We start from the raw sequence: 114600 nt of genomic DNA, 5'->3' as shown, positions 1-114600 counted from the left end.
GTCGAAGTTCGTGTACTGGGCGTGCTGCGCGGCGATGCGCAGCGTCTTCTTCTCGCCCCCGCCGGCGATCCACAGGGGGATGCTCGGCACGGCGCCCTCGCCGTCGACCGCGACCCGCTGGAGCGGCTGCGGGTAGCACAGGGCGCCGTCCACCTGGTAGCGCTGGCCCTCGAACGTGCCCGACGACCCGGTCCGCCACATGCGCGCCATGATCTGCACGCCCTCGTCGAGCGCGCGCAGACGCTCGCCCGCGCTGGGGAAGCCGTACCCGTACGCGCGCCACTCGTGCTCGTACCAGCCCGCGCCGATGCCCATCTCGAGACGGCCTCCCGAGACGTGGTCGACCGTCGCGGCGACCTTCGCGAGGTAGGTCGGTTCGCGGTACGCCATGCACGTGCACATCTGGCCGAGGCGCACGCGCTGCGACGCCGCGGCGAACGCCGCCATGAGCGTCCACGCCTCGTGGGTCGCCTCGGTGCTCGGGGTCGGGGTCGTGTGGAAGTGGTCGTAGACCCACACACCGTCCCACGCGAACTCGCCGCCGGGCAGGGGCTCGCCCGCCGCCGCGTTGTCGGCGTAGTGGAGCAGGGAGAGCATCGTCTTCCAGTGGTCCTCGGGGGCGACGTCGACGAGGTCGTAGCGCCAGCCCTGCGGGATGAAGAGTCCGAATCGCATGCTCGTCACCCTATGCGGGCCTGCGCCGCCCGCAGCGCGCCCGCGGGGACCGTCTCAGCCCTCGGCCGTCACGACGACCCGGGCACGCCGGGCGCGCGCGGGCGCGCGCGCAGGCGGCCCCGGCGACCGGTGGGCAGGATGAGGCCATGATCGAAGCCTGGTCCGTCTCCGACGTCCGCGCCGCCGAGGAGCCCCTGCTCGCCGCGGGCGTCCCGCTCATGGAGCGGGCGTCGTTCGCGCTCGCCACGGTCGTCGCGCGCGACCTCGCCCGACGGCGGTCGGTCGCCCTGCCCGACGGCGGCCGTCGCGACGGGCGCGTGACCGGCGCCCGGGCGGTCCTGCTCGTCGGCTCGGGCAACAACGGCGGGGACACGCTGCACGCGGGCGCGTACCTCGCGCGCCGCGGCGTCGAGGTGCTCGCGGTGCTCACGGGCGAGCACGCGCACGCCGGCGGTCTCGCGGCGCTCCGGGACGCGGGCGGGCGGGTCGAGGTGCTCGTCGGCAGCCCCGACGGCGCGGCGCACGACGGCGGTCAGGACGACCGCCTCCACGACCACCTCGACCCGCACGTCGCCGACCGGGTCGCCGCCCAGGCGGCGCGCGCCGACGTCGTGCTCGACGGCCTCGTCGGGATCGGCGCCCGCGGGGCGCTGCGCGGGGTCGCGGCGGACCTCGTGGTGCGCCTGACCCTGGTGCTCGACGGCGGCCCCGCGCACGGTCCCGAAGGCCTCGGTCGCCCGTGGGTCGTCGCGGTGGACACGCCGAGCGGCATCGGGGTCGACGACGGCTCGGTCCCAGGTCCGGTGCTGCGTGCCGACCGCACCGTGACGTTCGGCGCCGCCAAGCCGGGGCTGCTCCTGCCGCCCGCGACGCACCTCGCGGGGCGCGGCGCGGTCGTCGACATCGGGCTGCGCCTCGGCGCGCCCGCCGACGGCGCACCCGCCCCGAACGCGCCCGCCCCGAACGCGCCCGCCCCGAGCGCACCCGCCCCGAGCGCACCCGGACCCGACGCACCCGGACCCCGCGCGCCCGGCCCCGACCGAGGGACCGCGACGCCGGTCGTGCGCCGGCTCGAGCCGGCGGACGTCGCCGCGCTCTGGTCCGTGCCCGGCGCGACCGACCACAAGTACACGCGCGGCGTCGTCGGCGTCGTGGCGGGCACGCCGACCTTCCCGGGTGCGGCGGTGCTCGTCACGACCGCGGCCGTCCGCACCGGTCCGGGCATGGTGCGCTACCGCGGGCCCGACGACGCCACGCGCGCCGTGCTCGCGGCCCGCCCCGAGGTGGTGCCCGCCCCGGGCCGCGTCCAGTCCTGGGTGCTGGGCCCGGGCGTCCCGGCGGTCCCCGGCCCGGACGACGACCCGGTCGACGACGGCGGCCAGCACGAGCGTGTGCGGATCGCGCTCGCCGCCGCGACGGCGCCTGCCGCGACGACGACCGCCGCGACGACGACCGCCGCGACGATGACTGCCGCGACGACGACCGCCGCGACGACGACCGCCGCGTCGACGACCGACGCAGCGCCGGAGCGCGTGCCCGCGGTCGTCGACGCCGGGGCCCTGTCCCTGCTGGTCGACCGGTGCCCGCCGTCGGTCGTGCTCACCCCGCACGCCGGGGAGCTCGCGACGCTCCTGCGGGCGCACGGTGACGACGTGACACGGGCCGACGTCGAGGCAGAGCCCCTGCGCTGGGCGCGCCGCGCGCACGAGGCCACCGGCGCGACGGTGCTGCTCAAGGGGTCGGCGACGGTCGTCGTCGGGCCGGAGGGCGCGTGGTCCCAGGCGGACGCGCCCGCGTGGCTCGCGACCGCGGGCGCGGGCGACGTGCTCGCCGGGGTCCTCGGCACGCTGCTCGCGGCGCACTCCGAGCGCGTCGTGCGGGAGCCGGGCCTCGCCGCGCGGCTCGCGGCGGCGGCCGCCGTCGTGCACGGTCTCGCCGCGGAGCGCGCGAACCCGGGCGGCCCCGTCGCGGCGCTCGACGTCGCGCACGCGGTCCCGGGGGTCGTCGCGGAGCTGCTCGCCGCGCGCTGACCGCGTACGACCGCGCACCCCCCCGCGCACGACCGCGCACCCCCCGCGCACGACCGCGCACCCACCGCGCGCGACCCGCACCGACGGTGGGGACACCGCCGGTACCGTGGTGGGCGTGGTCCCCCTCCCCGTGCGCGACGGCCTCAACCCGACGCGCCTCGTGCTGCCGCACGACGCCGAGAGCGTCGCGCGGTACCCGCGCACGCTCGACTACGTGCGCGACCGCTTCCCCGACGACGCCGCGCGCCTCGCGGAGAAGGTCGCTGCGGGCGAGGTCGTCGACGGCCGCGGGCGCCCGGTCGACGCGCGCACGCCGTACGAGCCGCGCGGGTTCGTGTTCCTCTACCGCGACCCGCCCGTCGAGCCGGACGTGCCGTTCGAGGTCCGCGTGCTGCACCGGGACCGCGACCTGCTGGTCGTCGACAAGCCGCACTTCCTCGCGACGATCCCGCGCGGGTCGTACGTCGCGCGGTCGGTGCTGGTGCGGCTGCGCCGCGACCTCGACCTGCCCGAGCTCAGCCCCGCGCACCGCCTCGACCGCGTGACCGCGGGGGTCCTGCTGCTCACGCTGCGCCCGCAGGTGCGCGGCGCGTACCAGGAGCTCTTCGCGCGGCGCGAGGTGCGCAAGACCTACGAGGCGGTCGCGCCGTGGGACCCGTCGCTCGACCTCCCCGCGACCGTGCGCAGCCGCATCGTCAAGCGCCGCGGCGTCATGCGGGCGGAGGAGGTCGACGGCGAGCCGAACGCGGAGAGCCGCGTCGACGTGGTCGAGACCGACCCGGCGCGCGGGCTCGCGCGGTACCGGCTCGAGCCGCACAGCGGCAGGACGCACCAGCTCCGCCTGCACATGGCGCGGCTCGGCGTGCCGATCGTGCACGACAACTTCTACCCCGAGCCGTACGACGTCTCGCCCGAGGACTACTCGCGCCCGCTCCAGCTCGTCTCGCGGTCGCTCGCGTTCACGGACCCGTTCACGGGTCGCGAGCGCCGCTTCGCCACGGACCGCGTGCTCTCCGCGTGGTGACCCGCGGGTGAGAGAATCGACGACCGTGAGCGACACCCAGCGCACGACCTCGGCCGGCACACCCGCCGGCGCCCCCGGCACCGTCCCGACCGGCGCGCGGGCGGGCTCCTCCGCGGACCCCGCCCCGACGCCCCGCGCGGGCGGTCCCGACGGCCCGGACCCCCACGTCCACCCGGCCCGCGCCGTGGTCGACCTGGCGGCGGTGCGCGACAACGTGCGTGCGCTCGCGGACCTGGCGCCGTCGTCCGAGGTGATGGCCGTGGTCAAGGCGGACGCGTACGGGCACGGGCTGGTCGCGACCGCGCTCGGGGCGCTCGCGGGCGGTGCGACGTGGCTCGGGACGGCGCAGCCCGGCGAGGCGCTCGCGCTGCGGGCGGCGGGCGTCGGCCCGGACCGGGCGCGCGTGCTCACGTGGCTCTACCCGCCGGGCGCGCCGCTGCGCGAGCTCGTCGAGGCGGACGTCGACGTGTCGCTCGCCGCGCGCTGGGCCGTCGACGAGGTCGTCGCGGCGGCGCGGGCCGCGGGCCGGACGGCGCGCGTTCACCTCGCGGTCGACACGGGCCTGGGCCGCAACGGGATCATGCCGGCCGACCTGCCGGACGTGCTCGACGCCGTCGCGCGCGCCGAGGCGGAGGGTGCCGTGCGCGTCGTCGGGATGTGGTCGCACCTGGCGTTCGCGGACGAGCCCGGCCACCCGACCGTCGTCGCGCAGGCCGACGTCCTCGACGAGGCCGTGCGCGAGGCCGCGCGGGCGGGCGTCGTGCCGGAGATGCGCCACCTCGCGAACTCCGCGGCGACGCTCACCGCCCCCCGCACGCACTACGACCTCGTGCGCCCCGGCCTGGCCGCGTACGGGATGACGCCCGTGCCGCAGCTCGGGCCGCCGTCGCGGTTCGGCCTGCGCCCCGCGATGACGCTCGAGGCGCGCCTCGCGACGGTCAAGCGCGTGCCCGGCGGCCACGGCGTCTCCTACTCGCACCACTACACGACGCCGCAGGACACGACGCTGGGCGTCGTGCCGCTCGGCTACGGCGACGGGATCCCGCGCCACGCGTCGGGCGGCGGGCCCGCGGGCGCGCCGGGCGGGCCGGTGCTCGTCGGCGCCCGCCCGGGGGAGCCCGGCGGACGCGTCGTGCGCGTCGCGGGCCGCGTGTGCATGGACCAGCTCGTGCTCGACCTCGGCCCGGGCGCGACCGAGCGCGCGGGCGACGTCGTCACGTTGTTCGGCGCGGGCGACGGCGTGGCATCGGCCGGGATCCCCACGGCCGAGGACTGGGCGCAGGCCGCGGGCACCATCAGCTACGAGATCACGACGCGCCTCGGTGCGCGCGTGCCGCGCGAGCACGTGGGGAAGCACGTGCTCGACGACGGCGCGCGGGCGCTCCTCGCGCGCGACCCGCACGACAGCACGGAAAGGACGGTCCGCGCGTGAGCGACGACCCGAACCTCTCGACCCCGGCGCCCGCGGCCGGGGGGACCGCCGCCGACGACGCGCCGGGCGGCGTCGTCGTGCTGCCCGACGCCGAGGCGACCCGCGCGTTCGGCCGCGCCCTCGCCGCGGTGCTGCGCGCAGGCGACCTGGTGATCCTCACGGGCGACCTCGGGGCGGGGAAGACGACGCTCACGCAGGGGATCGGTGCCGGGCTCGGCGTGCGCGGCCAGGTCGCGTCCCCGACGTTCATCGTCGCGCGCGAGCACCCGTCCGTCGTCGGGGGTCCGGCGCTCGTGCACGTGGACGCGTACCGCCTCGGGTCGCTCGACGAGGTCGACGCGCTCGACCTCGACTCGAGCCTGGACGAGTCCGTGACGGTCGTCGAGTGGGGCAGCGGCCTCGTCGAGGCGCTCGCGGGCGACCGCCTGGAGATCGTGCTCGAGCGCCCGCGCGGCGGGGTGGGCACGTCGCAGGAGCAGGAGGACGACGCGCCCGAGGCGGGGGAGCGGCGCGTGACGGTGCGCGGCGTCGGCGCGCGCTGGGCCGGCCTCGACGTCGCCGCGCTGAACCGGTAGCGCCCGACGACGGGGACGGCCCCGCTCTCGGCCGTAGGCTGGAGCCGTGGCTGTTCTCGCGCTCGACACCTCCGCCTCCGTCACCGTCGCCGTCGTCTCCGACGACGGCGCTCGTCTCGCCCGCTGCGACGCGCCCGAGCGCCGCCGGCACGCCGAGGCGCTCGCCCCGCTCGTCGAGGAGGCGCTCGCCGAGGCGGGCGTCGACCGCCGCGACCTCACCGCGGTCGCCGTCGGGACGGGCCCGGCGCCGTTCACCGGCCTGCGGGTCGGGCTCGTCACGGCCCGCGCCCTGGGCTTCGCGCTCGGCGTCCCCGTGCTGGGCGTCCCGAGCCTCGACGCCGTCGCCGCGCAGGCCGTGAGCGACCTCGGCCTCGCGCCCGACGACGAGCTCCTCGTCGCGACCGACGCACGTCGCCGCGAGGTATACTGGGCGCGGTACCGCGTCGTCGCGCACGAGGGGCCGCACGCGGTGCCCGTGCTCGAGACCGTCGCGGGACCCGACGTCGGCCCCGCCGCCGACGTCGCGACGCACGCCGCGGGCGCCGTCGTGGTCGGGGAGGGCGCCGAGCTGTACCCCGACGCGCTCGACGTCGCGCAGGACGCGCCGCAGGTCCCCGACGCCGCCGTGCTCGCACGCCTCGCGATCGCGCGCCGGGCGGCCGGGATCGAGCAGCCGACCGAGCCGCTGTACCTGCGCCGCCCCGACGTCCAGGAGGCCGCGGCGCGCAAGCGCGTGAGCGACGCGTCGCCGGAGCGGTCGCGATGAGCACGCGGTCGTACGAGATCCGGCTGCGGCCCCTCAAGGCCGCCGACCTCGACCGGGTGGTCGAGCTCGAGCGCGAGCTGTTCGGGCGCGGCGCGTGGACCTACGGGATGCTCGCCGACGAGCTCGCCGGGTTCGGGCGGTGGTACGTCGCCGCCGAGCCCGTCCGGCTCTACGCCGCGGGGCCGCAGCCGCTCGTCGGCTACGCGGGCCTGTGGTTCGACGGCGACGTCACCCAGGTCATGACCATCGGCGTCGACCCGGCGTTCCAGCACCAGGGCGTGGGCTCGGTGCTCCTGGAGGCGCTGGTCGAGCGGTCGCGCGAGCTCGGGGCGAGCGCGGTGCTGCTCGAGGTGCGCGTCGACAACGACGCGGCGCTCGGGCTCTACGCGAAGCACGGGTTCGAGCAGCTCGGCATCCGCAAGCGGTACTACCAGCCCGAGGACGTGGACGCGTACACGATGCGGCTCGAGCTGGGCCCCACGCCGCCCCGCGACGAGCCGGACTACGGGACGGCGTCCGCCGACGTGGTCGCGTGACGGGCGACCTCGCGCGGCGCGACCGCGTGCTCGTCGACGCGCGGGGCCTCGCCGCGGCGCTCGCGGGCGACCGCCCGCCCGTCGTGCTCGACGTGCGGTGGGCGCTGGGCGTCACGGACGGGCGCGAGCAGCACCGTGCCGCGCACGTGCCGGGCGCGGTGTACGTGGACCTGGAGACGGAGCTCGCGGGGCCGCCGTCGCCCGCCGCGGGCCGCCACCCGTTGCCGGAGCCGGGCGCCCTCCAGGCGGCGGCCCGGCGGTGGGGCGTCCGCGCCGACCGTGGCGTCGTCGTGTACGACGCCCTGGGCGGCACGTCGGCCGCGCGCGCGTGGTGGCTGCTGCGGTGGGCCGGCCACGACGACGTCCGCCTCCTCGACGGCGGCCTGCCCGCGTGGCGCGCGGCGGGGTACCCGACCGAGGAGGGCGACGTGCGGCCCGAGCCGGGGGACGTCGTCGTCTCCCCGGGCGGGATGCCGGTGCTCGACGCCGACGACGCGGCCCGGCTCGCGGCGTCGGGCGTGCTGCTCGACGCGCGCGCGGGCGAGCGCTACCGCGGGGAGGTCGAGCCCGTCGACCCGCGGGCCGGCCACGTCCCCGGCGCGGTGAGCGCCCCGACGACGGGCAACCTCGCCGCCGACGGGACGTTCCTCGCCCCGGACGCGCTCGGCGCGCGGTTCGCCGCGCTCGGCGTCGACCCGTCGAGCCGGGTCGGGGTGTACTGCGGCTCGGGCGTCACCGCCGCGCACGAGGTCGCCGCGCTCGCGACGCTCGGCGTGGACGCGGCGCTCTACGCCGGGTCGTGGTCGCAGTGGTCGAACGACCCGGACCGCCCCGTCGCGACCTGACGGACGGCGGCGCGCCCGGCGCCGGGGGCGACCCGCAGCCCCCGGGACGCGACGAGGCGGCACCCCGGTGGGGTACCGCCTCGGCGCGCACGGTGCGGGACGTGGCTCAGAGGACCTCGGCGACCTGGTGGAAGTCGAGGCGCGCCTGGCGCGGGAAGTGCGCGCCCTCGTCGGCCGGGTAGCCCACGTTGATCGCGACGAGCGTGCGCCAGCCGGACTCGCCGAAGAACTCGGCGTCGATCCCGGCGGCGTCGAAGCCGGTCATGGGGCCCACGGACAGGCCGGCGGCGCGCAGCCCGACGATGAGGTAGCCGATCTGGATGAGCGCGTTGGTGCGGGCCATGCCCTCGCGCAGCTCCGTCTGCGGGTCGAGCTGCTCGGCGATGCCCTCGCGGAACGGCGCGAGCGTGCCGAGGTGCTGGTGGAACGACGGGTCGGCGGCGGCGACGATCGTCACCGGCGCGGCGAGCGTCTTGTCGCGGTTGAAGTCCGCCATGTGCGCGCCGAGGCGCTGCTTCGCCTCGGACGTGCGGACGACGAGCAGCCGCAGCGGCAGGGTGTTCATCGCGGTGGGCGCCCAGCGGACGAGGTCCCAGGCGGCCTGGATCTGCTCGTCGGTGACGGGCTCGTCCGAGAACGCGTGCGTCGTGTGCGCCGCGCGGAACAGGCGGTCCGCGGCCTGCGCGTCGATCGCGAGCCGGTCGGCCTGCTCGGTCGGCGCGGCGGAGGACTCGATGAGGGTGTCGGTGCTCATGACCCGTACGAACAGTTGAACCCTTGATCATCTTCCGGACAGACGGTGTGACGTGCGCGACACGCACGGCCCGCCCCCGCGCGCGACTACCCTGGAGACCATGGTCCCCACCGCTCCCGCGAGCTCCGGCGAGCCCCTGGTGCTCGGCATCGAGACGTCCTGCGACGAGACGGGCGTCGCGCTCGTCCGTGGCCGCGAGCTCCTCGTCGACACGGTCGCGAGCTCCATGGACGAGCACGCGCGCTACGGCGGGATCATCCCCGAGGTCGCGTCGCGCGCCCACCTCGAGGCGATGATCCCGACGCTCGAGCGCACGCTCGGCACGGCCGACGTCGACCTCTCCGAGATCGACGCGATCGCCGTGACCGCCGGGCCGGGGCTCGTCGGCCCGCTGACCATCGGCGCCTCGGCGGCGAAGGCCCTCGCGCTGGCGCTCGGCAAGCCGCTCTACGGCGTGAACCACGTGATCGGCCACGCCGCCGTCGACGAGCTCGTGCACGGCGCGTTCCCCGAGCGCGTCATGGCGCTCGTCGTGTCCGGCGGGCACAGCTCGCTCCTGCTCGTGGACGACGTCGCGACGTCGGTCACGGAGCTCGGCTCGACGCTCGACGACGCCGCGGGGGAGGCGTTCGACAAGGTCGGGCGCCTGCTCGGCCTGCCGTACCCCGGCGGCCCGCACATCGACCGCCTCGCGCGCGAGGGCGACCCCACGGCGATCCGGTTCCCGCGCGGCCTCACCGCGCGCAAGGACCAGGAGAAGCACGCGTACGACTTCTCGTTCTCGGGCCTCAAGACGGCCGTCGCGCGCTGGGTCGAGGCGCGCCAGGACGCGGGGGAGGAGATCCCCGTGCACGACGTCGCCGCCTCCTTCGCGGAGTCCGTCGCCGACGTGCTCACCGCGAAGACCATCGCCGCGTGCGAGCGGCACGGCGTGTCGACGCTCGTCGTCGGCGGCGGGTTCAGCGCGAACTCGCAGCTGCGCGACATGGCGGCGAAGCGCTGCGCGGAGGCGGGCATCGAGCTGCGCATCCCGCCGATCCGCTACTGCACCGACAACGGGGCGATGATCGCTGCCCTCGGCTCGGCCGTCGTGCGGGCGGGCGTCGCGCCGTCGAGCCTGGACATCGGCGTCGACTCGTCGATGCCGCTCACCGTCACGCACGTGTGACGGCCCGGCCGGGTCACAGGGGCCGGCCGGCCCGCATCTCGGCGACGAGCGAGCGCACGACGGCGTCCAGCTCGCCCCCGTGGCGCCGCGCCACCGCGCGCTGCCGTTGGTAGGACGCGCCGCGCCGCACGATCGTGCGCACGCCGTCGAGCTCGTCGAAGCACCCGAGGCGCGCCGCGACCGGCTCGAGCTCGACGAGCAGCCGCCCGACGGCGTCGGTCACGAGCTCCTCGTTGCCCTCGCGGTCGAGGATGATGATGGCGTCCATCCCGTAGCGCGCCGAGCGCCACTTGTTCTCCTGCGCGTACCAGGGCGGGATGCTCGGCAGCTCGCGGCCCTCGTCGAGCATCGTCGAGAAGTGCTCGACGAGGCAGTGCGTGAGCGCGGCGAGCGCCAGGAGCTCGGAGATGTTCGTGACGCCGTCGCAGATGCGCGTCTCGAGCGTGCCGAACTGCGGCGCGGGCCGCAGGTCCCACCGGACCTCGTCGAACGCGTCGATGACGCCGGTGTGCAGCATGTCGGCGACGTACCCCTCGAGCTCCTCCCACGTCCCGAACTGGAACGGCAGCCCCGCGGTCGGCAGCTGCTGGAACATCAGCGCGCGGTTCGACGCGTAGCCGGTGTCCTTGCCGCCCCAGAACGGCGAGCTCGCCGAGAGCGACTGGAGGTGGGCGAACGTCGTGAGCATCGCGCGCTGGATCGGCAGCACCTTGGCGCGGTCCTCGATGCCGACGTGCACGTGCACGCCGTAGATGAGCATCTGCCGCCCCCACCACTGGGTGCGGTCGATGAGGGTGGTGTAGCGCTGCTTGTCGGTGACCTTCTGCTGCGCCCAGCGCGCGAACGGGTGCGTGCCCGCGCTCATGAGCTCGACGCGCAGCGGGTCCGTCACGGCGCGCAGCTCCTCGACCGAGCGCTGCAGGTCGCGCCCCGCCTCGCCGACCGTACGGCACACCCCGCTGACGACCTCGACCGTGTTGAGCAGGAGCTCCTGCTTGATCGACGGGTGCGGGCCCCCGTCGGCCGGGCGCACGGCGTCGAGCACGGTCTGCGCGACCTGCCGCAGGTCGCCCGAGTCGGCGTCGACGAGCGCGAGCTCCCACTCGAGCCCGACGGTCGAGCGCTCCGAGCGGGCGAAGGGGATCGCCGTGCGGCGCGGCAGGGCGCTCACCGGGGCCCGTCCTGCTCGCCGTCGGTCGGGGCGCCTGCCTGCGTCCCCGCCGGGGGAGCGGACAGCGGCTCGACGACGAGCACCTGCTGGGAGCCGCCGACGCGCGTGAGGACGATCGTCGCGGTCGCGTCGCCCGTGAGAGCGAGCTGACGCCGGAGCTGCTCGGGTGTGACGGCCGTGCCCCGCTTCTTGATCGTCAGGCGCCCCACGCCGCGCTCGCGCAGGTAGGAGCGCAGCCGCTTGAGGCCGAACGGCATGGTGTCGAGCACGCGGTAGCCGCGCGCGAGCCCGTCCGCGAGCCCGGTCGCGTCGAGCGGCGCAGGGGAGTCGGTCGTCACGTACGCGATGGTCCGGTCGAGCAGGCGGCCGCCCAGGCCGCGTGCCGCGTGGGCGACGAGCCCGGCCCGGATCACGGCGCCGTCCGGCTCGTAGAGGTACTGCCCGACGGCGCCCACCTCGGGCACCACGTCCGCGTCGCCCGGGCGATGGGCGATCCGACGGGTCGTGGTCCGCTCGGTCCCGTCGGGCCCGGTCCACGACGACAGGACGAGCGCGGAGCGCCCCGGTCCTTCGGGCGCGAGCGGGCCGAACCAGAGCCCGGCCTCCACGACGTCGCCGTCCACCGACACCCACTCGGTCTCGGCGTCCTCGGGCAGTCCGGCGTGCGGGATGCCCGGACCGACCTTGATGCCGACCGCGGGCACGCGCTCGCGCAGCGCCCACACCGCGTCGAGCGGCGGGGCGTAGGCCTTCGGGTCGAACACGCGCGTGCCGGCGCGCGTGCGGCGCGCCGGGTCGGCGTACACGCCCTCGATCCGCTCGCCCTCCAGGTCGAGCGCGAGCCCGTCGCCGTGGCGCACCTCGGCCTCGGGGAAGTGGCGCAGGTTGACGGTCGCGATCGCCGCCGTGAGCTCGTCGACGTCGGTCGCGAGCACCTCGAGCTCCGCGGCGGCGAACGCGAGCGCGTCGACGCCGATCCCGCTCGTGAGGTCCGCGACGCGCCGGATCCCCGCCTCCTGGTACCGCCGGGCGTGCAGCCCCGCGACGACGAGCCGGCTCGCCTGCTCCAGCCCCGCCTGCGTGAAGAGCATGCCGTCGGCGAACGCGCCGAGCTTGCCGTGCGCCGCGGCGCGCAGCCGGGACTGGGTGAGGGCCGCGGCGGCCAGGTCGGGGTCGACGCCCTTCGCGCGCAGCCCGGCCGCGAGCACGAGCGCCTGCTGCTCGTCGTACGGCGGGAGCGCGCCGAGCAGGGCCCAGCCCTCGGGGCTGAGCAGCTTGGTCAGCGTGGCGGCGTCCATGGCGTCGATCCTTCCACGGGGGCCGGGGACCACGCGCAGCCGGGGCCAGGTCGTCCGCAGGACGGACGTTGGCACTCGCCTTGACCGAGTGCTAACCGGGACCTAGATTTGAGACGTGCCGCCACCGCTCGCGGAGGCGGCACCACGTGCGACCAGGCTGTCCGGCACCCGCGACGACGGCCAGCCGGTGCGCTCGACCCATCCGTTGCAGTTCTCACCGCGAAAGGGGAGGTCCGACGTGTCGGTCCCCATCAAGCCGCTCGAGGACCGGATCGTCGTGAAGGCCCTCGAGGCCGAGACCACGACCGCATCCGGCCTGGTCATCCCGGACACCGCCAAGGAGAAGCCCCAGGAGGGCGAGGTCCTGGCCGTCGGTCCGGGCCGTGTCGACGACAACGGCAACCGCGTCCCGCTCGACGTGAGCGTCGGCGACAAGGTCATCTACAGCAAGTACGGCGGCACCGAGGTCAAGTACGGCGGCGAGGACTACCTCGTCCTGTCCGCGCGCGACATCCTCGCCGTGGTGGTCGGCTGACGCCGACCCGGTTCAGCAGCAGGGCCCCGCGACCGTCGGTCGCGGGGCCCTGCTGCGTTCCGTGGCCGGTCGCCCCACCGGTGGTCCCACGGGTCGTGCGCACGGGCGCCCGGTGCGACGTCGGACCGGGGCCGTGCAGGTCTGCTGGTGGCGCGGGGGCACCGAGGGTGGTGCCAGGGGAGGGAGCGTCAGCCGGTGCGGCGGGCGCCGCCCGCGAGGATGGCGGCGCGCTCGTCCTCGCTCAGGCCGCCCCACACCCCGTACGGCTCGCGCACGCGGAGCGACTGCTCGCGGCACTGCAGCATCACGGGGCACGAGTGGCAGATCGCCTTCGCGGCCTCCGCCCGCCGTCGTCGCGTCGAGCCGCGCTCACCCTCGGGGTGGAAGAACAACGTGTCGTCCGCGTCGCGGCACGAACCCTGGTACTGCCATTCCCACAGCTCCATGACGGGCCCGGGGAGCCTCGAGATCTCTGCCATGCCGAACAACCTACAAGCGTTGCAAGGGTTGTTCAAGTCCCCTGTGAGGAAAAAGTGAACGAGCAGGTTGAACCGCTCGTGGAGCGGTGTGAGTTTGCCCAACCGCGTCGGCCGATCCGGTCGCGCTGACGCGATCGGCTGCGCGCGGCGCGTTTGCGCGTGCAGCGAACAAATATGGCGCGGGTGTGGCGCGAAGGGTGCACGACTGTGACCTCTACGAGGTGGCGAGACGGGTGCCCGCTCGGCAGAATCGATCCATGACCTCAGTCCGGTCCGCCCCCGACCCCGAGGGAGCCCGACCGAGCATGACCTCGTCTCCCGGCCTCGCCGTCGCCGCCGTCGCGCGCCGGCTCGGCGTCGCGCCCGCGACCCTGCGCACCTGGGACCGTCGCTACGGCCTCGGCCCCTCGCAGCACCGGGCCGGCTCCCACCGGCGCTACACGGACGACGACGTCGCTCGCCTCGTCGTGATGCGCCGACTCACGCTCGACGGCGTCGCCCCCGCCGACGCGGCCCGCGCCGCCCTCGCCGCGGACGAGGAGGAGCTCGCGGCGAACCGCGGCGCGATCTCCTTCGACGACCGCGGCGGCGACGGCGCGGCGGACCTGGACGCCGACGAGCCCGAGACGGACGACGACGCGCCCGAGCCGCCGCCGTCGCGCCCGTTCCTGCGCGCCGTCCCCGGGGGCGAGCCCGCGCGCGCCGCGGGGCCCCGCCCGGTCGGCGTCCGCGAGGGGCCGCGGCCCACGCGCGTCTCCGACGTCGTCGACGCGGCCATCGCCTACGACCAGCGCGCGTGCGACCGGCTGCTGCGCATCCCGACGGGCGGAGACCCGGCTGCGTGGTGGTCCGACCTCGTCGAGCCCGCGCTCGAGCGCCTCGCCGAGCGCACCGTGCTCGCCGGCCCGGGCGAGGTGCCCGAGGTCGTGCTCGCGAACGCGACGCTCGTCGCGCTGCGCGAGTACACGCAGGCGAGCGAGGACGCGATCGTGGCCGCCGGCGGTCCGCCCCGGAACCACCCGAGCCGCATGCGGCGCATCGTGCTCGTGTTCGCCGCGCCCGACGAGCCGCTCCCGCTGGCCGCGCACGCGCTCGCCGCGTCGCTCGCGTCGCACGGCGCGATGGCGCGCATCGTCACCGGGCCCGCGAACGTGCACCGCACGCTCGAGATCGTGACGATGGTGCGGCCGTCCGCCGTCGCGATGGTCACCACCCAGGCGCGACCCGACCTGGGCATCGTGCACGCCGCGCACGACGCGAACCCGAGCCTGCCGTTCTTCGTGGGGCTCCCGAGCGACCAGGCCGCGGAGGAGCTGCCGCTCGCCGCGACCGTCCACCGGGTGCGCAGCTTCACGGGCCTCCTCCACGAGCTGCTCGCCGTCGTGCGCTGAGCCGCCCCCGGGCCCGCCGGTCGGGCGGGGTGCGCGCTCGTGCACCCCGCCGTCCGCCCCTCGCGCGGGCCCGGCCGACGAGCACCGGCCGGGAATACGGCGAGGGCCCGCGGCGTAGAATCCTGGTGTGACCGCCTCGCCCGTCCCCGCCGCCGTCCCCGACCGTGACCCCTTCGGATTCCTGGGTCTCACCTACGACGACGTCCTGCTGCAGCCCGGCTACTCGGACCTGGCGCCGTCGGACATCGACACCACGACGCGCCTGACGCGCGAGATCTCGATCCGCGTGCCGCTCGTCTCGGCGGCCATGGACACCGTCACCGAGTCGCGCATGGCCATCGCGATGGCGCGCCAGGGCGGCATCGGCGTGCTGCACCGCAACCTCTCGATCGAGGACCAGGCGCTCCAGGTCGACCTGGTGAAGCGCACGCAGACGGGCATCATCGACAACCCGGTGACCATCGGTCCCGACGCGACGCTCGAGGAGCTCGACAAGACCGCGGGCGAGTACCGGATCTCCGGATTCCCCGTCCTGGACGCCGAGCGCCGCCTCATCGGCATGGTGACCAACCGCGACCTGCGCTTCACGCCCGTCGCCGAGTGGGCGACGACGAAGGTCGACGAGGTCATGACGCCCCAGCCGCTCATCACGGGCCCGGCGGGCATCTCCCGCGAGGAGGCGACCGCCCTCCTGCGCAAGCACAAGCTCGAGCGACTGCCGCTCGTCGACGCGGACGGCCGCCTCACCGGGCTCATCACGGTCAAGGACTTCGTCAAGTCCGAGCAGTTCCCGAACGCGTCGAAGGACGGCCAGGGCCGCCTGCTCGTCGGCGCCGCGATCGGCTACTTCGGCGACGCGTGGCAGCGCGCCACGACGCTCATCGACGCGGGCGTCGACGTGCTGGTCGCGGACACGGCGCACGGCAACGTCCGGATGCTCATCGAGATGGTCGCGCGCCTCAAGTCCGACCCGGCGACGCGCGACGTCCAGGTGATCGGCGGCAACGTCGCGACGCGCGAGGGCGCGCAGGCGTTCGTCGACGCGGGCGCCGACGCGGTCAAGGTCGGCGTCGGGCCGGGCTCCATCTGCACCACGCGCATCGTCACGGGCGTCGGCGTCCCGCAGGTGACCGCCGTCTACGAGGCGTCGCTCGCCGCGCGTCCGGCCGGCGTGCCGGTCATCGCCGACGGCGGCATGCGCCACTCGGGCGAGATCGGCAAGGCGATCGTCGCGGGCGCGGAGACGGTGATGCTCGGCTCGATGCTCGCGGGCACCGAGGAGTCCCCGGGCGAGACGATCCTCGTCAAGGGCAAGCAGTACAAGGCGTACCGCGGCATGGGCTCCATGGGCGCCATGTCCTCGCGCGGCAAGAAGTCCTACTCGAAGGACCGCTACTTCCAGGCCGAGGTCACGAGCGACGACATGATCGTCCCCGAGGGCGTCGAGGGCCAGGTGCCGTACAAGGGCTCGCTCGGCACCGTCGCGCACCAGCTCGTCGGTGGCCTGCACCAGACGATGTTCTACGTCGGCGCCCGCACCGTGCCCGAGCTCCAGGAGAAGGGCCGCTTCATCCGCATCACGTCGGCGTCGCTCAAGGAGAGCCACCCGCACGACGTGCAGATGACGGTCGAGGCCCCCAACTACACGGGCTTCTGACCACCGGCACGCGGCACCACGACGGACGGCCCGGCACCACCCTCACGGGGTGGCGCCGGGCCGTCGGCGTTGCGTCAGCGCCTCGTGCGGTCGGCCGTCACGACGCCATGACGCGGGCGTGCAGCGCCTGGACCGCGTAGCGCGCGGCCCAGAACGCGCCGTGCTGCCAGGCCGAGATCTCGGACATCCAGTCGCCCGCGAAGTACACGTTCCCGGCGCCCTGCTGGAGGAGCTTGAAGCGCGACGACTGCGTGTTCGGGTACGCCCACGCGCCCTCGATGTAGGGCACCTTGTGCCACGCGATGGAGAACGAGCTCTCGAGCTCCGTCCGGTACTTCTCGCCGTGGATCTTCACGCCCTGCTCGACGGCGCGCATCTCCCGCTGCCGCGGCGTCATGTCCGCGTAGGCGCGCGCGTTGGCGCCGGTGTTGTAGTAGCCCACGACGAGCCCCCGGCGCTCCCCGTAGCCGTAGGACGGGTACCAGACGTGGGCGAGGTCCATGTCCGTCTCGGTGATGCCGCCGTAGATGCGGTGGTCGTCCTCCCAGAACCGGGACCGGTACTGGAGCCCGATCTTGCCCGCGGGCGACCCGACGGCGAACTCGCCGAGCGCGGCGTCGACGTCGGGCCCCCAGTTCGTGTCCCAGCGGCGCATGAGCCCCGCGGGCGCCGAGACGACGGCGAAGTCGGCGTCGATCTGCCGCGCCTTGCCGTTGTGGGCGGAGTAGGTGACCGAGACGCCGCGCGGCGTGTTCTTCACCGCGGTGACGGGCGAGCTGAGCTGGACGTTCTGCTTGCCGATCGCCCTGACGAAGTAGTCGTAGGTCGTGTCCATGCCGCCCTTCGGCTGGAACATGAGCATCGACTGCTCCCAGTTGATCTCGAACGGGAAGTACTGCCCGACCTTCGAGGCGAGCACCTCCGACACCGAGCCCGGACCGGGGAGCGGGGTCCCGTGCTCGTTCCAGGCGGACGGGTACACGGCGTACCCGCGGTTGTTGCCGCCCCGGTAGCTGCCGTCGGCCTGGAGCGAGCCCCACGACCGGAGGAACGCGCGCAGGTTCTCCTTGTCCGCGGCGGTGAGCTTCTGGTCGAGCGCCCCCTGGTCGGTCGCATAGCTGAGCAGCTCGGACGTGTAGCCGAACACGTCGGCCTTCGCGGTGCGGTACCGGACGGGGTTGCCGGGGGTCGCGCCGGAGCGCTCGTTGTAGAGGTAGGCGTCCGCGTTGGCGTTGGTGAACACCTCGTAGGGGACGCCGAGCTCGCGCAGGTAGTCCATGGTGACCATCCACTGGGCGATGCGCCCCGCACCCGCGTTCATGTAGACGCCGTCGGCGAACCGTGCCTTCTGGGTGACGCCGTTGACGTCGGTCTCCGCGTCGCCGCCGCGTATTGTCAGCGTCCGGCCGCCGACGCGGTGCCGCGCCTCGAGGACGGTGACCCGGTAGCCGGCCTTCTGCAGCTCGTACGCCGTGGCCAGGCCCGCCGGCCCGGCGCCGACGACGACGACCTTCTTCGCGGACCGGCCGGTCAGGCTGAAGTCGCTGCCCCGCGGCGGTGTCCACGACTCGTTCCGCGGCTGCGCTGCGGCCGTGGGCGCGAGCCCGACCGCGCCCATCGTCGCGAACATGACGCCGGCGCTGGAGCCGACCCCGACGGCCTGGAGGAAGTTGCGGCGCGAGACGCCGGTCGTCTTCTCGTCAGTGACCATGTGGCTGGAGCCCTCTCGTCCACGGCCTGACGGGCGGGGAACCCGGCCCACGATGCCGGGTGCCGCCGTCAGCACCGGGGCCGACGCTAGGGACGTGTCGTCGCGAGCACGGGTCCGGCGCGTTTCGTGCCGGTCAACGGATCGGGGTCCGGCGTAAACGTCTCGTGACGCCGCCCGTTCGCCGGTCCGCGGGACGGCGCGGCGGTGCGCCCGCGGTGCGCCGGCGTCGGCGACGACCCGACACGTCACCGACACGGCACGGAAACGGGGGCTGGCTAGCGTCGCGGCCCCGGCGGTCCTCGCGACCGGCCGGAGCCCGGGCGCCAGGGTGGCGCCCGTCGTCCCCCTGGGAGGCCTGCATGAAGAACCGCACCAAGGTCGTCGTCGCCGTCGCCCTCACCGCCGCCGTCGCCGTCCCCGGCACCGCCGTCGCCGCCGGGAGGCTGTTCGAGCCGAAGCCGACCGAGGCCCACTCCTTCGTCACCGGCGACACCCCGTCCATCGCCGACGGGGTCGCGATCGGGAAGAACGTCGCCTGGTACAAGTCGTCCGGCCTCGGTCCCGCCGCGATGAACACGACGCCGGGCGCGACGGCCGAGCAGCGCTACGTCCCGACCGACGTCTTCCCGGGCGGCGTCCTGCCGGCGGGCGTGACGATCACGGAGGCGCAGGGCATCAACGTCCTCATGCGGATCGGGGAGAACCTCGAGCGGGCCGGGCTCTCCTACGACGACGTCGTCTCCATGCGGGTGTTCCTCCAGAACCCCGCCGGCCAGGAGAAGATGGACTTCGCCGGCTGGAACCGCGCCTACCGGCAGTTCTTCGCGAACACGAACCTCGCGACCGGCGCGACGCTCGAGGTCCAGCTCGGCTCGGCCCGGACGGCGCCCATGGTCGTCAACGCGGCCCGGCCGTCGCGCTTCGCGCTCGAGATCGAGAACCTCCCGGTCGACGGCTGGCTCGTCGAGGTGGAGGTCGACGCCGTCTACCCGAAGTGACGACGACCTCCCCGACGTGACGACGACGGGCCGCCCTCCCGGAGGAGGGCGGCCCGTCGTGGTCGTGCGGGCGCCGCGGGCTCTGCGTGCGCCGAGGCCGCCGGCGCCGAGGCGGGCGAAGGGTCAGTCGCGGAACGTCTCGATGTTGGCGCCGAGCTCGCGCAGGCGCTCGGTGAGGCCCTCGTAGCCGCGCGCGATGATGTCGACGCCGCGCAGGACGGAGGTGCCCTTGGCCGCGAGCATCGCGAGCAGGATGACGACGGCGGGACGCAGCGCGGGCGGGCAGCTCACCTCGGCGCCCGACCAGCGCGTCGGGCCCGTCACCTGGAGCCGGTGCGCGTCCAGGAGCCGCACGTCCGCGCCGAGCCGCGTGAGGTCGGTGAGGTGGATGGCGCGACCCTCGTAGACCCAGTCGTGGATGAGCGTCGTGCCCTGCGCGTTCGCGGCGATGACCGCGAAGAACGGCAGGTTGTCGATGTTGAGGCCGGGGAACGGCATGGGGTGGATCTTGTCAATCGGCGCGTGCAGCTCGCTGGGGTGCACCGTGACGTCGACGAGGCGCGAGCGGCCGTTGCGCGCCACGTACTCGGCGCTCTGCGTGTACCGCAGACCCATCTCGGCGAGGGTCGCGAGCTCGATCTCCATGAACTCGATCGGGACGCGGGCCACGGTGATCTCCGAGCCCGTGACGATGCCCGCCGTGAGCAGGCTCATCGCCTCGACCGGGTCCTCCGAGACGGCGTACTCCACGTCCACGTCGATGTCGGTGCGGCCGTGCACGCGCAGGGTCGTCGTGCCGATGCCCTCGACGCGGACGCCGAGCAGCTCGAGGTAGAAGCACAGGTCCTGCACCATGTAGTTGGAGCTGGCGTTGCGGATCGTCGTCACGCCGTCGCGGCGGGCCGCGGCCATGAGCGCGTTCTCGGTGACGGTGTCGCCGCGCTCGGTGAGCACGACCGACAGGTCCGTGCCCGACGCCGGCGCGACCGTCGCGTGGTAGTTCCCGCCGGTCGCGGTGACGGCGAGGCCGAAGGGCCGCAGGGCGATCATGTGCGGCTCGACGGTGCGCGTCCCGAGGTCGCAGCCGCCCGCGTACGGGAGCTCGAACGTGTCCCGCAGCCCGAGCAGGGGCCCGAGGAACATGATGATCGAGCGCGTGCGGCGCGCGGCGTCGACGTCGATCGCGGCGAGGTCGAGCCGCTCCGGCACGACGATCTCGAGGTCGCGGCCGCCCGTCGTCCACGTCGCCCGCACGCCGATGGAGCGCAGCACGTCGACGATCCGGTCGACCTCGACGATGCGGGCCACGCCGCGCAGGGTGGTGCGGCCGCGGTTGAGGAGCGAGGCGCACAGCAGCGCGACCGCGCCGTTCTTCGAGGAGTTGACCTCGATGCGGCCGGAGAGGGTCTGGCCGCCCTGGACGCGCAGGTGCGCGTGCTTGGGGCCGCCGAGGCTGATGATCTCGGAGTCGAGCGCGAGCCCGATGCGGTTGAGCATCTCCAGGCTGAGGTTCTGCGAGCCCTGCTCGATGCGGTGCACGGCGCTCTGGCTCGTGCCGAGCCGCTCCGCGAGCTGGGTCTGGGTGAGACCACGGTTCTGGCGGGCGCCACGGATGAGCGCCCCGACCTGCGTGAGAGGTGCGTCGTCGATCGCTGTCATGAGAGCGACGATAACTCATGGATGAGATATCGACGCGGCGAGCGGCCCGCTTCAAGCGCTCGCCATGCCACCATCACACGACCTTCACCCGGATCATGAGATATGCGTCGAGGTTCCTCGCGGGGGTGGTGACCCGCGTCAGCCCGGCCAGCGGCCGTCCGCCCCGGCGCCGACGTAGGGCCGGTCACGCTCCGGGTCGAGGGCGTCGACCCACCGCCGGTGCGCGACGACCTGCAGGTCGTGCAGCGCGGCCGGTCCGAGACCCGCCAGGTCGGGGTACGCCCGCGCGAGCGCGTCGAGCAGGTCGAGCGTCGCGAGCACGTCCCCGTCCGCGGTGTGCAGGGGCCCGACGTCGAGCACCTCGTAGCGCGCGCACAGGTCGACGAGCCGGCGCTTGCCCTCGCGGGAGGGGTCCCACGCCCGGTCGAGCACGAGCGGGTCGAGCACCGGTCGGACCGGTCGCCCGAGGCGCGCGGAGAGCGTCGGCAGGCCGTGGCGCACGAGCTCGGTGTCGAGGATCGCGAGGTCGAACGCCGCGTTGTAGGCGACGAGGGGGACGCCGTCGCGCTGGGCGTCGACCACGAGCGTCGCGATCTCGTCGAGCGCGACGGCGGGCGCCGTCCCGTGCGCCGTGGCGTGCGCGGTCGTGATGCCGTGGATCCCCGTGGCCTCCGCCGGGATCTCGACGCCCGGGTCGAGGAGCCACGTGCGCACGTGCGTGGCACCCGGCTCGCGGAGCACGAGCGCGGCGGTGACGACGCGGTCGACGTCGACGTCGAGGCCCGTGGTCTCGGTGTCGAGACCGAGCAGCGGTCCCGCCGTCCAGGGCGTCGTCGTCATGGTCCACCTCTGCCGTCCGGTCGGGTCCCGGGGCGCCCGGCGCTCCCGTCGTCGCCGGACGTCCCGGCGACGAGCGTCACCCTGCCAGCGCCCACCCACACGGTGGTCGGTGCAGGTGACGGGCACGGCCCGCCGGTAGGCTGACCCGGTGAGCAACGAGATCGAGATCGGACGTGGCAAGCGCGGTCGGCGCGCGTTCTCCTTCGACGACGTCGCCGTCGTGCCCTCGCGGCGCACGCGCGACCCGGAGGAGGTGTCGGTCGGCTGGCAGATCGATGCCTACCACTTCGAGCTGCCGATCCTCGCGGCGCCGATGGACTCGGTCATGAGCCCGGCCACCGCCGTCGCGCTCGGCAACCACGGCGGCCTCGGCGTCCTCGACCTCGAGGGCCTGTGGACGCGCTACGACGACCCGACCGCGCTCCTCGAGGAGATCGCCGGGCTCGAGCCGCTCGAGGCCACGCGCCGCATGCAGGAGATCTACGCCGAGCCCATCAAGGCCGACCTCATCACGCAGCGCCTCAAGGAGATCCGCGCGGCGGGCGTCACGGTCGCCGCGGCCCTGTCGCCGCAGCGCACGCAGGAGCACTATCAGACGGTGGTCGACGCGGGCGTCGACCTGTTCGTCATCCGCGGCACGACGGTCTCCGCCGAGCACGTGTCCGGCGTCGCCGAGCCGCTCAACCTCAAGCGCTTCATCTACGAGCTCGACGTCCCGGTCGTCGTGGGCGGCGCGTCCACGTACACCGCGGCGCTGCACCTCATGCGCACGGGCGCCGCGGGCGTCCTCGTCGGCTTCGGCGGCGGCGCGGCCCACACCACGCGGGTCTCGCTCGGCATCCACGCGCCCATGGCGACCGCGGTCGCGGACGTCGCGGCGGCACGGCGCGACTACCTCGACGAGTCGGGCGGCCGCTACGTGCACGTCATCGCGGACGGCGGCGTCGGCCGCTCGGGCGACCTCGTCAAGGCGGTCGCGTGCGGCGCCGACGCGGTCATGCTCGGCGCGGCGCTCGCGCGGGCCGAGGAGGCGCCGGGCAAGGGCTGGCACTGGGGCTCGGAGGCCCACCACGCCCAGCTCCCGCGCGGCGAGCGCGTGCGCGTCGGCACGGCCGGCACGCTCGAGGAGATCCTCTTCGGGCCGGGCCGCCAGGCCGACGGCACGCTCAACCTCGTCGGCGCGCTCCGCCGGGCCATGGCGACGACCGGGTACTCGGACCTCAAGGAGTTCCAGCGCGTCGAGGTCGTCGTCTCCCCGTACCAGCCGCGCTGACCGGCGCCGTGGCCGGACGCATCGCCGACGGTCCGCGCCTGACGCACGCCAGTGACGGCGTGCCGGGCGGCGGAGCCGTGCCCGCTGAGGGCGCGGGCCGCCCGGGGACCGACGCCGTGGACGGGGCCTCCACGGAGGTGGCCGCCATCGACGTGTCCTTCACGGAGGTCGAGGACGGCGACGTCGAGGCGGTCGTCGCGCTGTGGCGCACCTGCGGCCTCACCCGGCCGTGGAACGACCCCTACCGCGACCTCGCCGACGCCCGTCTGGGCGAGACCTCGACCGTCCTCGTGGGCCGCGCGACGCGGGACCTGCCCGCGGTGGCCACGGACGGCGCACCGGGGGAGCCCGGCCCTCGCGAGGTCGCGGCCGGGGAGCTCGTCGCGACGGCGATGACCGGCGTGGACGGGCACCGGGGCTGGCTCTACTACGTGGCGGTCGACCCGCGCCTCCAGGGCCGCGGGGCGGGCCGTGCGACGGTCGTCGCGGCGGAGGCGTGGCTCGCCGCCCAGGGCGCGCGGGCCGTGCGCCTCATGGTGCGCGCCACGAACGACGCGGTGCGTGGCTTCTACGAGCGGCTCGGGTACGCGGACCAGGAGTGCGTCGTGCTCGGCCGCCCGCTCGGCGCCCCGGACGCCCGCGACGCCGGACGATGAACCCCGCCGCGTGGCGGCCGGACGACGACGACCTCGCCGCCCTCGAGACCGAGCACCGCGCGCGCGTCGCCGCGCTCGACCCCCTCGTCGCGGTCCCCGCCCTCGGCGCCACGACGGACGACGAGCGACTCCTCGCCGTGCGGCTCCCGGACGGCTCGCGCGCCGCGGGGCTCCTGGGCGTGGGGGACGTCCGGCCGGACTCCGTGGCGGCGGGGTTCCGCGCGCTGCGCGAGCACCGGCTGCGGGCGCGCGCAGCGGGACCGGACGTGGGTGGCGCGGTCCGCGCGCTCGTGGCGGTCTGGACGGCGCGCGTGGGGCGCGACCCAGGTAGGGCACCGGAGGGCGACGGGCTGCCCGAGCGGGGCCCCGCGCCCCGCGACCACGGCCTGGCGCTCCTGTGGCCGAGCCGCGACGTCGAGGCCGTGGGCGCGCTCGCGGCGAGCGGCCTGCGCCCGACCGTCCACCTCGCCGCGCGCCGCGGCGCCTCCTCGGTCCGGCCCCGCGACGACCTCCCCGGGATCGTGCTGGCCGACGCCGGCCCGGACGACGTGACCGCCGTCGTCGAGCACCAGCGCGCCGAGCTCGCGTACGACGAGCTCGTGGGCGCGGCCCGCGTCCGGCCGCTCGCGGCCGAGCACCTCGCCGCCCAGGTCGCGGCCGCCGTCGAGAACCCGCGCACCACGGTGCTCGTGGCACGCCGCCAGGTGCCGGGGGAGCGGGCGGGCGAGGTCGTGGGCGTCGTCGCGGTCGAGCCGCCCGAGCGCTCCGGGGCCGTGGCCGGGACGGTCACGGCAGGGCCGGTCGCCTATCTCGTCCTGCTGCACGTGACGGGCAGCGCGCGCGGCACCGGCCTCGGTGGGGCGCTCGTCGACGCGGCGCTCGCGCGCGTGCACGAGCGGGCGGGGCCGGGCGCCGTCGTCGTGCTGCACCACGGCGTGCTCAACCCGCTGTCCGCGCCCTTCTGGGCGCGGCAGGGCTTCCGGCCCGTGCTCACCACGTGGGAGCGGCCCGTCGACGCGCTGTCAGCGCCACGACGTAGCCTGTCCCCATGACGAGCTCATCCGGCACACCCGGCTCCGGGCGCGGCGACGGCGCCGCGCTGGACGGTCTGATCGACCCCGAGAACCCGGCCGCGACCTACGTCCTCGAGCCGGAGGTCGTGGCCCCCCTCGCGCAGCGCGTCGTCACGTCCAACGAGGCGGGCATGCACCGCTCCGTCCTGCCCTCCACGGGAGCGCCGCTCGCCGCGGTCCCCGTGTCGTCCGTCGAGGACGTCGCCCGTGCCGTGGCGCGCGCCCGGGCGGCGCAGCCGGCCTGGGCCGCCCGCTCCGTGCGCGAGCGCGCGGCCGTGCTGCGGCGGTTCGGCGAGCTCGTGCTCGCGCGCCAGTCGGACGGCCTCGACCTCATCCAGATGGAGTCCGGCAAGTCGCGGCGCAGCGCGTTCGAGGAGATCGCGGACGTCGCGATCCTCACGCGTCACTACGCCCAGCGCGGCCCGCGCTACCTCGCCGACCGGCGGGCGCCGGGGATGCTGCCCGTGCTCACCGGCACGCGCGTGCACCGTCGCCCCGTGGGCGTCGTCGGCGTCATCGCGCCGTGGAACTACCCGCTGACGCTCGCGCTCGCCGAGGCCGTGCCCGCGCTCGTGGCGGGGAACGCCGTCGTGCTCAAGCCGGACCCGCAGACGACCCTCACCGCGCTGTGGGGCGCGGAGCTCCTCGAGGAGGCAGGGCTGCCCGCGGACCTGTTCCTGGTCGTCGCGGGCGGGGGAGAGGTCGGCGCCGCGGTGACCGACCACGTCGACCACATCGCGTTCACCGGCTCGACCGCCACCGGCCGCAAGGTGGCCGCGCGCGCGGGGGAGCGCCTCATCGGCGCGACGCTCGAGCTCGGCGGGAAGAACCCGCTGTACGTCGCGGCCGACGCCGACGTGCGCGCCGCCGCGCGCGGTGCCGTGCGCGCGTGCTTCTCCAACTCCGGCCAGCTCTGCGTGTCGATCGAGCGGCTCGTGCTGCACGAGGACGTCGCGGACGCCTTCCTCGACGAGTTCGTGCCGCTCGTCCGTGAGATGCGTCTCGGTGCGGGGCTCGACTACTCCGCCGACATGGGGTCGCTCACGTCGCAGGCGCAGCTCGACCGCGTGGTCGCCCACGTCGAGGACGCCATCGCGCGCGGCGCGCGCGTCCTCGCGGGCGGTGTGCACCGGGCGGACATCGGCCCGTGGTTCTACGCGCCCACCGTCCTCGACGACGTGCCCGACGACGCGGCGTGCGCGCGCGAGGAGACGTTCGGTCCCGTCGTCTCGGTACGCCGGGTCGCGAGCGACGACGAGGCCGTCGAGGTCATGAACGACACCGAGTACGGGCTCAACGCGAGCGTGTGGACGCGTGACACGGCCCGCGGGCGCCGGATCGCGGCGCGCATCGAGGCGGGGACGGTCAACGTCAACGACGGCTACTCCGCGACGTGGGGCTCCGTCGGGGCCCCGATGGGCGGGTTCAAGGCGTCCGGCCTCGGGCGCCGCCACGGGCGCGAGGGGATCGAGGCGCTCACCGAGGCGCAGACGATCTCCGTGCAGCGCGGCGCGAACCAGGGCCTCACGCTCGACACGCTCTACCAGCTCGGCGGCGAGCTGCCGAGCAAGGTCCTCACGTCGGCGCTCGACGTCATGCGCCGCCTGCGGCTGCCCTGAGGAGCCCCGCTCAGCGGAGCACGGCGTCGAGCACGGCCTTCGTCGCCGCGGGGACCTCGCGGGCGCGGTAGAGCACGGCCTTCCACGGCTCGACGCTCGTCGCGCTGACGCCGACCCCCACGGCGTCGAGACCTGCGACGCGGCACGAGAACAGCGTGCGCGGCAGGTGGTACCCCTGCGTGACGACCACCGCCGTGCCGACGCCGAACTCCGACGCCGCGCGCGTGCACGTCGCGTGGGTGTCGAATCCCTCGCGGTCGAGCAGGATCGCGTCGTCGGGCACGCCGCGGCCGAGCAGCCACGCGCGCATCGAGCCGGGCTCGTCGTAGTCGTCGTGCGCGTCGCCGCTCACGAGCACGACGGGCGCGACGCCCCGGCCGTAGAGCTCCGCCGCCGCGTCGAGCCGACGGCGCAGGTACGTGGACGGGGTCCCGTCCGGCCGCAGGCCCGCCCCCGGCACGACGATCGCGTCGCTCTCCGGCACGTGCGCGGCGTGGGCGACGTGCGCGCGCCCGACCGCCTGCACGACGACGAACGGCGCCAGCACGAGCACCACGAGCCCCGTCGCCGTCCCGAGGGTGAGGCGCCGCCGTCGGGACCGGCGCGGACGACCCCCCGCAGGCCGGCCGGACGGTGGTGCCGGAGGTGACGCCGGATCGTCGATCACGTCCTGACCCTAACGCCGCCACCGCGTCGACCAGGCCCTCCTGGCCGGCCGAGCAGGTTGTCCTGGTCCGTCCGCAGTCCGGGACGGACCACGACCGCCTGCTCGGCGGATGGGGGTGGGGGCTGGGGTGGGGGCGGGGCGGGGGCTGGGAGTGAGGGTCAGGCTCGGGCGTCGAGGGTCGTGAGCTCGGCGGTGAGGTTGGCTCGGGCGCGGTCCTCCCAGAGCGTCGCGCCCTGCGGGGTGCGGAACAGCGCACCGCCGGCGAGCAGTCCGCGCAGGACGGCGGCCCGCCCGGCCCGGAAGGCGTCGTCGGGCACGTGGGCGTACTCGGCGCGCACCTGGCGGGCATAGCGGGCGTACCGGTCCGGCGCGGACCCGAGGACGGCGAGGTCGGCGTCCGAGACGAGCGCCCCGGGCCCGTCGTCCTCGGCCGGGGCGTGGTCGGTCGTCACGAGCACGAGCCGCACGACCTCCTCGACCTCGCGAGCACCGAGGTGGCTCGCCAGCCGGGCGTCCGCGAGCTCGGCGGACCGCTCCTCGTCGCGGCCCGCCTCGCCGTCGTGCACGGCGTCGTGGAACCACAGCGCGAGCTGCGTCACCCCGGGCCTCGCACCCGTGACCACCGTCGCGCCGGGCACGCCGGGCGGGCGTCCCTCCAGGAGCGCGAGCGAGTCGAGGGCGTGCACGAGGTGCTCGGGCCCGTGGTAGACGCGGTGCGGCTCGTGCCAGCGCTCGACGAGCTCGACCCCGACGTCGCGCGCGCCCGGGAGGAGCGCGTCCCAGCGCGCGAGGAGGGCGTCGGCCTTCGCCGCGCGCCGTGCCCGGCCGGGCACGCGCAGGCCCGAGGCGCCGAGGCGCCGGGCGAGCTCACGACCCCCGACCGGGACCGCGCCCGCGGCGACCGCGACGTCGTACCGCTCGGCGGCGACGTCGTAGTGGTCGAGGTCGAACGCCCGCGGGCTCACGCCGATCGACGCCGCGAACGCGTGCAGCTCCGCGAGCGACGCGTCGGACACGAGATGGCTGAACAGCGTCCCGTGCGCGGGCCACGCGGGCGGGTCGATGAGAACGGTCACCGCCCGAGCATGCCACCGACCGGTGAGCCGACGCGCGGGCGTCGGCTCACCGGCCGGGGAACGGGCCGAGCCCGGCGGGGCTCACCCGGCAAGGTCCGGGCGAGTCCCGGGCGGCGAGCCTCAGCCGGCGCGCGACGCCGCCTCGACGACCTCGACCGACTGGCGGGCGATGGCGAGCTCCTCCATCGTCGGGACCACCATGACGAGCGTGCTCGTCCAGTCCGGCGAGATGACGCGCGGCTCGCCGGAGTCGACGGCGTTGCGGTCCGGGTCGACGGCGAGGCCGAGCGGCTCGAGGCCCTCGACGACGGCGGCGCGCACCTCGGCGTCGTGCTCGCCGACGCCCGCGGTGAAGGCCACGACGTCCACGCGGCCGAGGACGGCGGCGTACGCGCCGACGTACTTGCGGAGCCGGTGGATGTACACGTCGAACGCGAGGCGGGCGCCCTCGTGACCGGCCTCCATGAGCCGGTGCAGCTCGCGGAAGTCGTTCACGCCGGACAGGCCCTTGACGCCCGAGCGCTTGTTGAACAGGTCGTCGATCTCGTCGATGCTCATGCCCGCGTTGCGCGCGAGGTGGAACACGACCGCCGGGTCGATGTCGCCGGTCCGCGTGCCCATGACGAGGCCCTCGAGCGGGGTGAGGCCCATCGAGGTCTCGACCGGCACGCCGCCCTTCACGGCCGACGCCGAGGCGCCGTTGCCGAGGTGCAGGACGATCGTGTTGAGACCCTCGATCCGGCGCCCGAGGACGCGCGCGACCTTCCCCGAGACGTACTGGTGGCTCGTGCCGTGGGCGCCGTAGCGCCGGATCGCGTACTTCTCGGCGACCTCGGCGTCCAGGGCGTACGTCGCCACGTGCGCCGGCAGCCGCTGGAAGAACGCCGTGTCGAAAACCGCGACGTGCGGCACGTCGCCGAGCAGCGACCGCGCGACCTCGATGCCCTTGACGTTCGCCGGGTTGTGCAGCGGCGCGAGCGGGGACAGCGAGCGGATCCGCTCGAGCACGCCGTCGTCGACGAGGACCGGGTCGGCGAACAGCGAGCCGCCCTGCACGACGCGGTGCCCCACCGCGTACACGTCGGCGTCGGAGAGCGTCGGGCCGACCTCGTCGAACATCCCGAGCGCGATGCGCAGCGCGTGCCCGTGGTCCGCGACGGGCTCCTCGCGCGTCGTCGTGTTCCCGGCGAACCGGTGCTTGATGATCCCGGACTCCTCGCCGATGCGCTCGATCGTGCCCGCGGCGATCGCCTCGCCGCCGACGGGGTTGACGAGCTGGTACTTGAGCGAGGACGACCCCGAGTTCATGACGAGCACGGACCCGTGCGCGCCGTACGCGCTGTAGGGGTTGGGGCGCTCGCCCTCGGGCAGGATCGTCATGACGTGGCTCCCTGGGAGTCAGAGGTGGGGTCGACGGCGTCGGCCGGGGCCTGCGCCTGGATCGCGGTGATCGCGACGGTGTTGACGATGTCCTGCACGAGCGCGCCGCGCGAGAGGTCGTTCACCGGCTTGTTGAGGCCCTGGAGGACCGGTCCGACCGCGACGGCGCCCGCCGAGCGCTGCACGGCCTTGTAGGTGTTGTTGCCCGTGTTGAGGTCCGGGAAGATGAACACGGTCGCGCGCCCCGCGACGTCCGAGCCCGGCATCTTCGACGCCGCGACGGACGCGTCCACGGCCGCGTCGTACTGGATCGGGCCCTCGACGAACAGGTCGGGGCGGCGCTCGCGCACGAGCGCCGTGCCCCGGCGCACCTTGTCCACGTCGGCCCCCGATCCGGACTCGCCGGTCGAGTACGACAGCATCGCGACCCGCTGGTCGACGCCGAACTGCTGCGCCGTCGCCGCCGAGGAGATCGCGATGTCCGCGAGCTGCTCGGCCGTCGGGTCGGGGATGACCGCGCAGTCGCCGTAGACGAGCACGCGGTCCTGCAGGCACATGAGGAACACGGACGAGACGACGGACACGCCCGGCTGGGTCTTGATGATCTCGAACGACGGCTTGATGGTGTGCGCCGTCGTGTGCTTCGCGCCCGACACCATGCCGTCCGCGAGGCCGAGGTGGACCATCATCGTGCCGAAGTACGAGACGTCCTGGACGCGCTCGCGCGCCTCCTCGAGCGTCATGCCCTTGTGCGCGCGCAACCGCTGGTACTCCGCGGCGAACCGCTCCACGAGCTCCGGGTCGTGCGGGCTGACGACGTGCGCGGCGTCGATGTCGAGGCCGAGCTCCGCCGCGCGGGCGCGGACCTTCTGCTCCTCGCCGAGGATCGTCAGCTCCGCGACCTGGCGGCCGAGCAGCGTGGACGCGGCGCGCAGGATGCGGTCGTCGTCGCCCTCGGGCAGCACGACGTGCTTGCGGTCCGCGCGGGCGCGGGACAGCAGCTCGTACTCGAACATGAGCGGCGTGACGACCTCGGGGCGGGGCACGTCGAGCCCCGCGAGGAGCGCCGCGCCGTCGACGCTCTGCTCGAACAGGGCGAGCGCCGTGTCGACCTTGCGCTGCGACTCCTTGGTCACGCGGCCCCGGGCGCTCGCGGCGGCGCTCGCCGAGCGGAACGTCCCGAGGTCGGTGCGGATGACCGGCAGGCTCGGGTCGAGGTCCGCGACGAGGCGCGCCGTCGACTCGGGCGGGAAGAACCCGCCGTTGAGGATGACGCCGGCGAGCGACGGGAAGCCGGACGCCGAGTGGGCGGCGAGCAGCCCGATGAGGATGTCCACCCGGTCGCCGGGCGTGATGACGACGGCGCCGTCGGTGAGCCGGTCGAGCAGGTGCTCGAACGACATCGCGCCGACGAGCAGGTCGGTCGCCTCGCGCGCGAGGAGCTCCTCCTCGCCGAACGCGAGCGTCCCGCCCACGGCCTCCATGAGGATCCGCACGGTCGGTGCGTCGAGGAACGGGTCCTCGGGCACCGCCCAGCCCGGCAGCCGCGTGCCCGGGGCGGGCTCCGCCGTCGGGCCCGACGACGTCCCGCCCGCGAGCGGCTCGCCGTCCGGGCCGAGCGACCCGAGGAGCGCGCGCACCGCGTCGAGGTCGTCGGGCTGCACGCGGTTCGCGACGACGCCGATGGGCTGCGCGTGCTGCGAGCGCAGCTCGGCGACGCTCACCTCGATGAGGTTCCCCACGGCGTCGGGCGTGCGGCCCTTGCCGGAGACCACGAGGAGGACCGGCGCGCCGAGGTTCGCCGCGACGCGCGCGTTGAACGACAGCTCGGTCGGCCCGGCGACGTCGGTGTAGTCGGTGCCCACGACGACCACGAAGTCGCACTGGCTCGCGACCTCGTGGTACCGAGCCACGATCCGCGAGAGCGCGGCCTCCTGGTCGGCGTGGACGTCCTCGTACGTGACGCCGATCGCCTGCTCGGCGGTCGTGTCGACGCCGTCGTGCGCGAGCAGGAGCTCGAGCACGTAGTCCTGCACGTCCGGGCCGGCGGCCCGGGTGACCGGCCGGAAGACCCCGACCCGCTGGACCTTGCGGACCAGCAGGTCGAGGACCCCCAGCGCGATCGTGGACTTGCCCGTCTCGCCCTCGGGCGAGGTGATGTAGATGCTGCGAGCGGTGTCGCTCACTCGTTGTCTCCTCCGGTGTCCTGCACGGCGGCGCTCGCGCCGTTGTACTGCGGGCCACCCTCCTCGGTCGCCGTCTCGCCGACGTCCGGCCACACCCAGTCGCGCACCTCGGGGATGTCCTCCCCGTGCTCGCGGGTGTACTGGCGGGCCGCCAGCCGCGCGTCGACCATCTCCTGGCGCAGACCCGCGTAGGTCGAGCGCAGGGACGGCACACGGTCGATGACGTCGACCACCAGGTGGTAGCGGTCGATGTCGTTGAGCATGGCCATGTCGAACGGGGTGGTGGTGGTGCCCTCCTCCTTGTAGCCGCGCACGTGGATGTTCGCGTGGTTCGTGCGGCGGTACGTGAGGCGGTGGATCAGCCACGGGTAGCCGTGGTAGTTGAAGATGACGGGCCTGTCCGTCGTGAAGAGCGTGTCGAAGTCCTTGTCCGACAGGCCGTGCGGGTGCTCCTTCTCGTCCTGGAGCCGCATGAGGTCGACGACGTTCACGACCCGGACCTTGAGGTGGGGGATGCGTCGGCGCAGGATGTCCGCCGCGGCGAGCACCTCGAGCGTGGGCACGTCGCCCGCCGAGCCGAGCACGACGTCCGGGTCCTCGCCCTCGACCTCCGTGCCGGCCCACTCCCAGATGCCGAGGCCGCGCGTGCAGTGCGCGACCGCCTGGTCCATCGACAAGAACTGCGGCGCCGGCTGCTTGCCTGCGACGACGACGTTCACGTACTGGCGCGAGCGCAGGCAGTGGTCGTAGGTGGACAGGAGCGTGTTCGCGTCCGGCGGCAGGTAGACGCGGACGATCTCGGCCTTCTTGTTCACGACGTGGTCGATGAAGCCCGGGTCCTGGTGGCTGAAGCCGTTGTGGTCCTGGCGCCACACGTGGCTCGACAGCAGGTAGTTGAGGCTCGCGACCGGCCGCCGCCACGGGATGTGGTTCGTGACCTTGAGCCACTTCGCGTGCTGGTTGAACATCGAGTCGACGATGTGGATGAACGCCTCGTAGCTCGTGAACAGGCCGTGCCGCCCGGTGAGCAGGTAGCCCTCCAGCCAGCCCTGGCACTGGTGCTCCGAGAGCATCTCCATGACGCGGCCGGCGCGCGCGAGGTGCTCGTCGACGTCAGGCCCGAAGAAGTCGGCGTTCCACTGCTTGTCCGTGACCTCGTACACGGCCTGGAGCCGGTTCGACGCGGTCTCGTCGGGGCCGAAGATCCGGAAGTTGTCCGGGTTCATCCGCACGACGTCGGTGAGCCACTGCCCGAGGACGCGCGTCGACTCGGCGATGGAGCTGCCCGGCGCCTTCACGTCCACGGCGTAGTCGCGGAAGTCCGGCAGCCGCAGGTCCTTGAGCAGGAGCCCGCCGTTCGCGTGCGGGTTGTCGCTCATCCGGAGCGTGCCCTCGGGGGCGAGCGCCGCGACGTCGTCGACCAGGCGGCCGTCCTCGTCGAAGAGCTCGTCGGCCCGGTACGACTCGAGCCAGCCGCGCAGCACCTCGAGGTGCTCCGGGGTGTCCCGGGCGCTCGCGAGCGGCACCTGGTGCGCGCGCCACGAGTCCTCGGTCTTCTTGCCGTCGATGACGGGCGGGCACGTCCAGCCCTTCGGCGTGCGGAACACGATCATCGGCCACGCGGGCCGCTCGTCGTTCCCCGCCGCGGCGTCGGCCTTGATCTGCGCGATGTGGTTGAGCACCTCGTCGAGGAGGTGCGCGAAGCGGCGGTGCACCTCGAAGTGGTCCTCGCCGTCGAACCCGCCCGTGAAGAAGTAGGGCGTGTGGCCGTAGCCGATCATGAGGTCGCGCAGCTCGTCGTCGCTGATGCGCGCGAGCACCGTCGGGTTGGCGATCTTGTAGCCGTTCAGGTGCAGGATCGGCAGCACGACGCCGTCGTTGCGCGCGTTGACGAACTTGTTCGAGTGCCAGCTCGTCGCGAGCGGGCCCGTCTCCGCCTCACCGTCGCCGACGACCGCGGCGACGAGGAGGTCGGGGTTGTCGAACGCGGCGCCGTACGCGTGGGAGAGCGCGTAGCCCAGCTCGCCGCCCTCGTGGATCGACCCCGGCGTCTCCGGCGCGACGTGGCTCGGGATGCCGCCCGGGAAGGAGAACTGGCGGAACAGCCGGCGCAGGCCCTCGGTGTCCTGGGTGACGTCCGAGTAGGTCTCGGAGTACGTCCCCTCGAGGTACGCGTTCGCGACGAGGCCCGGGCCGCCGTGGCCGGGACCGGCGACGTAGATCGTCGACTGGCGGCGCTGCGCGATCGCGCGGTTGAGGTGCGCGTAGAGGAAGTTGAGGCCCGGCGTGGTGCCCCAGTGACCCAGCAGGCGCGGCTTGACGTCGTCGCGGTCCAGCGGCGTGCGCAGCAGCGGGTTGTCCAGGAGGTAGATCTGGCCGACGGAGAGGTAGTTCGCCGCGCGCCACCAGGCGTCGACGCGACGCAGGGTGTCGTCGTCGAGCGGTGCGATCTCGGCGGGTTGCCAGGCGGTGGACTCGGTGACGGTGGTCGTGCTCATCTCACGCTCCTGCGGGGGAAGGGTCCGTGAACGACTACGGCTTCATACAACCCCATCGACCGGGGGCCTGCACTATTCCTCCTGGCGCCCGGCGGTGTGACCTGCGCCCACGACGGCACAAAAGGTCCAAGGTCCCGCGGACGGGAACCACGGTCGAGGACGTTGTCCCCGGCGGCGGAGGTCCGTGGGCGGCGTGTGACGTTCGCCCGGGAGGCGGGACGGATGCGGGGACTCGCCCGCGCCCCGGATACCGTGGGGTCGTGCCCGAGCCCACCGCGCCCCGCTCGTTCTGGGCGGTCGCCCGCCAGCCCCGGGTCGTCGGGCTGCTCGTGCTCCTCCTCGTCGCCGCGGCGGTGTGCGCGCGGCTCGGCGTCTGGCAGCTCGACCGCGCCCAGCAGCGTGCCGAGCTCGCGGCGCAGCACGAGGCCGCCGAGCTCGAGGCCGCCGGACCCGAGGGCGTCGGCGTGCTGCTCCCGCCGCAGTCCACGTTCCCCGGCGAGCTCGTGGGCCGCCAGGCCTGGGTCGAGGGCGAGTACGACGCGGCGGGGCAGCTCCTCGTGGAGGGTCGCGCGCTCGACGGCCGCGTCGGCTACCTCGTGCTCACCCCGCTCCGCGTGACCGACGACGGCACGCAGGGCGCGTCGTGGGCCGACCTCTCGGGCGCCCCGGTCCTGCCCGTCGTGCGGGGCTGGGTCGAGTCGCCCGAGGAGAGCGCCGCGCTCGACCCGCCCGACGGCGTCGTGCGCCTCACCGGCTACCTCCAGGCGTCCGAGGCGGCCGGGCAGGGCGGCTCCGCCCCTGGTCGGACCGACGCGATCTCGACGGGCGAGCTCGTCAACCAGTGGGGCGGGCCGATGTACTCGGGGTACCTCGTCCTGCTGTCCTCGGACCCGGCGCAGCCGTCGGCGGCCGACGGCGGCCCCGCCCAGCTTCCGCGCCCCACCATCGAGGGCGGCACGGGGCTCAACCTGCAGAACCTGTTCTACGCGCTCCAGTGGTGGGTGTTCGGCGGGTTCGCCGTCCTGCTGTGGGTCCGGCTCGTGCGCGACGAGGCGGCGGGCGGCAAGCGCCGCACCCGCGGGGAGGACGCCGGGATCGCGGGCCTGCCCGGTCCCGCCGACGTCGACGCGACCGGACCTCGACCGGCCCCCTGAGGCGCGGCCGGGACCGCGCGTCCCGGCCCGGGCCGGGGGTGGGACGATGCCCCGTCTCACGACGTGACACAGCGGTTGCCCGGGATATGTACGGGCCGCAGTCTTATCCCGCCCGGGCAGAGTGTCCGGGCGGTCCGCCGGTCGGCGTCGCCCGGCGGTCGGAGAGACACGAGGGTACTCCATGAAGAAGCGTCTTGCACCGTTCGCCGTGGCAGTCGTCACGATCGGCCTGGTCCTCGCCCCGGCGGCGAGCGCGAGCGCGGCGAGCAGGACCACGCCGTACAACTGCGGCACCCGCGACGCGAAGATCACGGCGAGCGCGCCGACGAACGTGTCGCTCACGGCCAACGGGGCGACCAAGAGCGCGCGCAACAGCGCGGGCGCGGCGGTCACGCTGTACGACTACGACGGCCAGGGCACCGCCTACGCGACGTCGACCGACGCGTCGGTGGCGATCCACGTCTCGTGCTTCTGACGCGTTCGTCCCGGCGGGTCGCCTGACTCCGTCAGGTCGCCCGACGCGTCATCCGGTGCCCGGTCGTCGTCCGCGACGGCCGGGCACCGGCACGTCCGGCGACCGGTGCGCGTCCGACGCCGCCGGCACCGCCGGGCGGCGGTCAGCCGTCGAGGTCGAGGTCCTTGAACCACGACTCGGTGACGTAGTCCGTCTCCCAGCCGAGCGAGCGGTAGAGCTGGTCGGCCTTCGTGGGGGAGTCGGCGTCGACCTCGAGCGCCACGCGGTCACGACCGTCTCGGGCGGCGTCCGCGATCACCGTCGCGAGGAGCGACTTCGCCACGCCGCGGCCGCGGGCGGCGCGCGTCACGCCGATGTACTCGACGTAGGTGCCCCGTGCGCCGCTCTCGCCGGCGGCGATCGACGAGCACACCACGGTGCCCGCGGGCACGCGGCGGCCGTCGTCGGTCTCCACGTACGCGAGCCACCAGTGGTCCCAGCTGTGGCCCGGGTCCTCGCGGAGCCGCTGCACGAACTCCGAGAAGCTCTCGCGGTAGGAGTTGAAGTGGTCCTGGAAGGACGTCTCCAGCATCTGGTGCACGACCTGGAGGTCGGTCGCGACGGGCATCCCGTTCTCGTGCCGCTCGACCGGCCGGACCGTGACCCCGGCGCGCGGTGCGAGCGCGGCCTCGTCCGGGACGACGGGGCGCGTCATGTGCAGCCAGCTGCGCCGTCGGGCGTACCCGGCGCGCGTCAGCCACTGCGCCTGCCGCGTGTCGTCGGCGAACGGGCTCTCGTCGAGGCGCGTCGCCGTCACCCCGCGCAGGCGCGCCATCGCGACCGCCGTGCGCTCCGCCCAGCGGTAGAACGCGTCGGCGATCGCGTCGACCTCGGGCACGTCGCGGTCGAAGTAGCCCCAGACGGTCGCCCGCCCGGCGGCGCGGTCGTGCACGGTCACCCAGGCGCGGGGGACGTCGTCGGGCCCGACGGCGACGAGCTGGCGCCGCGTCCACGACGCCAGCCCCGCGACCTCGGACTCGATGCCGGCGGGGTCGACGTGCGTCGACCCCGTCCCCTGGAGCTCGTCCAGGCGTCGCAGCCGGACGAGGGCGTCGATGTCGGCGTAGCCGGGGACCCGTGCCCGCCAGGGGCTCGGGAGGGTCGGGAGGTCGTGCGGGGTGGCGCTCGTGGTGTCAGGCATCAGCACCATCTTGGCACCGTCCGGCGCTATTCCTGCTGCCAGGAGTGCCAGAGCCGCGCGTAGTCGCCGCCCGCGGCCACGAGCTCGTCGTGCGGGCCGATCTCGCTGATCCGGCCGCCGTCGACCACGGCGACGCGGTCGGCGTCGTGCGCGGTGTGCAGGCGGTGCGCGATCGCGACGACCGTGCGGCCGGCGAGCACGGCGTCGAGCGAGCGCTCGAGATGCCGGGCCGCGCGCGGGTCGAGCAGGGACGTCGCCTCGTCGAGCACGAGCGTGTGCGGGTCGAGCAGCACGAGGCGCGCGAGCGCGAGCTGCTGCGCCTGCGCCGGGGTGAGGACGTGCCCGCCCGACCCGACGGCCGTCGTGAGGCCCTCGGGCAGCGACTCGGCCCACCCGCGCGCGTCGACGGCGTCGAGCGCGTCGAGCAGCTCCGCCTCGCTCGCGTCGACCTTCGCGAGGCGCAGGTTGTCCGCGAGCGTGCCGACGAACACGTGGTGCTCCTGGGTGACGAGCGCGACCTCGCGCCGCAGGTCCTCGAGCGGCAGGTCGACGAGCCGCACGCCGCCGGAGCGGACGGACCCCGCCGTCGGAGGGTGGATGCCCGCGAGCATGCGGCCGAGCGTCGACTTCCCCGCGCCCGACGGCCCGACGACGGCGAGCCGCTCGCCCGGCTCGAGGTCGAGCGAGACGCCGTGCAGCACGGGGTGGCCCTCGCGGTAGGCGTACTCGACGTCGCGCGCGACGAGGCGGTCACCGTCGGGCACGTCGCCCGTCGGGGCGCGGTCGCCGGGCACCTGCGCGACGCCGACGATGCGCGCGTACGACGCCGCGGCCACCTGGATCTCGTCGAGCCAGAAGATGAGGTTCCACACCGGCCCGGCGAGCTGGAACGCGTACGTGGTCACCGTGGCCACGGCGCCGAGCGTCGTCTGGCCCTGCGAGAGCAGCCACGCGCCCCAGACGAGCGCCGCGACGGGCGCGATCGCGATGGCCAGGTCGATGCCCGGGAACAGCACGGTGCGCAGCCCCAGGGTGTACCGCTCCGCCTCGAACGCCTCGGTGAGGTCGGCGCGCACGCGCGCCCGGCGGCGCTCGGTGAGCGAGAGCGCGTCGACGGTGCGCGCGCCCTCGACGCTCTCGGTGATGGTGCCGTTGAGCGTCGCGTAGGCGGCGGCCTCGCGCTGGTACCCGGCCGACGCGCGCTTGAGGTACCACCGCGAGACGACGACGAGCAGCGGCACGCCCACGAACAGCGCGAGCGCGACGAGGGGTGCGACCACGACGGCCGCGACCGCCGTGAGCACGAGCGTGACGACGGCGACGAGGAGCTGCGGCACGCCGAACCGCACGGCGTGCTGGATGCGGTCGACGTCGTTCGTCGTGCGCGCGACGAGGTCGCCCGTGCCCGCGCGCTCCACCGTGGACAGCGGCAGCGACGTCACCGTCTCGACGAGGTCCTCGCGCAGCTCGGCGAACACGGTCTCGCCGAAGACCATGGACAGGCGCTGCGCGTAGCGGCGCAGGACGGCCTGCGCGAGGACCGCGCCCGCACCCACGGCGACGACGGTCGTCACGTACGAGGACGTGGTGCCCTCGGTGACGGCGTCGACGAGCCGGCCGAGGAGCCACGGCCCCACGAGGCCCGCGACCGCGGCCAGCGTGTGGAGGACGGCGATGAGCACGAACGTGCCGCGGTGCCGGGCGAACAGGCGTCCGGCGGCGGCGCGGACGGCGGGGCCGTCGGCGACGGGGAGCCTCATGCCTGGCCTCCTTCGGGTGCGGTGCGGGCGAGGGCGGGGGTGTCGTCGAGCGAGCGCCCGACGACGCGCAGGTACCGGGCCGCGTCGTCGTCCGGCGCGGTCGCGGGGGAGTGGGCGCGGTCGACGAGGTCGCGGTGCGTGCCGCGCGCCGTCACCCGGCCGTCCTCGAGGAGCAGCACCTCGTCGACGTGCTCGAGCACGAGCGGCGAGGCCGTGACGACGAGGGTCGTGCGCCCGCGGCGGGCCTGCGCGAGGCTCGCGGCGATCCGCGCCTCGGTGTGCGCGTCGACGGCGCTCGTCGGCTCGACGAGGACGAGGATCTCCGGGTCCGTGAGGAGCGCCCGGGCGAGCGCGACGCGCTGGCGCTGGCCGCCCGAGAGCGACCGCCCCTTCTCGGGCAGCTCGCCCGCGAGGCCGTCGGGCACGGAGTCGAGCACGTCGTGCGCGTCGGCCGTGCTCACCGCGGCGAGCACCTCGGCCTCCGTCGCGGCACCGCGCGCGTCGAGCTCGTCGCGCAGCGCGCCCGAGAAGAGCTGCGGCGTCGCCTCGGCGACGACGACGCGGCGCCGCAGCGCGTGCTTGTCGAGCGCGGCGAGCAGCGTCCCGCCGAGCCGCACGGGCGTGGCCGCCTCCGCGGCGTCGTCGAACCGACCCAGCCGGGTCGCGACGGCCGCCGACGCGTCCGGGTCCGCCGAGACGAGCGCGACGACGCGTCCCGGCTCGAGCACGAGGCCGCTCGTCTCGTCGACCAGGGGGCTGCCCTCGGGCGGCATGGGCGCGGTGGCCGGGGTCGCGCCCGCGGCCGGCTCGACCGCGAGGACGCGCACGATCTTGCGCGCGGCGACGTGGGCGCGCGTCGCGATGTTGAGCATCTGCGTCGCGACCTGGAGCGGCCAGCCGAGGAACGCCGCGTACCCGTAGAACGCGACGAGCTGGCCGGGCGTGATCTCGCCGCGCAGGGCCGCCGTCGCGCCGAGGTAGACGACGAGCACGACGAGCAGGCCGGGCAGCAGCACCTGGAGCGCGTCGAGCGTGGCCTGCGTGTGCGCGACCTTCACGCCGGCCTCGCGGACCTTCTGCGACTGCCGCGCGTAGCGGCCCACGAACACGCCCTCGCCGCCGATGCCGCGCAGGATCCGCAGGCCCGACACCGTGTCCGCGCCGAGCGTCGTCAGGCGACCTTGCGCCTCGCGCTGCGCGGCCTGGCGCTGCTGCAGCGGCTTGACGAGCAGCGCGAGCACCGCGGCCACGACCGGCAGGCCCAGCACGACGACGAGCCCGAGCTGGAGCGACGTCGAGAGCATGATGACCGCCACGACCACGTACGCGCCGAGCGCGCCGAGGAACTGGCCCATCATCGAGAAGAGCTGGCCCACGCGCATCGCGTCGCTCGCGACGGTGGACACGACCTCGCCCGTCGGGAGCTCCTCGGTGATCGCGTCGCCCGAGCGGGCCGTGACGTCGCCCACGAGCTGCGACGTCGTGAGCGCCGAGCGCAGCCAGTTCGCGATGTCGAACCGGTGCTGCGTCACGCCCGTGACGACGATGCCCAGGCCCAGCGCGAGCAGGAGGCCCGCCCAGCGCCACAGCTCCGCGCCGAACCCGGCGGTGAGCCCCTCGTCGAGCGCGCGGCCGAGCATGTACGGCTGGAACGCCTGGCACGCGAAGTTCACGAGCCCGAGCAGCACGGACACCGTGAGCACCGTCCACTGGCGCCGGGCGATCCAGAGGAGGTAACGGGACGGGCCGCGCAGGTCGGGGGTCCCCGGGTCGGGGAGAGGGAGGGGTCGCACGGTGTTCTACCCTAGGTTCGGCGTCCGACACGCGGCGACGGTTTAACACGGCGACTGCGTCACGCCACCGCACGCGGCGGAGACCGCCGCGGCCGTCTCGCCCGGAACGAGGACCTCTCCCATGACCACGCAGGACCCGGCCACCCCGACCGACGCGCCCGTCGTCGCCCCCGCCGACGCGGCGGCCCCCAGCACGGAGGCGGCGCGCACCGCGATCCGCAAGGCGCGCGGCGCGCTCGCGCGCTACCGGGTCCTCGCGATCATCACGGGCGTGATGCTGCTCATCCTGTGCGTCGAGATGATCGTCAGGTACGGCGTGGGCCAGTTCGTCGACGTCGACGGGATCATGCGGTACGTGTCCTGGATCCCCTTCGCGCACGGCTGGATCTACGTCGTGTACCTCGTCACGGTGCTCGACCTGTGGACCAAGATGCGCTGGGGCTGGGGTCGCCTCGCGACGATGGTGTTCGCCGGCGTCGTCCCGGTCATGTCGTTCATCCTGGAGAAGAAGGTGCACGCCGAGGCGGAGGCGAAGCTCGCCGCGCTGGAGGAGCGGTACGCGGCATGACGACGCCGCTCGCGCCCCTCGTCGCGCCCGGTCCCGAGCTCTCGACGCCGGAGCTCGAGCGGTACGCGCGCCACCTCGCGCTACCGGGCGTCGGCACCGACGGCCAGCGCCGGCTCGCGGCCGCGCGCGTGCTCGTCGTCGGCGCGGGCGGCCTCGGCAGCCCCGCGCTGCTCTATCTCGCCGCCGCGGGCGTCGGCACGATCGGCATCGTCGACGACGACGCGGTCGACACGTCCAACCTGCAGCGCCAGGTCATCCACGGCGGGTCCGACGTAGGGCGCCGCAAGGTCGACTCCGCGCGCGAGAGCATCGCGGACGTCAACCCGCACGTGCACGTGGTCGAGCACGCGCTGCGGCTCGACGCGGACAACGCGCTCGACGTGCTGCGCGGCTACGACGTCGTGCTCGACGGCGCCGACAACTTCCCGACCCGCTACCTCGTCTCCGACGCGGCCGAGGTCCTCGGCCTCCCCGTGGTGTGGGGCTCGATCTACCGTTTCCAGGGACAGGTCAGCGTCTTCTGGGCCGCGCCCCGGTTCTCCGTGCCCGACGACGCCGCGCACCCGGACGCGGCGGGTCCCGACAGCGCGGAGCCGGGAGAGCAGGGTCCGCGCGGGGTCACGTACCGCGACGTGTTCCCCGTCCCGCCGCCCCCGGGCGCGGCGCCCGACTGCGCGACCGGCGGCGTGTTCGGCGCGATGTGCGGGACCGTCGGCTCCGTGATGGCGACCGAGGCGATCAAGCTCGTCACCGGCGCCGGCACGACGCTGCTGGGCCGCCTCGCCGTCTACGACGCGCTCGACCTCTCCTGGCGCCAGCTCACCGTCCGCGCCGACCCGACGCGCGAGCCCGTCGTCGCGCTCCTGCCGGGGGACGACGCCTACGCCGCGTTCTGCGGGCTCCGGCCTCCGGCGTCGGCCGCGGTGGCCTCCGGTGCCGGGGCGGCGACGACCGATGCGTCGGAGGCGGCGCCGCGCGACGTGTCCGCCCCCGACGCGGCCGCCCTCCTGCACGGCGACGACGCGCCGTACGTGCTCGACGTGCGCGAGGACTGGGAGGCGCAGGTCCGCCCGCTCCCCGGGTCGACGCTCGTCCCGAGCGGCGTGTTCCTCGGCGGCACGCAGGACCCCGCCGCCGCCGCGGCGCTCGCGGACCTGCCGGCCGACCGCCCGGTGCTCGTGGTGTGCGCGGTCGGCGGCCGGTCGGCCCGCGTCGCCGACGTCGCCCGCGCCGCGGGCATCGACGCGCGCTCCGTGGTCGGCGGCGTCCCCGCCCTCCTGGAGGCCCAGGAGGCCAACGTCCCGTAGCCCGGATCGTCAGCGCCGATGCCGAGCATGCGTCTGCCGCTCGTGCAGGGCGGCTCGTGGGCTGTGTCCGCATGGTCGGCCCCACCACGGGTCTTCGGTCAGAGGGCGAGGTCGAGGCGGCCCTGGGGGGACGAGCTCGCGAGGGCGCCCTCGCGGCGGGGGATGCGCCCGGCGCCCGCGGCGAGCCGGCCCGACTCGACGGCGAGGCGCATCGCGTGGGCCATGCGGACCGGGTCGGCGGCGCGCGTGACGGCCGTCGCGAGGAGCACGCCGTCGCAGCCGAGCTCCATGGCGAGCGCGGCGTCGGACGCCGTGCCGATCCCCGCGTCGAGGATCACGGGCACCCGGGCCGCGGCGGCGATCGCCTCGATGTTGCGCGGGTTGAGGATGCCGAGCCCGGTGCCGATGGGCGCCCCCAGGGGCATGACGGCCGCGCAGCCGACGTCCTCCAGCCGGCGCGCGAGGATCGGGTCGTCGTTCGTGTACGGCAGCACGACGAACCCGTCGCGGACGAGCTGGTCGGCCGCCTCGACGAGGCCGACCGGGTCGGGCAGGAGGGTCACGTCGTCGGCGATCACCTCGAGCTTGACCCACTCGGTGCCGCACGCCTCGCGCGCGAGGCGCGCGGTGAGCACGGCCTCGCGCACGGAGAAGCACCCGGCGGTGTTGGGCAGCGCGCGGATGCCGAGGCGGGCGAGCAGCGCCCAGATCCCCGCGTCGGGGCTCGCGTCGCCGCCGGCACGGACGGCGACGCGCCGCATCGCGACGGTGGTCAGGGCGGTGCCCGACGCGACGAGCGCGTCCTCGAGCGTGAGCAGGTTCGCGGCCCCGCCGGTGCCCATGACGAGGCGGGACCCGATCGGGGTGCCGGCGACGACGAGCGGGTCGTCGACACCGGCCGGGCCGCTCGCGGTGGCGGGGGAGAGGTCGGTCGTGGTCATGGGTCCTCCTCAGCCGCCCTGGACGGCGGTGACGATCTCGATGCGGTCCCCGGGGGCGACGACGGTCGTCGCCCAGGCGCCGCGCGGCACGACGGCGTCCCCGACCGCCACCGCGACGCCCTGCGGCGTGCCGTCGGCGACGTAGGCGGGGACGAGCGCGGCGACGAGCCGCTCCAGGTCGACGTCGCCGTCGAGCGGGTACGGCTCGCCGTTGACGAGCGCGGTCGGTGCGGGTGCGGTCACGGGTCTCACCTCGGTGTCGTGGCGGTGCGGACGAAGCGGTCGGTGCGGGCGGTCGCGAGGGCGGTCGCGACGTCGTCCCCGGGGGCGGTCCCGCCGGGCTCGGTCCCGTCGTCCCCGGGAAGGCCGCCGAGCCCGGCGACGACGGCGTCGGCCGTGAGCGGGGCGAGCAGGATGCCGTTGCGGCCGTGGCCCGTCGCGAGGTGCAGCCCCGGGACGTCCGTGGGCCCGACGAGCGGAAGGTTGTCCGGGGTCGCCGGGCGGGCCCGCGGCGTCACCTCGACCAGGGCGGCCTCGTCGATCCCCGGCAGGAGGGCACGCGCGTCCCGCAGGAGCGCGAAGACGCCGCCGGCGGTGGCGCGGCGGTCGTCGGGGTTCTCCTCGGTGGTCGCCCCCACGACGACCTCCCGGTGCCCGGCGCGCGGCCCACCAGGCTCCGGGTCGCGCGGCACGACGTACACCGGCCGGCCCTGCACCAGCCCGCGCACGACGTGCTCCAGCGCGAGGTCCGGGCCCGCGTCGAGCCGCAGCGTCTGTCCCTTCACCGGGCGGGTGGGCACGACGACGCCCGGCACGCCCGCGAGCAGGGCGCCCGACTGCCAGCCCGCCGCAACGACGACCGCACCCGCGCGGTGGAGCCGGCCCGCGTCGTCGTGCACGCCGACGACGCGCCCGGCCGGGTCGAGCGCGAGCCGGGTCGCGGCCGCGCGGACGACGCGCGCCCCGGTGGCCGAGCTCGCGCCTGGGGCGTCGCGTCGGCCGAGCACCGCGAGCAGCGCGGCGTGCGTCGCCCGCGGGTCGACCGCGTGGTCCGCGGGCGCCCACGCGGCCCCGGCGACGCGCGGCCCGAGGTAGGGCTCGCGGCGGCGCGCGTCGGCGACGGTGAGCTCGTGCGACGCGAGACCGTGCACCGCGTGCAGGGCGAGGACGCGACGGAGCAGCGCGAGGTCGTCCGCGTCGTAGGCGAGAGTGAGCGTCCCGGCGGTCCGCAGCCCGACGTCCGCCCCCGTCGCCGCGTGCAGGTCCGCGCCGAACGCGGGCCACGCCGCAGCGGCCGCGAGGTGGAGCCGCAGGGCGGCCTCCTCCCCGAAGTCGGCCTCGGTCACCGGTGCGAGCATCCCCGCGGCGGCGTGCGTCGCGCCCGCGCCCGGCGCCGGATCGAGCACCGTGACGGTCATGCCCGCGCTCGCCGCACGCCACGCGACGGCGAGGCCGACGATCCCGCCCCCGACGACGACGACGTCGCGCGCCTCGCCGGGCACGGCGGAGCCACCCGCGGACGAGTGGACGGACAGGCTCATGTGCGCTCCCTTCGCTGGCATGACCCAGATCAGGTTCGACGGTCGGCGGCGACGCCCTCTCAGCCCCGTGCGGGGCTCCCGTGCTGTCGGCCACAGTACCTCCTGCGGCGGACGCGCCGGGGCTAGGCTCCCGCGGGTGAGCTCCGAGACCTCCACCACCTTGGCCGCCCTCGCCCCGGCGGCGACGGACGCCGCACGCGCCCGGCTCGCCGACGCCCGCCTGTACCTCTGCACGGACGCGCGCGAGGAGCGCGGCGACCTCGAGGACTTCCTGCGGGCGGCGCTCGCGGGCGGGGTGGACGTCGTGCAGCTCCGCGACAAGACGCTCGACGTCGCGCGCGAGCTCGAGCTCCAGGAGGTCGTCGCGCGGGTCGCGACGGAGCACGGCGCGCTGTGGGCCGTGAACGACCGGGCGGACGTGGCGTCGGTCACGGGCGCCCCGGTCGTGCACATGGGTCAGGGCGACCTGCCCGTGCCGGCGGTCCGGGCGCTGCTGGGCGCGGGGCCCGTCCTCGGCCGGTCCACGCACTCGGCCGCGCAGGCGGCCGCGGCGGAGGCCGACCCGGCGGTGGACTACTTCTGCGTGGGCCCGTTGTGGGCGACCCCGACGAAGCCGGGACGCGCCGCCGTCGGCCTCGACCTGCTGCGGGACGTCGCGGCGACCCGGCCCGCGACGCCCTGGTTCGCGATCGGCGGCATCGACGCGGACCGGCTCGACGCGGTCCTCGACGCGGGCGCGACCCGGATCGTGGTGGTGCGCGCGATCACCGGGGCGAGCGACCCGGAGGCGGCCGCCCGCGCCCTGCGCGAGCGGGTCCTGGAGCGCGCCGTCGCGCGCGCCGACGCCTGAGACGCGGGACGAGCCTCGCCGCACGGCGACTATCCTGGGCGGGTGACGTCACCCGCCACCGCTCCCGACACCCCCACCACCGCCGAGGTGGCCTCGACACCGCGGCCCGTGCTCGTCGTCGACTTCGGCGCCCAGTACGCGCAGCTCATCGCGCGCCGCGTGCGCGAGGCCAACGTCTACTCCGAGATCGTGCCGCACACGTTCACGGTCGAGCAGATGCTCGCCAAGGACCCGGCCGCGATCATCCTCTCGGGCGGTCCCTCGTCCGTGTACGCGACGGGCGCCCCGTTCGTCGACCCGGCGCTGTTCGAGGCCGGCGTCCCCGTCATGGGCATCTGCTACGGCTTCCAGGCCATGGCGAAGGCGCTCGGCGGCGAGGTCGCCCAGACGGGCCTGCGCGAGTACGGCGGCACCGAGGTCGAGGTGTGCGCCGCGGGCGTGCTGCTCGACGGCACGCCGCAGAACCAGACCACGTGGATGAGCCACGGCGACGCCGTGCACCGCGCGCCCGAGGGCTTCGAGGTCCTCGCGACGTCGTCCGGCTCGCCGGTCGCCGCGTTCGAGGACCGCGAGCGCCGCCTCTACGGCGTGCAGTGGCACCCCGAGGTCAAGCACTCCGCGCACGGCCAGACGGTGCTGGAGCACTTCCTGTACGACGGCGCGGGACTCGCCCCGGACTGGACGCCCGGCAACGTCATCGCGGACCAGGTCGCGGCGATCCGCGCCCAGGTGGGCGACGCGCGCGTCATCTGCGCGCTCTCGGGCGGCGTGGACTCCGCCGTCGCCGCGGCGCTCGTGCAGCGCGCGGTGGGCGACCAGCTCACGTGCGTGCACGTCGACCACGGGCTGATGCGCGCGGGCGAGGTCGAGCAGATCGAGCGCGACTTCGTCGCGGCGACGGGCGTCAACCTCGTGATCCGCGACGAGAAGGAGCGGTTCCTCACTGCGCTCGCCGGGCACAGCGACCCGGAGACGAAGCGCAAGATCATCGGCCGTGAGTTCATCCGCGTGTTCGAGGACGCGGCGCGCCAGATCGTCGAGGACGCGGGCGAGCACGGCGCCGAGGTGAAGTTCCTCGTGCAGGGCACCCTCTACCCGGACGTCGTCGAGTCCGGCGGCGGCGAGGGCGCGGCGAACATCAAGAGCCACCACAACGTCGGCGGCCTGCCCGACGACCTGCAGTTCTCGCTCGTCGAGCCGCTGCGCACGCTGTTCAAGGACGAGGTCCGCGCGGTCGGCCGCGAGCTCGGCGTGCCCGAGGAGATCGTCGCGCGGCAGCCGTTCCCGGGCCCCGGGCTGGGTATCCGCATCGTCGGCGAGGTCACGGCGGACCGCCTCGAGACGCTGCGCGCCGCCGACGCGATCGCGCGCGAGGAGCTCACGAAGGCCGGCCTCGACCAGGAGATCTGGCAGTGCCCGGTCGTGCTGCTCGCCGACGTCCGCTCGGTCGGCGTCCAGGGCGACGGCCGCACCTATGGCCACCCGATCGTGCTGCGCCCCGTCTCGTCCGAGGACGCGATGACGGCGGACTGGACGCGCCTGCCGTACGACGTGCTGTCCGTCATCTCGACGCGCATCACCAACGAGGTCTCCGAGGTCAACCGCGTCGTGCTCGACGTGACGAGCAAGCCCCCGGGCACCATCGAGTGGGAGTGACTCCCTAGCGGGACGGACGGGCCCGACGATCCACGGCGATCGTCGCGGCCCGTTCGTATGCCCGCTCCACGTCGGCGAGCACGCGCGGCCAGCCCGCCGACGACGGCACGTCCCGGTTGTGGGCGATGATCCGGTCGAGCAGTCCGTCCTCGGTCGCGAAACGCACGAGCGCGTCGGCGAGGCCGGGGTCGTCGTCCGCCACGAGCGCGTCCACGCCGTCGGTGAGGCGCTCCGCGACGCCCGACTGCGAGCGGGTGAGCACCGCCAGCCCGGCGGCCTGGCCCTCGAGCGCGGCGATGCCGAACGCCTCCTCGACGGCGGGCGCGGCGAACACGTCGGCACGCGCGTAGAGCCGCTGGAGGCCCGTCGCGTCGAGGCGCCCCGGGAGCGACACGACCGACCCCAGCCCGTGCTCCGCGACGAAGCGCCGCGCGTCGGGCAGCTCGGGGCCGTCCCCGGCGAGCGTCACGTGGAGCGCCCCCTCGGGGAGGCGCGCGACGGCGTCGCGCACGACCTCCAGGAACGGCAGCACGCGCTTGCGCGGGGCGAACCGCGTCGCGGCCACGACGTGGACGGCTGCGCCCTCCATGCGGCCGGCGCGCTCGGTGCGGGGGACGCGCCACGCGTCGAGGTCGAGGCCGTTGTGCAGCACCACGACCTCGCCCCGGTCGCCGACGATGCGGCGCAGGGGAGCGGCGGTCAGCTCGCTCACGGCCGACCACAGCACGGGCCAGCGGGACCAGCGGACCACGCGGTCGAGCCCGGCGAACGCGCGCTCCGCGCCGCCCCACACGCTGTGCACGGTGAGGACCGCGGGCAGCCCCGCGCGCACGACCGTGCGCAGCGACGCCTGCGTGGAGGGTGTCAGCACGCCCATGTGCAGGTGCACGACGTCGGGCCGGTCGGCGCGCAGGACCCGCGCCACGTGGTGCGGCGCGCGCGGGTGCACGGGGTAGCCGCCCGGGACGCGCGCGGCGAGCCGGTGCACCGTGACGTCGCCGTCCCGCTCGGTCGACACGCCGTGGGCGCCGGGGCGCGCGGGCGTCGTGCAGACGACCGCGACGTCGTGACCGGCGGCCGCCTGCTGCTGCGCGAGCCGCGCGACCTGGGTCTCGATGCCGCCGAGCAGCGGCAGGTAGCAGTCGGTCAGGTGGGTGATGCGCACGGACGGCATCCTCCCATCCCGAACTCGGCGGGCCGTGCGGTCGCCGCCGCGCCTGCCCTGAGGTGCGCGCCCGCCCTGAGGTGCGCGTTCGCCGCGCGGTGGGCGTCTCCCGTCGCTACCGTGGGCCCCGTATGGGTGGTTCGACCGTCCCGTGACCGGCCCGCACCCGCGGGTCGTCTCGTGCGGGCGGCTGCAGGTGGGTCCTGACGAAGGGGAGAACGCGCCATGTCGAGCACCGTCACCGTCACACCGACGAAGGGGGCACGGGGCATCGGCCTCGTGTCGATCATCGCGGGCATCATCCTTCTCCTCGCGGGCATCGGCACATGGATCGTCGTGTCGAACCAGCTCTCCGCCGAGGAGATCACCGTCTCGGACGACGCGTCGTTCCTCGCGGGGCGCCACGTCAACGGGCCGCTCACCGCGTACGCGCAGGCCGAGGTCATCAACAAGCACGCGCTCGAGGCGAGCGACGGCAAGACCTACGCCGAGCTCGACCAGGACGACCCGACGCGCCAGACCGTCATGACGGCCTCGTTCCTGCGCGCGTCGCTGTTCACGTCCGTCGTGGCGTTCGGGGTGTGCGCCCTCGTCATCGGGCTGGGCATCCTGTTCATCCTCGTCGGCATCGCGCTGCGTCGGCTCGCGGGCGGGCCGAGCGTCGCCGTCGAGACCCCGGGCGGCTACTCGTCGTCGGGCGACCTGTCGGACGCCGGGCGGCACGCCGCGCCCGCGCACGCGTCCCCGGGGCACGTCGAGCCGTCGCCGACGGCGCCTCCCGTGCGTCCCGAGCCGACGTCCCCGGGCCGCCCGTCCGCGCTCTCGACCCCCGGGGCAGAGGCCCGCGCGGCCGCACCCGGCACGACCGCGACGCCCGTCGAGCCGACCGGTGCCGCGGGGACGGGCACGCCGAGCGCGCCGGGCTCCTCGCCCGCGGCCTCGCCCGACACCCCGACGACGACCACCGGGCCGACCACGCCCGAGCACCGGGCCGACGGCCCGACGCACCGGGCCGACGACCCGACGCGGCGGGGCGACGAGCCGACTCCCTGACCGTCCCGGCAGCCCGTCCGGGCGCCGAGGACCCGCTCCCACCGGGTCGCACCGGGGAGAGCGTGCGGGGCGGCGTCGCTCGGGCACACCGAGGGCCGTGGCACGTCGTGCCACGGCCCTCGGCGTGCCCGGAGGTCCCGGTGCGGCTCAGCCCCGACGGCGTCGCGCGCCGGAGACGATCGACCCGACGACGAGCGTGACGCCCGCCGCGGCGAGCACGACGATCGTCGCGAGCCCGAGGTCGACGCGGGCGCCGAGCGCGGCAGCCAGCACCACGACGGCGAAGGCGACGATGACGAAGCCCCACACGATCGTGGCGACACGCGGGCCGCGCCGCGGGAGCGGGCCGGGGTCCGCGGTCCCGCCGGGACCGGTCTGCCCGGCCGCGGACGACGGGTCGGCGCCCGACGTCGTCGGGCCGGCGCCGGAGGACGACGCACCGACGGACGACGCACCGACGGACGACGCACCGACGGACGACGCACCGACAGACGGTCTGTCAACCGACAGCGGGTCGACCGACAGCGGGCCGACCGACGGCGCGGTGGGAAGCGGCGTGGTGGCTCCGACGTCGGCGAGCGGCGTCGCGGCCGGGAGCGGGGTCGTCGCACGGCTGTCGGCCGCGGACGACACGGCCGGGAGCGGGACCGTCGGGTCCGCCGCGGACGCCGGGTGCTCCGTGCGGGCGGGGTCGAACAGCTCGTCCCCGAGCGGCCGCGTCTCGTCGTCGCGGTGGTTCTCGTCGTTCATCAGTCCTCCTCGATCGTGACCTGGCCGGCGCCGACCTCGACCTGCAGCACGAGCAGCGGGTCGTCGCCCGCCTGGACCTCGTCGTTGTCGAACGTCACCGGCTGCGTGCTGACCCCGCCGATCTCCTGCCGGTCGCCGTCGACGTGCCAGCGCGCGTTGCCCGCGAGCACCTGCACCTCGGCGCGGACGGGGACACCGTCCGGCACGACGACCGTCGCGTCGCCCGCGCCGAGCCGGACGGGGACCTCGACGGGCGAGCCGGCGGTCGCGTCGGACAGGTCCAGGTCGGACAGGTCGATGCGCGGGTCGCCGAACGAGACGCCGAACCCCTGCGCGGCGACGTCGGGGTCGGTGATGCGGTGCGTGCCGTCGGTGACGGTGCGCACGGAGTCGTCGACGAACACGGTGAACGGGGTCGTGCGCCACGCCGAGGCGGGGAGCGCGACGACGAGCAGGACCACCGCGAGCCAGCCGAGGCCGCCGCTCGTCCGCCCGCGCAGGCCGCTCACGACGATCGCGAGCCCGGCGAGGATCCCGCTGAGGCCGGCCCACGTGAGGAAGACGGGCCAGGGCAGCTCGCCCTGACGGTCGATCACGAGGAGCAGCGCCCCGAGCAGGAGGCTCAGCCCGACGACGACGCCGGTCGTCGTGGCACCCGGGCCGCGCGGGCGCGGGGGCTTGGGCGGGCGCGGGGCGCGCGGGGGCTGCGGCGGGCGTGGCGGCTGCGGTCCGCGGCCCTGGGCGGCGGCCCCGTGGTGCCCGAGCGGCGACGTGACGCCCGGCGTGTACGGGGCCCCCGGCGTGTACGGAGCACCCTGCATGGACGGAGCGCCCTGCACGGACGGAGCACCGTGCGCAGACGGGGGGAGGGGGGCGGTCGTGCCGTGGGCGGCGGCCGCGTACGGGCTCGCCTCCGCCGACCAGACCGCGTCGTCCTGCGTCCCGGACGTCGCGCCGCCCGCGGGCGTCCCGCCGGGGGCGCCGGACGTCGTCGGGCCGCCCGGGAACGCCGGGCCGGGGCTGCCCCACGGGGCGTCCGAGGGTGCACCGCCGTCGGGGGCGCCGGGGGACGCCGTCGGGCCGTGGCCCGGGGCGTGCGGGCCCTGCGCCGGACCGGCGCCGCCCGGACCGTAGCCCGGGCCGCCCTGCCACGGCGGCGCCTGCGGCGGCGTGCCCTGCCCGCCGCGGGGGGCGCGCTGCGTGAGCGCCGAGACCGCGACGACCGCCACGGTGACGAAGGCCGCGACCCAGAACAGGCCGGTCAGCCAGCCCAGGTGGAGCGCGTCCCACCACGACCACCAGCCGCCGCCCCACGAGAACCCGACCACGACGAACGCCGCCGCGCCGAGCAGCGCGACGTCGACGTTGCCGCGGAAGGCCTCCTGGAGGTGGATGCGACCGTCGCGGCGCTCGGGCAGCAGGGCCCACGCCGCGCCGTACAGGACGAGCCCGGCGCCGGAGAGGAAGAACGTCACGAACAGCAGGCCGCGCACGACGAGCGGGTCGATCCCGAAGCGCTCCGCGACACCGGACGCGACGCCGCCGATCCAGCGGTCGTCCGACCGGTAGATGCCGACGCGGCGGACCGCGTCGAAGAAGCCGTCGGTGCCGCTCGGCCGCCGGGGTGCCTCGCCGGGCGCGGCGCCCGCGGGTGCGCCCGGGGGCGGGCCGGCGGGGCCGGCCCAGCCCGGTCCGGCGCCGTGGTCGGGGCCGCTCGGTCCCGGGGGGACCGTTCCCGGCTGCGCGCCGGGTGTCTCGGTGTCGCCGCCGGAGCTCCCGGGCTGGGCGCCGGGTCCGGGGAGGTCGGGAGTGCTCATGACCACCATGCTGGTGCGCGGGGCGCACGGCCGGTATCGGGTGCCACCCTGACCCGACCCTGAACCGTCCGGGGCGCGACCCTGGTTTCCCCGCCCGGGGACGCTCGAGGCGCCCGCGCCGTGTGACGATCGGGGGGTGACGACAGCAGCCCGGCCCGGTGCCCGACCGCGCGACCTGCCGCTGCGCCGTCCCGAGCGCGGCCGGTGGGTCGGTGGCGTGTGCGCGGGCCTCGCGGCGCACCTCGGCGTCGGCGTGGGGGTCGTGCGCCTCGTCATGGCGCTCCTCGCGCTCGCAGGCGGCGCGGGCGTCGCGCTGTACGTGTTCTGGTGGCTCACCGTGCCGCCGGGCGACCCGCTGGCCGCGCGCGACGAGCAGCGCCCCGCCTCGCTGTCGCGGCTCGCGCCGCGCCTCCAGGGGAGCGTGCGGCGCCTGCCCGTGCGCGACGTCGCGATCGGCGTCGTCCTGCTGGGCGGCGCCGCGCTGCTCGTGGCGCTGCGCACGGGCGTCGACGTCGAGGTCTCCTGGGTCATCCCGGTCCTCATCGCGCTCGCGGGCGCGGCGCTCGCGTGGAGCCAGCTCGACGCCGTCGAGCGGGGCCGGCTGCTCACCCGGGCGGGCGGGCGCACGCCCGCCGGGGTCCTGCGCATCGCGGGCGGCGTCGTGCTCGTGCTCGTCGGCATCGTGCTGCTCGTCGGCCAGGACGCGCGGCCCACCCAGGTCGTCCGGGCCGCCGTGGCCGCGGTCGCGGTGCTCGCGGGCGTCGCGATCGTCCTCGCCCCGTGGTGGCTGCGGCTGATGCGCGAGCTCGGCGACGAGCGGGCCGCCCGGGCGCGCGAGGCCGAGCGGGCCGACATCGCCGCGCACCTGCACGACTCCGTGCTCCAGACGCTCGCGCTCATCCGCGCCCGCTCCTCCGACGCCGACACGGTCGCGCGCCTCGCCCGCGCCCAGGAGCGCGAGCTGCGCGAGTGGCTGTACGACGACCGCCCGTCGCCGGGCACGTCGCTCGCCGCGGAGCTGCGCGGGCTCGTCGCTGAGGTCGAGGACGGGCGCGTGGGCCGGCGCGCGGAACCCATCGGCGCGGCGCCCGGCACGCCCGATCCCGGGCCGGTCGTCGTGGACGTCGTCGTCGTGGGGGACTGCACCCCGACGCAGGAGACGGCGGCGCTGCTCCAGGCGACGCGCGAGGCCCTCGTCAACGCCGTCGCGCACGGCGGGCCGCCGTACTCCGTCTACCTCGAGGTGAGCGACGCCGCGGTCGAGGTGTTCGTCCGTGACCGGGGCGAGGGCTTCGACATGGACGACGTCGCCCCCGACCGGTTCGGGGTGCGCGAGTCGATCCTCGGGCGTGTGCAGCGCCGCGGGGGCAAGGCCGAGATCATCAGCCGTCCGGGGTGGGGCACCGAGGTACGGTTGCGCGTGCCGCAGGCCGTGCCGCAAGCCGCGCCGAAGGAGGCGCCGACGGACCCCGGCCCGGCGAGCACCGCACCGAGCGAGGAGACCCCGTGACGACCATCCCCAGCGCGACGCCGGACGGCGCGCCCGCCACCGGGCCCGTCCTCGTGGTGCTCGTGGACGACCACCACATGTTCCGAGCCGGGGTGCGCGCGAGCCTCGACCCGGGGCTCGTCGCGGTCGTGGGCGAGGCGGACGACGTGGAGTCGGCGGTCGCGCGCGTCCACGAGCTGCGGCCGCCGGTCGTGCTCCTCGACGTGCACCTGCCCGGCGGGAACGGCGGCGGGGGTGCGGAGGTCATCCAGCGCTGCGCGGACCTGCTCGGCGACGTGCGGTTCCTCGCGCTGTCCGTGTCCGACGCCGCGGAGGACGTCGTCGCGGTCATCCGCGCCGGGGCGCGGGGCTACGTGACCAAGGCGATCTCGGGCCCGGACCTGTCGGCCGCCGTCGGGCAGGTCGCGGGCGGCGACGCGGTGTTCTCCCCGCGGCTCGCGGGCTTCGTGCTCGACGCGTTCGGCACGGGTGCGGCGGACGTCGCCGTGCACGACGACGAGCTCGACCGCCTCTCCGCGCGTGAGCAGGAGGTCATGCGCCTCATCGCGCGGGGGTACACGTACCGCGAGGTCGCGTCGGAGCTGTTCATCTCGATCAAGACCGTCGAGACCCACGTCTCCGCGGTCCTGCGCAAGCTCCAGCTCTCGTCCCGTCACGAGCTCACCCGCTGGGCGGCCCAGCGCCGCCTCCTCTGAGCTCCGCTCAGCGCGGGGCGGGCGGGGTACGGGGCGGCCAGGCAGCGGAGAGGGTGACCACGTCGCCGACGACGGTCACGGCCGGGGGGCGGACGTCGGCCTCGCGGGCCCGCTCGGCGATGGTCGCGAGCGTCCCGACCGTGGTCCGCTGGCGCGGGCCGTAGCCGTCCTCGACGACGGCGACCGGCGTCTCGGGCGACCGGCCCTGCGCGACGAGCGCCGCGGCGGTCTCCCCGAGGCGCGAGACGCCCATGAGCAGGACGACGGTGTGGTCGCTCGCGGCGGGGACCTTCCCGACGTCCTCGTGCCCCGTGAGCACGGTGAACCCGCGCGACAGGCCACGGTGCGTCACGGGGATGCCCGCCGCGGCGGGCACGGACACGGCGCTGGTCACGCCCGGGACGACCTCCACCGGGATGCCGTGCGCGCGGCACGCGTCGAGCTCCTCCCCGCCGCGCCCGAAGACGTACGGGTCGCCGCCCTTGAGCCGGACGACCCGGCGGCCCACGAGGGCGTGGTGCACGAGGATCCGGTTGATCTCGTCCTGCGGCACGGGGTGGTTGCCCGACGTCTTGCCGACGTCCACGACCACGACGTCGTCGCCGAGCTCGGCGAGCAGCGCGCGCGGCGCGAGCCGGTCGACCACGACGACGTCGGCCTCCGCGAGCACCCGGCGTCCGCGCACGGAGATCAGGCCCGCGTCACCCGGGCCTCCGCCGACGAGCGCCACGGAGCCCACGGGACGCACGAGCGGCGCGGTGACGGCCCCCGTGGGGAAGGCCTCGGACCCGGACCCCGCCTGCGCGGCGGGAGCCGCCGGGCCGGCGTCGGGAGGGGCCGGACGCACCGGTCGCAGCGGGAGCTCGCCCGTCTCGAGGAGCGCCGCGACGGCGTCGCGCACGCGTACGGCGCGCCGGGGGTCCCGGCCCGCGTTGACGGCCACCGTGACCTCGGCCTCCGCGGTGCCGGGTGCGCCCGGCACGAGCGTGCGCGCGACGGCCGGGACCCACGCGGTCGCGCGCTCGGCGTCGCCGGCGGTGACGCAGAAGACGCGGTCCGCCTCGGCGTCGGCCGCGACCTCGGCGTCGACGCGGGCGTCGCCCGTCGCGGTGTGGACGAGCCACGCGCCGTCGAGGTCGCCCGTGAGGTAGTCGCGCCGCACCCAGGCGAGCCGACCGTCCCGCGCCGGGCAGGCCGCGGGGCCGTGCGCGGCCGCGTGACCCGTGGTCCCCGGGCCGTGCGCCGTGAGGAGCTCGGCGAGGTCCTCGCACGCGAACGGCGAGACGACGGTCACGACCGCGCCCGCGTCGAGGAGGCCCCGCGTGCGGCGTGCGGCGACGGGGCCGCCGCCGACGACGACGACGCGGCGGCCGTCGAGACGCAGGCCGAGGGGGTACGTCTCGTGGGTGGGTGCGGTCACGGTGCCAGCCTAGGTGTCGTCTAGATCGCGTAGGAGCCGGGGCGTTCCGCCGGACGGCGGGCGGCGGCGAGCGCGTCGCCGACCATGCCGGCGGCGAGCGTGCCGCCGTCCTGGGCGTCGACGAGCAGGAAGGCGCCCGTGCGGCGCGCCACGACGTACTCCTCCGCCGCGACGGGCGACGCGAGCCGCAGCGTCACGCGGCCGATGTCGTTGAGCTCCAGGCGCTCGGCGGGCTCGAGCTCGGCGGTGTCCAGGTCGAGGCGCCCGACGACGTCGCGCACCACGGCCTGCACGGTGCGGGTCGTGTGCTTGAGCAGCACGCGCGCGCCGGGCAGGAGCGGACGGTCGCCGAGCCACGCGACCGTGCCCTCGACGTCCTGCGTGACGTCGGGGGCCTCGGCCGCGGACGCGAGGAGGTCGCCGCGCGCGACGTCCACGTCGTCGGCGAGGCGGATCGTCACCGACTGCGGGGCGAACGCCTCGGTGAGCTCCGTGCCGCTCGCGAGGGAGTCGGCGGTGTCGATCCCGACGACCGTCGTGCGGCGCCCGGACGGCAGCACCACGACCTCGTCGCCGACCGTCACGACGCCCGACGCGACCTGCCCCGCGTACCCGCGGTAGTCGCGGTAGCGCTCGTCGGCCGCGGCCTGCGGGCGGATGACGACCTGGACGGGGAAGCGGAACGCCTCGGTCTCCGGGTCGTCGCCGGTCGGGAGCTCCTCGAGCAGCTCGAGCAGGCTCGGGCCGTCGTACCAGGGCGTGCGCGTGCTCGCCCGGTCCACGACGTTGTCGCCGACGAGCGCCGAGACGGGGATCGTGTGCACGTCGCCGACGCCGAGCGACGTCGCGGCCGCGCGGATGTCCGCCGCGAGCTCCTCGTAGCGCGCCTCGCTGTAGTCGACGAGGTCGATCTTGTTCACCGCGACGACGACGTGCGGCACGCGCAGCAGGCTCGCGACCGCGAGGTGGCGGCGCGTCTGCTCCAGCAGGCCCTTGCGCGCGTCGATGAGCAGCACGACGACGTCCGCCGTCGACGCCCCGGTCACCGTGTTGCGCGTGTACTGCACGTGCCCGGGGCAGTCGGCGAGGATGAACGACCGGCGCGCGGTCGCGAAGTACCGGTACGCGACGTCGATCGTGATGCCCTGCTCGCGCTCGGCGCGCAGGCCGTCGGTGAGCAGCGCGAGGTCCGCGGTCTCGAGGCCGCGGTCGCGCGAGACGCGCTCGACCGCGTCGAGCTGGTCGGCGAGCACCGACTTCGAGTCGAACAGCAGGCGGCCCACGAGCGTGGACTTGCCGTCGTCGACGGAGCCCGCCGTCGCGAGGCGCAGCAGCGTGCCGCGGCGCGCGTCGTCGAGCGGGGGCGCCGTGTCCGCGGTGCCGGTGGTGGTCTGGGTGCCCATCAGAAGTACCCCTCCTTCTTGCGGTCCTCCATGGCGGCCTCGGAGAGGCGGTCGTCGGCGCGGGTCGCGCCGCGCTCGGTGATGCGCGTCGCGGCGACCTCGGCGATGACGTCGTCGACGCCGGTCGCGTCCGAGCGCACGGCTCCGGTGCACGACATGTCGCCCACCGTCCGGTAGCGCACGGTCTCCGTCCGCAGCGACGCGGCCTCGGCGTCCGTGCGGGGCGCGGAGTACGGCCCGACGGCGAGCAGCATCCCGTCGCGGTCGAACACCTCGCGCTCGTGCGCGTAGTAGAGCTCGGGGAGCTCGATGCGCTCGCGCGCGATGTAGCGCCACACGTCGAGCTCGGTCCAGTTCGACAGCGGGAAGACGCGCACGTGCTCGCCCGGACGGTGCCGCCCGTTGTAGAGGTTCCACAGCTCCGGGCGCTGGTTGCGCGGGTCCCACTGGCCGAACTCGTCGCGCAGGGAGAACACGCGCTCCTTGGCGCGCGCCTTCTCCTCGTCGCGGCGGCCGCCGCCGAACACGGCGTCGAACCGGTGCCCCGAGATGGCGTCCAGCAGCGGCTGCGTCTGCAGCGGGTTGCGCGTGCCGTCGGCCCGGTCGCGCAGCCGGCCGTCGTCGATGTAGTCCTGCACGCGCGCGACCTCGAGGCGCAGGCCGAGGCGCCGGGCCGTGGCGTCGCGGTAGGCCAGCACCTCGGGGAAGTTGTGCCCCGTGTCGACGTGCAGCACGGGGAACGGCACCGGGCCGGGCGCGAACGCCTTGACCGCGAGGTGCAGCATCACGACGGAGTCCTTGCCGCCGCTGAACAGCAGGACCGGCCGCTCGAACTCGGCGACGACCTCCCGCACGATGTGGATGCCCTCGCTCTCGAGCGCGTCGAGCTGGGCGAGGCGGCGCCCGCCGGGGAGCGCCGCGGCGGGCGCGGTGCCCGCGTCGGCGGAGGCGCCGGGGGAGCCCGGCGCGTCGGTCGTCAGGTCGATGGTCGTCATGCCCGTCCTCATACGTGGAGTCCGCACTCTGTCTTGTCGAGCCCCGCCCAGCGGCCGGCCCTCGGGTCCTCGCCCGGCGCGACGCGCCGGGTGCACGGCTGGCAGCCGATCGACGGGTAGCCGTCGTTCAGCAGGGGGTTGAGGATCACCTGGTGCCGCGCGGCGTACGCGAGCAGGTCGTCGAACGACCAGGCCGCGAGCGGGTTGATCTTCACGAGCCCGTTCTTCTCGTCGAACGTCACGAGCGGGGTGCTCGTCCGGGTCGGCGCCTCGTCGCGACGCACGCCCGTGACCCACACCTCGTAGCCCGCGAGCGTGCGGTGCAGCGGCTCGACCTTGCGCAGCTGGCAGCACAGCGCCGGGTCGCGGCCGAACAGGTCCTTGCCGTGCGCCGCGTCCTGCTGGGCGACCGTGAGGTCGGGCCGGACGTCGACGATCGTCACGTCCATCTGCTGCTCGACGGCGTCGCGCGTCCCGACCGTCTCGGCGAAGTGGTAGCCCGTGTCGAGGAACAGCACGTCGACCCAGGGGATCTGCGCCGCCACGACGTGGGGGAGCACGGCGTCGGCCATGGAGCACGCGACCGCGACGGACGTCCCGAACTCGCGCGCCGCCCAGGCGATGACCTCCTCGGCCGTCGCCTCCGGGCGGGTCGCCCCCTCGACACCGGGCGTGCCGGCGCCGTGCAGCAGCTCGGCGCCGCGGCGCGCGATCTCGCGCAGCTCGTCGAGGGACCGCTGGGCCCTGCCGTGCTGGGCGCGCTCCGCGTGGTGCGCGGCCTTCGCGCTCTCGCGCTGCTCGGTCCGGGCACGGGCCGCGGCGCGCAGCGCCGCGAGCGGGTCGGTCCCCGCGGGTGCACCGGGCCCGCCGGTCAGGTCCGCGGTCATCGGAGCGCCTCCTCGTCCGCGCGGTGCGCCCACTCGGCGAACGTCTCGGAGCCGTCCTTGTCGCTCTCGTAGCGCCGGACGACGCGCTCGACGTAGTCGGTGAGGTCGTCCGCGGTCACCTTGAGCCCGCGGACGGTCCGGCCCATGCCGGCGAGCTCGCGGTCGTCGGAGGCCAGCCCGCCGCCCAGGTGGACCTGGAAGCCGGGGACCTGCTGACCGTCGTCGTCCATGACGAGCTGGCCCTTGAGGCCGATGTCCGCCGTCTGGATGCGCGCGCACGAGTTGGGGCAGCCGTTGACGTGCAGGGAGAGCGGCTTCATCTGCGACAGGTCCCCGAGGCGCTGCTCGAGCTCGTCGATCGTCGCGGTCGCGGTGTCCTTGGTGTCGACGATCGCGAGCTTGCAGTACTCGATGCCGGTGCACGCGATCGTGCTGCGCCGGAACGGGCTCGGCCGGGCGTCGAGGCCGTTCTCCTTGAGCGTCGACACGACGTGCTCGACGTGCTTGTCCGGCACGTCGAGGACCAGGAGCTTCTGGTGCGGCGTGAGGCGCACGCGGTGCGACCCGACGGACTCGGCCAGGTCGGCGATGTTGGCGAGGATCGTGCCGGACACGCGCCCGACGTACGGGGCTGCACCGACGTAGTTGAGCCCGTCCTTCTGCTTGTGCACCCCGACGTGGTCGCCGGGGACGGACGGCTTGGGCGCCGGCGGGCCGTCGGGCAGCGCGTACCCGAGGTACTCGGTCTCGAGGACCTCGCGGAACTTCTCCGGCCCCCAGTCGGCGAGCAGGAACTTCAGGCGCGCCTTGTTGCGCAGCCGGCGGTAGCCGTAGTCACGGAAGATCTGCACGACGCCGTGCCACACGTCAGGCACCTGCTCCTCGGTGACGAACGCCCCGAGGCGCTCTCCGAGGCGCGGGTTCGCGGACAGCCCGCCGCCGACCCAGAGGTCGAACCCGACGCCGAGCTCCGGGTGGCGGTGCGCGACGAAGGCGACGTCGTTGATCTCGTGGACGACGTCCTGGCTCGGGTGGCCGGTGAGCGCCGTCTTGAACTTGCGGGGCAGGTTCGCGAGCTCGGGGACGCCGATGTACTTCTCGGTGATCCCCGCGACGGCGGGGCCGATGTCGATGAGCTCGTCGGCGGCGATGCCCGCGACCGGGCTGCCGAGCACGACGCGCGGGACGTCGCCGCACGCCTCGGTCGTCTGCAGCCCGACGGACTCCAGGCGGCGCCAGATCTCGGGGACGTCCTCGACCTCGACCCAGTGGAGCTGGATGTTCTGACGGTCGGTGATGTCCGCGCTGTCGCGGGCGAACTCCGCGGAGATGCCGGCGACGACGCGGAGCTGCTCGGTCGTGAGCGCCCCGCCGTCGATGCGGACCCGGAGCATGAAGTACCGGTCCTCGAGCTCGTGCGGCTCGAGCGTCGCGGTCCGGCCGCCGTCGATCCCGGGCTTGCGCTGCGTGTACAGGCCCCACCAGCGGAAGCGTCCGTGGAGGTCGTCGCCGGGGATGGAGTCGAAGCCGTCGCGCGCGTAGACCGTCTCGATGCGCTCGCGGACGGACAGGCCGCCGTCCTCCTGCTTCCACTTCTCGTTCGCGTTGAGCGGCTCGGTGCCGTCGACCTTCCACTGCCCGTTCGGTCGTGCGGCGCGCGCGGGGCGGTCTCCCGGCGTCCGGGCCGGGCGCTCGGCGGCCCGCGGCGGACGGGCGGGAGGAGTGCTGCCGTCCGTGGCCTCGGGCGCAGTCGGTGCCTGCGTCATCGGGGTTCCTCGTGTCCTCGTTCGGGGGCGGGGACGCGCGACGGCGAGCGCTCAGCGAGGATGCTGCGAGTGGCTGAGGACCGACGGCGCGCGCCGGTTCTCAGGGGTTCTCGGGAAGAGAGGCGAGCGACGGCTCGCGCTGAGTCGGGCGCGGTTCAGCGACAACAGCTGAGACACGTGTGCGCGCACGCCGGCGTCCCGTGACCGGAGGTCACGAGGAGGGTGCGGGCTGCCGTGGTCATGCCGAGAACAGTAGCGGCGGTCCGGACGCGTGGACAGCCCCGGTCCGCATGGTGGGAAACCGCAAATAGTAGACCGATTCGGTCTGCTTTGTCGAGCGTGCCACCGGGTGCGGTCCACGGCGGGGTCGCGACCGGGTGCGACGCCGACGGCCGGGCGCATCTCACCTTGTGCAAACTTTCACGACAGGCCCGTCAGCAAATACCATGGGGCCATGGAGTTCCTCTACAACGTCTTCGTCGCGCTGCACTTCATCGGCTGGGCCATCGTGCTCGGTGGCTACCTGGCGTCCCTGCGGTCGCCTGGCCTGTACAAGGGCGTCTTCCACGGGGCGCTCACCGCGCTCGTCGCGGGGATCGCCATGGTCGGGATCGGGGAGGCGTCGGTCTGGGAGAACTGGTCGAACGGCGGCCCGGACATGGCCAAGATCGGCGTCAAGCTGGTCGTCGCCCTCGTCATCTCCGTCCTCGCGTTCGTCGCCAAGCGCCAGGGGGCCAAGGCTGCCGACGGCGCCGTGGCACCCGGCCTCAAGCACGCCATCGGCGGCCTGACCCTCGTCAACATCCTCGTCGCCGTGTTCTGGAACTGACCGCACCACCGGCCCCCGGCCCGTCGACGCTCCGCGTCGGCGGGCCGTCGTCGTCTCCGTGGCATTGACCCGTTTATAGGTGCATGGTCCACTAGTCGCATGGTCCTTCGATACCTCGTGCTCGGGCTCCTCACGGTCCGACCCATGACCGGCTACGACCTCAAGCGCGCGTTCGACACCTCCGTGCACCACTTCTGGGCCGCCGACCGCTCGCAGCTCTACCGCACCCTCGCGGCCCTCGTCGACGCGGGCCTCGCCGACGTGGAGGTCGTGCCGCAGGAGAGCTACCCCGACCGCAAGGTCCACACGATCACCGCCGCGGGCCGCGCGGCGCTCCGCGGCTGGCTCGCCGCGCCGCTCGAGCCGGAGGACGCGCGCGAGCCCTTCCTCGGGCGGCTGTTCTTCGCCGACCAGCTCGACGACGCGGGCGTCGCGGAGCTCCTCGCGTCCCGCCGCGCGCAGGCGGAGGAGGCGGTCGCGGCGCTCACCGCCGAGCAGGAGCGCGTCGCCGCCGTCTTCGCCGACGGCGGTCCCGACGCCGACCGCGTCCGCGGCACCCGGGGGCTCGCCCTGCGCCTCGCGACGCTCCGCCACGGCCTCGCGCACGCCCGGACCGAGCTCGCGTGGCTCGACGAGACCGAGCGCGAGGTGCTCCCGTGACCGTGCCGGACGCCGTCGGGCGCCACCCCGCGACGCCGCCCGACGGGTCGGGGGCGGACGAGGTCTCCGTCGTCCTGCTGCACGGCGGCAACGTCGCGTCGTGGATGTGGGAGCCGCAGGTCGAGCACCTCGCCGACCTCGACGTCCGGACACCGGACCTGCCCGGCTTCGGGTCCCGCGCGGCGGAGGACGTCGTGTCGCTCGACGCCACCGCCGACGACGTGGCCGCCCTCGTCGCGGCTCTGCCCGCGGGCCGGGCCGTGCACCTCGTCGGGCTGTCGTACGGCGGGATCGTCGCCCTCCGGGTCGCGGCACGGCACCCCGGTCTCGTGCGCTCCGTCCTCGCGTCCGGCGCGGCGGTCGACGGCGTGACCGGGCTCGCCGGCGCCGCCGGGCGCGCGCAGCTCGGCGTGTGGGACCGGCGCTGGTACTGGGAGGCGCAGGCGCGAGCCTTCCGCCTCCCCGCCGACGCGCGCGAGCTCTTCGTCCGGTCCGGCCTCGCGATCCGTCGCGACAACATGGCCCGCACCCTGCGCGACGTCTACGGCGGCTGCTGGCCCGCGGGCCTCGAGTCGTCGGGCGCGCGCGTCCTCGCCGTCGCGGGCTCGCGCGACCTGCGCGCCGCCCGCTCCGCGCTCGGGACGATCGCCCGCCGCGTGCCGGACGCCGTCGTCCGCCTCGTGCCCGGCATGCACCACCAGTGGAGCGCGGAGGACCCCGACCTGTTCAGCGCGATGATCCGCTCGTGGGTGGTCGACGGCGTCGCGCACCCCCGGCTCGTCCCGCCCGCGGGGCGTGCGTAGCGCGCCGGACGTGCGAGGGTTTCTCCCGTGAGCGTCGGTGGAGAGGTCCTCGTCGGGCTGGCGATCCTGGTCGGGCTGATCGGGATCGTCGTGCAGATCCTGCCCGGGAACGTGCTCGTGCTCGGGGCGATCCTCGTCTGGGCGATCGTCACGGGCGGCACGGCGGCCTGGGTCGTCTTCGCGGTCGCGGCCGTGCTCGTCGTCGCCGCCGAGGTGTCGCAGTACGTCCTCGCGGGTCGGCACATGCGCCGGGCGGACGTCCCGTGGTCGACCCTCGTGTGGGGCGGGATCGCGGGCGTCGTCGGGTTCTTCGTCATCCCGGTGGTCGGCCTCTTCATCGGGTTCGTGCTCGCCGTGTTCCTCGCCGAGCTCGTGCGCCGCCGCGACCGGCGCGCCGCCTGGCGCGCGACGGTCGCCGCCATGCAGGCGACCGGCATCACGATCCTCGTCCAGCTCCTCGGCGGGCTGCTCGCCGCCGCGACGTGGGGCGTCGGGCTGGCCGTCGCATAGTCGAGCTTCCAGGGCGCTAGAGTCTGCCTCTGAGCGCAACGTTGCGTCTGATGGGGGTCGACCGTTGTATATAGAATCAGTTTCCTTCAAGCGATTCAAGCAATTCAGTGATTCCACCGTGCAACTGCACCCGGGAACGTCCTTCGTGGCGGGCGGCAACAACTCGGGCAAGTCGACTCTTTTGCAAGGGCTCGCCGTCTGGGAGTTCTGCAAGGTGGCGACTGTTGCCCAACGTGATAGTTTGGCAATCTGCGCTGATCAGATTGGGCGCCAGGGGTTCGGGCTCGGAGATGACGAATTCTCGCCAATCAACATTCCTTCACTGCGGCATCTTTGGACGAACCTTAAGCCAGGGAAGCAGGAAGGAGATCCGGACGGGTACACGCTGTCCATTACATGCGAATGGGAGGACAGCGGCGCGGAATGCAAACTCGGTTTCTCGCTTTCCCTCGCTAACGATCGGCTATTCATCCGCGTCTCAGAGTCGACAGTGGAGCCTGGCGATCGAGTGCCTGTAGTGGCGTATCTTCCTCCATTTGCCGGGATATCGGCGCGCGAGCAGCGAGTCTATGGTGCGCTTAGACGCCGGAGAATCGGCGAGGGTCTTGCTGGGGCTGTGCTGCGCAATATCCTTCTCGACATGAAGATGGACAACGCCCAGGAACGCGCGTTCCTGCGCGCCGGCAAAACAAAAATCTCCGATCGCGATCTTAAGAATCTGCGTGAGACCGATCCTTGGGAGCTTCTTCAAGCCAAACTGCGCGAGGTGTTCAACGCGGAGGTGGATATACGCGACTTTAACGAGGAGTACCACACGTACATCCAGGCCAACGTTACCAAGGGGCGGGTTGACGGATTCAATTTGAAGCGCTACGCAAACTACAATCCACGGGACATCATGGTCGAAGGGAGTGGCTTCCTGCAGTGGCTCAGTGTATACGCGCTCGCCACGTCGCGAGAGGTTGACGTCCTCTTGCTCGATGAGCCCGACGCTCATCTGCACGTCGCTCTTCAGCGTGAACTTGTAGGACATCTCGCGGATCTCGCTGAAAGATCGGGTAAGCAGGTGCTAATGGGCACGCACTCGACGGAGGCGCTTCGTCTCGCAGACCCCCATGCGATTCTGCATGTAAAGAGCGGCGGCAACGCTAGGTACTTGAGAGAGCAGCACCAGAAAGTCGGACTGTTCGAGGGGATTGGTTCGGACTATGCGCCGAAACTTGATCACCTGCGGGATAGCAAACGGATATTCTTCTATGAGGGCACCTCTGACCGAAGCGTCTTAACCGAATTTGCGACGACGCTTAATATTCAGGGCTTGGGTCGTGTTACGGACTGGCAGACTACCAGGTCACAAAAGGATCGGCGGGATCTATGGCGGGCGATTTCGGAGGAGGTTTCGGGTGTCCAAGCATTCAGCCTGAGGGATCGCGATGAGGAAGAACTCGGAACTGTAGGCGATGGCCTGGTCGATAAGATCCTGCAGAATCCACAAGCAGGATTCTCTGCCTTTAAGTGGCGCCGTCGTCATATCGAGGCGTACCTGCTCTGGCCACCAGCTTTGGCGAGTGCGTCTGGGCGTCCAGTGGTGGAAGTTGAAACGCAACTCCAGGAGACTTTTGGTCTTGCGATCGGAGAAACGTACCTAGAGGCGGCGCCTCCGGCGGTATTTCTCGAGGTGCGGGCGAAGGAAATACTCCAACACTTTGGCGTCAAGCCATGCGAAGTCGCGCGCGCTTATGGCGCGACAGAAATTCCGTCGGACGTGGTGTCTCTCTTGGAGTCGCTGGCGTCCTTTGCTAGCGTTGACGGGCTACCGAGTTTCTGAGGGCTGGTTCTCCGTTCCCGAGGTCTGGCAGACACCCGCATGGAGCGCGATCTCGCTAAGTGCTGGCGCGTCAGGCCTCCCGCCGTGACCAGGGTGTGGGCGCGGGCGCCTAGGCTGGAGGGGCTATGGCTTCGCTCTTCGAGAACCTCCCGCTGCCCGGCCTCGACACGCTGTTCGACGGCCCGCGCGTCGACCACGGCGGCGAGTCCCGCCTCCCGCGGACCGCCCCGCGCTGGACCGACGACCCGGCCGTGCCCGACGGGGCGGGGTCGCCCGCCGGTGACGGCGCGCCGGGGACGACCGGCGGTGCGCCGTCGGGCGAGCGCCGCGGCCGGTACGCGCACCTCGACCCCGACGCGCTGCTCGACGGGCTCAACCCGCAGCAGCGCGAGGCCGTCGTGCACGCGGGCGGGCCGCTGCTCATCGTCGCGGGCGCCGGGTCGGGCAAGACGCGCGTGCTGACGCACCGCATCGCGCACCTGCTCGCCACGGGCCGGGCGCGCGCCGGGCAGATCCTCGCGATCACGTTCACCAACAAGGCCGCGGCCGAGATGCGCGAGCGCGTCGAGGCGCTCGTCGGGCCGTCGGCGCGGAACATGTGGGTCTCCACGTTCCACTCGGCGTGCGTGCGCATCCTGCGGCGCGAGGCGAAGACGCTCGGCCTGCGGTCGAGCTTCTCGATCTACGACGCCGCGGACTCCCAGCGGCTCATCACCCTCGTCACGCGCGAGCTCGACCTGGACCCGAAGAAGTACCCGGCGCGGTCGCTCGCCAACAAGATCTCGGACCTCAAGAACGAGCTCATCGACCCCGAGACCTACGCCCGTGACTCCGGCGCCCACGCGACGGACGACGGTCTCGCGGCGCGGGCCGGCGAGCACGGCGCGAACGTGCCCGAGTTCGACCAGGTGCTCGCCGACGTCTACACGCGCTACCAGGCCCGTCTCGTCGCGGCCAGCGCGCTCGACTTCGACGACATCATCATGACCACGGTCAACCTGCTCCAGGCGTTCCCCGCGGTCGCCGAGCACTACCGCCGCCGGTTCCGCCACGTGCTCGTCGACGAGTACCAGGACACCAACCACGCGCAGTACGTGCTCGTCCGCGAGCTCGCGGGCGTGGGCGAGGACTCCGCCGCGACCGACGCGGCGACGAGCGGCACGGGCGAGGCGCAGGTCCCGGCGCTCGACCCGGCCGAGCTCACCGTCGTCGGCGACGCCGACCAGTCGATCTACGCGTTCCGCGGCGCGACGATCCGCAACATCCTCGAGTTCGAGGCCGACTACCCGGACGCCCGGACCATCCTGCTCGAGCAGAACTACCGCTCGACCCAGAACATCCTCTCGGCCGCCAACGCCGTCATCTCGCGCAACCCCGACCGCAAGCCCAAGCGCCTGTGGACGGACTCGGGTGCGGGCGCGAAGGTCATCGGCTACGTCGCGGACAACGAGCACGAGGAGGCGCGGTTCGTCGCGGAGGAGATCGACCGCCTCGGCGACACCGAGGGCGTGCGCCCCGGCGACGTCGCGGTCTTCTACCGCACCAACGCGCAGTCCCGGGCGCTCGAGGAGGTGCTCATCCGCGTCGGCCTGCCGTACAAGGTCGTCGGCGGCACGCGCTTCTACGAGCGGCGCGAGGTCAAGGACGCCGTGGCGTACCTGCGCGCGATCGACAACCTCGACGACGACGTCAACCTGCGCCGCGTCCTCAACGTGCCCAAGCGCGGTCTCGGCGACCGCGCCGAGGGTGCCGTCGCGGCGCTCGCGGACCGCGAGCGCATCTCGTTCGGCGCGGCGCTGGCCCGCATCGACGAGATCCCCGGCCTGACGAACCGCACGCTCAACCCGCTGCGGGCCTTCGCGGAGCTCATGACGGGGCTGCGCGAGCTCGCGGACTCCGGCGCGAGCCCGTCCGAGATCCTCGGCGCCGTCCTCGACCGGACGGGCTACCTGGCCGAGCTGCGCGCGAGCGACGACCCGCAGGACGCGACGCGCGTCGAGAACCTCGCCGAGCTGCACGCCGTCGCGACGGAGTTCAGCGAGCTCGACCCCGAGGGCACGCTGTCCGACTTCCTCGAGCGCGTCTCGCTCGTCGCCGACGCGGACCAGATCCCCGCGGACGACGGCGACGACGAGGACGCCGAGGGCGAGGAGAAGGAGGACCCGGGCGTCGTCACGCTCATGACCCTCCACACCGCGAAGGGCCTCGAGTTCCCCGTCGTCTTCCTCACCGGCATGGAGGACGGCACGTTCCCGCACATGCGGTCCCTGCACGACGACGCCGAGCTTGCCGAGGAGCGCCGCCTCGCCTACGTGGGCATCACCCGCGCACGCGAGCGGCTCTACGTGTCGCGGTCCGCGGTGCGCTCCGCGTGGGGCATGGCGAACGAGTTCCCGCCGAGCCGGTTCCTCGAGGAGATCCCCGAGGAGCTGTGGGACTGGCGGCGGCGCGAGTCGTCGATGGCGACCCTGCGCGCGGGCGGGTCCGTCTGGGGGCGCGGGTCGGGCTCGTGGTCCGGTTCGCGTTCCGGATTCGGGTCGGGGTCGGGGTCGCGCGCCGAGGGGGCCGGTGCCGGTTCCGCCACTCGTAGCCCTCGATCCTCGGGCTCCTCCCGCCAGGCCCGCCACGATCCGGCCTCGACCTCCTCGGCGCGATCGTCGTTCGGCTCGCCGTCCGGCGGGGCGAAGTTCGGGTCGGCGACGCCGCGGGCCGACGGGGACGTGCCGAACCTCGCCGTCGGCGACAAGGTCACGCACGACGCGTACGGGCTCGGGACGGTCGTCTCGCTCGAGGGCGCGGGGCCGAACGCCGTCGCGAAGATCGACTTCGGCGCGGACGGCACCAAACGGCTGCTGCTGCGGTACTCGCCCGTCACCAAGCTCTGACGCGCCATGCTCCGACGCGCCACGCGCTGACACACAGGGCGGTCGACCGGCCGGTCGAGCGCCCTGCGTGCGCGGGGGACGTCCGCCGCGTCAGCCGATCGTGCCGAGCGCGCGGTAGGCGAGGACGAACGCCGTGGCGACGACGGCGGTGCCTCCCGCGGCGACGGCCACCGGGACGGGGCCGCGCAGGCGCCGGGCCAGCACGGCGCTGAGCAGCACGAGCGACGCGAGCCCGATCACGACCCAGTACGTGGCGCCCGTCGTCTCGACGACCGTGGTGAGCCCGTACACCGACTCGCCGAGGCCGATGCCCGCGAGCACCGCCGTGCCGAGGGCCGCGCGCACGCCCGGGCGCCACAGCCACGCTGCGGCGACCCCGACGAACGGGCCGACGACGAGGCCGACCACCCCGAACAGCGTCGGGTCGTAGAAGAACCCGCGCAGGTCGGCGGCGACCGTGTACCCGAGGGTGAGCAGCACGAAGCTCGCCGCGCCCAGCACGGCGGTGTGCCAGGTCCGGGTCCGCGCGTCGCGCGCGGCCCAGGCGACGAGGAGCGCGGTGAGCAGGGTCCAGCCGCTCGCCGAGTTCGCGAAGGGAGCGGCGGCGTCGGGCAGGAAGCCCTGGGCGTACGACGTCAGGCCGCCGAGCACGACGCTCGCGGCGAGCACGACGGCGCCCCTCGCCCACGGCTGCCCGCCGGGAGCAGGGACGCCGGTCGAGCGGGAGGCCGCGGAGCGCGTGCGGAGGGCGGGGGCGTCGGAGCGGTCGTCCGAGCGGTGGGGGAGCGCGGTCTGGTCGGGCACACCCCGACGGTAGGCGCGGCTCCGCAGCGGGGCGTCAGCCCGTCGTCGGGCACGAGCACGCGCACGGTCCTACCGTGGCAGGACGACCGAGCCCGAGGAGCCTGCCGTGACCCAGCCGTCGGCCGCCCGTCCCGCCCCCTGGCCCGACCTCGACGTGCGGCGCTGGGAGCCGACGCGCCGGCCGCTGCACCTGTTCACGCAGGTCGTCGGCAAGGTCGTGCTCGACCTCACCCCGTTCGTCAACCACTGGTGGAACGTCGCGTTCCACGTGACGGCGCGAGGGTTCGTGACCCCCGTCATGCAGGTGGGCGAACGTGCCCTCGACGTCGAGATCGACCTCGTGGGGGAGCGGGTCGCGTTCCGCACGTCCGACGGGCGCACCGAGACGATCGGGCTGGGGCCGATGTCGGTGGCCGACTTCTACGCCCGCACCCTCGCGTGCCTCGACCGGCTCGACGTCCCCGTGCGCGTCTGGTCGACCTCGCGCGAGATCCCCGACCCCGTACCGTTCGAGCAGGACACCGCGGTCGGGGAGTGGGACGGCGAGCTCACGCGCACCTGGCTCGCGACCGTGCAGCGTGTTGCCGCGGTCATGGAGCGGTTCCGCTCCGGGTTCTACGGCAAGTCCAGCGGGCCGCGCTTCTACTGGGGCGCGTTCGACCTGGGGCTCACGCTGTTCAACGGGAAGCCGCACCCGCAGCCGGACGACCTCGACCCATCTACCGCTACGCGGAGAACGCGGAGAACGTCGCCGTCGGCTACTGGCCGGGAGACCCGACGACGCACGCCGACCAGGTGTACGCCTACGCCTACCCGGAGCCGCCCGGCGCCGCGGGCCTCGACCTGGCGCCGGGGTACTGGGACCCCGCCCTGCGCGAGGCGGTGCTCCCGTGCGGCGTGCTGCGCGACGCCGCCGACCCCGACGCCGTGCTGCTCGCGTTCTTCGAGCGGTCGTACCGCGAGCTGGCCACGGCGGCCGGGTGGGACCTGGACGCGTTCACCGGGCCGGTCCCGCCGGGCTGACCGCGGGCACGCCGAGCCTGCGCGGTTCGACGTGCCCCCGTCGCGCGCCGGTCAGGACGCGGCGCGGTGCCGGGTCGCGAGCGCGGCGCGCAGCCCGGCGTCGTCGGACCCGGCGGCCGTGAGCGCTCCGGCGAGCGCCCGGTGCGCCGTCGAGCCCGTGCTGCGCGCGACGGCGGCGAGGACGTGGCCCGAGTCGATCACGCGCGACGCGTCGTGCACCGCCTCGCGCAGCGAGAGCTCGAGCACCTTCTTCGCCTCCGGGGTGAACGGGACGTGCGAGCGGCCTCGGCGTCGCCCGCGGCCCCGCGCGTCGTCTCCCGCCCGGTCGAGCGCGCCGGGGCCGAACGCGGCGTCCGTGCGGGCCCGGACCTGGTCCAGGTCGATCCCGAGCGCGGCCAGGGCGGGGCCGTCGAGGGCGTCGCGGCCGCCGGCCACGTCGACCTGGCGCTCGAGCTCAGCGGGGCTCACGCCGACCGCGGCGAGCGCGGCCGACCCTGCGCTGCCCTCCTGCCGGGCGAGCGACAGGAGCAGGTGCACCCCGTCGATCGCGTCGTCGCCGCGCTCCCGCGCGACCTCCTGGGCGCCGACCACGGTCTCCCGGGCGTCGGCGGCGAAGCGTTCGAACATGTCACGACCTCCTCGTGGTGCGGGACGCGCCGTACTTCTTGTGCACGGCCTGACGCGTGACGCCGAGCCGGTCGGCGATCTCCTGCCAGGACCAGCCGAGCGACCGGGCGTGCTCGACCTGGAGCGCCTCGAGGCGCTCGGCCAGCACGCGCAGCGACCGCACGGCCCGCAGCCCGACGTCCGGGTCGGTGCTGCTCGCGGCGTCCATGTCGACGGGTTCCATGCGTGTCAATCTAGGTTGACGCACCTGGTGGTGTCAACAGTGGTTGACGCGCGCCGCCAGAGGTGACGAAGGGAACACCCGCCCGCGTGGCCCCGCAGCGACCCCGGATAGGCGCGTCCCGGAGCGGGGGCTACCCTGTACGGGGATGTCTTGATGTCGAGACATCGGTCATGCCGCACACGGCGCATCAGACGGAAGGACGCAGCAGGGTGGACCTGTTCGAATACCAGGCGCGTGACATCTTCGAGAAGCACGGCGTGCCCGTGCTGGGCGGGGTCGTCGCGACGACGCCCGAGGAGGCCCGCGCGGGAGCCGAGAAGCTCGGCGGGGGCACCGTGGTCGTCAAGGCCCAGGTGAAGACCGGCGGCCGCGGCAAGGCCGGCGGCGTCAAGCTCGCCCACTCGCCCGAGGAGGCTGCCGAGAAGGCGTCCGAGATCCTCGGCATGGACATCAAGGGCCACACCGTCCACCGCGTGATGGTGGCGCAGGGTGCCAAGATCGCCGAGGAGTTCTACTTCTCGGTGCTGCTGGACCGCTCGAACCGCAACTACCTCGCCATGTGCTCCGTCGAGGGCGGCATGGAGATCGAGCAGCTCGCCGTCGAGCGTCCCGAGGCGCTCGCCAAGGTCGCCGTCGACCCGATCGTGGGCATCGACGAGGCGAAGGCGCGCGAGATCGTCGACGCCGCGGGCTTCGCCGAGGAGCTCAAGGCGCCGGTCGCCGACGTCATCCGCTCGCTGTGGACCGTGTTCACGGCCGAGGACGCGACGCTCGTCGAGGTGAACCCGCTCGTCCGCACCGAGGACGGCTCGATCATCGCGCTCGACGGCAAGGTCACGCTCGACGACAACGCGTCGGAGGTCCGTCACCCGGACCACGAGGCGCTGGAGGACAAGGAGTCGACCGACCCGCTCGAGGCGAAGGCCAAGGAGAACGGCCTCAACTACGTCAAGCTCGACGGCGAGGTCGGCATCATCGGCAACGGCGCCGGGCTCGTCATGAGCACGCTCGACGTCGTCGCGTACGCGGGCGAGGAGCACGGCGGCGTCAAGCCGGCCAACTTCCTCGACATCGGTGGCGGCGCGAACGCGCAGGTCATGGCGAACGGTCTCGACGTCATCCTCAACGACCCGCAGGTCAAGTCGGTCTTCGTCAACGTCTTCGGTGGCATCACCGCGTGCGACGAGGTCGCGAAGGGCATCGTGGGCGCGCTCGAGATCCTCGGCGACGAGGCGACCAAGCCGCTCGTCGTGCGCCTCGACGGCAACAACGTGGAGCTCGGCCGCGCGATCCTGCGCGAGGCGAACCACCCGCTCGTGACCCTCGCCGAGACCATGGACGGCGGTGCCGCCAAGGCGGCCGAGCTGGCCAACGCCTGATCGCCCGTAGACGCGGAAAGCTGAGACAGAGAACACCATGTCGATCTACCTGAACTCCGACTCCAAGATCATCGTCCAGGGCATCACCGGCGGGATGGGTGCCAAGCACACCGCCCTCATGCTCGACTCGGGCGCGCAGATCGTCGGCGGCGTCAACGCCCGCAAGGCCGGCACGACCGTCACCCACAAGGACCACGAGGGCAACGACGTCACGCTGCCGGTGTTCGGCACCGTCGCCGAGGCGATGGCCGAGACGGGCGCGAACGTGTCCGTCCTGTTCGTCCCGCCGGCGTTCACCAAGGACGCCGCGATCGAGGCGATCGACGCCGAGATGCCGCTCATCGTCGTCATCACCGAGGGCGTGCCCGTCCAGGACACGGCCGAGGTCTGGGCCTACCTGCAGGGCAAGGGCACGCGCATGATCGGCCCGAACTGCCCCGGCATCATCACGCCGGGCGAGTCGCTCGCCGGCATCACCCCGCACACCATCACGGGCAAGGGCCCGGTCGGTCTCGTGTCGAAGTCGGGCACGCTGACCTACCAGATGATGTACGAGCTCAAGGACCTCGGCTTCTCGACCGCCATCGGCATCGGCGGCGACCCGATCGTGGGCACCACGCACATCGACGCGCTCGAGGCGTTCGAGAACGACCCCGAGACCAAGGCGATCGTCATGATCGGCGAGATCGGTGGCGACGCCGAGGAGCGCGCCGCGGCGTACATCAAGGAGCACGTCACGAAGCCGGTCGTCGGCTACGTCGCCGGCTTCACCGCCCCCGAGGGCAAGACGATGGGCCACGCCGGCGCCATCGTCTCCGGCTCCGCGGGCACCGCCCAGGCGAAGAAGGAGGCCCTGGAGGCCGTCGGCGTCAAGGTCGGCAAGACGCCGTCCGAGACCGCCGCGCTCCTGCGCGAGGTTCTCGCCTGACCCTGGCTCCGTCGGGCCGCGCGGCCCGCAGCCACCCCGTACGACGCCCCGCGACCGGTCCGCCGGTCGCGGGGCGTCGTCGTCCCCGGAGCCGGTGGCGCCGGTAGTCTGGCGCGCCGGGGCGAATGCCCCGAACCGACCTCTCGATCGACGACGATGGGCACCATGAGCACCACCAGCACGACTCGCGGTGCGCGCACGCGCACCGTGGAAGGCAGCCCGGCACCCGCACCCGTCGGGGTGCGCCGTGCACCGTCCGGTGTGCTCGCCGCGCTCCAGGCGCTCACCCTGTCGCTCGCCGTCGTCGTGCTCCCGGGGGTCGTCGCGTTCCTGGCGTCCTCGACCGGCGTCTCCGAGGGGACGGGCTGGGGGCAGTCGGTCACCGTCGCGGCGGGCTTCTGGCTCCTCGGGCACGGCGTCCCGCTCGTCGCTAGCGGCACGACGGTCACCCTCGTCCCGCTCGGGCTCACCGCGCTCGCGCTCTTCTGCTGCTTCGCGTCGGCACGCCGCTCGGCGCACACCGCGACCTCCGCCTGGGTCGCAGGCACCGTCACGTACGCGCTCGCGACGCTCGGCGTCGCGCTGCTCGCCGGCTCGACGCCGCCCTGGGGGCTGGGCGTCGCCGTCGTCGGGGGAGCGGTCGTCGGAGGGCTCGGGCTCGGCGGCGGGATCCTCGCGCGCCCGGACGCGCCGTTCGTCGCCGACCTCGCCCGGCGCCTCGACCGAGTCGTGCCCCCGGCGGTGCGCCTCGGCCTGCGTGGCGGGCTGCTCGGCACGAGCCTGCTCGTCGGCGCCTCTGCCGTCGTCGTGGGTGCGTGGCTCGTCGCGGGTCGCGCGACGTCGGGCGACATCGTCGCCGGGCTCGTGCCCGGCACCGTCGGGGGGATCGTCCTCGCGCTCGGCCAGCTCGCCGTCCTGCCGAACCTCGTGGCGTGGGCCGGGGCGTGGCTCGTCGGCCCCGGCTTCGCCGTGGGCGAGGGGAGCACGTTCGCGCCCGGCGGGTCGGAGCCGGGCGCGCTGCCCGCGATCCCGCTCCTCGGGGCGCTGCCCGGTGACGACTGGACGAACGCCCTCACCCCCTGGGTCCCGGCGGCCGTCGTCGCGCTCGGCGTCGTCGCGGGCGTCTTCGTCTGGCGGCGCCTGCGCGACGTGACGGGCACCCACCCCGACGACGACGTCCCCTGGTCCGCCGTCGTCCTCGCGCTGACGGGCGTCGCGCTCGCGTCCGGCCTGCTCGTCGGGTTCGTGAGCTGGCTCGCCGGGGGAGCGGTGGGCCCCGGCCGGCTCGAGGTCGTGGGCGCGGACGCGCTCGTCGTCGGGCCGCTCGCCGCGGCCGAGATCGGCGGCGGCGCCGCGCTCGCCGTCCTGTGGGCACGGCTCGAGGTCCTGGGCCGGCGCCACGCCGACTGACCGGCGCGCAGCCTGGTCGCCGGGGTGGACCGGGCAGGAGCTGCCGCGCGGCGTCGTCCGCGGCGGTCAGCCCGCCGGGGTCGCCGGCCCCGTCACGCGCTCACCGTCCGCGAGCTGCGTCGCGAACGGGTGACGGAGCCTCGACGCGTCAGGAGGACGCGGGGGCGGGGGTCGGGATCCAGCGCGCGAACTTCTCCTCGAGCGCGTGCGTGCGCTCGACGTCGCAGCGCTTCTCGGCCGAGACGGTGATCGCCCCGTCGAGGCACTGCTGGTGCGCGAGCGCGACGTCCCAGGTGACGAGCGTCGAGACCATCTGGAGCGCGAGCATGGCCGAGAGCCCGACGCCGATCCCGAGGGCCGGGACCAGCGCACCCCGCACGCGGGCCCGCCAGACGGCCAGCAGCGCCCGGATGCCCACGACGATCGCGCCGAGCGCGAGCGCGAGGCTCACGGCCTGCCACGGGAACGGCATGGTGCTCACGACGATGACGGCGAGCAGGAGCAGACCGAAGTGCAGGGTGCGCCGCGTCGCCTGCCGGGCGAGCTCCGGGTCCGGCTCCGGGGGCTCCGGCTGCGCGGGGCGGCGGTGACCCGGCCCGGCCTGCTGGTCCGGGCGCACGGGTGCCGGGGGGAGCGGGGCGGGCGCGGGGCCCGGTGCGGGTGCCGGCGCGTCCGGACGCGCTCCGTCCTCGGGCTGCGCGGGCTCGGGTCGAGGCTGCTGCGGCGCGTCGGGACGGGGCGGTGCGTACGGGTTGCCCACGGGCAGCTCCTCGGTCGGTCGGGCGGCTCGCGGTACATTCTCCCATCGGAGGCTGCGTGCCCCGACGGGTGTCCGACCGGCCCGCCGCCGCGACCGCGCCCCGAGACCCGCGAACCCCCGAAGCCCCGCAGGAGCACCGTGCAGACGCCGTCCGGCCACCCCGTCGAGTCCACCTCCGCCGCCCGCGTCGTCGTCCTGGTGTCCGGGGCGGGCAGCAACCTCGCGGCGCTCCTCGCCGCGCACGACGACGCCGAGTACGGCGCGCGCGTCGTCGGCGTCGTCTCCGACAAGGCCGACGCCGGCGGTCTGGACCTCGCCCGCGAGGCGGGCGTCGCCGCCGTCGTCGTCGCCCCCGGGGAGTTCGAGGACCGCGGCGCGTGGAACGAGGCCGTCGCCCAGGCGGTGGACGTGTTCCGGCCCGACCTCGTGGTCCTCGCCGGGTTCATGCGCATCCTCGGCCCCGCCTTCGTGGGGCGCTTCGCGGGCCGCACGCTCAACACCCACCCCGCGCTCCTGCCGTCCTTCCCCGGCGCCCACGGCGTGCGCGACGCCCTCGCCTACGGCGTGCGCGTCACGGGCTGCACGGTCCACGTGGTCGACGACGGCGTCGACACGGGCCCGATCGTCGCCCAGGTCGCGGTGCCCGTCGAGGACGGCGACGACGAGTCGTCGCTGCACGAGCGCATCAAGGTGGCCGAGCGCGCCCTGCTCGTCGAGACCGTGGGGCGCGTCGCGCGCGAGGGCCTGCGCATCGACGGTCGCCGGGTCGTCCTGGGCTAGCCGGCCGGCGCCGCGGCCGGTCGGCCCGACGGATCCTCTCCGGGCGGGGGCGACGGTTCGTCGTCCGCGGAGGGCAGGTCGCGCGGGGCGAGCACCGCGAGGACCTGGTAGGTCTCGCGGCGCGCCTCGGGGTCCGCGCGCCCCTCGTCGAGCGACCGCGTGTTCCAGCGCTCCAGGAGCTCCTGGAGCTCACGCGTCATCGTCGCCGCCTGCTCGGGGCTGAGGACGAGCGTGCTCAGCGCGAGGATGCGATCCTCGCGCGCGCCCATCACGCTCCCGCGGCGGAAGGTCTCCTCGGCCCAGGCGAGCGCCGGGCGGACGACGTGGCGCACCGCGTCGGGCGTCCCGGGCTCCACCGCGTAGCTCTGCGCGACGTTCTTCCACACGCGGTCCCGCCGGTCGCGGGCGTGCTCGGGGGCCTCGACGATCATGCCCGCCCGGGCGAGGACGCGGAGGTGGAAGCTCACGGAGTTGGCGGGCTCCCCGGTGGCCCGGGCGAGGTCCGCCGCGCGCGCGTGCCCGAGGACGGCGAGCTCCATGAGGATCCGTTGGCGCAGCGGGTGCGCGATCGCGCGCAGCGCCGCGGGGTCCTGGACGTGGAAGGTGTCGAGCACACGCCGAGGCTAGCAACGCCCGGGCATCCCGCACGGGGGAGTGCTCACCACATAGTGCGCAATGACTATTGCGCAACTGGCGTTGCGCACATAGGTTCGTCGGCATGACGAACCAGCCGCCGACGTCCCCGCCCGACCGCCCGTCCCCGCCTTCGTCCAGGGCCGCGGTCGGTCTGGCGCCGGACGCGCCCACCGCGACCCCCGACCCGGGCACGACCGCGGACGCCCCGGTCGCCGCCGACTCCGCACCCGCCGACCCGCCGTCGCTCCTGCGCAACCGCTCGTACGTGCTGCTCATGACCGGCCTGACCGCCGAGTCGCTCGGTGCGGGGGTGGCGCTCTTCGCCGTCCCGCTCGTGGCGTACGGGCTGACCGGGTCCGTCGTGCAGGCGGGGGTGGTGGCCGCCGTCGGGCAGGTGGGCGCGCTCCTGGCCACGCTGCCCGCGGGCGTCGTCGCCGACCGCGTGGACCGACGCCGCCTCGTCGTGGGCGCGGCGACCGTCGGGGCCCTGCTCTGGACGACCGTCGCCGTCGCCGCCGGCACCGGGTCGCTCACGGCGTGGCACCTCGCCGCCGTCCTCTTCGGGGCCTCCGTCGTCGGCGCGCTCGTGGACCCGGCGACGAGCGGCGCGTTCCGCTCGGTCGTGCCGGTGCCGCAGCTCCCGACGGCGCTCGCGGCCGCCCAGGGGCGGGACGCGGTGGCGAGCCTGCTCGCCGGACCGCTCGGCGGGGCGCTCTACGCCGTCGCGCACGCCGTCCCGCTCGCCGGGGCCGCGATCGGGCACGCGGCGACCGCGGTGTGCACGTGGCTCGTGCGCGAGCCGCTCAACGGCGACGTCGAGGCGGCGCGCGCGACCCGGCCCCTCGCGGCGCTGCGCGAGGGCCTGCGCTTCGTGTGGTCCGTGCCGCTGTTCCGTGCGCTGCTCGGCCTGTTCGTCGTCATCAACGTCGCGTTCGGGAGCCTCATGGTCGGCATCAACCTCGAGCTCGTGCGCACGGGCACCGCGCCGGTCCTCATCGGCCTCGTCGACCTCGCGGTCGGCGTGGGCGTGCTCGTCGGCGCGGTGCTCGCGCCCCGGCTCGTCGCGCGGGTCCGCGCGGGGGCGCTCGTCGTCGCGGCGCTCGGCGTGCTCGCCGCGGGGTCCGTCGTCATGGCCGTGCTGGAGTCGTACGCGGCGTACCTCGCGGTGCTGCCTGTCGCTCTCCTGCTCGTCCCGGCCGTGAACGCGGGCCTGTCGGGTTATGCCGCGGCCGTCACCCCGCCGCAGCTCCAGGGCCGGCTCGCGTCCGTTCTCGGACTCACCGGGCTGGCGGCCGGCCCCCTCGTCCCGCTCGTCGGGAGCGGGCTCCTCGAGCGGTTCGGGCTCGGGACCGCGCTCGCGGTGCTCGCGGGGCTGCTCGTCGTCACGGTCGCGGTCCTCAGCACGGTCCGGTCCCTCTGGCGGGTCGGCACCCCGGACACGTGGGCCGACGACGCGGCCGCCCTCGCGGCGTCGGGCACCGTGCCGTGCGCCGCGCCGGCCGAGCCGGGGCCTTCGCCGTCGGGCCGCTAGACTGGACGACGGCCGCGACTGGCGAGGGTGGGAACGACCACCGGGGAGCGGCCGGATCTACCTGCTGGAGCGTCGACCGCCTGGGCGCCTGGGTTCTGCCACTCGCGTCGGCTCCGCCGGCGCAGCGACCGCGACCCAGAGGAGCCCTTCGTCATGTCCCACCCGGCCCCGCACGTGCCCTCCGCCCCCGACGTCCAGCTCACCGACGACGCACGGCGCCCCGTGCGGCGCGCGCTGCTGAGCGTCTACGACAAGACGGGCCTCGTCGAGCTCGCGACGGCGCTGCACGCCGCGGGCGTCGAGCTCGTCTCCACCGGCTCGACGGCGTCGACGGTCGCGGCCGCGGGCGTCCCGGTGACGAAGGTCGAGGACCTCACCGGTTTCCCCGAGTGCCTCGAGGGCCGCGTCAAGACGCTCCACCCGCGGGTGCACGCCGGCATCCTCGCGGACTCGCGCAAGGCCGACCACCTCGCGCAGCTCGACGAGCTCGGCATCGCGCCGTTCGACCTCGTCGTCGTCAACCTCTACCCGTTCGCCGCGACCGTGGCGTCGGGCGCAGGGCAGGACGAGGTCGTCGAGCAGATCGACATCGGCGGCCCGTCGATGGTCCGCGCCGCGGCGAAGAACCACCCGAGCGTCGCGGTCGTCGTCGACCCCGCCCGCTACGACGACGTCGTCACGGCCGTGCAGGCGGGCGGCTTCACCTACGCGCAGCGCAAGGCGCTCGCCGCCGCGGCGTTCGTGCACACCGCGACGTACGACGTCGCCGTCGCGTCCTGGATGGGCAACGTCGTCGCGCCCACGGACGCGGTCGAGACCGACGGCGAGACCGTGAGCACCGGCTTCCCGGCCTGGATCGGCGCCACGTGGGACCGCGCCGACGTGCTCCGGTACGGCGAGAACCCGCACCAGCGTGCCGCGCTCTACACGAACGGGCACGGCGCGACGGGGCTGGCCCAGGCCACGCAGCTCCACGGCAAGGCGATGAGCTACAACAACTACGTCGACGCCGACGCGGCGTGGCGCGCCGCGCACGACCACGACGAGCCGGCCGTCGCGATCATCAAGCACGCGAACCCGTGCGGCATCGCGGTCGGGGCCGACGTCGCCGAGGCGCACGCGCGCGCCCACGCGACCGACCCGGTCTCCGCCTACGGCGGCGTGATCGCCGCGAACCGCGTCGTGACCCGGGCGGCCGCGGAGCAGATCGCGCCCGTCTTCACCGAGGTGGTCGTCGCGCCCGGGTTCGAGCCGGACGCGCTCGAGGTGCTCCGGGCGAAGAAGAACCTGCGCCTCCTCGTCGTCGACGCCCCGCCGACGACGACCGTCGAGACCCGCCCCGTCAGCGGCGGTCTGCTCGTGCAGAGCACGGACCGGGTCGACGCCGTCGTGACCGACGCCGAGGGGAACGTCACCGGCGGCGACGCGCCCGAGCACTGGACGCTCGTCACGGGCGACGCGGCGGACGACGCGACGCTCGCGGACCTCGCGTTCGCATGGCGCGCGATCCGCGCCGCGAAGTCGAACGCGATCCTCCTCGCGCGCGACGGGGCCGCCGTCGGGGTCGGGATGGGGCAGGTCAACCGTGTCGACTCGTGCCGCCTCGCGGTCGAGCGGGCCAACACGCTCGCGGAGGGCGAGGAGCGGGCCCGGGGCGCCGTCGCAGCCTCCGACGCGTTCTTCCCGTTCGCCGACGGCCTGCAGATCCTGCTCGACGCGGGCGTGCGCGCCGTCGTGGCACCGGGCGGGTCGATCCGCGACGCCGAGGTGGTCGAGGCGGCACGGGCCGCGGGCGTGACGATGTACTTCACGGGGACGCGCCACTTCGCGCACTGACGCGACCCGCGCGACGGCCCCGTCGGTCACCGGACCGGCGGGGCCGTCGCGCGCCCGGCGTCGGGCCGGGCGTCAGGACAGGGCGTCGCGCAGGCGTCGGGCCGGGTCGCGCGCGACGTCGAGGTCGACGCGCAGGCGGCCCGTCCGGTTCATCGCCTTGCGCACCGGGCCGACGTCGCGCGGCGAGTCGACGAGGAGCACGGCCCGGACGTCGGTGCCCCGCGCGGCGGGGTCGTCGCCCGCGGGAGGGTCGCCGGGCCCGGGGAGCGTCGGGGGCGGCACGTAGAACGCGGCCCAGCCCTCGTGGCCGGTGCCGCCGCCCGCGGGGTCGCCGCGCAGCACGACCTCGTCGCCCTCGACGGGCACCCCGAACAGCGCGAGGTCGTGCCCGAGCTGCTGGGAGAACACGTAGGGCGCGTGCGCGGCCCGGTCGCCGTCGTCGCCGAGCAGCGCCGCGACGGTCGCGTCCGGGTCGTGGAGCGCCGCCGACCAGTGCCCGCCGGGCACGGCGCCGAGCAGGGGGTGGTCGCGGTTCGCGCAGTCGCCGACCGCCCAGAGGCCGGGCAGCCCCGGCACGGCGCCGTCCGCGTCCACCGGGACGCCGCCGCGCGCGTCGCGCGGCACGACGCCGTCGAGCCAGTCGGTGGCGGGCCGGGCGCCGACGGCGGCGAGCACGACGTCGGCCGGCAGCTCGCGGCCGTCGGCGAGCCGCACGCCGTCGGGCCGGACCTCCGCGACGGTCGCGCCGGTGACCAGCTCGGCACCCGCGGCGGCGTACCAGGGAGCGAGGTGCGCCCCGACGTCCGGGCCGAGCTGGCGGTGCAGCGGCGCGCCCGCGGCCTCGACGACCGTGACGTGCGCGCCCGCGCCCGCCGCGACCCCGGCGAGCTCCGCGCCGATCCACCCGGCCCCGACGAGGACGAGGCGCAGGCCGGGTCGCAGCGCGGCGCGCAGGCTCTCGGCGTCGGCCGCGGTGTGGAGCACGCGCGCGTGCTCCCAGCCGCGGGGCCGCACGGGCACGGAACCGACCGCGAGCACGACGGCGTCGGCGACGAGACGGTCGCCCGACCGCGTCTCGACGGACCAGCCCGGAGCGTCGGGGGCCCCCGCCCGCTCGAGGCGTACGGCCGGGTCGGCGAGGCGGAGGTCGTCGGCGAGCGCGTCGACGTCCACCCCGAGGTCGTCGGCGAGCCACGCGGGGGAGGGCCGGCTGAGGAGCTCCTTCGACAGGGGCGGTCGGTCGTACGGCGGCACGCCCTCCGCGCCGAGCAGCGTCACCCGCCCGGCGTAGCCGCGGCGGCGGAGCGCCGCGACGGTCTGGGCGCCTGCGAGCCCGGCCCCGACGACGACCACGGACGACGGCGGCCCGCCGTCGTGGGACGCGGGCGCGGGACCGGGCACCGGGCCGGTCGTGGTGGCGAGGGGAGCGGACGGGACCGGCGGCACGACGGACGGCATGCACGTCACGCTAGGGCACGACGGTAGGCTTCCGGGCGTGGAAGGTGCAGCAGCGTGAGCGACGTCACCGCGGACGGGGGGACGCGGCACCGGCCACGCGCGACGCTCGTGCCGGTGTGGCACCACGTGGACGACGAGACCGACGACGGCCCGGTTCCCGAGGGCGCTCCCGCGCCCGACGACGCGACCCCGCCCCCGGTGCCCGAGCCACCCGCGAGCCTCGCGCCGTCCCGCCAGCCCGCGATGTGGCTGGTCCTCGCGGGCGTCGCCGTCTCCACGCTCGTGTCCGTCCTCGCCGGTGCGCGGGCGGGCTGCTTCGCGCTCGCGGGGCTGCTCGCCGTCGCGGGCGTGTGCCGCGCGGCGATCCCCGGCCCGGGCCCGGTTGGCATCACCGTCCGGTCGCGCGGCCTCGACGTCTTCTTCTTCCTCGCGCCCGCCGCGGTCATGGCGTTCCTCGCGCTGAGCCTGGACCAGGGCGAGCTCTGACGCCCGCGCGGAGCGCCGCGCGCGACGTCGGGCACTGACGACGACGGGCCCGGACCGCGTGCGCGGTCCGGGCCCGTCGGGTGTGCGGGGGAGAGGTCAGACCCGCGGGGTCGTGCCCTCACCGGCGGTGGGGGCGTCGGGGTCGTCCGTCTCGGGCTCCGTCTCGACGACCTCCTCGACCGCGACCACGTCACCGTTCTCGTCCGTGACGACGACCGCCTCCTCGACGACGGTGCCCGCGCCGGCCCCGGCGACGGCCGCGCCCGCACCGGCGCCGACCGCGCTCCCGGCACCGCCGGCGATCTCGGCCTCGGTCAGCGTGACGACGTGGTCCTCACCGAGCAGGTCGTCCTGCTTCGGGGCGAACGCGAACGCGCGGTAGAAGAGGCCCGCGATCGCGGCGCCGAGGAGCGGCGCGACCCAGAAGACCCACTGCTGCTTCCACAGGTCCCCGTCGCCCGCGAACACGGCCGACGCCATGGAGCGCGCCGGGTTGAGCGACGCGTTCGTGACGGGCACCGCGACGAGGATCAGGGCGGTGAGGGTGAGGCCGATGACGACCGGCGCGTACTGCACGGTCGCGCGCTTGTCGGTCACGCCGAGGATCACGCCGACGAAGACCGCGGTCGCGATGGTCTCGATGAGCAGCGCGGCGAGCAGCCCGAACTCGGTGCCGCCCTGCGACGCCGTGGAGAGGGACGAGAAGTCGCCGTAGCCGTTCGCGGTCGACACGAAGAGGCCGCCGCGGCCCTCCTGCCCGACGAGCGCGGGCAGCGAGTTGGGGACGGTGGCGAGCAGGACGAGGCCCGCGAGGAGGGCGCCGACGAGCTGCGCGACCCAGTAGGGCAGCACGTCGCGCCATGCGGTGCGGCCGCCGATGGCGGCGCCGAGCGTCACCGCCGGGTTGAAGTGGCCGCCGGAGACGTTGCCGACGGCGGCGGCGCCGGCGAGCAGCGCGAGGCCGCCCGCGAGAGCGACCGCGAGGGCGTTCTGCTGGCTGACGAAGGTGTACAGCGCCACACCGATGATCGCGAGGACGAGGAAGAACGTGCCGAAGACCTCGGCGCCGAGGCGCGCGAGGAGGCTGGGCTGGACGACAGCGACGGCCTCGGTCGGCGCGAGGCGCGCGTCGTCGACGTAGCCCTCCGGTGCGCCGGGAGCGGTGGTGTCCTGGGACATGATGATCCTGTCTGGTTCGGTGGGAACTTCGGGCAGTCCCGGCCCGGTGTGCCACGGTGCGGCACCGGCGGGCCGTCGGGACGACGGCACGATGCCTGACCGAGTGCCCGGCCATTCCGGCATCTGGGGGCATCTTGCCACCACCACCCGGGAGATGCGTGGAGATCTGCGGTGCTGCACCTGAGAACGGACGCCCGGTCTCACGATCCGAACGCGGGCGCCGGGGGGCCGACAAAGTATCTTGACGTCGAGAAGTCGAGTACCCTGGACCGCGGTCAGCAACGCCCTCGTGTGCGACGGACCGGGCCCACGGGCCGCACGGTCGCCGTCCGACACCCGGGGGCTCCAGTCCCCGACAGTTGGAGCGATCTGCGCATGGGCAAGATCAAGGTCGTCAACCCGGTCGTCGAGCTCGACGGCGACGAGATGACGCGCATCATCTGGCAGTTCATCAAGGACCGCCTCATCCACCCGTACCTCGACGTGGACCTCAAGTACTACGACCTGTCGATCCAGAACCGCGACGCGACCGACGACCAGGTCACGATCGACGCCGCGCACGCGATCAAGCAGTACAACGTCGGCGTCAAGTGCGCGACGATCACGCCCGACGAGGCGCGCGTCGAGGAGTTCGGCCTGAAGAAGATGTGGGTCTCGCCGAACGGCACGATCCGCAACATCCTCGGTGGCGTCGTCTTCCGCGAGCCGATCATCATCTCCAACATCCCGCGCCTCGTGCCGGGCTGGAACAAGCCGATCATCATCGGCCGTCACGCCCACGGCGACCAGTACAAGTCGACTAACTTCAAGGTCCCCGGCCCGGGCAAGATCACGATGACGTTCGAGCCGGCCGACGGCTCGGAGGCCCAGAAGTTCGAGGTCGTGACCATGCCCGAGGAGGGCGGCGTCGCGATGGGCATGTACAACTTCAACGAGTCGATCCGCGACTTCGCGCGCGCCTCGTTCGCGTACGGCCTCCAGCGCGAGTACCCCGTGTACCTCTCGACGAAGAACACGATCCTCAAGGCCTACGACGGCGCCTTCAAGGACATCTTCCAGGAGGTGTTCGACGCCGAGTTCGCCGAGGCGTTCGCCGCGAAGGGCCTCACCTACGAGCACCGCCTCATCGACGACATGGTCGCCTCGGCCATGAAGTGGGAGGGCGGCTACGTCTGGGCCTGCAAGAACTACGACGGCGACGTGCAGTCCGACACCGTCGCGCAGGGCTTCGGCTCGCTCGGCCTCATGACGTCGGTCCTCATGACCCCGGACGGCCAGACCGTCGAGGCCGAGGCCGCGCACGGCACCGTGACGCGTCACTACCGCCAGCACCAGCAGGGCAAGCCGACGTCGACGAACCCGATCGCGTCGATCTTCGCGTGGACCCGTGGCCTCATGCACCGCGGCAAGCTCGACGGCACGCCCGAGGTCACCGAGTTCGCGCAGACGCTCGAGGACGTCGTCATCAAGACGGTCGAGTCCGGCAAGATGACGAAGGACCTCGCGCTCCTCATCGGACCGGACCAGGAGTGGCTGACGACGGAGGAGTTCCTCGCCGCGCTCGACGAGAACCTCAAGGCGCGCCTGGGCTGACCCGGCCCGCACCGCACGCCCGACGGCGGCGCCCCCTCGCGCAGGGGGCGCCGCCGTCGTCGTCCCCGCGCACGGGCGGAGACGCACCCGCGGGCGTGCCGCGCCGCACGTCCGGGCGGGTCGCGTTGTGGGAGAGTGAGCGCATGACTTCCCCCGTGAACGTGACGGTGACCGGCGCGGCCGGTCAGATCGGTTACGCGCTGCTGTTCCGCATCGCGTCGGGCCAGATGCTCGGCCCCGACACCCCCGTGCGCCTGCGCCTCCTCGAGATCCCGCAGGGCGTCAAGGCCGCCGAGGGCACGGCCATGGAGCTGGACGACTGCGCGTTCCCGCTGCTCGCCGGCATCGACATCTTCGACGACCCGACGGCGGCGTTCGACGGCACGAACGTCGCGCTGCTCGTGGGCGCCCGCCCGCGCGGCCCGGGCATGGAGCGCGGCGACCTGCTCGAGGCGAACGGCGGCATCTTCAAGCCGCAGGGCCAGGCGATCAACGCCGGCGCGGCGGACGACGTCCGCGTCCTCGTGGTCGGCAACCCCGCGAACACGAACGCGCTCATCGCCGCGTCGAACGCTCCCGACGTGCCGAAGGACCGGTTCACCGCGATGACGCGGCTGGACCACAACCGCGCGCTCACGCAGGTCGCGAAGCGTGCGGGTGTCCCGGTGTCCGAGGTGCGCAAGGTGACCATCTGGGGCAACCACTCGGCGACGCAGTACCCCGACCTCTTCCACGCGGACGTCGCGGGAACGCCGGGCGCGCGGCTCGCCGAGGACCGCGAGTGGCTGGAGAGCACCTTCATCCCGACGGTCGCGAAGCGCGGCGCGGCGATCATCGACGCGCGCGGCGCGTCGTCCGCGGCGTCGGCGGCGAATGCAGCCATCGACCACGTGCACGACTGGGTCCTCGGCACGCCCGAGGGCGACTGGACGAGCGCGGGCGTCGTGTCGGACGGGTCGTACGGCGTCCCGACCGGCCTCATCTCGTCGTTCCCGGTGGTCTCGCGCGGCGGGTCGTGGGAGATCGTCCAGGGCCTGGAGCTCTCGGACTTCTCGCGCGGGCGCATCGACGCGTCGGTCGCGGAGCTCCAGGAGGAGCGTCAGGCCGTCGAGGAGCTCGGCCTGGTCTGATCCTCACCGCCGCGGCCCGGGTCCCCCAGGGACCCGGGCCGCGCTGCGTCCCGGGCCGGGCAGGGGCCGCGGGGAGCGAAAATCCCTGCGCCGGCGGGGGTGGGTCGCCGTAGGGTCGTGGGGCCATGATCGACGCCTCCCTGCCGACCGAGCAGCCCACGAACCCCCCGTCCGACCCGCACGCCGCGCCGTCGGCCAGCGCCCCGCGCCCGCCCGACCCGGCCCGCCGCCTGGACTGGCGCCGGCTGCGCGGGCCGCAGGCCGTCGTCGCGCTGCTCGCGCTCGCCGTGGGCGCGGTCGGCGCCGCGCTGGGCACGGTCATCGCCGGGTGGCTCGCCGAGGACCCGACGACGGCGACGCTCCAGCTCCTCGCCGCGTGCGTCGTCGGCGCGGCGCTGCTCGACACCGTCGGCCAGGTGGTGTGGGCGGGCGTGGTCGACCGCGCCGAGGGCCGCCTGCGCGGCGACCTCCTCACCGCGGCGCTGCACCAACCGCTCGCCACGCTCACGGAGCAGGCGGTCGGCGAGGTGCTCGACCGCGTCGACGACGACACGCACGCCGTCGGCACGCTCGTGCGCCGCCAGCTGTGGGGCGCGGGACGCACCGTCGTCGGCGTGCTGCCGATGTGGGTCGTCGCGGGCCTGACCTGGTGGCCGGCCTGGATCCTGTTCCCGGTCCTGGGGGCCGTCGCGTGGTTCATCGTGCGCCCGATGCTGGGCGAGATCGCGCGTCGCAAGGTCATCGAGGAGATGGCGTGGACCGACCACGCCGCGGCGTTCGAGGAGTCCGTCGCGGCGCGGGACGACCTGCGCACGAGCCTCGGGCAGTCGTTCGCGATCCGCCGCCTCGCCGAGCGCTCCGCCCGGGTGCACCGGAAGTTCGAGGCCGTGCTCGTCGTCGAGGCGCGCATGCTCCGCCGCGCCGGTCTCGTGCTCGCCTCGCTGCTCGCGGGCGTGGCGGTGGCGGGCGCCGCGCTCGCCGCGGACGGCGACCTGGGCGTCGACCGGCTCGTCACCCTGTTCCTCGTCACCGCGCTCTTCGTCGGGCAGGTGGACAACCTGGTCCACCACCTCCCGGACATCCAGGAGGGTCTGGGCGCGCTCACGCGCATCCGGCAGATGCTCGCCGTCGAGCCCGAGCCGACGGGCGGGCGCACGCTGCCCGCCGGGCCGGTCGGGATCGAGGTGCGCGACCTGCACTTCTCCTACGCCGAGGGCACGTTCGCGCTCGACGGGGTGGACCTGCACGTGCCCGCGGGGGAGACGGTCGCGCTCGTCGGGCGCACCGGCTCGGGCAAGTCGACCCTGGCGTCGCTGCTGTCGCGCGCGGTCGAGCCGCCGCGCGGCGCGGTCCTCGTCGGCGGCGTCGACGTGCGCGACCTCGACCTCCAGGCGCTGCGCGCGGCGGTCGGCGTCGTCACGCAGCGCACCGAGATCCTCGCGGGCACGCTCGCGGAGAACGTCGCGCTGTTCGCGGACGTGCCGCGGTCCGACGTCGAGGCGGCCGTGCGCGAGCTGCGGCTCGACGACTGGGTCGCGGGCCTGCCCGACGGCCTGGACACGCTGCTCGGGCCCGGCGGGACGTCGCTCTCGGCGGGGGAGGAGCAGCTCGTCGCGTTCGCCCGCCTGCTGGTGCGCGACGTCCAGGTCGTCGTGCTCGACGAGGCGACGGCGCGCATGGACCCGCTCACGGAGGCGCGCGTCGTCGCCGCGTCGGAGCGCCTGCTCGCGGGGCGCACGGGCGTGCTCGTCGCGCACCGGCTCACCACGATCGAGCGCGCCGGGCTGCTGGCGGTCCTCGACCACGGCCGCGTCGTGCAGCAGGGCGAGCGCGCCGCGCTCGCCCAGGCGCCCGGTCCCTACCGCGACCTGCTCGCGGCGAGCGTCGCGCAGGACGGCGGCCCGCGCGCCGACGACGTCGACGACCTCGCTCCCGGCGCCACGGCGCCCGCCCTCGTGAGCGGCCCGTCGGTCCGCGCGACGGAGGGGCACGACGAGGACGGGGCCAGGGCGTCCGCAGCCGCCCCGGCCTCGGACGCGGTCGGTGGCCGCCGACGGCGCGGCGAGCCGCCCGTCCTCGACGACCCGGGCGACGGACCGAGCCTCGCGCGCGGCGTCGCGCACGCCCTGTTCGTCCGTCCGGCGTGGGGCGTGGTGGGCGCGGTCCTGTTCCTCGTCACGAGCCTCGTGTCGGCCCAGGGCGCCGTCACCGGCTTCCTCTGGGGCCAGGCGGTCCAGGACCTCGACTCCGGCTTCCCGGCGCGGCAGCTCGTGCCGCTCGCCGTGCTCCTCGTGGTCGCGCCGCTGTGCCTCGCGTGGGCGCTGTACGTCTACCCGCGCTGGTGGGTCGAGGTGCTGCTGCGCGTACGCATGGCGGTCATGGCCGGCCAGACCCGCCAGCACCGGCTCACGGCCACGCCGCCCGGCGAGGTCGTCGCCCGTGCCATGGACGCCGACCGGTTCGTCCGGTACGCCGACCGCTGGGTCGACTTCGTCAACGGCCTCGTCATCGCGGGCGTCACCGCGCTGCTCAGCCGGTCGTGGCTCGCGGGCGCCGTGCTCCTCGCGGTCATGGTCGTGTCCGCGGCGGCGTCGGCCCTCGGGCGGCCGATCGCGGGCCGGTCGGCGACGCGGTCGTCGGCCGCGCGCGCCCGGTTCGGACGCGCGCTCGTCTCGGCGCTCGACTCCGCGCGGACGGTGAAGCTCGCCGCCCGCACGCCCCAGGTGCACGCGCACCTGCGCGAGGTGGACGACGGGCGCGTGCGCGCCGCCGTGTTCGAGCACCGCGTGCAGGCCGCGCTCGACGGCGTCCCGCTCGTCATGATCCAGCTCGGCGTCGTCGCGGCCTGGGCCGGGCTGCTCACCGGGACGTGGGACCTCGCGACGGCGCTCCTCGTCGCGAACGCCGTGACCGGCTTCGGCTGGTTCGGCGTCGTCGCGGGCGCCGTCGTGACCGAGGCGCCGGGTACCCGCTCGTGGCAGCGCGCGACGAGCCGGTTCGCCGCGGGGACGGACCTCATGGACCTGCCCCCCGGCGTCGACCTGCTCACGGGCGCCGCCCCCACGCCCGACCCGGGGCCCCGGCGGCCGCTCGAGCGGATCGACCTGGACGGCGTGACCGCGCTGCACGACGACGGCACGATCGGCGTCCAGGACGTCGACCTGTCCGTCGCGCGCGGCGAGCTCGTCCTGCTGCTCGGGCAGGTCGGCGCGGGCAAGTCGAGCCTGCTCTCGGCGCTCGCGGGCCTCATGGAGCACACGGGCCGCATCCGCTGGAACGGCGCGGACGTCGTCGACGCCCAGACGTTCCTGCGGCCGGGCCAGGTCGCGCACGTCGCGCAGGTGCCGCGCGTGCTCTCCGGGACGTTCGCCGACAACGTGCGGCTCGGCCACGAGCGCGACGTCCACGGGCCCGTCGCGGCTGCGCGCCTCGAGCGGGACGTCGTCGAGGCCGGCGGGCACGAGGCGCTCGTCGGGCACCGCGGCGTGCGGCTCTCGGGTGGCCAGGTCCAGCGGCTCGCCCTGGCGCGGGCGCTCGCGACCGACGCCGAGCTCCTGCTGGCCGACGACGTCTCCAGCGCGCTCGACGCGGCGACGGAGATCGAGCTGTGGGAGTCGCTGCGCGAGCGGGGGACCACGGTCGTCGGCTCGACCTCCAAGCGGGCCGCGCTCGCGCGGGCGGACCGCGTCGTCGTGCTCGACGAGGGCCGGGTCGCCGCCGTCGGGCCGTGGGCCGAGCTCGCCTCGCGCTGGGGTCACCTGGCGGGCTGAGCGCCGCACCCTCCCGGACCCGGGGCCGTCCTCGTCAGGTCTTCCTGAGCGGGACGGCCCCGGGTTCGTCGCGTCCCGGGCGGGTGGGGAGCGGTGTCGGCGGGTCGCTTGCCGAACCTTGCTGCAACTTTCTGCAACCAGTACAGTTCGGCTCAGCCGTACGCTGAGGAAGCCGCGGTCGACGTCGCCCGCTGCTGGTCCCCGTCGTCCGCGTCTCTGCCGGCACCTGCCTGCTCACGCCTGCGGTCCCGCACCAACCACCGGACGAGGGAGTCCTCATGACCTCCACGCCGCGACGTCGCCGCGTCCCGCGCACACCGTCGCCCCACCCATCCGCCACCACCCGCCGCGCGCGCGGGGCTCGCACGACGGCGTCGGTCACCGCCGTCGCGCTCGCCGCCTCGGGCCTGGCGGGCGTCACGCTCGCCGCGTTCGCCGCCCCCGCCGCGGGGGCCGACGAGCGCACCCTCGCCCTCGTGGGCGACCTCCAGTCCGAGCTCGGCTGCCCCGCCGACTGGGACCCCGCGTGCGCGGCGACCGAGCTCGCGCCCACCGACACCGCCGGCGTCTGGTCCGCCGACTTCGAGGTGCCCGCGGGCGCCTACGAGTACAAGGTCGCGTACGACGACGCCTGGGACGAGGCGTACGGGCGCGAGGGCAGCCAGGACAACGCGCCCCTCGTGCTCGGCGGCGACGCGACCGTGCGCGTCACGTTCGACGAGTCGACCCACCGCATCGCGCTCACGCCGCTCGGGCTCGCGGGCGGCTACGACGAGGCGCAGGACGCCGACCTCGTGGTGCCTCCCGTGCGCCAGCCCGGGTCGGACGAGCGCTTCTACTTCGTCATGACCGACCGGTTCGCGAACGGCGACCCGTCGAACGACACGGCGGGGCTCGGCGACGACCCGCTCGTCTCCGGGTTCGACCCGACGAACAAGGGCTTCTACCAGGGCGGCGACATCGCGGGCCTGCGGCAGAACCTCGACTACGTCGAGGGCCTCGGCACGACGGCGATCTGGCTCACGCCGTCGTTCAAGAACCAGCCGGTCCAGGGCACGGGCACCGACGCGTCGGCGGGCTACCACGGCTACTGGATCACCGACTTCACGCAGATCGACCCGCACCTCGGCACCAACGCCGAGCTCGAGGCGCTCATCGACGAGGCGCACGACCGCGGGATCAAGGTCTACTTCGACATCATCACGAACCACACGGCCGACGTGATCGACTACGAGGAGAAGCAGTACTCGTACATCGACCAGGCCACGTCGCCGTACCGCGACGCCGAAGGCACCGTGTTCGACCCGGCGGACCACGCGGGCACCGGCGACTTCCCGGCGCTGGACGCCGCGACGTCGTTCCCCTACACGCCGGTCGTCCCCGCGGGCAAGGAGGACCTCAAGGTCCCCGCCTGGCTCAACGACCCGACGCTCTACCACAACCGCGGCAACTCGACGTGGACCGGGGAGTCCGTGACGTACGGGGACTTCGACGGTCTCGACGACCTCATGACGGAGCACCCGACGGTCGTCGACGGGTTCGTCGACGTCTACCAGGACTGGATCGACCTCGGGATCGACGGCTTCCGCATCGACACCGTCAAGCACGTGAACTTCGAGTTCTGGGAGACGTGGACCACGGAGGTCCTCGACTACGCGCACGCGCAGGGCAAGGACGACTTCTTCATGTTCGGCGAGGTGTACGACGCCGACGCGGCGAAGCTGTCGCCCTACGTCCGCAAGACCGACATGAGCTCGACGCTCGACTTCACGTTCCAGTCCGCCGCGACGAGCTTCGCGAGCGGCAACAGCGCCAAGGGCCTCGCGTCGCTCTTCGCGAGCGACGACATGTACACGACGCCCACGACGAACGCGCAGGCGCTGCCGACGTTCCTCGGCAACCACGACATGGGCCGCGTCGGGTACATGCTCGCGAGCACCGACGACCCGCTCGCGCGCGACGAGCTCGCGCACGACCTCATGTACCTGACCCGCGGGCAGCCGGTCGTGTACTACGGCGACGAGCAGGGCTTCGCGGGGACGGGCGGCGACAAGGACGCCCGCCAGACCCTGTTCGCGACCCAGGTCGACGAGTACGCCGGCCAGCCTCTCGTCACCGGCGAGCAGGCGGGCAGCGTCGACCGCTTCGGCACGGACGCGCCGCTCTACGCGCACATCGCCGAGCTCGCCGCGCTGCGCGAGGCGCACCCGGCGCTGGCCGACGGCGCCCAGGTCGAGCGCTACGTCGAGAACGGCGCGGGCGTGTACGCCTTCAGCCGCGTGGACCGCACGGAGAAGGTCGAGCACCTCGTCGCGCTGAACAACGCGGCGCAGGAGCGGACGGCGACCTTCACGACCCTCACGCCCGGCGCCTCGTACGAGGTGCTCTACGGCGAGTCGGCCGCGCCCGTCACGGCCGACGCCGACGGCGTCGTCACGCTGACCGTCCCGGCCACGGGCACCGTCGTGCTGCGGGCCGACCGCGAGGTCGGCGCGGACTCGTCGGGCGACATCGCCCTCACCGTGCCGCGCGCCGGCGCAGCGGTCACCGGCGTCGCGCCCGTGACGGCCGCGGTCGACGCGGACGCGTGGGCCGAGACGTCGTTCGCGTGGCGCGAGGTCGGGAGCGCCGAGTGGCACCCCCTCGGCACCGCCGAGGACACCGCGCCGCGCGTCTTCCACGACGTCGCGGGCCTCGCCGACGGCACGCTCGTCGAGTACCGCGTCGTGACGACCGACGCCGACGGCGACCGCGCCGCCGCGTCCACCTTCGCGAGCGTCGGGGTCGACGTGAGCGGCGACGCGAGCACCGAGCCGGAGCCCGAGATCGACCTCGTGACCGTGCCCGGCAGCCACAACGCGGCCATGGGCTGCGCGGGCGACTGGGCGCCGGGCTGCGAGGCGGCAAAGCTCACGCAGCGCGCCGACGGCGTCTACGCGGGCACGTTCGACGTCCCCGCCGGGACGTACGAGTACAAGGTCGCGATCAACGGGTCGTGGACGGTCAACTACGGGGTCGGCGGCGTACAGGACGGCAGCAACGCGACGTACACGACGTCCGGCGGCCCGGTGACGTTCTACTGGGACCCGGTGAGCAAGGACTTCTCGAGCACCGCGCAGGGGCCGATCGTCACGCTCGCGGGCTCGTTCCAGGACCAGGTCGGCTGCCCCGGCTCGTGGGCGCCCGACTGCCTCGCGTCCTGGCTCAAGGACCCGGACGGCGACGGCGTCTACACCTGGTCGACCGACCGCCTCGCGGCCGGCGCGTACGAGGGCAAGGTCGCGCACGGCCTGAGCTGGGCGGAGAACTACGGCGTCGGCGGCGCGCGCGACGGGGCGAACTACCAGTTCTCCGTCGGTGACGGCGAGCTGGTCACCTTCTCCTACGACCTCGCGTCCCACGTCCTGACGATCGACGTCGCGAACCCGCCGCTCCCCGGCACCGGCCAGCAGGCCGCGCACTGGGTGCGCGAGGGCGTCGTCGCCTGGCCGGGGGCCCTCGGCACGGGCGACGAGTGGACCCTGTGGGCCGCCCCCGAGGGCGGGCTCTCGGTCACCCCGGGAGGCGCCGACGGCGAGGTCCGGGCCCCGGAGGGCACGGCGTCGTACACGCTCCAGGTCGACCCGTCGGGCCTGCCCGACGACGTCGCGGCCGAGTTCCCGGCGCTCGCCGGGCACACCGCGCTGCGGGTGCTCGACGACGGCGAGCCGCTCGACCGCGCGGAGGTCGAGGCGGCGCTCACGGGCCAGCTGCTCGTCACCCGGGCCGACGGCGGCGCGCTCACGGCCGCGACCGGTGTCCAGGTGCCGGGCGTCGTCGACGACCTGTTCGCCGAGGAAGCGGCCGAGCGCGAGCTCGGCGTCTCGTGGCACGCCAACGGCAAGTGGGCGTCGTTCGCGCTGTGGGCGCCGACGGCGAAGGCCGTCTCGGTGCTCGCGTGGCCCGCGGGGGCGTCGCTCGACGACGACCCGCGCCGGTTCGAGGCAGCCCGCCAGGCCGACGGCACGTGGACCCTCGACGGCAAGGCGGCCGACAAGATGCTCGGCGGCGCGGCCGTCGGCTGGAAGGGCGCGCGCTACCTCTACGAGGTGCAGGTCTACGTCCCGAGCACGGGGAAGGTCGAGACGAACGTCGTCACCGACCCGTACTCGGTGGGCCTGACGCTCGACTCCACGCACTCGGTGGCCGTCGACCTCGACGACCCCGCGTTCCGCCCGAGCGCCTGGGAGGGCACGCCCGCCCCGGTCGTCGAGCGGTCGGTCGACCAGACGATCTACGAGCTCCACGTCCGGGACTTCTCGATCTCCGACGAGACGGTCCCGGCGGAGCGGCGCGGCACGTACCTCGCGTTCGCGGAGAAGGACTCGGCCGGCATGACGCACCTGCGCGAGCTCGCGGACGCGGGCGTCACCACGGTGCACCTGCTCCCGACGTTCGACATCGCGTCGATCCCCGAGGACCGCGCGGCCCAGGCCACGACCGGCGACCTCACCGGGTTCGCGCCCGACTCGCCCGAGCAGCAGGCCGCCGTCGCGGCGGTGCAGGCGCAGGACGGCTTCAACTGGGGCTACGACCCGTGGCACTTCAGCACGCCGGAGGGGTCGTACGCGGTCGACGCGGACGGCGGCGCGCGCGTGGCCGAGTTCCGCACCATGGTCGGCTCGCTCCACGGTGCCGGGCTGCAGGTCGTGCTCGACCAGGTGTTCAACCACACCGCCGCGAGCGGGCAGGACGCGAAGTCCGTCCTCGACAAGGTCGTGCCGGGCTACTACCACCGGCAGAACCCGACCACCGGCTCCGTCGAGACGAGCACGTGCTGCCAGAACGTCGCGACCGAGCACGCGATGGCGGGCAAGCTCATGGTCGACTCGGTCGTCACGTGGGCGAAGGACTACCGCGTCGACGGGTTCCGCTTCGACCTCATGGGCCACCACTCGAAGCAGAACATGCTCGACGTCCGGGCCGCGCTCGACGAGCTCACGCTCGCCGAGGACGGCGTCGACGGGAAGTCCGTCTACCTGTACGGCGAGGGCTGGGACTTCGGCGAGGTCGCGGGCAACGCGCTGTTCGAGCAGGCCACGCAGGGCCAGCTCGGCGGCACGGGCATCGGGACCTTCTCCGACCGGCTGCGCGACGCGGTGCACGGCGGCTCGCCCGTCGACGGCGCCACGACGTTCACGCAGGGCTTCGGCACGGGCCTGGCGACCGACCCGAACGGGCAGCCCGCCCGGGCGGGGGAGCCGGGGACGGTGAACGACGGGTCCGCCGACGAGCTCGCCGACCTCGGTCACCAGACCGACCTCGTGCGCCTCGGCCTCGCGGGCAACCTGCGCGACTACACGCTCGTCACGTCGACGGGCGAGGAGAAGCGCGGCGACGAGATCGACTACCGCGGGGCGCCGGCCGGCTACGCCGACTCGCCCGAGGAGGTCGTGACCTACGTCGACGCGCACGACAACGAGACGCTGTTCGACCTGCTCACGCTCAAGCTCCCGGCGGACACGCCGATGGACGAGCGGGTGCGCATGAACACGGTCTCGCTCGCGACCGCGGCGCTCTCCCAGACGCCGTCGTTCTGGCACGCGGGCACGGACCTGCTGCGGTCGAAGTCGCTCGACCGCAACAGCTACGACTCGGGCGACTGGTTCAACGCGATCGACTGGACCGGTCAGGACAACGGGTTCGGCAAGGGCCTGCCGATGGCGGCCGACAACGAGGACAAGTGGCCGCTCATGGCCCCGCTCCTCGCGGACCCGGCGCTCAAGCCGTCGCCCGACGACATCGCCACCGCGTCGGCGCAGGCCCAGGACCTCCTGCGGCTGCGGCACTCGACCGAGCTCTTCCGGCTCGGCGACCCGGAGCTGATCCGGGAGAAGGTCACCTTCCCGGGCGCCGGGACGGACCAGGTCCAGGGCGTCGTGGCGATGGCGGTGGACGACACCGTCGGTGCCGACGTGGACCCGGCGCTCGACGGGCTGCTCGCCGTCTTCAACGCCTCCCCGGACGAGGTCACCGTCCCGCTGTCCGCGCTCGCGGGCCGCGAGTACGTGCTCTCGCCCGTGCAGCAGGAGGGGAGCGACGACGTCGTGCGGGGCACCGCGTGGGACGCGGCCACCGGCACGGTGACCGTCCCCGGGCGGTCCGTCGCCGTCCTCGTGCAGCCGCAGGCCGGGGCGGAGCTGCCAGTCTCCGTCGAGGTGCAGACGCGCTGCCTCGCGGGCAAGGCGTACGTCGCGGTCCGGGCGACGAACGACGGCGCCGTGCCGGTCGACGTCCGGCTCGCCACGCCGTTCGGCGAGAAGGCGGTCGCGGACGTCGCGCCCGGCAAGAACGCCTACCAGTCGTTCGCGACGCGCCAGAAGGCGGTCGCGGCCGGCGAGGCCACGGTGACCGCCACCGCGGTGGTCGACGGCGAGGAGGTCACCTCGACCTTCACCGTCGAGCACGAGGGGGCCACCTGCTCCTGAGCCGACCGCCGAGGTAGGACGACCCGCCGAGGGAGAGCCCTGGTCATCACCAGGGCTCTCCCTCGGCCTACCCGGGGTCTGGCGCACCCCGGTCGGCGTCGTTGTCTCCCGGGGGGCTGGTGCTAGCGTCGCGAGCCGTGACCACCTCGCCCTCGCCCGCCGTCCGCCCGACGGCGGGTCTCGTCTTCCGTCCGGCCGTCGCCGCCGACCTGCCCCGGGTCGTCGAGCTCATCGCCGACGACGCGATCGCGCGCGCCCGCACCGGCGAGGTCGGCCCCGAGCACGAGGCGGCGTTCGCCGCGATCGACGCGGACCCGAACAACGCCCTGGTGGTCGTGGAGCGCGGCGGCGAGGTCGTGGGCACCATGCAGCTGACGGTCGTCCCGGGGATCTCGCGCGGCGGTGCGTCGCGGCTGCTGGTCGAGGCCGTCCGGGTCGACCGGCGGCTGCGAGGGCAGGGCGTCGGCCGCGCCATGATGGCCTGGGCGCACGCGTGGGGTGTCGCGCGTGGCTGCGCGCTCGCCCAGCTCACGTCCGACAAGCGACGCACGGACGCCCACCGGTTCTACCGGTCGCTCGGTTACGAGCAGTCGCACGAGGGCTTCAAGCGCCCGCTCCCACCTCGCTAGGCCCGCTTCCACCTCGCGAGGCCCGGACGGCCGGCACCGCCGCGGCCGCCTCGGTGCACCGCGCCTGTCGGCAGCGCTGTGTGCGCCCTCGCCTGAAAGCGCTCTCAAGCATTCACGTCCTGATCGCTTGGGCCAGACCGCACGTGTTCGCGCTCACATCCGGGGCATATGTCTGCGCTGTCATAGGACCAAGGTCGCTATTCGATCACAGTTCGCCCCGGCCTTGCGTTCAGGAGTTGACGCCAAGATCGCGACGGGCATAGCGTCGGGCCCGCTCGGACGGCGCTGAGGGTGTCCGGGTCCGCGGGGCACAGGTGCCCCGCGCGCTGTCCTCGGCAGGAGGAGGTCCGATGACGGACGAGCGCGTGATCCTCGAGATGCGGGGCATCACCAAGGAGTTCCCGGGCGTGCGCGCCCTCGACGACGTCAACCTGCGCGTCCGCGCAGGGGAGATCCACGCGATCTGCGGGGAGAACGGCGCCGGCAAGTCGACGCTCATGAAGGTGCTCTCGGGCGTGTACCCGCACGGCACGTACACGGGCGACATCTACTACGAGGGCGCCGAGGTCCGGTTCAAGGACATCCGCTCGAGCGAGCAGGCGGGCATCGTCATCATCCACCAGGAGCTCGCGCTCATCCCGGAGCTCTCGATCACCGAGAACATCTTCCTCGGCAACGAGGTCAAGGGGTCGTTCGGGATCGACTGGGGCGTGGCGCGGCGCCGGGCGGAGGAGCTCATGGCCCGCGTAGGGCTCCAGGAGTCGCCCGACGCCCAGATCAAGAACATCGGTGTCGGCAAGCAGCAGCTCGTGGAGATCGCCCGCGCGCTGGCGAAGGACGTGCGCCTGCTCATCCTCGACGAGCCGACGTCCGCGCTCAACGAGGAGGACTCGGAGCACCTGCTCGACCTGCTGCGCGGCCTGCGCTCCCGCGGCATGACGAGCATCATCATCTCCCACAAGCTCAACGAGATCGAGGCCATCGCGGACTCGATCACGATCATCCGTGACGGCCGCTCGATCGAGACGCTCGACGTGAAGCACGACGCCGTCGACGAGGACCGCATCATCCGCGGCATGGTCGGCCGCTCGCTCGAGTCGCGCTTCCCCGACCACACCCCGTCGATCGGCGAGACCTTCTTCGAGGTCGAGGGGTGGACCGTCGAGCACCCCGAGGTGCCCGGGCGCCTCGTGTGCAAGGGGTCGACCTTCCACGTGCGACGCGGCGAGATCGTCGGCTTCGCCGGGATCATGGGCGCGGGGCGCACCGAGCTCGCGCGCTCGATCTTCGGGCGCACCTACGGGCGCTACCTCTCCGGCGTCGTCCGCATCGACGGGCGCGAGGTCTCCATGCCCACGGTGCTCTCGGCGATCGAGAACCGCATCGCGTACGTCCCCGAGGACCGCAAGTCCCTCGGCCTCAACCTGCTCGACACGATCCTGGGCACGATCCAGTCGGCGAACCTGCCGCGCATCGCGAAGGCCGGCGTCATCGACCGCGACGCGGCGTTCGTCGCGGCGGAGGGCTACCGCAAGGCGTTCTCCATCAAGGCGCCGAGCGTGCACGAGGGCGTCGCGAAGCTCTCCGGCGGCAACCAGCAGAAGGTGCTGCTCGCCAAGTGGATGTACACCGAGCCGGAGCTCCTCATCCTCGACGAGCCGACGCGCGGGATCGACGTCGGCGCCAAGTACGAGATCTACGGGCTCGTCCAGAAGCTCGCGGACGCGGGCCGTGGCGTGGTCGTCATCTCGTCGGAGCTGCCCGAGCTGCTCGGGCTGTGCGACCGCATCTACACCGTCTTCGAGGGGCGCATCACCGGTGAGGTCTCCCGGGCCGACGCGACCCAGGAGGGGCTCATGCGGCTCATGACCGGGACGCAGAGCGACGCGCCCGCCGACGCGGCCTGACCCGGCCGCCCCACCCCCCAGCCACCCCGTCTCGACCGAGAAGGAACCACCGACGATGTCGTCCATCAAGCAGCTGCTGAGCGGCGGAGCGCGCCAGTTCGGCATGCTCTTCGCGCTCCTCGCCCTGATCATCTTCTTCCAGATCGCGACCGGGGGGCGCGTCCTCACCCCGAGCAACGCGCAGAACCTGCTCAACGGCAACTCCTACATCCTCATCCTCGCGATCGGCATGGTGCTCGTGATCATCGCGGGCCACATCGACCTGTCCGTCGGGTCGGTCGCGGCGGTGACCGGCATCATCGTCGCCCTCGCGATCCGGGACTGGGGGATCCCGTGGTGGCTCGGCATCCTCCTGGGGCTGTGCGTCGGCGCGGTCATCGGCGCGTGGCAGGGCTTCTGGGTCGCGTACGTCGGCATCCCGGGCTTCATCACGACCCTCGCCGGGATGATGATCTTCCGCGGCCTCAACCAGTACATCGGCAAGTCCAACACCGTCCCCGTCCCGACCGAGATCCAGTGGATCGGCGGCGGCTACCTGCCCGAGTGGGGACCGGGCACCGGCCTCAACAACTCGACGCTCCTGCTCGGCGTCCTCGCGATCGCGGCGGTCGTGTGGTCGGAGCTCCGCCGCCGGGCCAGCGCCCGCAAGCTCGGCGCCGACCCGGTCCCGACGTCGGTCGCCGTGACGCGCGTCGTCCTCTTCAGCGCCGTCATCGCCTACCTCACGTACCTCTACGGCTCGGGCCGCGTCGGGACCTCGATCCCCGTGCCCGCGGTCATCCTCATCCTGCTCGTCATCGTCTACCAGTTCGTCGCGCAGCGGACCGTCGGCGGCCGCCACGTGTACGCGGTCGGCGGCAACCGGGCCGCCGCGGCGCTGTCCGGCGTCGACATCAAGCGCACGAACTTCTTCGTCATGATGAACATGTCGGTCCTCGCGGCGCTCGCGGGCATGATCTTCATCGGCCGCTCGACCGCGTCCGGCCCCTTCGACGGCAACATGTGGGAGCTCGACGCGATCGCGGCCGTCTTCATCGGCGGCGCCGCCGTCTCGGGCGGTGTCGGCACGGTCGTCGGCTCCGTCATCGGCGGGCTCGTCATGGCCGTGCTCAACAACGGCCTGCAGCTCATGGGCATCGGCTCGGACCGCACCCAGATCATCAAGGGCCTCGTGCTCCTCATCGCGGTCGCGTTCGACGTCTACAACAAGGTGCAGGGCCGCCCGTCGATCATCGGGCTGATCTTCCCCTCGCGACGCGACAAGGGCACCGGTGCCGTCACCGGCGCCGACGACCCGCAGCCCGAGGTCCCGGTCGAGGCCGGCGCCACGGCCGCCAAGGGCTGAGCCCTCCCGAACCTTCCCGCACGACCCCCGGACCGCATCCGACGACGGATGCCCGACAGAAAGTGGTACCCATGAAGAAGCTCACCACGACGCTCCTGGCGCTCACCGCCGCGAGCGCGCTCGTGCTCAGCGGCTGCTCCTCCGAGCGCGGGGGCGACAGCGGTGGCGGCGAGACGTCCGGCGGCGGCGAGTCCGCGGCGGCCGGCTTCGAGGAGGGCGCGACGATCGGTGTCGCGCTCCCGCAGAAGACGTCGGAGAACTGGGTCCTCGCCGAGAGCCTGTTCAACGACGGTCTCGAGGAGGCCGGCTTCAAGCCGATCGTCCAGTTCGCCAACGGCGGCGTCTCCGAGCAGCAGAGCCAGATCGACGCGATGGTCGAGCAGGGCGCGAAGGTGATCATCGTCGGCGCGATCGACGGGTCGCAGCTCGGCACCCAGCTCAAGAACGCCAAGGACAACGGCGCGACCGTCATCGCCTACGACCGTCTCGTCAAGAACACGGACGCCGTGGACGAGTACATCGCGTTCGACAACTTCAAGGTCGGCGAGCTCCAGGGCCAGGCCCTGCTCCAGGGCCTCGAGGAGCGCAAGGGCGAGGCGCCGTACAACGTCGAGCTCATCGCCGGCTCGCCCGACGACGCGAACTCGACGCCGTTCTTCGAGGGCGCCATGAGCGTCCTCCAGCCGAAGATCGACGACGGCACGCTCGTCATCCCGTCGGGCCAGACGTCGTTCGAGCAGGTCGCGACGCAGGGCTGGAAGGCCGAGAACGCCCAGAAGCGCATGGACACGGTGCTCTCGGGCAGCTACTCCGACAAGGAGATCGACGGCGTCCTGTCGCCGAACGACACCCTGGCGCGCGCCGCCCTCACCTCGGCGAAGCAGGCCGGCAAGGAGACCCCGGTCATCACCGGCCAGGACTCCGAGGTCGAGTCCGTGAAGTCGATCGTCGCGGGCGAGCAGTACTCGACGATCTACAAGGACACGCGCAAGCTCGTCGAGGAGTCGATCAACGCGGTCACGGCGCTCCAGGCGGGCGACGAGCCGGAGATCAACGACACCGAGTCGTACGACAACGGCGTGAAGGTCGTCCCGGCCTTCCTGCTCGAGCCCGTCATCGTCACGCAGGAGAACGCCGCCGAGGTCTACGCGGGCGACCCCACCCTGGAGGAGCTCACCAAGTGACCCGTTCGCGCTGAGCGACCGGGAGGCGGCGGCGAACCGGCACGCCGCCGCACGACGGCCCCCGTCACGTCCGAGACGTGGCGGGGGCCGCCGTCGTGCGCGAGAGAGCGGCGGGCGCGCGACGGGGGTGCCGGGCGCGCGCGGCGGCTGCTCAGCGGAAGACGACGGTGCGGTGCCCGTCGAGGAGCACGCGGTGCTCCGCGTGCCAGCGGACGGCGCGCGCGAGCGTCTGGCGCTCGACGTCCTCGCCGATCGCGACGAGGTCCTCGACGCGGCGCGAGTGGTCGACGCGCTCGACGTCCTGCTCGATGATCGGGCCCTCGTCGAGGTCGCCCGTCACGTAGTGGGAGGTCGCGCCGATGAGCTTGACGCCGCGGTCGTGCGCCTGGGCGTACGGGCGCGCGCCCTTGAAGCTCGGCAGGAACGAATGGTGGATGTTGATGATGCGCCCGGGCATCTCGCGGCACAGCTCGTCCGAGAGGATCTGCATGTACCGGGCGAGCACGACGAGCTCGACGTCGAGCTCGTCGACGAGCTCGCGCAGGGCCGCCTCGGCGACGGCCTTCGTGTCCCGCGTGACGGGCACGTGGTGGAAGGGCTTGCCGTAGAACGACGCGATGTCCTCGAGGTCGCGGTGGTTGCCGACGACGCCGACGACCTCGATCGGCATGCCCTGCGAGCGCTCGCGGTACAGGAGGTCGACGAGGCAGTGCGGTGCCTTCGAGACCATGAGCAGGGTGCGCACGCGCCGCCCGACGACGTCGAGCCGCCACGTCATGGCGAACCGCGCCGCGACCTCCTCGACGGCCCGCTCGAGCTCGGCGCGCTCCGCGGCGGCCTCGACCTGGACGCGCATGAAGAACAGCCCGGAGAGCGGGTCGCCGAACTGCTGCGACTCGGTGATGTTGCCCCCGAGCCGCGCGAGGGCCCCGGCCACGGCGTGCACGATCCCCGGCCCGTCCGGGCACGAGAGCGTGAGGACCCAGTGCGTGGGTGCGCCGGTGGGGGGCTGCGCGGTGCGGGTCGCCGGGACGTCGGTGACGTCGGCGCCGCGGGGATCTGTCGTGGACACCCCTCAGAGGGTAGCCGCGCCCGCGCCCGGCAGGGGCCGCGTCCTGCTCGCGGACACGACCGGTGGACGTGCCCGGTCCTGGTGCGCGATGTCTGACACGATGTCCCCATGAACGACGCGCAGATCACGACCCGCCTCGTCACCGACGCCGAGGCCGGTGAGCTCCTGACCCTGCGCCGGGCGGCGTTCGTCACCGAGGCGCAGCTCTACCAGGACCCGAACATCCCGCCGCTGACCCAGACGCTCCACGAGCTGCGCGAGGACCTCGCGCGCGAGGACGTCGTGACGATCGGTGCGTGGCTCGGCCCGCGGCTCGTCGGGTCCGTGCGGGTGGAGATCGAGGACAGCAAGGCGACGCTCGGCCGGCTCGCCGTCGCGCCGGACATGCAGGGCCGCGGCATCGGGACCCAGATGCTCTTCGAGGTGCTGCCGTACCTGCCGGAGCAGACGACGGAGATCTGGGTGTTCACGGGCAAGGACTCGAAGCAGAACCTCGCCATGTACACCAAGCACGGCTACGAGGAGCAGTACGACAAGGCGGCGGGCGACCTCACGTACACCTACCTGCGCCGCATCCTCGGCGAGGCCGAGGCGCGCAACGAGTCGGGCGCCGTCGGGCAGGAGTAGCCCGGCACCGCCCGCGGGCCGTGCGCTAGGATCGACGCGTCGCGACTGGCGCCGCCCGGTGGAACTCCGCCCGGGCAGGGTGGATCACCACCGGGGAGCGGCACGCTGTGCAGACGACGGGTCGTTCGCCTGGGCCCCGGGTCACCCCCTGGTGGGGCGTACCCGGCGAGCCGGGAACGTGACCACCGACGACGAACTGCCAGACACCCGCGGAGGAGACGCCATGAGCGCCCAGCCAGCCGACAACGTCCTCGACACCCCGCTCGCCGAGCTCGACCCCGAGATCGCGGCCGTCCTCGACGGGGAGCTCGCGCGCCAGCGCGACACCCTCGAGATGATCGCGTCCGAGAACTTCGTCCCGCGCGCCGTCCTGCAGGCGCAGGGCTCCGTGCTCACCAACAAGTACGCCGAGGGCTACCCGGGCCGCCGGTACTACGGCGGCTGCGAGCAGGTCGACATCGCGGAGAACCTCGCGATCGCCCGCGCCAAGTCGCTGTTCGGCGCGGAGCACGTCAACGTGCAGCCGCACTCGGGCGCCCAGGCGAACGCCGCCGTCCTGCACGCGCTCATCAACAAGGGCGACCGGATCCTCGGCCTCGAGCTGGCGCACGGCGGCCACCTCACGCACGGCATGAAGATCAACTTCTCGGGCAAGCTCTACGACGTCTCCGCGTACGGCGTGGACCCGCAGTCGTACCGCGTGGAGATGGACGAGGTCCGCAAGCAGGCCCTCGAGACCCGCCCCGACGTCATCATCGCCGGCTGGTCCGCGTACCCGCGCCACCTCGACTTCGCGGCGTTCCGCGAGATCGCGGACGAGGCCGGCGCGAAGCTGTGGGTGGACATGGCGCACTTCGCGGGCCTCGTGGCCGCGGGCCTGCACCCGTCCCCGGTGCCGTACGCGGACGTCGTGTCCTCCACGGTCCACAAGACCATCGGCGGCCCCCGCTCCGGCTTCATCCTCAGCAAGGAGGAGTACGCCAAGAAGATCGACTCCGCCGTGTTCCCGGGCCAGCAGGGCGGCCCGCTCATGCACGTCGTCGCGGCCAAGGCCGTGTCGTTCAAGGTCGCTGCGACGGACGGCTTCCGCGACCGCCAGGAGCGCACGCTGCGCGGCGCGAGCATCATCGCGGACCGGCTGACCCAGGCCGACGTCGCCGCGGCCGGCGTCTCCGTCCTCACGGGCGGCACCGACGTCCACCTCGTCCTCGTCGACCTGCGCCACTCGGCGCTCGACGGCCAGCAGGCCGAGGACCTCCTGCACGAGGTCGGCATCACGGTGAACCGCAACGCCGTGCCGTTCGACCCGCGCCCGCCGCGCGTCACGTCCGGCCTGCGCATCGGCACGCCGGCGCTCGCGACCCGCGGCTTCGGCGACGCCGAGTTCACGGAGGTCGCCGAGATCATCGCGACCGCGCTGCGCGAGGGCGCCGCGACCGACGCCGAGGCGCTGCGCGCCCGCGTGCAGAAGCTCACGGCCGACTTCCCGCTGTACCCGGGCCTCCAGCAGTGACCGCCCGGATCCTCGACGGCAAGGCCACCGCCGCCGCGATCAAGGCGGAGCTCAAGGACCGCCTCGCGGTCCTCGCGGGGAAGGGCGTCGTGCCCGGTCTGGGCACGCTCCTCGTCGGCGACGACCCGGGCTCGCAGTGGTACGTCGCGGGCAAGCACCGCGACTGCGCGGAGGTCGGGCTCGCGTCGATCCGGGAGGACCTCCCGGGCGACGCGACGCAGGAGGAGATCGAGGCCGCCGTCCGGCGCCTCAACGACGACCCGGCCTGCACGGGGTACATCGTGCAGCTCCCGCTCCCGAAGGGCATCGACACCAACCGCGTGCTCGAGCTCATCGACCCGGCCAAGGACGCGGACGGGCTGCACCCGACCAACCTCGGCCGGCTCGTGCTGCGCGTCAACGAGGAGGTCACGTCGCCGCTCCCGTGCACGCCGCGCGGGATCATCGAGCTCGTCGAGCGGCACGGGATCTCCCTCGCGGGCAAGGAGGTCGTGGTCGTGGGGCGCGGCGTCACCGTCGGCCGCTCGATCGGCCTGCTGCTCACGCGGCGCGCGGTCAACGCGACCGTGACGCTCACGCACACCGGCACGACGGACCTCCCCGCGCTCGTGCGCCGCGCCGACGTCGTCGTCGCGGCCGCGGGGGTCCGCGGGATCGTCACGCGCGACATCGTGAAGCCGGGCGCCGTCGTGATCGACGTCGGCGTCTCGCGCGAGGTCGACCCGGAGACCGGCAAGAGCCGCGTCGTCGGGGATGCCGCGCCCGACGTCGCCGAGGTCGCGGGCTGGATCTCGCCGAACCCCGGCGGGGTCGGCCCGATGACGCGCGCGATGCTCCTCGCGAACGTCGTCGACGCGGCGGAGCGCGCCTCCGCCTGAGCTCGACGCAGGGCGCGGTCGCGGGTCACCCGCGGCCGCGCCCTGCGGCGTTCCCGGGACGGCGCGCGAGCGCTAGTCTGCGCGGGTGACGGAGCGCATCGCGACGACGGCGGCGTACGCCGTGCAGGGCTTCGGGTTCGCGGTGGTGCTCACGAGCATCCCCGGCTACAAGGACCGGCTCGGCATGGGCGACGACGTCGTGACGCTCGTCGTGCTGGGCGTGTGCGTCCTCGCCGGTCTGGGCAGCGCGCTGTCCGGCGTCGTGGCGGCGCTGCGCGGCGCACGGACCGTGGTGGTCGGTGGCCTGCTGCTCGCCGCAGCGGCGGTGGCGGGGATCGGCCTCGCGCCGTCGTGGCCGGTCTTCTTCGGGGCGATCGGCCTCTACGGGCTCGCGCTCGGCGCCGTCGACGCCGCGATGAACATGCTCGGGATCGACGTCGAGCGCGCGCACGGCCGCAGCCTGCTCGCGTCGTTCTACGCCGCGAACGCGGCCGGGGGAGTGCTCGGCGCGCTCGCGGTCTCGGGCGGCGCGCTGGCCGGTCTCGGCCAGCCGGTCGCGCTCCCGCTGGCGGCGCTGCTCGTCGCCGCGGGCGCGGTCTGGCTCGCGCTGCAGCTGCCCGACGGCGGCCGTGCCGTCCCGGGTGCCGTCGCCCCGGACGCCGCGGTCCGGGATGCCGTGGTCCGGGATGCCGTCGCGAGCGATGCCGTGGTCCGGGACGCCGTCGTCCGGGACGGCCCGGCCGGCACGGGCGCCGTGGCCACGCCCGGGACGGTGGCGTGGGTCGCGGCGGGCACGATCGCGCTGCTCGGCGCGGGGATGCTCGCGTTCCCCGTCGCGGACTCCGCCGTGTCGAGCTGGAGCGCGACGTTCCTGCGCGACGTCCTCGCGGCGAGCGCGGCCGCCGCCCCGCTGGGTTATGCGGCGTACCAGGCGGCGCTCATCGTGTCGCGGCTCGTCGGGGACGGCCTGGTCGAGCGCCTCGGCCGGGTCCGGGTCGTGCGGCTGGGCGGCACGCTCGGCGCCCTCGGGTTCGTCGCGGTGGCGGCCGCCCCGGCCTGGCCCGTCGCCGTGCTCGGCCTCGCGGTGACCGGCCTCGGGCTCGGCGTCGTCGCACCGCTCGCGTTCTCGGCGGTCGGGGACCGGGCGCGGGAGGCCGTCGCGGCGGGCCGCACCGGGGCGACGGGGGAGGCGGCCTCCGGGGTCGTGGCGACGGTCACCGACCGCGCGGTCGCGCGGCTCAACGTCTTCACCTATGCGGGCGCCGTGCTCGGCGGTGTGCTCACCGGTGTCTTCGCGACCGCGCACCACCTCCGGGTCGGGTTCGTCGTGCTGGCCGTGCTCGCAGCCGTCTCGGCGGTCCTCGCGAGCGCGTTCCGACCCGCCCGCGCCGTCGTGGCGCCCGTGAGCGAGGCCACTCCGCCCGCGTGACACCGGAGCGCCTCGCTGTCGGTGGCGTGTGATGGGATGGCCCGCGTGCTGACCCTTGCCACCGCCAACGTCAACGGAATCCGCGCCGCCTACCGCCGGGGGATGGACGCCTGGATCGCGTCCCGGACGCCCGACGTCCTGCTGCTCCAGGAGGTGCGTGCCCCCGACTCGGTCGTCAACGACCTGCTGGAGGGCTGGCACGTCGCCCACCAGGCGTGCGACATCAAGGGCCGCGCCGGGGTCGCGGTCGCATCACGCCTGCCCGTGTCCGCGGTCCGCGTCGGCCTCGGGGCCGGCGAGCCCGAGCCGCCCGTCGACACCGGACGCTGGGTCGAGGCCGACCTGGAGCTGCCCGACGGCGGTCGTCTCACCGTGGTCTCGGCGTACATCCACTCGGGCACCGTGAGCCAGCCGGAGACGATGGTCGCGAAGTACGCCTACCTGGAGAAGGTGACGGCGCGGCTGCGTGAGCTCGCGGCCACGGGCGAGAAGGTCGTCCTGGCGGGCGACCTCAACATCGCGCACCGCAACGTCGACATCAAGAACTGGAAGGGCAACCTCAAGAGCGCGGGGTTCCTCCCGGAGGAGCGCGCGTACGTCGACGTGTGGCTGGACCAGGTCGGGCTCGTCGACCTGGGTCGCGTCCACGGCGGCGAGGGCCCGGGCCCGTTCACGTGGTGGTCGTGGCGCGGGCGCGCGTTCGACAACGACTCGGGCTGGCGCATCGACTACCAGCTCGCGACACCGTCGCTCGCCGAGCGCGCGGTCAAGGTCGAGGTCGACCGCGCGCCGTCGCACGAGGAGCGCTGGAGCGACCACGCGCCCCTCGTCGTCACCTACGACGTCTGAGCCGACCCGGTCAGGCGACCCGCTCGGCGGGCGCGGACGGCGTCGCGAGCAGGAAGCCGGGGGCGCCGAGCCCTTCGCGCTCGAACGCGGCGCGCACGGCGTCTGCGACGGTCTCGACCTGGTCCGCGCGCACGAGCGCGATGGCGGAGCCGCCGAACCCGCCGCCGGTCATCCGCGCACCGAGCGCGCCTGCGACGCGCGCCGCGTCGACCGCGACGTCGAGCTCGACGCTCGACACCTCGTAGTCGTCGCGCAACGACGCGTGCGACGCGTTCAGCAGCGGGCCGACGGCGTCCGGCCGCCCCTCGCGCAGCAGCGCCACGAGCTCGCGCACCCGGCCGATCTCGGTGACGACGTGGCGCACCCGGCGGCGCGCGACGTCGTCGGGCAGCGCGTCGAGCGCCCGGGCGAGCGCGGCCACCGGGTCGTCGCTCGCGTCCACCGCGTCGGCGAGCTCGCGCAGCGAGGCGATCCCGAGCGTGCGGGCGGCGTCCTCGCACGTCGCGCGGCGCTGCGCGTACTGGCCGTCGACGAGCCGGTGCTCCGCCCGGGTGTCCACGACGAGCAGCGCGAGGCCCGCGGCGTCGAGGTCGAACGGCACCTGCGTGGCGGACTCGACCGGGTCGAGCCCGGGACGGCAGTCGAGGAGGAGCGCGTGACCGGACTGCGCGCGCAGCGCCGCGGACTGGTCCATGCCGCCGGTGGGCGCGCCCGCGATCTCGTTCTCGGCGCGGATGCTCACCGCGGCCAGGGCGGCGCGGCCCGCGTCGGTCGCCGCGAGGCCGAGCCCGGCGACGTCGTCGAGCGCGACGGCGACCGCGCACTCGAGGGCTGCGGACGACGAGAGCCCGGCACCGAACGGGACGCTCGAGTCGACGGCCGCGTCGAACCCGGGGACGGCGGCGGGGTCCGCGCCCTGGGCGACGAGGTGCTCGCGCAGAGCCCAGGCCACGCCCGCGACGTACGAGCCCCAGCCGGCGACCTCGCCCGGGCCGACGTCCTCGAGGCGGGCCGTCCACGTCTCGCCGGGCGCCTGCGCGGACGCGAGGCGGACGAGCGAGTCGGTGCGCGGCCGCAGCGCGACGTAGGTGCGGTGGGGCAGCGCGACCGGCAGGCACAGGCCCGCGTTGTAGTCGGTGTGCTCCCCGACGATGTTGACGCGCCCGGGCGCGGCCCACACGCGGACCTCCTCGCCGGTCTCGTCCGCGCCGAACGCCTCCGCGAGCACGGCACGGGCGCGCGCGGCGCCGTCGTCGTCCGACAGCGCGGGCACCCAGCCCCGGGCGGCGCTCGTCGGGGCGAGCTCCTGGAGGCGTGCGGCGATGCGCTCGGGCGTCGTGTCGCTGATCCACGCGCCCATGCCGGACTCCGAGCCCGCGAGGTACTTGAGCTTGCCCGGCGCGCGGAGGACGGAGAACACCTGCAGGTGCAGCCGCGCGAGGGTGACGTCGTCGGTGCCGCCGTCGGCGACCGAGCGGCCCTCGCGGGCCGGGGCCTGGTGCCACGCGGCGATGTACGGCAGGGGGATGGGCTCGCCGTCGGCCGTCTCGAAGAACCGGTCGAGGCGGCGCAGCAGCTCGAGGTAGGCGGTGGCCAGGTCGTCGCGCTCGGCGTCCGTGAGCGCGGGCAGGTCGGGCACGTCGCGCCGCGGCGCGAGGTGGACCTCGACGGGCCAGCGCGCCGCGTAGGGCACGTACGCGACCCAGTGCTCGGTCTCGAGGACGACGCGGCGGCCGTCCGCGAGCTCGGACTCGAGCACGTCGCGCAGCAGGCTGCGGCCGGTGCGCCGGTGGTGCTCGCGGGCCTGGTCGAGCAGCGCGCGCGTGCGCGGCGTCACGTACGGGTAGCCGTAGATCTGGCCGTGCGGGTGGTGCAGGGTGACGCCGATCTCCGGGCCGCGGTTCTCGAAGCAGAAGACCTGCTCCACCCCCGGCTCGGCGCCCAGCGCGGCGGTGCGGTCCGCCCACGCGTCGATGATCGTGCGGACCCGCTGCGGCGGGAGCGCGCCGAACGACGCGCGGTGGTCGCTCGAGAAGCACACGACCTCGCACCGACCCGCCGCCGGTGCGTGCTGCTGGAGCGGCGCGTCCGTGACCACCGCGTCCGGGACGCCGGGCACGCGCTGGAGCGACGGGAAGCGGTTCTCGAAGACCACGACGTCGTAGTCCGTGTCGGGGACCTCGCCGTCCGAGTACGCGCTGCCGGGCCGCGCGGGGCACAGCGGGCACGAGTCCGCGGCAGGCAGGAAGGTCCGGTTCATGCGGTGCGCGGCGAGCGGGACCCAGTCGCCGGTGAGCGGGTCCCGGCGCATCTCCGGGCCGACGTACGGGTGCGGGGTCCCGTCCGGGCCCGGCACCGGGGCGAAGCGGTCCGGCAACGGTCGCGGGTCGTCGAGCCGTCGCGTGCGCTCGCCCGAGACGTACGCGGGGGAGTCGTCGAAGTAGACGAGCTCGCGGCCGTCGGCGAGCCGGGTCGAGGTGCGGCGCAGGTGCGGGTTCATGCGTGGGATGTTCCGATCGCGGTGCGGTGGGGGAGTGCGGGGAGCCGGAGCTGCGGTCGCCGGTCAGGCGACGACGAGCTGCTCGACCAGGTCCTGGACGCGCGCGCGCTCGTCCTCGGCGAGCCCGGCGTCGGTGACGAGGACGTCCACGTCGGCGAACGTCGCGAAGACGCGCAGGCCCGTGGTGTGCCACTTCGTGTGGTCGGCGAGGACGACGGTGCGCCCGGCGGACTCGATGAGCGCGCGGTTCGTCGCGGCCTCGTCGAGGTTCGGCGTCGTGAGCCCGATCTCCGGGTCGACGCCGTGCGCGCCGACGAACGCGAGGTCGACGCGCAGCCCGGACAGCGCGGCCTCGGCGAGCGGGCCGACGAGCGCGTCGGACGGCGTACGGCTGCCGCCGGTGAGGATCGTCTCCAGGCGCGGGTCGTTGGCCCGGTGCAGGACCTCGGCGACCGGGAGGGAGTTCGTCACGACCGTCAGCGGCCGCAGCGCGGGGTCCGCGGCGATGCGGGCGGCGAGCAGGTGCGTCGTCGTGCCGGCGCTCAGCGCGACGGAGGCGTTCGGCGTGATGAGGCGCGCCGCCGCGGTGGCGATCGCCTCCTTCTCCACGGCCTCCCGCGAGCTCTTCGCGGCGAAGCCGGGCTCGTGCGCGGTCGTGTGCGGGGCGACGGCACCCCCGTGGACCTTCCGGACGAGGCCCTGGTCGGCGAGCTCCACGAGGTCGCGCCGGATCGTCATGTCCGAGACGCCGAGCTCCCGCGTCAGGTCGCCGATCCGGACCGCGCCGTGGTCGCGGATCTCCGCGAGGATGCGCTCCTGGCGCTGTGAGGCGAGCATGCCGACAGTATTGTCCACATCGCCGAGAAATCCAACATGACCGAACAGGAACCAACATCGCTCGGCCCGGCGACGAGGCCGGGCCGAGCGGGTCAGTACCGGATCGCGTCGATCACCTTGACGCGCACCGCGACGAGCGCGGGAAGGAGCCCCGCCAGCGCCCCGATCCCGATGGCCGCGAGCATCCCGGTCACCGCGGCGGAGAACGGGAAGCCGGGCGCGTCCTGGACGGCCGAACCCATGAGCACGTCGAGCGGGACGTTGTGCAGCACGACGATCGCGACCGTCACGCCCAGCACGCCCGCGACGGTCGTCGCGACGACGCTCTCCATCATCACGGAGAAGAAGACGCGCCCGGAGCTCGCGCCGAAGCTGCGGCGGATCCCGATCTCGCGGATCCGGTACCGCACCGTGACGAGCGCGATGTTCACGAGGCCGAGCCCGCCGAGCAGCAGCGCGATCGCGCTCACGCCGAGCACGACCCACCGGATCGCGCCGTCGACGACCGACGCCGACGGCGAGTCGGACCGGTAGACGTCGGCCTGGACGCCCTGGAGCGCGCCCGCCACGTCGCGGCGCACCGTCTCGACGAGCGCGTCCGACAGGTCGTCGGGCACCCACAGCTCGAGCCGGGGCGGCCCCATCATCTCCATCGACTCGGGGGTGACCCACGTCGACTGGGCGTCGACCAGCGCGTACGCGACCGGGTCCATGTCGGGCCAGTCGTCGGGGAAGGCCCCGACGACGGTCGCGACGACCGGGTTGTCCCCGCCGATCGTCACCGTCGGGTGCTCGGCCACGGTCGTCCCGCCGAGCGCGTCGAGGAACGCCTGGTTGACGACGAGCGCGGGCGCGAGGCGGTCCGCGTCCGCCTCGGTGAACCAGCGACCCGACGTCACCTGGAAGCGGTGCATCGTGGCCCAGTCGGGCTCCACCCCGGTCGTGGTGATCTCGCGCGTGCCGTCGGGGAACCGCACCGGTGCGGGCGCGTCGCGCAGCATCGAGGAGTAGCCGATGCCATAGCGGTCGACGATCTCGTCGAACACCTGCTCGTACTCCTCCGACGTGGGCATGACGCTCCCGCCCTCGCCCGTGGGCCATGCCGAGACCTGGAGCGTCGCGGCGCGACCGCCCCAGCGTTCGTTCTGCTCGGCGGAGACCTGGCGCAGCATCTCCCCGGCCGCCGAGATCGTGGTGATCGCGCAGACCGCGACGGCGACGCCGACGAGCGCGAGCAGCACCCGGACCTTGTGGACGCGCAGCTCGTCCCAGGCCTCGAGGAGGGCGCCGACGACGCCGGTCATGCCGTGGCCCCCGCGTCGCGTGCGGTGTCCGGGGTCCCGGCCGCGGTGGCGGCGGACGCGCGAGCGGAGAGTGCGTGAGCGACCCCGACGAGCGGCCGGGCCACGTGCTCGGCCTGGTGGTCGTGGCTCGTCCCGGGGTCGGTCCCGGGATCGTGGTCGGTGCCTGGGGCGCCGAGCGCCCCGAGGGAACCGGCGCTGCGCGCGCTGATGGAGATCGGGGTGAGCACGCCGTCGGCGAGGCGGAACTGGCGGGCGGCGCGCGACGCGACGGCGAGGTCGTGCGTGATCGCGATGAGCGCGGACCCGTTCTCGCCGGCGATGGTGTCGAGCAGGTCCATGACCTCGCTGCCCGTGTCGACGTCGAGCGCCCCCGTGGGCTCGTCCGCGAGGATGACGCGCGGGACGCGCACCAGGGCGCGGGCGATCGCGACGCGCTGCTGCTCGCCGCCCGAGAGCTTCTCCGGGGTCGTGTCGAGCCGGTCGCCGAGGCCGACCCGCTCGAGCATCTGGGCGGCCAGCGTGCGCCGCTGCCAGAACTGCCGTCCGCGCGCGTACAGCAGCGGGGCGACGACGTTCTCGAGCGCGGTACGGCCCTGCAGCAGGTTGAACTGCTGGAAGACGAACCCGAAGTCCGTGCCGCGGCGTCGCGCCCGGGCGCGGCCGGAGAGCCGGCCGATCGGGACGCCGTCGAGCAGGTAGTCCCCGCTCGTCGGGCTGTCGAGCAGGCCGAGGATGTTGAGCAGGGTCGACTTGCCCGTCCCCGAGCGGCCCACGATCGAGACGTGCTCGCCCGCGCCGACCGTGAGGTCGATGCCGCGCAGGATCTCGAGCTCGCGGTCGTCGGGGAGCAGCACCGAGCGGGTGACCCCGCTGAGCTCCAGGAGGCTCATCAGTACGAGGCCTCGCTGTCGTCCGTGACCATCATGTCGTCCATGACCGGCATGACGTCCTGGCCCGGCACGAACTCGAGGACCTCGTCGCCCTCGGCGAGGCCCTCGGTCACCTGGACGACGGACCCGTCGGTGAGGCCGAGCGTCACGGCGCGCTCCTCGGGCTCGCCCTCCGCGCCGACGACCCACACCTTGCCCTGCTCGACGCGGCCGAGGACCGCCGTCACGGGGACCACGAGGGCGCCCTCGACGGAGCCCGCGGTGATCTCCAGCTCGGCGGCGAGCCCGGCGAAGACGGTGACGTCGCCCGGGACGGCGCACGTCACGCTCGCGGAGGACGCGCCGGCGGCCGGGTCGGGTGCGCCCTCCTCGGGCGTGCCCGCGGGGGCGGCGGCGGCGCCCATGCGAAGGTTCGTGCACACGAACGGCGCGGGGCCGCCGGTGACCGTGACGGTCGCCTCGCCGGGGATCTGGAGGAGCCGGAACTGCTGCTCGGCGACCATGCTGCCCGTGACCGAGAGCGTGCCGGGCGAGACGGTCGCGAAGTCCTCGCCGACGGCGACCTCCTGGTCCTTGAGCGCCGTGAACGTGGCGACCGTCCCGCCGATGGTGGCCGTGACGGTCTCTCGCGTGACCTTCGGTCGACGCTCGGTGACCGTGACCTCGCCCGTCTCGGGGTCGGTCTCGGTCAAGGGCTCGCGAGGCTCCTCGAGGGTGACCTCGAGGAGGGGCGCGCCCGCCTCGACGACGTCGCCGGGCTTGGCGTGGACCGCGGTCACGACGCCGCGCTGCGTGACCTTCTGGGGTGCCGCCGGGTCGGCGACGACCTGGCCGGTCAGCACCACGGTGTTCGTGACGTCCCCGGTGGTCACCGCGACGCGCGGCTCGACGATCTGCGCCGTGGGGAACGCCGGGTCGACCGGTGGCTCGGGCGCAGAGCGGAAGGCGATCACGGCGAGCAGGGCGGCGATCGCCGCCCAGATCACGATGCGGAGGGCGGGGAAGATGATCCGGCGGGTGATACCCACGTGCGGGCTCCTGGGACGACGGTGGCGGGACGACGGTGGCGGGACGACGGTGGCGGGACGACGGTGGCGGGACGAGCGGACGCTCTGGTGGGGCCGACGGCGGCCCGGCCCGAGGCTAGGGCGGGGACACGGACGGCGTCGTCATCCCTGGGGAGGAGTTCTGTCGCGGCTTCGTCACCGGTGGGTCACCGGCCGGTCACGTCGACGTGACCGCGCGGGGCGGGCGGGCGAGGCGGGCAGGGCAGGGACGCCCTGACGGGCAGTGGAGGTGCCGTCGCAGGTCAACAGGCTCGAGAGCGAGGAGCGGGCACGGCGGAGCGGCGGCGGTGCCACGGCACGATCCCCCTCACCGGCCCCACGGCCGTCCCCCCGGTCGAGATGCGGGCGAGACTATACCGTGGCACGCAGAAAAGAC

The 114600-nt window shown here is 74.5% G+C and carries 90 protein-coding genes, 3 pseudogenes and 3 riboswitches (1 of these 96 cut by a window edge); of the genes and pseudogenes, 52 read left to right on the top strand and 41 right to left on the bottom strand.

The genetic code is table 11. From position 1 onward, the window contains the following. Positions 1 to 675: the 5' portion of a TIGR03560 family F420-dependent LLM class oxidoreductase gene (locus ACZ4MO_RS05035; protein ID WP_175007854.1), read on the bottom strand. It extends 375 nt beyond the left edge of the window; the window shows 675 of its 1050 coding nt (coding positions 1–675); the start codon lies at positions 673 to 675; its stop codon lies beyond the left edge, outside the window. A gap of 146 nt (positions 676 to 821) precedes the next feature. Here ACZ4MO_RS05035 and ACZ4MO_RS05030 point away from each other — a divergent pair, with 146 nt between their 5' ends. The 7 genes from ACZ4MO_RS05030 to ACZ4MO_RS05000 all read left to right on the top strand — a co-directional run bounded on the left by ACZ4MO_RS05030 (position 822) and on the right by ACZ4MO_RS05000 (position 7883). Further along, positions 822 to 2705: an NAD(P)H-hydrate dehydratase gene (locus ACZ4MO_RS05030; RefSeq protein WP_175007855.1), complete on the top strand. Its 1884-nt coding sequence runs from the start codon at positions 822 to 824 to the stop codon at positions 2703 to 2705. Between the two features lie 115 nt (positions 2706 to 2820). Then, positions 2821 to 3729, top strand: a complete 909-nt coding sequence (locus ACZ4MO_RS05025) for a pseudouridine synthase (RefSeq protein ID WP_342779526.1) — start codon at positions 2821 to 2823, stop codon at positions 3727 to 3729. A 25-nt stretch (positions 3730 to 3754) separates the two neighbouring features. Continuing rightward, positions 3755 to 5161, top strand: coding sequence for an alanine racemase (alr, locus tag ACZ4MO_RS05020; RefSeq protein ID WP_175007856.1), 1407 nt, complete (start codon positions 3755 to 3757; stop codon positions 5159 to 5161). 77 nt (positions 5162 to 5238) lie between these two features. Further along, positions 5239 to 5736: a tRNA (adenosine(37)-N6)-threonylcarbamoyltransferase complex ATPase subunit type 1 TsaE gene (tsaE, locus tag ACZ4MO_RS05015; RefSeq protein WP_074809371.1), complete on the top strand. Its 498-nt coding sequence runs from the start codon at positions 5239 to 5241 to the stop codon at positions 5734 to 5736. A gap of 46 nt (positions 5737 to 5782) precedes the next feature. Continuing rightward, positions 5783 to 6502 carry a tRNA (adenosine(37)-N6)-threonylcarbamoyltransferase complex dimerization subunit type 1 TsaB gene (tsaB, locus tag ACZ4MO_RS05010; protein WP_175007857.1) on the top strand — a complete coding sequence of 240 codons (720 nt, stop codon included), beginning with the start codon at positions 5783 to 5785 and terminating at the stop codon, positions 6500 to 6502. Beyond that, on the top strand, positions 6499 to 7038 hold the full coding sequence (gene rimI / locus ACZ4MO_RS05005) for a ribosomal protein S18-alanine N-acetyltransferase (protein ID WP_175007858.1): 540 nt from the start codon (positions 6499 to 6501) through the stop codon (positions 7036 to 7038). The genes tsaB and rimI overlap by 4 nt, the downstream gene beginning before the upstream one ends. After that, a complete protein-coding gene (locus ACZ4MO_RS05000; RefSeq protein WP_175007859.1) occupies positions 7035 to 7883 on the top strand; it encodes a rhodanese-like domain-containing protein in 849 nt (282 codons plus the stop codon). The genes rimI and ACZ4MO_RS05000 overlap by 4 nt, the downstream gene beginning before the upstream one ends. 106 nt (positions 7884 to 7989) lie before the next feature. On the opposite strand, the gene ACZ4MO_RS04995 is transcribed toward ACZ4MO_RS05000, so the two are convergent. After that, positions 7990 to 8637: a malonic semialdehyde reductase gene (locus ACZ4MO_RS04995; protein ID WP_175007860.1), complete on the bottom strand. Its 648-nt coding sequence runs from the start codon at positions 8635 to 8637 to the stop codon at positions 7990 to 7992. Between the two features lie 100 nt (positions 8638 to 8737). On the opposite strand from ACZ4MO_RS04995, the gene tsaD reads away from it, so the two are divergent. Further along, positions 8738 to 9805 (top strand): tRNA (adenosine(37)-N6)-threonylcarbamoyltransferase complex transferase subunit TsaD, encoded by a 1068-nt coding sequence (gene tsaD / locus ACZ4MO_RS04990; RefSeq protein WP_175007861.1) that lies wholly within the window; start codon positions 8738 to 8740, stop codon positions 9803 to 9805. A 13-nt stretch (positions 9806 to 9818) separates the two neighbouring features. On the opposite strand, the gene ACZ4MO_RS04985 is transcribed toward tsaD, so the two are convergent. Further along, the gene (locus tag ACZ4MO_RS04985) at positions 9819 to 10976 is read right to left on the bottom strand and encodes a glutamate--cysteine ligase (RefSeq protein WP_255436998.1); all 1158 of its coding nucleotides are present in this window, start codon (positions 10974 to 10976) and stop codon (positions 9819 to 9821) included. Further along, complete coding sequence (locus ACZ4MO_RS04980) at positions 10973 to 12274, bottom strand: THUMP-like domain-containing protein (RefSeq protein ID WP_175007862.1); 1302 nt, start codon at positions 12272 to 12274, stop codon at positions 10973 to 10975. The genes ACZ4MO_RS04985 and ACZ4MO_RS04980 overlap by 4 nt, the downstream gene beginning before the upstream one ends. Positions 12275 to 12512: 238 nt before the next feature. Here ACZ4MO_RS04980 and groES point away from each other — a divergent pair, with 238 nt between their 5' ends. Next, the gene (gene groES, locus ACZ4MO_RS04975; RefSeq protein WP_108048801.1) at positions 12513 to 12809 is read left to right on the top strand and encodes a co-chaperone GroES; all 297 of its coding nucleotides are present in this window, start codon (positions 12513 to 12515) and stop codon (positions 12807 to 12809) included. Positions 12810 to 12997: 188 nt separating this feature from the next. Here the strand turns inward: groES and ACZ4MO_RS04970 are convergent, their stop codons facing one another. Beyond that, positions 12998 to 13288 (bottom strand): WhiB family transcriptional regulator, encoded by a 291-nt coding sequence (locus tag ACZ4MO_RS04970; RefSeq protein ID WP_175007863.1) that lies wholly within the window; start codon positions 13286 to 13288, stop codon positions 12998 to 13000. 257 nt (positions 13289 to 13545) lie between these two features. Here ACZ4MO_RS04970 and ACZ4MO_RS04965 point away from each other — a divergent pair, with 257 nt between their 5' ends. Beyond that, the gene (locus ACZ4MO_RS04965) at positions 13546 to 14679 is read left to right on the top strand and encodes a MerR family transcriptional regulator (protein WP_175007864.1); all 1134 of its coding nucleotides are present in this window, start codon (positions 13546 to 13548) and stop codon (positions 14677 to 14679) included. Between the two features lie 127 nt (positions 14680 to 14806). Further along, the gene (guaB, locus tag ACZ4MO_RS04960; RefSeq protein ID WP_021479849.1) at positions 14807 to 16336 is read left to right on the top strand and encodes an IMP dehydrogenase; all 1530 of its coding nucleotides are present in this window, start codon (positions 14807 to 14809) and stop codon (positions 16334 to 16336) included. Positions 16337 to 16433: 97 nt separating this feature from the next. Here guaB and ACZ4MO_RS04955 read toward each other — a convergent pair whose 3' ends face one another. Continuing rightward, positions 16434 to 18047: an FAD-dependent oxidoreductase gene (locus tag ACZ4MO_RS04955; RefSeq protein WP_175007865.1), complete on the bottom strand. Its 1614-nt coding sequence runs from the start codon at positions 18045 to 18047 to the stop codon at positions 16434 to 16436. A gap of 359 nt (positions 18048 to 18406) precedes the next feature. On the opposite strand from ACZ4MO_RS04955, the gene ACZ4MO_RS04950 reads away from it, so the two are divergent. After that, positions 18407 to 19045, top strand: coding sequence for a Rid family hydrolase (locus ACZ4MO_RS04950; protein ID WP_074808939.1), 639 nt, complete (start codon positions 18407 to 18409; stop codon positions 19043 to 19045). A 123-nt stretch (positions 19046 to 19168) separates the two neighbouring features. Here the strand turns inward: ACZ4MO_RS04950 and ACZ4MO_RS04945 are convergent, their stop codons facing one another. Both ACZ4MO_RS04945 and ACZ4MO_RS04940 read right to left on the bottom strand, forming a co-directional pair. Next, a complete protein-coding gene (locus ACZ4MO_RS04945; protein ID WP_186810343.1) occupies positions 19169 to 20704 on the bottom strand; it encodes a helix-turn-helix domain-containing protein in 1536 nt (511 codons plus the stop codon). 138 nt (positions 20705 to 20842) lie between these two features. Next, a complete protein-coding gene (locus ACZ4MO_RS04940) occupies positions 20843 to 21544 on the bottom strand; it encodes an exonuclease domain-containing protein (protein WP_175007867.1) in 702 nt (233 codons plus the stop codon). A 160-nt stretch (positions 21545 to 21704) separates the two neighbouring features. Between ACZ4MO_RS04940 and ACZ4MO_RS04935 the strand changes: the two genes are divergently transcribed. The 4 genes from ACZ4MO_RS04935 to ACZ4MO_RS04920 are packed head-to-tail and all read left to right on the top strand — an operon-like array spanning position 21705 to position 26165. Then, positions 21705 to 22817, top strand: coding sequence for a GuaB3 family IMP dehydrogenase-related protein (locus ACZ4MO_RS04935; RefSeq protein ID WP_499278635.1), 1113 nt, complete (start codon positions 21705 to 21707; stop codon positions 22815 to 22817). An 8-nt stretch (positions 22818 to 22825) separates the two neighbouring features. Continuing rightward, complete coding sequence (locus tag ACZ4MO_RS04930) at positions 22826 to 23473, top strand: GNAT family N-acetyltransferase (protein ID WP_342779527.1); 648 nt, start codon at positions 22826 to 22828, stop codon at positions 23471 to 23473. Beyond that, positions 23470 to 24525 (top strand): GNAT family N-acetyltransferase, encoded by a 1056-nt coding sequence (locus ACZ4MO_RS04925; protein WP_175007869.1) that lies wholly within the window; start codon positions 23470 to 23472, stop codon positions 24523 to 24525. The genes ACZ4MO_RS04930 and ACZ4MO_RS04925 overlap by 4 nt, the downstream gene beginning before the upstream one ends. Then, positions 24522 to 26165 carry a succinic semialdehyde dehydrogenase gene (locus ACZ4MO_RS04920; protein ID WP_175007870.1) on the top strand — a complete coding sequence of 548 codons (1644 nt, stop codon included), beginning with the start codon at positions 24522 to 24524 and terminating at the stop codon, positions 26163 to 26165. Before ACZ4MO_RS04925 ends, ACZ4MO_RS04920 begins: the two co-directional genes overlap by 4 nt. A 10-nt stretch (positions 26166 to 26175) precedes the next feature. Here the strand turns inward: ACZ4MO_RS04920 and ACZ4MO_RS04915 are convergent, their stop codons facing one another. From ACZ4MO_RS04915 to ACZ4MO_RS04895, 5 genes are all read right to left on the bottom strand, one after another. Beyond that, entirely contained in the window at positions 26176 to 26721 is a 546-nt protein-coding gene (locus ACZ4MO_RS04915) for a SanA/YdcF family protein (protein WP_499278621.1), read from the bottom strand. A gap of 269 nt (positions 26722 to 26990) precedes the next feature. Beyond that, complete coding sequence (locus ACZ4MO_RS04910; RefSeq protein WP_175007872.1) at positions 26991 to 27908, bottom strand: DUF4031 domain-containing protein; 918 nt, start codon at positions 27906 to 27908, stop codon at positions 26991 to 26993. A gap of 120 nt (positions 27909 to 28028) precedes the next feature. After that, positions 28029 to 29288: an acetate/propionate family kinase gene (locus tag ACZ4MO_RS04905; protein ID WP_074808948.1), complete on the bottom strand. Its 1260-nt coding sequence runs from the start codon at positions 29286 to 29288 to the stop codon at positions 28029 to 28031. Then, on the bottom strand, positions 29285 to 31474 hold the full coding sequence (gene pta, locus ACZ4MO_RS04900; RefSeq protein ID WP_175007873.1) for a phosphate acetyltransferase: 2190 nt from the start codon (positions 31472 to 31474) through the stop codon (positions 29285 to 29287). The genes ACZ4MO_RS04905 and pta overlap by 4 nt, the downstream gene beginning before the upstream one ends. Continuing rightward, positions 31471 to 33972 carry a phosphoketolase gene (locus ACZ4MO_RS04895; RefSeq protein ID WP_175007874.1) on the bottom strand — a complete coding sequence of 834 codons (2502 nt, stop codon included), beginning with the start codon at positions 33970 to 33972 and terminating at the stop codon, positions 31471 to 31473. Before ACZ4MO_RS04895 ends, pta begins: the two co-directional genes overlap by 4 nt. 260 nt (positions 33973 to 34232) lie before the next feature. On the opposite strand from ACZ4MO_RS04895, the gene ACZ4MO_RS04890 reads away from it, so the two are divergent. Both ACZ4MO_RS04890 and ACZ4MO_RS04885 read left to right on the top strand, forming a co-directional pair. After that, a complete protein-coding gene (locus ACZ4MO_RS04890; RefSeq protein WP_175007875.1) occupies positions 34233 to 35126 on the top strand; it encodes an SURF1 family cytochrome oxidase biogenesis protein in 894 nt (297 codons plus the stop codon). Positions 35127 to 35307: 181 nt separating this feature from the next. Next, positions 35308 to 35601 carry a hypothetical protein gene (locus ACZ4MO_RS04885; protein ID WP_186810344.1) on the top strand — a complete coding sequence of 98 codons (294 nt, stop codon included), beginning with the start codon at positions 35308 to 35310 and terminating at the stop codon, positions 35599 to 35601. A gap of 142 nt (positions 35602 to 35743) precedes the next feature. Here the strand turns inward: ACZ4MO_RS04885 and ACZ4MO_RS04880 are convergent, their stop codons facing one another. The 3 genes from ACZ4MO_RS04880 to ACZ4MO_RS04870 are packed head-to-tail and all read right to left on the bottom strand — an operon-like array spanning position 35744 to position 40334. Continuing rightward, positions 35744 to 36781, bottom strand: coding sequence for a GNAT family N-acetyltransferase (locus ACZ4MO_RS04880; RefSeq protein ID WP_175007877.1), 1038 nt, complete (start codon positions 36779 to 36781; stop codon positions 35744 to 35746). Positions 36782 to 36807: 26 nt separating this feature from the next. Then, on the bottom strand, positions 36808 to 38541 hold the full coding sequence (locus tag ACZ4MO_RS04875) for an ABC transporter transmembrane domain-containing protein (RefSeq protein ID WP_175007878.1): 1734 nt from the start codon (positions 38539 to 38541) through the stop codon (positions 36808 to 36810). Then, positions 38538 to 40334 (bottom strand): ABC transporter transmembrane domain-containing protein, encoded by a 1797-nt coding sequence (locus ACZ4MO_RS04870; protein ID WP_175007879.1) that lies wholly within the window; start codon positions 40332 to 40334, stop codon positions 38538 to 38540. The genes ACZ4MO_RS04875 and ACZ4MO_RS04870 overlap by 4 nt, the downstream gene beginning before the upstream one ends. Positions 40335 to 40455: 121 nt before the next feature. Between ACZ4MO_RS04870 and ACZ4MO_RS04865 the strand changes: the two genes are divergently transcribed. Both ACZ4MO_RS04865 and ACZ4MO_RS04860 read left to right on the top strand, forming a co-directional pair. After that, entirely contained in the window at positions 40456 to 40902 is a 447-nt protein-coding gene (locus ACZ4MO_RS04865) for a DUF3817 domain-containing protein (protein WP_175007880.1), read from the top strand. Next, entirely contained in the window at positions 40899 to 42209 is a 1311-nt protein-coding gene (locus ACZ4MO_RS04860; RefSeq protein WP_175007881.1) for a ThiF family adenylyltransferase, read from the top strand. Before ACZ4MO_RS04865 ends, ACZ4MO_RS04860 begins: the two co-directional genes overlap by 4 nt. A gap of 98 nt (positions 42210 to 42307) precedes the next feature. Here the strand turns inward: ACZ4MO_RS04860 and ACZ4MO_RS04855 are convergent, their stop codons facing one another. From ACZ4MO_RS04855 to thiO, 3 genes are all read right to left on the bottom strand, one after another. Beyond that, positions 42308 to 43150, bottom strand: coding sequence for a thiazole synthase (locus ACZ4MO_RS04855; RefSeq protein ID WP_175007882.1), 843 nt, complete (start codon positions 43148 to 43150; stop codon positions 42308 to 42310). A 9-nt stretch (positions 43151 to 43159) separates the two neighbouring features. Continuing rightward, complete coding sequence (gene thiS, locus ACZ4MO_RS04850; RefSeq protein WP_076405108.1) at positions 43160 to 43393, bottom strand: sulfur carrier protein ThiS; 234 nt, start codon at positions 43391 to 43393, stop codon at positions 43160 to 43162. A gap of 5 nt (positions 43394 to 43398) precedes the next feature. Then, positions 43399 to 44691: a glycine oxidase ThiO gene (gene thiO, locus ACZ4MO_RS04845; protein WP_175007883.1), complete on the bottom strand. Its 1293-nt coding sequence runs from the start codon at positions 44689 to 44691 to the stop codon at positions 43399 to 43401. Then, positions 44681 to 44783: riboswitch (TPP riboswitch) on the bottom strand. It overlaps the preceding gene by 11 nt. Positions 44784 to 44827: 44 nt before the next feature. On the opposite strand from thiO, the gene thiE reads away from it, so the two are divergent. Both thiE and guaA read left to right on the top strand, forming a co-directional pair. After that, a complete protein-coding gene (thiE, locus tag ACZ4MO_RS04840) occupies positions 44828 to 45541 on the top strand; it encodes a thiamine phosphate synthase (protein WP_499278620.1) in 714 nt (237 codons plus the stop codon). A gap of 87 nt (positions 45542 to 45628) precedes the next feature. After that, on the top strand, positions 45629 to 47197 hold the full coding sequence (gene guaA, locus ACZ4MO_RS04835) for a glutamine-hydrolyzing GMP synthase (protein ID WP_108051671.1): 1569 nt from the start codon (positions 45629 to 45631) through the stop codon (positions 47195 to 47197). A 4-nt stretch (positions 47198 to 47201) separates the two neighbouring features. Here the strand turns inward: guaA and ACZ4MO_RS04830 are convergent, their stop codons facing one another. Then, the gene (locus ACZ4MO_RS04830; RefSeq protein WP_175007884.1) at positions 47202 to 48362 is read right to left on the bottom strand and encodes a glycosyltransferase; all 1161 of its coding nucleotides are present in this window, start codon (positions 48360 to 48362) and stop codon (positions 47202 to 47204) included. Positions 48363 to 48587: 225 nt separating this feature from the next. Between ACZ4MO_RS04830 and ACZ4MO_RS04825 the strand changes: the two genes are divergently transcribed. Then, positions 48588 to 49415 (top strand): hypothetical protein, encoded by an 828-nt coding sequence (locus tag ACZ4MO_RS04825; protein ID WP_342779528.1) that lies wholly within the window; start codon positions 48588 to 48590, stop codon positions 49413 to 49415. A 147-nt stretch (positions 49416 to 49562) separates the two neighbouring features. Here the strand turns inward: ACZ4MO_RS04825 and ACZ4MO_RS04820 are convergent, their stop codons facing one another. Together ACZ4MO_RS04820 and ACZ4MO_RS04815 are read right to left on the bottom strand one after the other, a co-directional pair. Next, the gene (locus tag ACZ4MO_RS04820; protein WP_175007885.1) at positions 49563 to 50165 is read right to left on the bottom strand and encodes a hypothetical protein; all 603 of its coding nucleotides are present in this window, start codon (positions 50163 to 50165) and stop codon (positions 49563 to 49565) included. After that, positions 50165 to 51982 (bottom strand): PspC domain-containing protein, encoded by a 1818-nt coding sequence (locus ACZ4MO_RS04815; RefSeq protein ID WP_186810345.1) that lies wholly within the window; start codon positions 51980 to 51982, stop codon positions 50165 to 50167. The genes ACZ4MO_RS04820 and ACZ4MO_RS04815 overlap by 1 nt, the downstream gene beginning before the upstream one ends. A 136-nt stretch (positions 51983 to 52118) precedes the next feature. On the opposite strand from ACZ4MO_RS04815, the gene ACZ4MO_RS04810 reads away from it, so the two are divergent. Beyond that, entirely contained in the window at positions 52119 to 53492 is a 1374-nt protein-coding gene (locus tag ACZ4MO_RS04810) for a PspC domain-containing protein (protein WP_175007887.1), read from the top strand. Then, positions 53489 to 54187, top strand: a complete 699-nt coding sequence (locus tag ACZ4MO_RS04805; protein ID WP_342779530.1) for a LuxR C-terminal-related transcriptional regulator — start codon at positions 53489 to 53491, stop codon at positions 54185 to 54187. Before ACZ4MO_RS04810 ends, ACZ4MO_RS04805 begins: the two co-directional genes overlap by 4 nt. A 7-nt stretch (positions 54188 to 54194) precedes the next feature. On the opposite strand, the gene cobA is transcribed toward ACZ4MO_RS04805, so the two are convergent. From cobA to ACZ4MO_RS04780, 5 genes are read right to left on the bottom strand one after another with little or no spacing between them, the layout of a single operon-like run. After that, positions 54195 to 55607, bottom strand: coding sequence for a uroporphyrinogen-III C-methyltransferase (gene cobA / locus ACZ4MO_RS04800; protein WP_175007888.1), 1413 nt, complete (start codon positions 55605 to 55607; stop codon positions 54195 to 54197). A gap of 20 nt (positions 55608 to 55627) precedes the next feature. Next, a complete protein-coding gene (locus tag ACZ4MO_RS04795; RefSeq protein ID WP_175007889.1) occupies positions 55628 to 57010 on the bottom strand; it encodes a GTP-binding protein in 1383 nt (460 codons plus the stop codon). Beyond that, positions 57010 to 58005: a sulfate adenylyltransferase subunit CysD gene (gene cysD / locus ACZ4MO_RS04790; protein WP_175007890.1), complete on the bottom strand. Its 996-nt coding sequence runs from the start codon at positions 58003 to 58005 to the stop codon at positions 57010 to 57012. Before cysD ends, ACZ4MO_RS04795 begins: the two co-directional genes overlap by 1 nt. Before the next feature lie 8 nt (positions 58006 to 58013). After that, positions 58014 to 58892, bottom strand: a complete 879-nt coding sequence (locus tag ACZ4MO_RS04785; protein ID WP_175007891.1) for a phosphoadenylyl-sulfate reductase — start codon at positions 58890 to 58892, stop codon at positions 58014 to 58016. Beyond that, positions 58889 to 60658 carry a ferredoxin-like domain-containing protein gene (locus ACZ4MO_RS04780; RefSeq protein ID WP_175007892.1) on the bottom strand — a complete coding sequence of 590 codons (1770 nt, stop codon included), beginning with the start codon at positions 60656 to 60658 and terminating at the stop codon, positions 58889 to 58891. Before ACZ4MO_RS04780 ends, ACZ4MO_RS04785 begins: the two co-directional genes overlap by 4 nt. Positions 60659 to 61112: 454 nt before the next feature. On the opposite strand from ACZ4MO_RS04780, the gene ACZ4MO_RS04775 reads away from it, so the two are divergent. From ACZ4MO_RS04775 to ACZ4MO_RS04750, 6 genes are all read left to right on the top strand, one after another. Then, a complete protein-coding gene (locus tag ACZ4MO_RS04775) occupies positions 61113 to 61487 on the top strand; it encodes a hypothetical protein (RefSeq protein ID WP_175007893.1) in 375 nt (124 codons plus the stop codon). Between the two features lie 99 nt (positions 61488 to 61586). After that, positions 61587 to 62147 carry a helix-turn-helix transcriptional regulator gene (locus ACZ4MO_RS04770; RefSeq protein WP_175007894.1) on the top strand — a complete coding sequence of 187 codons (561 nt, stop codon included), beginning with the start codon at positions 61587 to 61589 and terminating at the stop codon, positions 62145 to 62147. Beyond that, positions 62144 to 62950 carry an alpha/beta fold hydrolase gene (locus tag ACZ4MO_RS04765; RefSeq protein ID WP_175007895.1) on the top strand — a complete coding sequence of 269 codons (807 nt, stop codon included), beginning with the start codon at positions 62144 to 62146 and terminating at the stop codon, positions 62948 to 62950. Before ACZ4MO_RS04770 ends, ACZ4MO_RS04765 begins: the two co-directional genes overlap by 4 nt. Positions 62951 to 62977: 27 nt before the next feature. Beyond that, positions 62978 to 63460: a DUF456 family protein gene (locus tag ACZ4MO_RS04760; protein ID WP_175007896.1), complete on the top strand. Its 483-nt coding sequence runs from the start codon at positions 62978 to 62980 to the stop codon at positions 63458 to 63460. A 118-nt stretch (positions 63461 to 63578) separates the two neighbouring features. Continuing rightward, positions 63579 to 65288, top strand: a complete 1710-nt coding sequence (locus ACZ4MO_RS04755; protein WP_175007897.1) for an AAA family ATPase — start codon at positions 63579 to 63581, stop codon at positions 65286 to 65288. A 125-nt stretch (positions 65289 to 65413) separates the two neighbouring features. Then, entirely contained in the window at positions 65414 to 68173 is a 2760-nt protein-coding gene (locus ACZ4MO_RS04750; RefSeq protein ID WP_175007898.1) for a UvrD-helicase domain-containing protein, read from the top strand. A gap of 90 nt (positions 68174 to 68263) precedes the next feature. On the opposite strand, the gene ACZ4MO_RS04745 is transcribed toward ACZ4MO_RS04750, so the two are convergent. Then, positions 68264 to 68977 (bottom strand): DUF6518 family protein, encoded by a 714-nt coding sequence (locus ACZ4MO_RS04745; protein ID WP_222592345.1) that lies wholly within the window; start codon positions 68975 to 68977, stop codon positions 68264 to 68266. A gap of 106 nt (positions 68978 to 69083) precedes the next feature. On the opposite strand from ACZ4MO_RS04745, the pseudogene ACZ4MO_RS04740 reads away from it, so the two are divergent. Next, a pseudogene (locus tag ACZ4MO_RS04740) lies at positions 69084 to 70000 on the top strand (DUF5996 family protein). A gap of 51 nt (positions 70001 to 70051) precedes the next feature. On the opposite strand, the gene ACZ4MO_RS04735 reads toward ACZ4MO_RS04740, so the two are convergent. Beyond that, entirely contained in the window at positions 70052 to 70627 is a 576-nt protein-coding gene (locus ACZ4MO_RS04735) for a Clp protease N-terminal domain-containing protein (RefSeq protein ID WP_175007900.1), read from the bottom strand. A 1-nt stretch (position 70628) separates the two neighbouring features. After that, entirely contained in the window at positions 70629 to 70850 is a 222-nt protein-coding gene (locus ACZ4MO_RS04730; RefSeq protein WP_031316040.1) for a helix-turn-helix domain-containing protein, read from the bottom strand. A gap of 209 nt (positions 70851 to 71059) precedes the next feature. Between ACZ4MO_RS04730 and sucC the strand changes: the two genes are divergently transcribed. From sucC to ACZ4MO_RS04715, 3 genes are all read left to right on the top strand, one after another. Then, a complete protein-coding gene (sucC, locus tag ACZ4MO_RS04725) occupies positions 71060 to 72229 on the top strand; it encodes an ADP-forming succinate--CoA ligase subunit beta (protein WP_021482339.1) in 1170 nt (389 codons plus the stop codon). A gap of 37 nt (positions 72230 to 72266) precedes the next feature. After that, positions 72267 to 73157 (top strand): succinate--CoA ligase subunit alpha, encoded by an 891-nt coding sequence (sucD, locus tag ACZ4MO_RS04720; protein ID WP_021482340.1) that lies wholly within the window; start codon positions 72267 to 72269, stop codon positions 73155 to 73157. A 165-nt stretch (positions 73158 to 73322) separates the two neighbouring features. Further along, positions 73323 to 74567 carry a cell division protein PerM gene (locus tag ACZ4MO_RS04715; protein WP_175007901.1) on the top strand — a complete coding sequence of 415 codons (1245 nt, stop codon included), beginning with the start codon at positions 73323 to 73325 and terminating at the stop codon, positions 74565 to 74567. 148 nt (positions 74568 to 74715) lie between these two features. Here the strand turns inward: ACZ4MO_RS04715 and ACZ4MO_RS04710 are convergent, their stop codons facing one another. Continuing rightward, on the bottom strand, positions 74716 to 75327 hold the full coding sequence (locus tag ACZ4MO_RS04710) for a hypothetical protein (RefSeq protein ID WP_186810346.1): 612 nt from the start codon (positions 75325 to 75327) through the stop codon (positions 74716 to 74718). 138 nt (positions 75328 to 75465) lie between these two features. Here ACZ4MO_RS04710 and purN point away from each other — a divergent pair, with 138 nt between their 5' ends. Next, positions 75466 to 76107, top strand: a complete 642-nt coding sequence (gene purN, locus ACZ4MO_RS04705; RefSeq protein WP_175007902.1) for a phosphoribosylglycinamide formyltransferase — start codon at positions 75466 to 75468, stop codon at positions 76105 to 76107. Here purN and ACZ4MO_RS04700 read toward each other — a convergent pair. Further along, entirely contained in the window at positions 76104 to 76721 is a 618-nt protein-coding gene (locus ACZ4MO_RS04700) for a helix-turn-helix domain-containing protein (protein WP_175007903.1), read from the bottom strand. The genes purN and ACZ4MO_RS04700 overlap by 4 nt on opposite strands. Positions 76722 to 76825: 104 nt before the next feature. Between ACZ4MO_RS04700 and ACZ4MO_RS04695 the strand changes: the two genes are divergently transcribed. After that, entirely contained in the window at positions 76826 to 78274 is a 1449-nt protein-coding gene (locus tag ACZ4MO_RS04695; protein WP_175007904.1) for an MFS transporter, read from the top strand. A gap of 4 nt (positions 78275 to 78278) precedes the next feature. Next, a riboswitch (ZMP/ZTP riboswitch) is annotated at positions 78279 to 78367 on the top strand. A 60-nt stretch (positions 78368 to 78427) separates the two neighbouring features. Beyond that, a complete protein-coding gene (gene purH, locus ACZ4MO_RS04690; protein ID WP_175007905.1) occupies positions 78428 to 80110 on the top strand; it encodes a bifunctional phosphoribosylaminoimidazolecarboxamide formyltransferase/IMP cyclohydrolase in 1683 nt (560 codons plus the stop codon). 72 nt (positions 80111 to 80182) lie between these two features. Here the strand turns inward: purH and ACZ4MO_RS04685 are convergent, their stop codons facing one another. Further along, positions 80183 to 81568 carry an FAD-dependent oxidoreductase gene (locus tag ACZ4MO_RS04685; RefSeq protein WP_175007906.1) on the bottom strand — a complete coding sequence of 462 codons (1386 nt, stop codon included), beginning with the start codon at positions 81566 to 81568 and terminating at the stop codon, positions 80183 to 80185. Positions 81569 to 81622: 54 nt separating this feature from the next. Between ACZ4MO_RS04685 and ACZ4MO_RS04680 the strand changes: the two genes are divergently transcribed. Next, complete coding sequence (locus tag ACZ4MO_RS04680) at positions 81623 to 82054, top strand: DUF3017 domain-containing protein (protein ID WP_175007907.1); 432 nt, start codon at positions 81623 to 81625, stop codon at positions 82052 to 82054. Positions 82055 to 82150: 96 nt separating this feature from the next. On the opposite strand, the gene ACZ4MO_RS04675 is transcribed toward ACZ4MO_RS04680, so the two are convergent. Beyond that, positions 82151 to 83233 carry an MIP/aquaporin family protein gene (locus ACZ4MO_RS04675; protein WP_255437000.1) on the bottom strand — a complete coding sequence of 361 codons (1083 nt, stop codon included), beginning with the start codon at positions 83231 to 83233 and terminating at the stop codon, positions 82151 to 82153. Positions 83234 to 83608: 375 nt separating this feature from the next. On the opposite strand from ACZ4MO_RS04675, the gene ACZ4MO_RS04670 reads away from it, so the two are divergent. From ACZ4MO_RS04670 to ACZ4MO_RS04635, 8 genes are all read left to right on the top strand, one after another. Then, a complete protein-coding gene (locus tag ACZ4MO_RS04670) occupies positions 83609 to 84826 on the top strand; it encodes an NADP-dependent isocitrate dehydrogenase (RefSeq protein WP_021482263.1) in 1218 nt (405 codons plus the stop codon). A gap of 143 nt (positions 84827 to 84969) precedes the next feature. Further along, positions 84970 to 85956: a malate dehydrogenase gene (locus ACZ4MO_RS04665; protein WP_175007909.1), complete on the top strand. Its 987-nt coding sequence runs from the start codon at positions 84970 to 84972 to the stop codon at positions 85954 to 85956. A gap of 125 nt (positions 85957 to 86081) precedes the next feature. After that, positions 86082 to 89726, top strand: coding sequence for an ATP-binding cassette domain-containing protein (locus ACZ4MO_RS04660; protein WP_175007910.1), 3645 nt, complete (start codon positions 86082 to 86084; stop codon positions 89724 to 89726). A 278-nt stretch (positions 89727 to 90004) separates the two neighbouring features. Beyond that, the gene (pulA, locus tag ACZ4MO_RS04655; protein ID WP_209827235.1) at positions 90005 to 96193 is read left to right on the top strand and encodes a pullulanase-type alpha-1,6-glucosidase; all 6189 of its coding nucleotides are present in this window, start codon (positions 90005 to 90007) and stop codon (positions 96191 to 96193) included. A gap of 137 nt (positions 96194 to 96330) precedes the next feature. Then, a complete protein-coding gene (locus ACZ4MO_RS04650) occupies positions 96331 to 96822 on the top strand; it encodes a GNAT family N-acetyltransferase (protein WP_175007912.1) in 492 nt (163 codons plus the stop codon). A 350-nt stretch (positions 96823 to 97172) separates the two neighbouring features. Then, the gene (gene mmsA, locus ACZ4MO_RS04645; RefSeq protein WP_043652783.1) at positions 97173 to 98729 is read left to right on the top strand and encodes a multiple monosaccharide ABC transporter ATP-binding protein; all 1557 of its coding nucleotides are present in this window, start codon (positions 97173 to 97175) and stop codon (positions 98727 to 98729) included. A gap of 55 nt (positions 98730 to 98784) precedes the next feature. Further along, positions 98785 to 100074: a multiple monosaccharide ABC transporter permease gene (gene mmsB / locus ACZ4MO_RS04640; protein ID WP_051027756.1), complete on the top strand. Its 1290-nt coding sequence runs from the start codon at positions 98785 to 98787 to the stop codon at positions 100072 to 100074. Between the two features lie 71 nt (positions 100075 to 100145). Further along, complete coding sequence (locus tag ACZ4MO_RS04635) at positions 100146 to 101258, top strand: substrate-binding domain-containing protein (protein ID WP_043652781.1); 1113 nt, start codon at positions 100146 to 100148, stop codon at positions 101256 to 101258. 151 nt (positions 101259 to 101409) lie between these two features. On the opposite strand, the gene purU is transcribed toward ACZ4MO_RS04635, so the two are convergent. Further along, complete coding sequence (gene purU, locus ACZ4MO_RS04630; RefSeq protein WP_175007913.1) at positions 101410 to 102330, bottom strand: formyltetrahydrofolate deformylase; 921 nt, start codon at positions 102328 to 102330, stop codon at positions 101410 to 101412. Between the two features lie 108 nt (positions 102331 to 102438). Between purU and ACZ4MO_RS04625 the strand changes: the two genes are divergently transcribed. From ACZ4MO_RS04625 to ACZ4MO_RS04605, 5 genes are all read left to right on the top strand, one after another. Next, positions 102439 to 102957, top strand: coding sequence for a GNAT family N-acetyltransferase (locus ACZ4MO_RS04625; RefSeq protein WP_043652776.1), 519 nt, complete (start codon positions 102439 to 102441; stop codon positions 102955 to 102957). 31 nt (positions 102958 to 102988) lie between these two features. Continuing rightward, positions 102989 to 103099, top strand: a riboswitch (ZMP/ZTP riboswitch). A gap of 81 nt (positions 103100 to 103180) precedes the next feature. After that, positions 103181 to 104470, top strand: coding sequence for a serine hydroxymethyltransferase (gene glyA / locus ACZ4MO_RS04620; RefSeq protein WP_043652773.1), 1290 nt, complete (start codon positions 103181 to 103183; stop codon positions 104468 to 104470). Continuing rightward, entirely contained in the window at positions 104467 to 105348 is an 882-nt protein-coding gene (locus tag ACZ4MO_RS04615) for a bifunctional methylenetetrahydrofolate dehydrogenase/methenyltetrahydrofolate cyclohydrolase (RefSeq protein ID WP_175007914.1), read from the top strand. The genes glyA and ACZ4MO_RS04615 overlap by 4 nt, the downstream gene beginning before the upstream one ends. Positions 105349 to 105433: 85 nt before the next feature. Continuing rightward, positions 105434 to 106777 carry an MFS transporter gene (locus ACZ4MO_RS04610; protein ID WP_175007915.1) on the top strand — a complete coding sequence of 448 codons (1344 nt, stop codon included), beginning with the start codon at positions 105434 to 105436 and terminating at the stop codon, positions 106775 to 106777. 45 nt (positions 106778 to 106822) lie between these two features. Then, positions 106823 to 107626: an exodeoxyribonuclease III gene (locus tag ACZ4MO_RS04605; RefSeq protein WP_083385320.1), complete on the top strand. Its 804-nt coding sequence runs from the start codon at positions 106823 to 106825 to the stop codon at positions 107624 to 107626. Positions 107627 to 107636: 10 nt separating this feature from the next. Here ACZ4MO_RS04605 and galK read toward each other — a convergent pair. The 6 genes and pseudogenes from galK to ACZ4MO_RS04575 all read right to left on the bottom strand — a co-directional run. Next, positions 107637 to 108830: pseudogene (gene galK / locus ACZ4MO_RS04600) on the bottom strand (galactokinase); the annotation flags it as partial. Between the two features lie 90 nt (positions 108831 to 108920). After that, positions 108921 to 110114 (bottom strand): annotated as a pseudogene (gene galT, locus ACZ4MO_RS04595) (galactose-1-phosphate uridylyltransferase); the annotation flags it as partial. A gap of 75 nt (positions 110115 to 110189) precedes the next feature. Next, the gene (locus ACZ4MO_RS04590; RefSeq protein ID WP_043652765.1) at positions 110190 to 110963 is read right to left on the bottom strand and encodes a DeoR/GlpR family DNA-binding transcription regulator; all 774 of its coding nucleotides are present in this window, start codon (positions 110961 to 110963) and stop codon (positions 110190 to 110192) included. Positions 110964 to 111055: 92 nt separating this feature from the next. Next, positions 111056 to 112267: an ABC transporter permease gene (locus ACZ4MO_RS04585; protein ID WP_175007917.1), complete on the bottom strand. Its 1212-nt coding sequence runs from the start codon at positions 112265 to 112267 to the stop codon at positions 111056 to 111058. After that, the gene (locus tag ACZ4MO_RS04580) at positions 112264 to 113157 is read right to left on the bottom strand and encodes an ABC transporter ATP-binding protein (protein ID WP_081599852.1); all 894 of its coding nucleotides are present in this window, start codon (positions 113155 to 113157) and stop codon (positions 112264 to 112266) included. The genes ACZ4MO_RS04585 and ACZ4MO_RS04580 overlap by 4 nt, the downstream gene beginning before the upstream one ends. Beyond that, the gene (locus ACZ4MO_RS04575) at positions 113157 to 114185 is read right to left on the bottom strand and encodes a permuted SH3 domain-containing protein (RefSeq protein WP_175007918.1); all 1029 of its coding nucleotides are present in this window, start codon (positions 114183 to 114185) and stop codon (positions 113157 to 113159) included. The genes ACZ4MO_RS04580 and ACZ4MO_RS04575 overlap by 1 nt, the downstream gene beginning before the upstream one ends. Positions 114186 to 114600 lie beyond the last annotated feature (415 nt).

This window comes from Sphaerisporangium cinnabarinum, assembly GCF_055567015.1.
The sequence above is the reverse complement of the archived record's forward strand: the minus strand, read 5'-3'. Positions and strand labels throughout refer to the sequence as shown.

What these genes read in the sequence shown, in the direction of transcription:
- ACZ4MO_RS05030 (WP_175007855.1), top strand. Translation starts at nt 822, where the DNA reads ATGATCGAAGCCTGGTCCGTCTCCGACGTCCGCGCCGCCGAGGAGCCC.
- rimI (WP_175007858.1), top strand. Translation starts at nt 6,499, where the DNA reads ATGAGCACGCGGTCGTACGAGATCCGGCTGCGGCCCCTCAAGGCCGCC.
- ACZ4MO_RS04995 (WP_175007860.1), bottom strand. Translation starts at nt 8,637, where the DNA reads ATGAGCACCGACACCCTCATCGAGTCCTCCGCCGCGCCGACCGAGCAG.
- tsaD (WP_175007861.1), top strand. Translation starts at nt 8,738, where the DNA reads ATGGTCCCCACCGCTCCCGCGAGCTCCGGCGAGCCCCTGGTGCTCGGC.
- ACZ4MO_RS04980 (WP_175007862.1), bottom strand. Translation starts at nt 12,274, where the DNA reads ATGGACGCCGCCACGCTGACCAAGCTGCTCAGCCCCGAGGGCTGGGCC.
- ACZ4MO_RS04970 (WP_175007863.1), bottom strand. Translation starts at nt 13,288, where the DNA reads ATGGCAGAGATCTCGAGGCTCCCCGGGCCCGTCATGGAGCTGTGGGAA.
- ACZ4MO_RS04965 (WP_175007864.1), top strand. Translation starts at nt 13,546, where the DNA reads ATGACCTCAGTCCGGTCCGCCCCCGACCCCGAGGGAGCCCGACCGAGC.
- ACZ4MO_RS04955 (WP_175007865.1), bottom strand. Translation starts at nt 18,047, where the DNA reads ATGGTCACTGACGAGAAGACGACCGGCGTCTCGCGCCGCAACTTCCTC.
- ACZ4MO_RS04950 (WP_074808939.1), top strand. Translation starts at nt 18,407, where the DNA reads ATGAAGAACCGCACCAAGGTCGTCGTCGCCGTCGCCCTCACCGCCGCC.
- ACZ4MO_RS04945 (WP_186810343.1), bottom strand. Translation starts at nt 20,704, where the DNA reads ATGACAGCGATCGACGACGCACCTCTCACGCAGGTCGGGGCGCTCATC.
- ACZ4MO_RS04940 (WP_175007867.1), bottom strand. Translation starts at nt 21,544, where the DNA reads ATGACGACGACGCCCTGGACGGCGGGACCGCTGCTCGGTCTCGACACC.
- ACZ4MO_RS04925 (WP_175007869.1), top strand. Translation starts at nt 23,470, where the DNA reads ATGAACCCCGCCGCGTGGCGGCCGGACGACGACGACCTCGCCGCCCTC.
- ACZ4MO_RS04920 (WP_175007870.1), top strand. Translation starts at nt 24,522, where the DNA reads ATGACGAGCTCATCCGGCACACCCGGCTCCGGGCGCGGCGACGGCGCC.
- ACZ4MO_RS04905 (WP_074808948.1), bottom strand. Translation starts at nt 29,288, where the DNA reads ATGACGATCCTGCCCGAGGGCGAGCGCCCCAACCCCTACAGCGCGTAC.
- ACZ4MO_RS04895 (WP_175007874.1), bottom strand. Translation starts at nt 33,972, where the DNA reads ATGAGCACGACCACCGTCACCGAGTCCACCGCCTGGCAACCCGCCGAG.
- ACZ4MO_RS04885 (WP_186810344.1), top strand. Translation starts at nt 35,308, where the DNA reads ATGAAGAAGCGTCTTGCACCGTTCGCCGTGGCAGTCGTCACGATCGGC.
- ACZ4MO_RS04880 (WP_175007877.1), bottom strand. Translation starts at nt 36,781, where the DNA reads ATGCCTGACACCACGAGCGCCACCCCGCACGACCTCCCGACCCTCCCG.
- ACZ4MO_RS04875 (WP_175007878.1), bottom strand. Translation starts at nt 38,541, where the DNA reads ATGAGGCTCCCCGTCGCCGACGGCCCCGCCGTCCGCGCCGCCGCCGGA.
- ACZ4MO_RS04865 (WP_175007880.1), top strand. Translation starts at nt 40,456, where the DNA reads ATGACCACGCAGGACCCGGCCACCCCGACCGACGCGCCCGTCGTCGCC.
- ACZ4MO_RS04860 (WP_175007881.1), top strand. Translation starts at nt 40,899, where the DNA reads ATGACGACGCCGCTCGCGCCCCTCGTCGCGCCCGGTCCCGAGCTCTCG.
- ACZ4MO_RS04855 (WP_175007882.1), bottom strand. Translation starts at nt 43,150, where the DNA reads ATGACCACGACCGACCTCTCCCCCGCCACCGCGAGCGGCCCGGCCGGT.
- thiO (WP_175007883.1), bottom strand. Translation starts at nt 44,691, where the DNA reads ATGAGCCTGTCCGTCCACTCGTCCGCGGGTGGCTCCGCCGTGCCCGGC.
- ACZ4MO_RS04825 (WP_342779528.1), top strand. Translation starts at nt 48,588, where the DNA reads ATGTCGAGCACCGTCACCGTCACACCGACGAAGGGGGCACGGGGCATC.
- ACZ4MO_RS04820 (WP_175007885.1), bottom strand. Translation starts at nt 50,165, where the DNA reads ATGAACGACGAGAACCACCGCGACGACGAGACGCGGCCGCTCGGGGAC.
- ACZ4MO_RS04815 (WP_186810345.1), bottom strand. Translation starts at nt 51,982, where the DNA reads ATGAGCACTCCCGACCTCCCCGGACCCGGCGCCCAGCCCGGGAGCTCC.
- ACZ4MO_RS04795 (WP_175007889.1), bottom strand. Translation starts at nt 57,010, where the DNA reads ATGGGCACCCAGACCACCACCGGCACCGCGGACACGGCGCCCCCGCTC.
- cysD (WP_175007890.1), bottom strand. Translation starts at nt 58,005, where the DNA reads ATGACGACCATCGACCTGACGACCGACGCGCCGGGCTCCCCCGGCGCC.
- ACZ4MO_RS04785 (WP_175007891.1), bottom strand. Translation starts at nt 58,892, where the DNA reads ATGACCGCGGACCTGACCGGCGGGCCCGGTGCACCCGCGGGGACCGAC.
- ACZ4MO_RS04780 (WP_175007892.1), bottom strand. Translation starts at nt 60,658, where the DNA reads ATGACGCAGGCACCGACTGCGCCCGAGGCCACGGACGGCAGCACTCCT.
- ACZ4MO_RS04775 (WP_175007893.1), top strand. Translation starts at nt 61,113, where the DNA reads ATGGAGTTCCTCTACAACGTCTTCGTCGCGCTGCACTTCATCGGCTGG.
- ACZ4MO_RS04770 (WP_175007894.1), top strand. Translation starts at nt 61,587, where the DNA reads ATGGTCCTTCGATACCTCGTGCTCGGGCTCCTCACGGTCCGACCCATG.
- ACZ4MO_RS04750 (WP_175007898.1), top strand. Translation starts at nt 65,414, where the DNA reads ATGGCTTCGCTCTTCGAGAACCTCCCGCTGCCCGGCCTCGACACGCTG.
- ACZ4MO_RS04735 (WP_175007900.1), bottom strand. Translation starts at nt 70,627, where the DNA reads ATGTTCGAACGCTTCGCCGCCGACGCCCGGGAGACCGTGGTCGGCGCC.
- ACZ4MO_RS04730 (WP_031316040.1), bottom strand. Translation starts at nt 70,850, where the DNA reads ATGGAACCCGTCGACATGGACGCCGCGAGCAGCACCGACCCGGACGTC.
- sucD (WP_021482340.1), top strand. Translation starts at nt 72,267, where the DNA reads ATGTCGATCTACCTGAACTCCGACTCCAAGATCATCGTCCAGGGCATC.
- ACZ4MO_RS04715 (WP_175007901.1), top strand. Translation starts at nt 73,323, where the DNA reads ATGAGCACCACCAGCACGACTCGCGGTGCGCGCACGCGCACCGTGGAA.
- ACZ4MO_RS04695 (WP_175007904.1), top strand. Translation starts at nt 76,826, where the DNA reads ATGACGAACCAGCCGCCGACGTCCCCGCCCGACCGCCCGTCCCCGCCT.
- purH (WP_175007905.1), top strand. Translation starts at nt 78,428, where the DNA reads ATGTCCCACCCGGCCCCGCACGTGCCCTCCGCCCCCGACGTCCAGCTC.
- ACZ4MO_RS04685 (WP_175007906.1), bottom strand. Translation starts at nt 81,568, where the DNA reads ATGCCGTCCGTCGTGCCGCCGGTCCCGTCCGCTCCCCTCGCCACCACG.
- ACZ4MO_RS04675 (WP_255437000.1), bottom strand. Translation starts at nt 83,233, where the DNA reads ATGTCCCAGGACACCACCGCTCCCGGCGCACCGGAGGGCTACGTCGAC.
- ACZ4MO_RS04670 (WP_021482263.1), top strand. Translation starts at nt 83,609, where the DNA reads ATGGGCAAGATCAAGGTCGTCAACCCGGTCGTCGAGCTCGACGGCGAC.
- ACZ4MO_RS04665 (WP_175007909.1), top strand. Translation starts at nt 84,970, where the DNA reads ATGACTTCCCCCGTGAACGTGACGGTGACCGGCGCGGCCGGTCAGATC.
- ACZ4MO_RS04660 (WP_175007910.1), top strand. Translation starts at nt 86,082, where the DNA reads ATGATCGACGCCTCCCTGCCGACCGAGCAGCCCACGAACCCCCCGTCC.
- pulA (WP_209827235.1), top strand. Translation starts at nt 90,005, where the DNA reads ATGACCTCCACGCCGCGACGTCGCCGCGTCCCGCGCACACCGTCGCCC.
- mmsA (WP_043652783.1), top strand. Translation starts at nt 97,173, where the DNA reads ATGACGGACGAGCGCGTGATCCTCGAGATGCGGGGCATCACCAAGGAG.
- mmsB (WP_051027756.1), top strand. Translation starts at nt 98,785, where the DNA reads ATGTCGTCCATCAAGCAGCTGCTGAGCGGCGGAGCGCGCCAGTTCGGC.
- ACZ4MO_RS04635 (WP_043652781.1), top strand. Translation starts at nt 100,146, where the DNA reads ATGAAGAAGCTCACCACGACGCTCCTGGCGCTCACCGCCGCGAGCGCG.
- ACZ4MO_RS04625 (WP_043652776.1), top strand. Translation starts at nt 102,439, where the DNA reads ATGAACGACGCGCAGATCACGACCCGCCTCGTCACCGACGCCGAGGCC.
- glyA (WP_043652773.1), top strand. Translation starts at nt 103,181, where the DNA reads ATGAGCGCCCAGCCAGCCGACAACGTCCTCGACACCCCGCTCGCCGAG.
- ACZ4MO_RS04590 (WP_043652765.1), bottom strand. Translation starts at nt 110,963, where the DNA reads ATGCTCGCCTCACAGCGCCAGGAGCGCATCCTCGCGGAGATCCGCGAC.
- ACZ4MO_RS04585 (WP_175007917.1), bottom strand. Translation starts at nt 112,267, where the DNA reads ATGACCGGCGTCGTCGGCGCCCTCCTCGAGGCCTGGGACGAGCTGCGC.
- ACZ4MO_RS04580 (WP_081599852.1), bottom strand. Translation starts at nt 113,157, where the DNA reads ATGAGCCTCCTGGAGCTCAGCGGGGTCACCCGCTCGGTGCTGCTCCCC.